The sequence below is a fragment of the Enterobacter sp. 18A13 genome (assembly GCF_007035975.1).
In the GTDB taxonomy this organism is placed as follows: Bacteria; Pseudomonadota; Gammaproteobacteria; order Enterobacterales; family Enterobacteriaceae; genus Enterobacter; species Enterobacter vonholyi.
This window is the reverse complement of record NZ_AP019634.1, coordinates 4,399,306-4,514,648: the sequence shown is the minus strand read 5'-3', so window position 1 is coordinate 4,514,648 and position 115,343 is coordinate 4,399,306. Positions and strand designations below refer to the sequence as shown.

Annotated in this window: 96 protein-coding genes, 8 tRNA genes, 6 rRNA genes and 1 riboswitch (2 of these 111 only partly in view); of the genes, 80 read left to right on the top strand and 30 right to left on the bottom strand. The window is 55.6% G+C overall.

Annotated elements, in window-relative coordinates; all coding sequences use genetic code 11:
• On the top strand, positions 1 to 885 hold the 3' portion of the coding sequence (gene katG / locus FOY93_RS21820) for a catalase/peroxidase HPI (RefSeq protein WP_143345665.1). It extends 1,296 nt beyond the left edge of the window; the window shows 885 of its 2,181 coding nt (coding positions 1,297-2,181); the start codon falls outside the window, past its left edge; its stop codon occupies positions 883 to 885.
• An 84-nt stretch (positions 886 to 969) separates the two neighbouring features.
• On the opposite strand, the gene gldA is transcribed toward katG, so the two are convergent.
• The 4 genes from gldA to ppc all read right to left on the bottom strand — a co-directional run bounded on the left by gldA (position 970) and on the right by ppc (position 6,387).
• Complete coding sequence (gene gldA, locus FOY93_RS21815) at positions 970 to 2,073, bottom strand: bifunctional L-1,2-propanediol dehydrogenase/glycerol dehydrogenase (RefSeq protein ID WP_136196031.1); 1,104 nt, start codon at positions 2,071 to 2,073, stop codon at positions 970 to 972.
• 12 nt (positions 2,074 to 2,085) lie between these two features.
• A complete protein-coding gene (gene fsa / locus FOY93_RS21810) occupies positions 2,086 to 2,748 on the bottom strand; it encodes a fructose-6-phosphate aldolase (protein ID WP_143345664.1) in 663 nt (220 codons plus the stop codon).
• 128 nt (positions 2,749 to 2,876) lie between these two features.
• Positions 2,877 to 3,641 (bottom strand): helix-turn-helix transcriptional regulator, encoded by a 765-nt coding sequence (locus FOY93_RS21805; RefSeq protein WP_143345663.1) that lies wholly within the window; start codon positions 3,639 to 3,641, stop codon positions 2,877 to 2,879.
• Between the two features lie 94 nt (positions 3,642 to 3,735).
• Positions 3,736 to 6,387: a phosphoenolpyruvate carboxylase gene (ppc, locus tag FOY93_RS21800; protein WP_047653049.1), complete on the bottom strand. Its 2,652-nt coding sequence runs from the start codon at positions 6,385 to 6,387 to the stop codon at positions 3,736 to 3,738.
• Between the two features lie 488 nt (positions 6,388 to 6,875).
• Here ppc and oxyR point away from each other — a divergent pair, with 488 nt between their 5' ends.
• Positions 6,876 to 7,793: a DNA-binding transcriptional regulator OxyR gene (gene oxyR / locus FOY93_RS21795; RefSeq protein WP_133295340.1), complete on the top strand. Its 918-nt coding sequence runs from the start codon at positions 6,876 to 6,878 to the stop codon at positions 7,791 to 7,793.
• Here the strand turns inward: oxyR and sthA are convergent.
• Positions 7,776 to 9,176 (bottom strand): Si-specific NAD(P)(+) transhydrogenase, encoded by a 1,401-nt coding sequence (sthA, locus tag FOY93_RS21790; RefSeq protein ID WP_039265649.1) that lies wholly within the window; start codon positions 9,174 to 9,176, stop codon positions 7,776 to 7,778. The genes oxyR and sthA overlap by 18 nt on opposite strands.
• Positions 9,177 to 9,372: 196 nt before the next feature.
• Between sthA and fabR the strand changes: the two genes are divergently transcribed.
• Both fabR and FOY93_RS21780 read left to right on the top strand, forming a co-directional pair.
• Positions 9,373 to 10,011: an HTH-type transcriptional repressor FabR gene (fabR, locus tag FOY93_RS21785; RefSeq protein ID WP_008501784.1), complete on the top strand. Its 639-nt coding sequence runs from the start codon at positions 9,373 to 9,375 to the stop codon at positions 10,009 to 10,011.
• A 9-nt stretch (positions 10,012 to 10,020) separates the two neighbouring features.
• On the top strand, positions 10,021 to 10,380 hold the full coding sequence (locus FOY93_RS21780; RefSeq protein WP_008501783.1) for a YijD family membrane protein: 360 nt from the start codon (positions 10,021 to 10,023) through the stop codon (positions 10,378 to 10,380).
• A gap of 52 nt (positions 10,381 to 10,432) precedes the next feature.
• Here the strand turns inward: FOY93_RS21780 and trmA are convergent, their stop codons facing one another.
• On the bottom strand, positions 10,433 to 11,533 hold the full coding sequence (trmA, locus tag FOY93_RS21775) for a tRNA (uridine(54)-C5)-methyltransferase TrmA (protein ID WP_143345662.1): 1,101 nt from the start codon (positions 11,531 to 11,533) through the stop codon (positions 10,433 to 10,435).
• Between the two features lie 104 nt (positions 11,534 to 11,637).
• Positions 11,638 to 11,813: riboswitch (cobalamin riboswitch) on the top strand.
• A gap of 66 nt (positions 11,814 to 11,879) precedes the next feature.
• Here trmA and btuB point away from each other — a divergent pair.
• From btuB to FOY93_RS21730, 9 genes are all read left to right on the top strand, one after another.
• Positions 11,880 to 13,733, top strand: coding sequence for a TonB-dependent vitamin B12 receptor BtuB (gene btuB, locus FOY93_RS21770; RefSeq protein WP_111963979.1), 1,854 nt, complete (start codon positions 11,880 to 11,882; stop codon positions 13,731 to 13,733).
• Positions 13,678 to 14,529: a glutamate racemase gene (gene murI, locus FOY93_RS21765; protein ID WP_143345661.1), complete on the top strand. Its 852-nt coding sequence runs from the start codon at positions 13,678 to 13,680 to the stop codon at positions 14,527 to 14,529. The genes btuB and murI overlap by 56 nt, the downstream gene beginning before the upstream one ends.
• A gap of 381 nt (positions 14,530 to 14,910) precedes the next feature.
• Positions 14,911 to 16,452, top strand: a 16S ribosomal RNA gene (locus tag FOY93_RS21760).
• Between the two features lie 69 nt (positions 16,453 to 16,521).
• Positions 16,522 to 16,598 (top strand) — tRNA-Ile (locus tag FOY93_RS21755).
• Positions 16,599 to 16,641: 43 nt separating this feature from the next.
• Positions 16,642 to 16,717 (top strand) — tRNA-Ala (locus FOY93_RS21750).
• Positions 16,718 to 16,888: 171 nt separating this feature from the next.
• A 23S ribosomal RNA gene (locus FOY93_RS21745) occupies positions 16,889 to 19,793 on the top strand.
• Between the two features lie 71 nt (positions 19,794 to 19,864).
• Positions 19,865 to 19,980: ribosomal RNA gene (gene rrf, locus FOY93_RS21740) — 5S ribosomal RNA — on the top strand.
• Together the 16S, 23S and 5S rRNA genes with 4 tRNA genes alongside form the textbook arrangement of a ribosomal RNA operon.
• Before the next feature lie 55 nt (positions 19,981 to 20,035).
• Positions 20,036 to 20,112: transfer RNA gene (locus tag FOY93_RS21735), tRNA-Asp, on the top strand.
• 53 nt (positions 20,113 to 20,165) lie between these two features.
• Positions 20,166 to 20,241, top strand: a tRNA-Trp gene (locus tag FOY93_RS21730).
• A 98-nt stretch (positions 20,242 to 20,339) separates the two neighbouring features.
• Here the strand turns inward: FOY93_RS21730 and hdfR are convergent.
• The gene (gene hdfR / locus FOY93_RS21725) at positions 20,340 to 21,161 is read right to left on the bottom strand and encodes an HTH-type transcriptional regulator HdfR (protein ID WP_143345660.1); all 822 of its coding nucleotides are present in this window, start codon (positions 21,159 to 21,161) and stop codon (positions 20,340 to 20,342) included.
• Between the two features lie 118 nt (positions 21,162 to 21,279).
• On the opposite strand from hdfR, the gene FOY93_RS21720 reads away from it, so the two are divergent.
• The gene (locus FOY93_RS21720) at positions 21,280 to 21,618 is read left to right on the top strand and encodes a MaoP family protein (protein ID WP_008501577.1); all 339 of its coding nucleotides are present in this window, start codon (positions 21,280 to 21,282) and stop codon (positions 21,616 to 21,618) included.
• Between the two features lie 31 nt (positions 21,619 to 21,649).
• On the opposite strand, the gene FOY93_RS21715 is transcribed toward FOY93_RS21720, so the two are convergent.
• The gene (locus FOY93_RS21715; protein ID WP_143345659.1) at positions 21,650 to 23,170 is read right to left on the bottom strand and encodes a YifB family Mg chelatase-like AAA ATPase; all 1,521 of its coding nucleotides are present in this window, start codon (positions 23,168 to 23,170) and stop codon (positions 21,650 to 21,652) included.
• A gap of 341 nt (positions 23,171 to 23,511) precedes the next feature.
• On the opposite strand from FOY93_RS21715, the gene ilvL reads away from it, so the two are divergent.
• From ilvL to ilvA, 7 genes are all read left to right on the top strand, one after another.
• Entirely contained in the window at positions 23,512 to 23,610 is a 99-nt protein-coding gene (gene ilvL / locus FOY93_RS21710) for an ilv operon leader peptide (protein WP_001311244.1), read from the top strand.
• Positions 23,611 to 23,696: 86 nt separating this feature from the next.
• Positions 23,697 to 23,747 carry a peptide IlvX gene (gene ilvX, locus FOY93_RS23630; RefSeq protein ID WP_166792073.1) on the top strand — a complete coding sequence of 17 codons (51 nt, stop codon included), beginning with the start codon at positions 23,697 to 23,699 and terminating at the stop codon, positions 23,745 to 23,747.
• A 2-nt stretch (positions 23,748 to 23,749) separates the two neighbouring features.
• Complete coding sequence (gene ilvG, locus FOY93_RS21705) at positions 23,750 to 25,396, top strand: acetolactate synthase 2 catalytic subunit (protein ID WP_143345658.1); 1,647 nt, start codon at positions 23,750 to 23,752, stop codon at positions 25,394 to 25,396.
• The gene (gene ilvM, locus FOY93_RS21700) at positions 25,393 to 25,656 is read left to right on the top strand and encodes an acetolactate synthase 2 small subunit (RefSeq protein ID WP_059354681.1); all 264 of its coding nucleotides are present in this window, start codon (positions 25,393 to 25,395) and stop codon (positions 25,654 to 25,656) included. Before ilvG ends, ilvM begins: the two co-directional genes overlap by 4 nt.
• 18 nt (positions 25,657 to 25,674) lie before the next feature.
• The gene (ilvE, locus tag FOY93_RS21695; protein WP_127732610.1) at positions 25,675 to 26,604 is read left to right on the top strand and encodes a branched-chain-amino-acid transaminase; all 930 of its coding nucleotides are present in this window, start codon (positions 25,675 to 25,677) and stop codon (positions 26,602 to 26,604) included.
• 60 nt (positions 26,605 to 26,664) lie between these two features.
• Complete coding sequence (ilvD, locus tag FOY93_RS21690) at positions 26,665 to 28,515, top strand: dihydroxy-acid dehydratase (protein WP_136196075.1); 1,851 nt, start codon at positions 26,665 to 26,667, stop codon at positions 28,513 to 28,515.
• Positions 28,516 to 28,517: 2 nt separating this feature from the next.
• The gene (gene ilvA, locus FOY93_RS21685) at positions 28,518 to 30,062 is read left to right on the top strand and encodes a threonine ammonia-lyase, biosynthetic (protein WP_039267211.1); all 1,545 of its coding nucleotides are present in this window, start codon (positions 28,518 to 28,520) and stop codon (positions 30,060 to 30,062) included.
• Here the strand turns inward: ilvA and ilvY are convergent.
• Entirely contained in the window at positions 30,059 to 30,949 is an 891-nt protein-coding gene (gene ilvY, locus FOY93_RS21680) for an HTH-type transcriptional activator IlvY (protein ID WP_111963506.1), read from the bottom strand. The genes ilvA and ilvY overlap by 4 nt on opposite strands.
• Positions 30,950 to 31,101: 152 nt before the next feature.
• On the opposite strand from ilvY, the gene ilvC reads away from it, so the two are divergent.
• The gene (ilvC, locus tag FOY93_RS21675; RefSeq protein ID WP_021242831.1) at positions 31,102 to 32,577 is read left to right on the top strand and encodes a ketol-acid reductoisomerase; all 1,476 of its coding nucleotides are present in this window, start codon (positions 31,102 to 31,104) and stop codon (positions 32,575 to 32,577) included.
• A gap of 93 nt (positions 32,578 to 32,670) precedes the next feature.
• On the opposite strand, the gene ppiC (FOY93_RS21670) is transcribed toward ilvC, so the two are convergent.
• Complete coding sequence (ppiC, locus tag FOY93_RS21670) at positions 32,671 to 32,952, bottom strand: peptidylprolyl isomerase PpiC (RefSeq protein WP_023309650.1); 282 nt, start codon at positions 32,950 to 32,952, stop codon at positions 32,671 to 32,673.
• A 50-nt stretch (positions 32,953 to 33,002) separates the two neighbouring features.
• On the bottom strand, positions 33,003 to 33,284 hold the full coding sequence (gene ppiC / locus FOY93_RS21665; protein WP_004886860.1) for a peptidylprolyl isomerase PpiC: 282 nt from the start codon (positions 33,282 to 33,284) through the stop codon (positions 33,003 to 33,005).
• Between the two features lie 112 nt (positions 33,285 to 33,396).
• Between ppiC (FOY93_RS21665) and rep the strand changes: the two genes are divergently transcribed.
• Positions 33,397 to 35,421, top strand: a complete 2,025-nt coding sequence (gene rep, locus FOY93_RS21660; protein ID WP_115877002.1) for a DNA helicase Rep — start codon at positions 33,397 to 33,399, stop codon at positions 35,419 to 35,421.
• Positions 35,422 to 35,471: 50 nt separating this feature from the next.
• Here the strand turns inward: rep and gppA are convergent, their stop codons facing one another.
• Positions 35,472 to 36,956: a guanosine-5'-triphosphate,3'-diphosphate diphosphatase gene (gppA, locus tag FOY93_RS21655; RefSeq protein WP_021242833.1), complete on the bottom strand. Its 1,485-nt coding sequence runs from the start codon at positions 36,954 to 36,956 to the stop codon at positions 35,472 to 35,474.
• A 6-nt stretch (positions 36,957 to 36,962) separates the two neighbouring features.
• Positions 36,963 to 38,231, bottom strand: a complete 1,269-nt coding sequence (gene rhlB / locus FOY93_RS21650; RefSeq protein ID WP_111963512.1) for an ATP-dependent RNA helicase RhlB — start codon at positions 38,229 to 38,231, stop codon at positions 36,963 to 36,965.
• Between the two features lie 144 nt (positions 38,232 to 38,375).
• Here rhlB and trxA point away from each other — a divergent pair, with 144 nt between their 5' ends.
• From trxA to FOY93_RS21565, 17 genes are all read left to right on the top strand, one after another.
• Positions 38,376 to 38,705: a thioredoxin TrxA gene (gene trxA / locus FOY93_RS21645; RefSeq protein WP_006179218.1), complete on the top strand. Its 330-nt coding sequence runs from the start codon at positions 38,376 to 38,378 to the stop codon at positions 38,703 to 38,705.
• A gap of 345 nt (positions 38,706 to 39,050) precedes the next feature.
• The gene (rho, locus tag FOY93_RS21640; RefSeq protein WP_008501566.1) at positions 39,051 to 40,310 is read left to right on the top strand and encodes a transcription termination factor Rho; all 1,260 of its coding nucleotides are present in this window, start codon (positions 39,051 to 39,053) and stop codon (positions 40,308 to 40,310) included.
• A gap of 242 nt (positions 40,311 to 40,552) precedes the next feature.
• Positions 40,553 to 41,656, top strand: coding sequence for a UDP-N-acetylglucosamine--undecaprenyl-phosphate N-acetylglucosaminephosphotransferase (wecA, locus tag FOY93_RS21635; protein WP_111963514.1), 1,104 nt, complete (start codon positions 40,553 to 40,555; stop codon positions 41,654 to 41,656).
• A 13-nt stretch (positions 41,657 to 41,669) separates the two neighbouring features.
• Positions 41,670 to 42,716 carry an ECA polysaccharide chain length modulation protein gene (wzzE, locus tag FOY93_RS21630; protein ID WP_111963515.1) on the top strand — a complete coding sequence of 349 codons (1,047 nt, stop codon included), beginning with the start codon at positions 41,670 to 41,672 and terminating at the stop codon, positions 42,714 to 42,716.
• 56 nt (positions 42,717 to 42,772) lie between these two features.
• Positions 42,773 to 43,903, top strand: coding sequence for a non-hydrolyzing UDP-N-acetylglucosamine 2-epimerase (gene wecB / locus FOY93_RS21625; RefSeq protein WP_143345657.1), 1,131 nt, complete (start codon positions 42,773 to 42,775; stop codon positions 43,901 to 43,903).
• Positions 43,900 to 45,162: a UDP-N-acetyl-D-mannosamine dehydrogenase gene (gene wecC / locus FOY93_RS21620; RefSeq protein WP_143345656.1), complete on the top strand. Its 1,263-nt coding sequence runs from the start codon at positions 43,900 to 43,902 to the stop codon at positions 45,160 to 45,162. The genes wecB and wecC overlap by 4 nt, the downstream gene beginning before the upstream one ends.
• The gene (rffC, locus tag FOY93_RS21615; protein ID WP_133295330.1) at positions 45,159 to 45,836 is read left to right on the top strand and encodes a dTDP-4-amino-4,6-dideoxy-D-galactose acyltransferase; all 678 of its coding nucleotides are present in this window, start codon (positions 45,159 to 45,161) and stop codon (positions 45,834 to 45,836) included. Before wecC ends, rffC begins: the two co-directional genes overlap by 4 nt.
• Before the next feature lie 4 nt (positions 45,837 to 45,840).
• Positions 45,841 to 46,971: a dTDP-4-amino-4,6-dideoxygalactose transaminase gene (rffA, locus tag FOY93_RS21610; RefSeq protein ID WP_143345655.1), complete on the top strand. Its 1,131-nt coding sequence runs from the start codon at positions 45,841 to 45,843 to the stop codon at positions 46,969 to 46,971.
• A gap of 1 nt (position 46,972) precedes the next feature.
• Positions 46,973 to 48,223 carry a lipid III flippase WzxE gene (gene wzxE, locus FOY93_RS21605; protein ID WP_143345654.1) on the top strand — a complete coding sequence of 417 codons (1,251 nt, stop codon included), beginning with the start codon at positions 46,973 to 46,975 and terminating at the stop codon, positions 48,221 to 48,223.
• A complete protein-coding gene (locus FOY93_RS21600; RefSeq protein WP_143345653.1) occupies positions 48,220 to 49,299 on the top strand; it encodes a TDP-N-acetylfucosamine:lipid II N-acetylfucosaminyltransferase in 1,080 nt (359 codons plus the stop codon). Before wzxE ends, FOY93_RS21600 begins: the two co-directional genes overlap by 4 nt.
• Positions 49,296 to 50,648: an ECA oligosaccharide polymerase gene (wzyE, locus tag FOY93_RS21595; protein ID WP_133295328.1), complete on the top strand. Its 1,353-nt coding sequence runs from the start codon at positions 49,296 to 49,298 to the stop codon at positions 50,646 to 50,648. Before FOY93_RS21600 ends, wzyE begins: the two co-directional genes overlap by 4 nt.
• 12 nt (positions 50,649 to 50,660) lie before the next feature.
• A complete protein-coding gene (gene wecG / locus FOY93_RS21590; protein WP_143345652.1) occupies positions 50,661 to 51,401 on the top strand; it encodes a lipopolysaccharide N-acetylmannosaminouronosyltransferase in 741 nt (246 codons plus the stop codon).
• Positions 51,402 to 51,598: 197 nt separating this feature from the next.
• The gene (thrP, locus tag FOY93_RS21585; RefSeq protein ID WP_136196065.1) at positions 51,599 to 52,984 is read left to right on the top strand and encodes a bifunctional threonine/serine APC transporter ThrP; all 1,386 of its coding nucleotides are present in this window, start codon (positions 51,599 to 51,601) and stop codon (positions 52,982 to 52,984) included.
• Positions 52,985 to 53,086: 102 nt separating this feature from the next.
• Positions 53,087 to 53,163 (top strand) — tRNA-Arg (locus tag FOY93_RS21580).
• Positions 53,164 to 53,230: 67 nt separating this feature from the next.
• Positions 53,231 to 53,306, top strand: a tRNA-His gene (locus FOY93_RS21575).
• A gap of 22 nt (positions 53,307 to 53,328) precedes the next feature.
• A tRNA-Leu gene (locus tag FOY93_RS21570) sits at positions 53,329 to 53,414 on the top strand.
• A 45-nt stretch (positions 53,415 to 53,459) separates the two neighbouring features.
• Positions 53,460 to 53,536 (top strand) — tRNA-Pro (locus FOY93_RS21565).
• Positions 53,537 to 54,043: 507 nt separating this feature from the next.
• Here the strand turns inward: FOY93_RS21565 and FOY93_RS21555 are convergent.
• From FOY93_RS21555 to hemC, 5 genes are all read right to left on the bottom strand, one after another.
• Positions 54,044 to 55,255, bottom strand: a complete 1,212-nt coding sequence (locus FOY93_RS21555) for an MFS transporter (RefSeq protein WP_143345651.1) — start codon at positions 55,253 to 55,255, stop codon at positions 54,044 to 54,046.
• Between the two features lie 172 nt (positions 55,256 to 55,427).
• The gene (gene hemY, locus FOY93_RS21550; RefSeq protein ID WP_008501551.1) at positions 55,428 to 56,627 is read right to left on the bottom strand and encodes a protoheme IX biogenesis protein HemY; all 1,200 of its coding nucleotides are present in this window, start codon (positions 56,625 to 56,627) and stop codon (positions 55,428 to 55,430) included.
• 2 nt (positions 56,628 to 56,629) lie between these two features.
• On the bottom strand, positions 56,630 to 57,826 hold the full coding sequence (gene hemX, locus FOY93_RS21545; protein WP_143345650.1) for a uroporphyrinogen-III C-methyltransferase: 1,197 nt from the start codon (positions 57,824 to 57,826) through the stop codon (positions 56,630 to 56,632).
• Positions 57,827 to 57,846: 20 nt separating this feature from the next.
• Positions 57,847 to 58,587: a uroporphyrinogen-III synthase gene (hemD, locus tag FOY93_RS21540; RefSeq protein WP_133295324.1), complete on the bottom strand. Its 741-nt coding sequence runs from the start codon at positions 58,585 to 58,587 to the stop codon at positions 57,847 to 57,849.
• Positions 58,584 to 59,525, bottom strand: coding sequence for a hydroxymethylbilane synthase (hemC, locus tag FOY93_RS21535; RefSeq protein WP_143345649.1), 942 nt, complete (start codon positions 59,523 to 59,525; stop codon positions 58,584 to 58,586). The genes hemD and hemC overlap by 4 nt, the downstream gene beginning before the upstream one ends.
• Positions 59,526 to 59,874: 349 nt before the next feature.
• Here hemC and cyaA point away from each other — a divergent pair, with 349 nt between their 5' ends.
• Positions 59,875 to 62,418 (top strand): class I adenylate cyclase, encoded by a 2,544-nt coding sequence (gene cyaA / locus FOY93_RS21530; RefSeq protein WP_143345648.1) that lies wholly within the window; start codon positions 59,875 to 59,877, stop codon positions 62,416 to 62,418.
• A gap of 90 nt (positions 62,419 to 62,508) precedes the next feature.
• On the opposite strand, the gene cyaY is transcribed toward cyaA, so the two are convergent.
• Complete coding sequence (gene cyaY, locus FOY93_RS21525) at positions 62,509 to 62,829, bottom strand: iron donor protein CyaY (protein ID WP_111963531.1); 321 nt, start codon at positions 62,827 to 62,829, stop codon at positions 62,509 to 62,511.
• Positions 62,830 to 62,964: 135 nt separating this feature from the next.
• Between cyaY and lptM the strand changes: the two genes are divergently transcribed.
• From lptM to corA, 8 genes are all read left to right on the top strand, one after another.
• The gene (gene lptM / locus FOY93_RS21520) at positions 62,965 to 63,168 is read left to right on the top strand and encodes an LPS translocon maturation chaperone LptM (RefSeq protein WP_024907980.1); all 204 of its coding nucleotides are present in this window, start codon (positions 62,965 to 62,967) and stop codon (positions 63,166 to 63,168) included.
• Between the two features lie 35 nt (positions 63,169 to 63,203).
• A complete protein-coding gene (gene dapF, locus FOY93_RS21515; protein ID WP_111963532.1) occupies positions 63,204 to 64,028 on the top strand; it encodes a diaminopimelate epimerase in 825 nt (274 codons plus the stop codon).
• Positions 64,025 to 64,732, top strand: coding sequence for a DUF484 domain-containing protein (locus FOY93_RS21510; RefSeq protein ID WP_133295321.1), 708 nt, complete (start codon positions 64,025 to 64,027; stop codon positions 64,730 to 64,732). Before dapF ends, FOY93_RS21510 begins: the two co-directional genes overlap by 4 nt.
• Positions 64,729 to 65,631 carry a tyrosine recombinase XerC gene (xerC, locus tag FOY93_RS21505; RefSeq protein ID WP_136196061.1) on the top strand — a complete coding sequence of 301 codons (903 nt, stop codon included), beginning with the start codon at positions 64,729 to 64,731 and terminating at the stop codon, positions 65,629 to 65,631. The genes FOY93_RS21510 and xerC overlap by 4 nt, the downstream gene beginning before the upstream one ends.
• The gene (gene yigB, locus FOY93_RS21500; protein ID WP_111963534.1) at positions 65,631 to 66,347 is read left to right on the top strand and encodes a 5-amino-6-(5-phospho-D-ribitylamino)uracil phosphatase YigB; all 717 of its coding nucleotides are present in this window, start codon (positions 65,631 to 65,633) and stop codon (positions 66,345 to 66,347) included. The genes xerC and yigB overlap by 1 nt, the downstream gene beginning before the upstream one ends.
• A gap of 76 nt (positions 66,348 to 66,423) precedes the next feature.
• Positions 66,424 to 68,586, top strand: coding sequence for a DNA helicase II (uvrD, locus tag FOY93_RS21495; RefSeq protein WP_032646073.1), 2,163 nt, complete (start codon positions 66,424 to 66,426; stop codon positions 68,584 to 68,586).
• Between the two features lie 149 nt (positions 68,587 to 68,735).
• Positions 68,736 to 68,792 carry a YsgD/CorL family protein gene (ysgD, locus tag FOY93_RS23785; RefSeq protein WP_212743980.1) on the top strand — a complete coding sequence of 19 codons (57 nt, stop codon included), beginning with the start codon at positions 68,736 to 68,738 and terminating at the stop codon, positions 68,790 to 68,792.
• Positions 68,793 to 68,942: 150 nt separating this feature from the next.
• Positions 68,943 to 69,893, top strand: a complete 951-nt coding sequence (corA, locus tag FOY93_RS21490; RefSeq protein ID WP_008501540.1) for a magnesium/cobalt transporter CorA — start codon at positions 68,943 to 68,945, stop codon at positions 69,891 to 69,893.
• A gap of 83 nt (positions 69,894 to 69,976) precedes the next feature.
• Here corA and rarD read toward each other — a convergent pair whose 3' ends face one another.
• Both rarD and yigI read right to left on the bottom strand, forming a co-directional pair.
• The gene (gene rarD, locus FOY93_RS21485) at positions 69,977 to 70,873 is read right to left on the bottom strand and encodes an EamA family transporter RarD (RefSeq protein WP_008501539.1); all 897 of its coding nucleotides are present in this window, start codon (positions 70,871 to 70,873) and stop codon (positions 69,977 to 69,979) included.
• A gap of 51 nt (positions 70,874 to 70,924) precedes the next feature.
• Positions 70,925 to 71,392, bottom strand: coding sequence for an acyl-CoA thioesterase YigI (gene yigI / locus FOY93_RS21480; protein WP_008501538.1), 468 nt, complete (start codon positions 71,390 to 71,392; stop codon positions 70,925 to 70,927).
• Positions 71,393 to 71,555: 163 nt separating this feature from the next.
• Between yigI and pldA the strand changes: the two genes are divergently transcribed.
• The 3 genes from pldA to rhtC all read left to right on the top strand — a co-directional run bounded on the left by pldA (position 71,556) and on the right by rhtC (position 75,027).
• Entirely contained in the window at positions 71,556 to 72,425 is an 870-nt protein-coding gene (gene pldA, locus FOY93_RS21475; RefSeq protein ID WP_133295316.1) for a phospholipase A, read from the top strand.
• A 90-nt stretch (positions 72,426 to 72,515) separates the two neighbouring features.
• Positions 72,516 to 74,345 carry an ATP-dependent DNA helicase RecQ gene (recQ, locus tag FOY93_RS21470; protein WP_047345452.1) on the top strand — a complete coding sequence of 610 codons (1,830 nt, stop codon included), beginning with the start codon at positions 72,516 to 72,518 and terminating at the stop codon, positions 74,343 to 74,345.
• A 61-nt stretch (positions 74,346 to 74,406) separates the two neighbouring features.
• On the top strand, positions 74,407 to 75,027 hold the full coding sequence (rhtC, locus tag FOY93_RS21465) for a threonine export protein RhtC (protein ID WP_111963536.1): 621 nt from the start codon (positions 74,407 to 74,409) through the stop codon (positions 75,025 to 75,027).
• Here the strand turns inward: rhtC and rhtB are convergent.
• Entirely contained in the window at positions 75,024 to 75,644 is a 621-nt protein-coding gene (gene rhtB / locus FOY93_RS21460; RefSeq protein WP_111963537.1) for a homoserine/homoserine lactone efflux protein, read from the bottom strand. The genes rhtC and rhtB overlap by 4 nt on opposite strands.
• A 110-nt stretch (positions 75,645 to 75,754) precedes the next feature.
• Between rhtB and pldB the strand changes: the two genes are divergently transcribed.
• The 3 genes from pldB (at position 75,755) to FOY93_RS21445 (ending at position 78,561) form a co-directional block, all read left to right on the top strand.
• Complete coding sequence (gene pldB / locus FOY93_RS21455; RefSeq protein WP_111963538.1) at positions 75,755 to 76,747, top strand: lysophospholipase L2; 993 nt, start codon at positions 75,755 to 75,757, stop codon at positions 76,745 to 76,747.
• Between the two features lie 31 nt (positions 76,748 to 76,778).
• Positions 76,779 to 77,579, top strand: a complete 801-nt coding sequence (gene yigL / locus FOY93_RS21450; RefSeq protein WP_029741831.1) for a sugar/pyridoxal phosphate phosphatase YigL — start codon at positions 76,779 to 76,781, stop codon at positions 77,577 to 77,579.
• A gap of 82 nt (positions 77,580 to 77,661) precedes the next feature.
• Positions 77,662 to 78,561, top strand: a complete 900-nt coding sequence (locus tag FOY93_RS21445) for a carboxylate/amino acid/amine transporter (protein WP_133295315.1) — start codon at positions 77,662 to 77,664, stop codon at positions 78,559 to 78,561.
• Here the strand turns inward: FOY93_RS21445 and metR are convergent.
• Positions 78,449 to 79,402 carry an HTH-type transcriptional regulator MetR gene (gene metR, locus FOY93_RS21440; RefSeq protein WP_045357166.1) on the bottom strand — a complete coding sequence of 318 codons (954 nt, stop codon included), beginning with the start codon at positions 79,400 to 79,402 and terminating at the stop codon, positions 78,449 to 78,451. The genes FOY93_RS21445 and metR overlap by 113 nt on opposite strands.
• A gap of 115 nt (positions 79,403 to 79,517) precedes the next feature.
• Between metR and metE the strand changes: the two genes are divergently transcribed.
• A complete protein-coding gene (metE, locus tag FOY93_RS21435) occupies positions 79,518 to 81,779 on the top strand; it encodes a 5-methyltetrahydropteroyltriglutamate--homocysteine S-methyltransferase (RefSeq protein ID WP_143345647.1) in 2,262 nt (753 codons plus the stop codon).
• Between the two features lie 49 nt (positions 81,780 to 81,828).
• Here metE and FOY93_RS21430 read toward each other — a convergent pair whose 3' ends face one another.
• Positions 81,829 to 82,635 carry a dienelactone hydrolase family protein gene (locus tag FOY93_RS21430; protein WP_115877022.1) on the bottom strand — a complete coding sequence of 269 codons (807 nt, stop codon included), beginning with the start codon at positions 82,633 to 82,635 and terminating at the stop codon, positions 81,829 to 81,831.
• A gap of 255 nt (positions 82,636 to 82,890) precedes the next feature.
• Between FOY93_RS21430 and udp the strand changes: the two genes are divergently transcribed.
• The 9 genes from udp (at position 82,891) to tatD (ending at position 90,801) form a co-directional block, all read left to right on the top strand.
• Positions 82,891 to 83,652: a uridine phosphorylase gene (gene udp, locus FOY93_RS21425; protein WP_003860792.1), complete on the top strand. Its 762-nt coding sequence runs from the start codon at positions 82,891 to 82,893 to the stop codon at positions 83,650 to 83,652.
• A 139-nt stretch (positions 83,653 to 83,791) separates the two neighbouring features.
• On the top strand, positions 83,792 to 85,249 hold the full coding sequence (rmuC, locus tag FOY93_RS21420) for a DNA recombination protein RmuC (RefSeq protein WP_136196055.1): 1,458 nt from the start codon (positions 83,792 to 83,794) through the stop codon (positions 85,247 to 85,249).
• A gap of 66 nt (positions 85,250 to 85,315) precedes the next feature.
• The gene (gene ubiE, locus FOY93_RS21415) at positions 85,316 to 86,071 is read left to right on the top strand and encodes a bifunctional demethylmenaquinone methyltransferase/2-methoxy-6-polyprenyl-1,4-benzoquinol methylase UbiE (RefSeq protein ID WP_023309612.1); all 756 of its coding nucleotides are present in this window, start codon (positions 85,316 to 85,318) and stop codon (positions 86,069 to 86,071) included.
• Positions 86,072 to 86,084: 13 nt separating this feature from the next.
• Entirely contained in the window at positions 86,085 to 86,690 is a 606-nt protein-coding gene (gene ubiJ, locus FOY93_RS21410; protein ID WP_126304516.1) for a ubiquinone biosynthesis protein UbiJ, read from the top strand.
• The gene (gene ubiB, locus FOY93_RS21405) at positions 86,687 to 88,327 is read left to right on the top strand and encodes a ubiquinone biosynthesis regulatory protein kinase UbiB (RefSeq protein ID WP_111963544.1); all 1,641 of its coding nucleotides are present in this window, start codon (positions 86,687 to 86,689) and stop codon (positions 88,325 to 88,327) included. Before ubiJ ends, ubiB begins: the two co-directional genes overlap by 4 nt.
• A 76-nt stretch (positions 88,328 to 88,403) precedes the next feature.
• On the top strand, positions 88,404 to 88,658 hold the full coding sequence (tatA, locus tag FOY93_RS21400) for a Sec-independent protein translocase subunit TatA (protein WP_020882874.1): 255 nt from the start codon (positions 88,404 to 88,406) through the stop codon (positions 88,656 to 88,658).
• A 3-nt stretch (positions 88,659 to 88,661) separates the two neighbouring features.
• Positions 88,662 to 89,204 (top strand): Sec-independent protein translocase protein TatB, encoded by a 543-nt coding sequence (gene tatB / locus FOY93_RS21395; RefSeq protein WP_143345646.1) that lies wholly within the window; start codon positions 88,662 to 88,664, stop codon positions 89,202 to 89,204.
• A 2-nt stretch (positions 89,205 to 89,206) separates the two neighbouring features.
• Positions 89,207 to 89,977 (top strand): Sec-independent protein translocase subunit TatC, encoded by a 771-nt coding sequence (tatC, locus tag FOY93_RS21390; protein ID WP_115877026.1) that lies wholly within the window; start codon positions 89,207 to 89,209, stop codon positions 89,975 to 89,977.
• A gap of 41 nt (positions 89,978 to 90,018) precedes the next feature.
• Complete coding sequence (gene tatD / locus FOY93_RS21385; protein ID WP_133295313.1) at positions 90,019 to 90,801, top strand: 3'-5' ssDNA/RNA exonuclease TatD; 783 nt, start codon at positions 90,019 to 90,021, stop codon at positions 90,799 to 90,801.
• Here the strand turns inward: tatD and rfaH are convergent.
• Positions 90,798 to 91,289, bottom strand: a complete 492-nt coding sequence (rfaH, locus tag FOY93_RS21380; RefSeq protein ID WP_111963548.1) for a transcription/translation regulatory transformer protein RfaH — start codon at positions 91,287 to 91,289, stop codon at positions 90,798 to 90,800. The genes tatD and rfaH overlap by 4 nt on opposite strands.
• Before the next feature lie 170 nt (positions 91,290 to 91,459).
• On the opposite strand from rfaH, the gene ubiD reads away from it, so the two are divergent.
• Together ubiD and fre are read left to right on the top strand one after the other, a co-directional pair.
• Positions 91,460 to 92,953 carry a 4-hydroxy-3-polyprenylbenzoate decarboxylase gene (ubiD, locus tag FOY93_RS21375; RefSeq protein ID WP_133295312.1) on the top strand — a complete coding sequence of 498 codons (1,494 nt, stop codon included), beginning with the start codon at positions 91,460 to 91,462 and terminating at the stop codon, positions 92,951 to 92,953.
• A 42-nt stretch (positions 92,954 to 92,995) separates the two neighbouring features.
• Positions 92,996 to 93,697, top strand: a complete 702-nt coding sequence (gene fre, locus FOY93_RS21370) for an NAD(P)H-flavin reductase (RefSeq protein WP_008501516.1) — start codon at positions 92,996 to 92,998, stop codon at positions 93,695 to 93,697.
• 78 nt (positions 93,698 to 93,775) lie between these two features.
• Here the strand turns inward: fre and fadA are convergent, their stop codons facing one another.
• A complete protein-coding gene (gene fadA, locus FOY93_RS21365; protein ID WP_008501515.1) occupies positions 93,776 to 94,939 on the bottom strand; it encodes an acetyl-CoA C-acyltransferase FadA in 1,164 nt (387 codons plus the stop codon).
• A 9-nt stretch (positions 94,940 to 94,948) separates the two neighbouring features.
• A complete protein-coding gene (fadB, locus tag FOY93_RS21360; RefSeq protein WP_143345645.1) occupies positions 94,949 to 97,138 on the bottom strand; it encodes a fatty acid oxidation complex subunit alpha FadB in 2,190 nt (729 codons plus the stop codon).
• Between the two features lie 189 nt (positions 97,139 to 97,327).
• On the opposite strand from fadB, the gene pepQ reads away from it, so the two are divergent.
• The 10 genes from pepQ (at position 97,328) to FOY93_RS21310 (ending at position 109,626) form a co-directional block, all read left to right on the top strand.
• Entirely contained in the window at positions 97,328 to 98,659 is a 1,332-nt protein-coding gene (pepQ, locus tag FOY93_RS21355; protein WP_111963551.1) for a Xaa-Pro dipeptidase, read from the top strand.
• A complete protein-coding gene (locus FOY93_RS21350) occupies positions 98,659 to 99,273 on the top strand; it encodes an IMPACT family protein (protein WP_024908007.1) in 615 nt (204 codons plus the stop codon). Before pepQ ends, FOY93_RS21350 begins: the two co-directional genes overlap by 1 nt.
• A gap of 39 nt (positions 99,274 to 99,312) precedes the next feature.
• Entirely contained in the window at positions 99,313 to 100,764 is a 1,452-nt protein-coding gene (gene trkH / locus FOY93_RS21345) for a Trk system potassium transporter TrkH (RefSeq protein ID WP_023309600.1), read from the top strand.
• Positions 100,765 to 100,774: 10 nt separating this feature from the next.
• Positions 100,775 to 101,320 carry a menaquinone-dependent protoporphyrinogen IX dehydrogenase gene (hemG, locus tag FOY93_RS21340; protein ID WP_115877030.1) on the top strand — a complete coding sequence of 182 codons (546 nt, stop codon included), beginning with the start codon at positions 100,775 to 100,777 and terminating at the stop codon, positions 101,318 to 101,320.
• Positions 101,321 to 101,674: 354 nt separating this feature from the next.
• Positions 101,675 to 103,214 (top strand): 16S ribosomal RNA (locus FOY93_RS21335).
• A gap of 198 nt (positions 103,215 to 103,412) precedes the next feature.
• Positions 103,413 to 106,317 (top strand): 23S ribosomal RNA (locus FOY93_RS21330).
• Between the two features lie 72 nt (positions 106,318 to 106,389).
• Positions 106,390 to 106,505: ribosomal RNA gene (gene rrf, locus FOY93_RS21325) — 5S ribosomal RNA — on the top strand.
• A gap of 124 nt (positions 106,506 to 106,629) precedes the next feature.
• The gene (gene murB / locus FOY93_RS21320; protein ID WP_133295309.1) at positions 106,630 to 107,658 is read left to right on the top strand and encodes a UDP-N-acetylmuramate dehydrogenase; all 1,029 of its coding nucleotides are present in this window, start codon (positions 106,630 to 106,632) and stop codon (positions 107,656 to 107,658) included.
• Positions 107,655 to 108,617, top strand: coding sequence for a bifunctional biotin--[acetyl-CoA-carboxylase] ligase/biotin operon repressor BirA (birA, locus tag FOY93_RS21315; RefSeq protein WP_136195979.1), 963 nt, complete (start codon positions 107,655 to 107,657; stop codon positions 108,615 to 108,617). Before murB ends, birA begins: the two co-directional genes overlap by 4 nt.
• Before the next feature lie 16 nt (positions 108,618 to 108,633).
• Positions 108,634 to 109,626 carry a family 8 glycosyl hydrolase gene (locus tag FOY93_RS21310; RefSeq protein WP_143345644.1) on the top strand — a complete coding sequence of 331 codons (993 nt, stop codon included), beginning with the start codon at positions 108,634 to 108,636 and terminating at the stop codon, positions 109,624 to 109,626.
• A 54-nt stretch (positions 109,627 to 109,680) separates the two neighbouring features.
• Here the strand turns inward: FOY93_RS21310 and bcsG are convergent, their stop codons facing one another.
• From bcsG to bcsE, 3 genes are read right to left on the bottom strand one after another with little or no spacing between them, the layout of a single operon-like run.
• Entirely contained in the window at positions 109,681 to 111,360 is a 1,680-nt protein-coding gene (gene bcsG / locus FOY93_RS21305; RefSeq protein ID WP_143345643.1) for a cellulose biosynthesis protein BcsG, read from the bottom strand.
• Positions 111,353 to 111,550, bottom strand: a complete 198-nt coding sequence (gene bcsF / locus FOY93_RS21300) for a cellulose biosynthesis protein BcsF (protein WP_024908822.1) — start codon at positions 111,548 to 111,550, stop codon at positions 111,353 to 111,355. Before bcsF ends, bcsG begins: the two co-directional genes overlap by 8 nt.
• Complete coding sequence (gene bcsE, locus FOY93_RS21295) at positions 111,544 to 113,106, bottom strand: cellulose biosynthesis c-di-GMP-binding protein BcsE (RefSeq protein ID WP_111963695.1); 1,563 nt, start codon at positions 113,104 to 113,106, stop codon at positions 111,544 to 111,546. The genes bcsF and bcsE overlap by 7 nt, the downstream gene beginning before the upstream one ends.
• A gap of 175 nt (positions 113,107 to 113,281) precedes the next feature.
• On the opposite strand from bcsE, the gene bcsR reads away from it, so the two are divergent.
• The 3 genes in view from bcsR to bcsA are tightly spaced (at most 11 nt apart) and all read left to right on the top strand, a layout consistent with a single transcriptional unit that may run on beyond the window.
• Entirely contained in the window at positions 113,282 to 113,470 is a 189-nt protein-coding gene (gene bcsR, locus FOY93_RS21290) for a cellulose biosynthesis protein BcsR (protein WP_008503237.1), read from the top strand.
• A gap of 11 nt (positions 113,471 to 113,481) precedes the next feature.
• Positions 113,482 to 114,234 carry a cellulose biosynthesis protein BcsQ gene (bcsQ, locus tag FOY93_RS21285; RefSeq protein ID WP_133295304.1) on the top strand — a complete coding sequence of 251 codons (753 nt, stop codon included), beginning with the start codon at positions 113,482 to 113,484 and terminating at the stop codon, positions 114,232 to 114,234.
• Positions 114,231 to 115,343 carry the beginning of a UDP-forming cellulose synthase catalytic subunit gene (bcsA, locus tag FOY93_RS21280; RefSeq protein WP_143345642.1) on the top strand. It continues 1,503 nt past the right edge of the window, so the window shows 1,113 of its 2,616 coding nt (coding positions 1-1,113); its start codon is at positions 114,231 to 114,233; its stop codon lies beyond the right edge, outside the window. Before bcsQ ends, bcsA begins: the two co-directional genes overlap by 4 nt.

The following is a 115,343-nucleotide window of genomic DNA, read 5'->3' as shown; positions in this document are numbered from 1 at the left end:
ATCTGGCAGGACCCGCTGCCGGAGGCGGTATTCAATCCGACCAAAGAGGACATTGAAAGCCTGAAGGCGGAAATTGCGGCCTCTGGCCTCTCTGTGAGCGAGCTGGTTTCTGTGGCCTGGGCGTCGGCATCGACCTTCCGCGGTGGCGATAAGCGTGGCGGCGCCAACGGTGCGCGTCTGGCGCTTGCTCCTCAGCGTGACTGGGACGTGAACGCCGCAGCGGTTCGTGCGCTGCCGGCTCTGGAGGCTATCCAGCGCACCACCAACAAAGCCTCTCTGGCCGATATTATCGTGCTGGCGGGCGTGGTAGGCGTTGAGCAGGCCGCAAAAGCGGCGGGCGTTTACGTCAACATTCCGTTTACGCCGGGACGCGTGGATGCGCGTCAGGATCAGACGGATATCGAGATGTTTAACCTGCTCGAACCGGTTGCTGATGGCTTCCGCAACTACCGTGCGCAGGTGGATGTGTCCACGACGGAATCCCTGCTGATTGATAAAGCCCAACAGCTGACGCTGACCGCACCGGAGCTGACGGTGCTGATCGGCGGCCTGCGCGTGCTGGGTGCCAACTTTGATGGCAGTAAGAACGGCGTGTTCACCAACCGCGAAGGCGTGCTGAGCAATGATTTCTTCGTGAACCTGCTGGACATGAATACCCAGTGGAAGGCGACCGACGAATCAAATGAGCTGTTTGCCGGAAGCGATCGCGTCAGCGGTGAAGTGAAATATACCGCCACCCGCGCCGATCTGGTCTTCGGTTCAAACGCCGTGCTGCGCGCGCTGGCCGAGGTTTATGCCAGTGATGATGCACACGAGAAGTTTGTCCGCGACTTCGTTGCAGCATGGGCGAGGGTAATGGATCTGGACCGGTTTGACGTGAAGTAACCCTTGTGCCGGGTGGCGGCTACGCCTTACCCGGCCTACGGGCAAAAAAATCCCCGCCGATGCGGGGATTTTTATTCATGCCAGTTACTCCCACTCCTGCAGGAACCGCTGCCCATATTGGTCAGCCACCAGCAGCGCCGCGTAAACCTGATCCGGCGACACGCCGCCAGGCATATTGTGGATGGTTTCTCCTTCCGCACAGGACGCCTCTGCGATCAGCCGCATTTTGGCCGGAATATCTTCTTTAATATTTAGCTGTGCCAGCGTAATCGGCAGCCCAACGCTGTGGCAAAGCGCCGCGACGGCCTCTATTTCTTCTACCGGCGCGTTTTCCAGCACCAGCTGCGTCAGCGTACCAAACGCCACTTTTTCACCGTGATAGAAGTGGTGCGCGTCCGGTACCGCCGTCATACCGTTATGAATAGCGTGTGCCGCCGCCAGTCCGCCGCTTTCAAATCCTACGCCGCTAAGATAGGTGTTGGCTTCGATAATGCGTTCCAGCGCCGGTGTTACTACATGCTGTTCCGCTGCAAGCATGGCTTTTTCACCCTCTTCAATCAGCGTGTTGTAGCACAGCTCGGCCAGCGCGAGCGCAGCCTGCGTACATTTGCCGCCCGCCATGGTGGTCGCACCGCTGCGCGAGCAGGCGCGTGCTTCAAACCAGGTCGCCAGCGCATCGCCAATCCCGGCGGCCAGCAGACGTGCCGGCGCACCTGCTACCACTTTGGTATCCACAATGACCATGTTCGGGTTGTGCGGCAGCATCAGGTAGCGATCGAACTCGCCGCTGTCGGTGTAGATAACGGAAAGGGCGCTGCACGGCGCATCGGTGGAGGCAATAGTCGGTGCAATGGCGACGGGCACGTCCATAAAGTGAGCCAGCGCTTTGGCGGTATCCAGCGTTTTACCGCCGCCGATGCCCAGGACTGCCAGGCAGTCGGCGCCGTCGGCCAGTTTTTTCAGCCGATCGATTTCATTTTGTGAACACTCGCCGCCAAATGGCGCTATTTCGGCATAGAGTTCCGCATTTTTAAAACTCTGACGCAGGGTCTCTTCGGCAAAACCTAGCACAAATTTATCGCCGACAACCAGCCAGCGATTGGCCAGGGGTTTCAGATAGTCGCCGAGACGGGTAAGCACATCAGCGCCCTGGATATATTTTCCCGGCGATTGAATGATACGGTCCATAACAGTTCTCCCTTAGAGATTGAGGTTACCAAACGCGTTTTTCCAGTCTTGCTCGAACTTCTCTACGGCTGACTCTACCGCCGGTGTGCCGAGCATTTGTTGCGCTACGTCTAAGGGAAGCGTGATTGCCTCGCATCCCGCCAACAGGCAGTCCAGCGCCTGACGCGGCGTTTTGAAGCTGGCGGCCAGCACTTTGCTTTCCGGCGCGTGCAGTTCCAGCAGGGATTGCAGCTCCTGGACCATGCGAATGCCGTCACCGCCCTGAGCGTCAACGCGGTTTACGTACGGCGCGACATATTTCGCGCCTGCCAGCGCGGCAAGCAAGCCCTGCGCCGCGCTGTAAACGGCGGTTCCCAGCGTGGTTATCCCCTCTTTTTTCAATGCTTTAATCGCGATGAGCCCCTGAGACGTCACGGGGATTTTCACCACGATGTCCGGGATGGCGTTACTTAAACGTTTGGCTTCCTCCACCATGCCTTCTGCGTCGCGGCTCATGGTTTGAGCAAACAGCGTGCCTTCTGGCCCGATGGCTTTTTGCAGGCGCGGCAGCACGTCCCAAATGGATTCACGGCTGGCGGCAATGATGCTCGGATTGGTGGTGACGCCCGCTATGGGAAAAATGCGCGCCAGGCGTTCAACTTCCGCCACGTTGGCGGTATCCAGGTACAGTTCCATTATTTTTCCTTAAGTCAGAAAGGTTGAATAAAGGATAAGGCGTGGGCAGGCAGAGCGGATACAGGCCAATTTTGCTAAATACTGGACAAATGTAATGTCCTTAACGAAGTGCGAGAGCGATCACAGTGCTATTTTTTGGCGATCAGCTGACTGTGGTACTGACGTCGATATTCGGAAGGGGAACGTTCGGTGTGCTTGCGAAAGAGACGGCAAAAGTAGTTGCTGTCCGTAAATCCGCAGCGTGGGGCGATATCTTTAATTTTGAGATCGTAGCCTTTCAGCAGCTGGCGCGCATGTTCCAGGCGCGTTTTTGTTAAATACTCATTGAATCCGACGCTGCCGACTTTCTGGAATAGATGGGAAAGGTAGTTTGGTGTGATGTAGAACGCCTGTGCCACGGATTCGCGAGTTAACAAAGAGGCATAATTTTCTTCTATATAGCTCCGAACGGCTTCGAATAGTGCCCGGCTACGGCTGTCGGTATGAATTCCGCTGCCAAGCAGATCCCGGCAGTGGCTGAGCAAGCTTAAAACCACCAGCCTTGCTGTGTCCTGCTCCTCAGGCTGCATCTGTAATTCGGTAAGCGTTTGAAGAAGAAAAGCCCCCGTTCGCGGGCCGCGTCGGGCAATCTGGAACTGCTGTAAAAGCGTATTGTCATGCTGTAACTCGATAGTCAGCAGCTGCTTACCGAAATGTATGCTCAGGGGGTGAGGCGCGGGAGGCGTGATTTGTCCAAAAAAAGAAAACATAGCCTCGCAGGGGGTATCAAGGGTAATGCCGAGGCAGGGAGAGGTCCGGGGGGGCTGTTCAGCCAGCGCTGAGAAATGAATCTGACCCAGCGGTAACGTGCGGTTCACCAGGTCAGTCAAAATTTGGGTGATATCGGAATGCATAAGGAGACTACCTAATTTTGCCGGGTGGCGCCGACGCTTACCCGGCCTACTTATCGTAGGCCCGTGCAAGCGCAGCGCCGCCGGGCGTAAAGCATTAGCCGGTGTTACGCATACCCGCCGCAACGCCCGCAATCGTCACCATCAGCGCCTGTTCAACACGCGGATCCGGCTCTTTCCCTTCTTCTTCCGCCAGACGCGAACGGTGCAGCAGCTCTGCCTGCAGGACGTTCAGCGGGTCGGTGTAGATGTTACGCAGTTGAATAGACTCGGCAATCCACGGCAGGTCCGCCATCAGGTGTGAGTCGTTGGCGATGTCCAGAACCACTTTGATGTCGCCTTCCAGCAGTTCGCGCAGCTCTTTGCCCAGCGCCCACAGCTCAGGTTTCACCAGACGCTGATCGTAGTATTCCGCCAGCCACAGGTCAGCTTTCGAGAAGACCATCTCCAGCATGCCCAGACGGGTAGAGAAGAATGGCCAGTCGCGACACATGGTCTCCAGTTCGCTCTGTTTGCCGTCTTCCACCACTTTTTGCAGCGCGGCACCGGCACCCAGCCAGGCGGGCAGCATCAAACGGTTCTGCGTCCAGGCGAAGATCCACGGGATCGCGCGCAGAGACTCTACGCCACCGGTTGGGCGACGCTTCGCAGGACGTGAGCCCAGCGGCAGTTTACCCAGCTCCTGCTCAGGCGTGGCCGAGCGGAAGTAAGGAACGAAATCTTTGTTTTCACGCACGTAGCCGCGGTACAGATCGCAGGAGATGTCAGACAGCTCGTCCATGATATGGCACCAGGACGCTTTCGGCTCCGGCGGCGGCAGCAGGTTTGCTTCCAGGATAGCGCTGGTATAAAGCGACAGGCTGCTGATGGTCACTTCCGGCAGACCGTATTTGAAGCGGATCATCTCGCCCTGCTCGGTGACGCGCAGGCCGCCTTTCAGGCTTCCCGGCGGCTGTGACAGAAGGGCTGCATGTGCAGGTGCGCCGCCACGGCCAATCGAGCCACCGCGTCCGTGGAACAGGGTCAGTTCAATACCGGCTTTCTCGCAGGTTTTGATCAGGGCGTCCTGCGCCTGATACTGCGCCCAGGATGCCGCCATCACGCCTGCATCTTTCGCGGAATCGGAATAGCCGATCATCACCATCTGTTTGCCCTGGATAAAGCCGCGGTACCAGTCGATATTCAGCAGCTGGGTCATGACGTCGTTGGCGTTATTCAGGTCGTCGAGGGTCTCAAACAGCGGGGCGACCGGCAGGGCGTAGTCGATTCCCGCTTCTTTCAGCAGAAGGTGAACGCCCAGCACGTCGGAAGGGGTCTTCGCCATAGAGATCACATAGGCGGCCACCGATCCTTTCGGCGCGTCTACGATCGCTTTACAGGTGTTGAGCACCTCGCGGGTTTCGTTGCTTGGCTCCCAGTTGCGCGGCAGCAGAGGGCGCTTCGAGTTCAGCTCGCGGATCAGGAAGGCCTGTTTGTCGGCTTCGGACCAGCTTTCATAGTCGCCGATGCCGAGGTAGCGGGTCAGCTCGCCCAGCGCTTCGGTATGGCGGGTACTTTCCTGACGTACGTCGATACGCACCAGCGGCACGCCGAAACACTTCACGCGGCGCAGGGTGTCGAGCAGTTCGCCGTTAGCGATGATGCCCATCCCGCAGGCCTGGAGTGATTTATAACAGGCGTACAGCGGCTCCCAGAGCTGTTCGTTCTGGCTGAGCAGGCCTTCTGGTTTTGGCAGGCGCTGACCTTTCAGACGCGCTTCCAGCCACGCCTGAGTGGCCATCAGCTGACCGCGCAGTTTTTTCATCAGGAAACGGTACGGTTCGCTGGCACCCTCTTCACCTGCCAGCGCGCGTAGTTCCGGCGTCGCTTCAACCATCGACAGCTCGGAGATCAGCACCTGAATGTCTTTCAGGAACAGGTCGGTCGCTTTCCAGCGGCTCAGCAGCAGGACGTGACGGGTAATTTCCGCGGTCACGTTCGGGTTGCCGTCGCGGTCGCCGCCCATCCAGGAGGTGAAGCGGACCGGAACGAAATCGACCGGCAGGCGGTAGCCAAGGTTCTCTTCCAGCTGTTCGTTCAGCTCGCGCAGGTAGTTCGGCACCCCTTCCCACAGGCTGTTTTCCACCACCGCAAAGCCCCATTTGGCTTCGTCGACCGGGCTTGGACGATGCTTACGAATTTCATCGGTGTGCCAGGACTGGGCAATCAGCTGGCGCAGACGGCGCATCAGCTGGTTGCGTTCGTAGTCGGCAATGTCTTTGTTATCCAACTGCTTCAGACAGTTGTTCACTTCCACCATTTTGTGGATCAGGGTGCGACGGGTAATTTCAGTGGGGTGTGCGGTCAGCACCAGCTCCAGCGAAAGTGACTCCACCGCTTTTTTGATGGTGGCTTCGTTGAGGTCTGGCTGGTCTTTCAGTTTACGAAGGGTGCGGGCAATGACTTCCGGGTTGCTTGCCGCTTCGCCATTTGGCGAAATGCTGTGGTATTGCTCAGCGGTGTTAGCCAGGTTCAGGAACTGGCTGAATGCGCGCGCAACGGGCAGCAGCTCATCGTTTGAGAGGTTCTGCAAGGTGGTGAGCAGCTCCTGACGACTGGCCTCGTTACCGGCACGGGAAGATTTTGACAGCTTGCGGATGGTTTCAACGCGGTCGAGGATGTTCTCCCCTAACGCATCTTTGATGGTATCTCCAAGCACTTTGCCGAGCATACTGACATTACTACGCAACGCGGAATATTGTTCGTTCATAAAAACCCAGTCACCCCATCATTTTTGTTTATGTCCAGGCGAAAATTTTCTGGACATTATTTTGTCATCTCCCTTTATAAAGCCACGTAAAACCCCCGTCGTCAATTGCTGCGAAAACGGTTCAGCAAACGAATAAATGTGGGCAATTTACGAAATTTAATTCGCATTGCTTCAGATAAGAGATGCTTATGAGAATGTGCCGGGGAAAAGGGGTAAAACACGAAAAATGGCAGCTTCGGTTGCCATTTTGCTTTTATCTCCGGTTTTTTACGCAAAAAAAAAGCGGACCACGGGGTCCGCAAAAGTTCACGTTGGCTTTAGTTGTTCGAGTTTTGAGAGAAACTCGCTGACGGTGCGGGGACGTCAAGGGTCAAACACGTGCCGCCTCGTCTATGTGGTGTATTATTCAACAGAATGCTTGATAGGGATAATCGTTCGTTGCTATGCTATCTATCGCCATGAACTATCGTGGCGACGGAGGATGAATAATGAATATTCGTGATCTTGAATACCTGGTAGCGTTAGCCGAGCATCGTCACTTTCGCCGCGCGGCAGATTCCTGTCACGTCAGCCAGCCCACGCTGAGCGGCCAGATCCGCAAGCTTGAAGACGAGCTGGGCGTGATGCTGCTGGAGCGCACCAGTCGTAAGGTTCTGTTCACACAGGCAGGTCTTCTGCTGGTGGATCAGGCGCGCACCGTGCTGCGCGAGGTCAAAGTGCTCAAGGAAATGGCAAGCCAGCAGGGGGAGGCCATGTCCGGCCCGCTGCATATTGGCCTGATCCCAACCGTTGGCCCGTACCTGTTGCCGCACATCATTCCGATGCTGCACCAGACGTTCCCGAAACTCGAAATGTACCTGCACGAAGCGCAAACCCATCAGCTGCTGGCGCAGCTGGACAGCGGCAAGCTCGACTGCGCCATTCTTGCACTGGTAAAAGAGAGTGAAGCCTTTATTGAAGTACCGCTGTTCGATGAGCCGATGATGCTGGCGATCTATGAAGATCACCCGTGGGCGAACCGCGATCGCGTGCCGATGGCCGATCTGGCCGGTGAAAAGCTGCTGATGCTGGAAGATGGCCACTGCCTGCGCGACCAGGCTATGGGCTTCTGCTTCGAAGCGGGTGCCGATGAAGATACCCATTTCCGGGCAACCAGTCTGGAAACGCTGCGTAATATGGTGGCGGCGGGAAGCGGTATTACGCTTCTGCCTGCGCTGGCGGTGCCGCACGAGCGTAAACGTGATGGCGTGGTCTATCTGCCGTGCATTAAGCCGGAACCGCGTCGTACGATTGGCCTGGTTTATCGTCCGGGTTCACCGCTGCGCAGCCGCTATGAGCAGCTGGCAGAGGCCATCCGTGGTTCGATGGATGGCCATTTCGACAGCGCGTTAAAACAGGCGGTTTAAACCGTTCAGCGCGGCTACCCGATAGGCTTCCGCCATGGTCGGGTAGTTAAAGGTGGTGTTGACGAAGTACTCAATGGTGTTACCACCGCCTTTCTGCTCCATGATTGCCTGGCCGATATGAATGATCTCCGCGGCGCGTTCACCGAAGCAGTGAATCCCGAGGATCTCTTTCGTCTCGCGATGGAAAAGAATTTTCAGCGTTCCCACGCTCATCCCCACGATTTGCGCCCGCGCCAGATGTTTAAACTGGGCACGACCCACCTCGTAAGGCACCTTCATTGACGTCAGCTGCTGCTCGGTTTTCCCGACAGAACTGATTTCCGGGATGGTATAGATGCCCGTCGGAATATCTTCGATCAGGTGCGCCGTCGCTTCGCCTTTTACCAGCGCCTGTGCGGCAATGCGTCCCTGGTCGTAAGCGGCTGAGGCCAGGCTTGGGTAGCCAATCACGTCGCCGACCGCGTAAACGTGCGGTAGCGCGGTCTGGTACATGCTGTTGACCTTCAGCTGACCGCGGCTGTCGGTCTCAAGCCCGATATTTTCCAGCTTCAGTGAATCTGTGTTGCCGGTACGGCCGTTGGCGTACAGCAGGCAGTCGGCTTTCAGCTTCTTACCGGACTTCAGGTGCATTATCACCCCGTCGTCACAGCCTTCGATTTTCTCGTACTCTTCGTTGTGGCGAATCACCACGCCGCTGTTCCAGAAGTGGTAGGAGAGAGAGTCCGACATCTCCTGATCCAGGAACGCCAGCAGGCGGTCACGGGTGTTGATCAGGTCAACTTTGACGTCCATTCCGCGGAAGATCGACGCATATTCGCAGCCAATGACCCCTGCGCCATAGATAATGACGTGGCGTGGCTCATGGTGCAGGCTCAGAATCGAATCGCTGTCGTAGACGCGCGGGTGCGAGAAATCGACGTCGGCGGGATGGTACGGGCGTGAACCGCAGGCAATCACAAATTTTTCAGCCGTGATGGTTTCAACCGAACCGTCGTGGCATTCGAGTGCCAGGGTGTGTTCATCCACAAAATGCGCGTTGCCCTGCAAAATTTCACAGTGGTTACGCTCATAAAATCCCTGACGCATGCGTGTCTGCTGGTTAATAACGGTGTCCGCGTGATTCAGGATGTCAGCAAAGGATGAACGAAGAAGTCGGGAGTGGTCGCTGTAAAGAGGGTTCTGGTTAAATTCGATAATGCGGCTAACGGCGTGGCGGAGGGCTTTCGAAGGGATGGTGCCCCAGTGGGTGCAACCGCCGCCGACATTATGGTAGCGCTCGATGACCGCTACTCTGGCTCCCTGTTTCACCAGACCCATAGCAGCACCTTCGCCGCCGGGGCCGGAACCAATAACTATTGCGTCGTAATCGTAGGAATGTGGCATGGTAAGGCTTACCTGTTCTTATACATAAAAGCAACAGAATCATAACATCATTGCCAGGGTAACCCAATTATCGTTGTGCTTTTTTCGGGCAGTGGAGCACAAACCGCACGTAAACAATCATTCACAAAGCCAGGCAAACAGATTAATTTTATTCTCTGGTATAGTGCCATCAGGCCTTTGGAAGGATTCAACTATCGTGATGGGCGTAAGAGCACAACAAAAAGAGAAAACCCGGCGTTCGCTGGTGGAAGCCGCATTCAGTCAACTGAGTGCTGAGCGAAGTTTTGCCAGTTTGAGCCTGCGCGAAGTCGCACGCGAGGCCGGGATTGCGCCAACGTCCTTCTATCGTCATTTCCGTGATGTGGATGAACTGGGCCTGACCATGGTCGACGAGAGCGGTTTGATGCTGCGTCAGCTGATGCGCCAGGCGCGTCAGCGTATCGCCAAAGGGGGCAGCGTGATCCGCACCTCCGTGTCGACATTTATGGAATTTATCGGCAATAACCCCAACGCGTTTCGTCTGCTTCTGCGCGAACGTTCGGGCACGTCGGCGGCGTTTCGTGCCGCCGTCGCGCGTGAAATTCAGCACTTCATCGCGGAACTTGCCGACTATCTTGAACTCGAAAACCATATGCCGCGTGCCTTTACTGAAGCACAGGCTGAGGCGATGGTGACGATAGTGTTCAGCGCGGGTGCCGAAGCGCTGGACGTCAGCATTGAACAACGCAAGCAGCTTGAAGAGCGACTGGTATTGCAGCTCAGGATGATCTCCAAAGGCGCGTACTACTGGTATCGCCGTGAACAAGAGAAACTGGCACATCAAACCGAAGAGTGAAGGTGAGTAATGAAACAGTCAGGTCAGGATAAAGGGACGCTGTTGCTGGCATTGATCGCTGGCTTATCCATTAATGGTACGTTTGCCGCTATTTTTAGCTCAATCGTTCCATTTTCGATTTTCCCGCTTATAGCGTTGGTGCTGACGGTTTACTGCCTGCATCAACGTTACCTGAACCGCACCATGCCGGTGGGGTTACCGGGGCTGGCCGCTGCCTGCTTTATTCTGGGCGTATTGCTGTATAGCACCGTGGTTCGCGCGGAGTATCCGGATATCGGCTCTAACTTCTTCCCTGCGGTACTGTCTGTGGCGCTGGTGTTCTGGATTGGCTCGCGCATGCGTAGCCGCAAGAGCCAGTTACCGGAGTAGAGAATTTTGTAGGGCAGGTAAGCGAAGCGCCACCTGCCAAAATGCCGGATATTTACTTAGCCGTCAGAAGTACGCCGCACTCCATATGGTGCGTATACGGGAACTGATCGAACAGTGCCAGACGTTCAACCTTGTGCGTCTGGCCTAACGTTTCCAGGTTCTTGCACAGGGTCTCCGGATTACAGGAGATGTACAAAATACGCGGGTACGCCTGCACCATCTTCTCGGTTTCGCTGTCCAGACCACTGCGCGGCGGGTCTACAAAAATCGTCTCACACTGGTAGCTCTTCAGATCGATCCCTTCCAGGCGGTTAAACTGGCGTACGCCGTTCATCGCCTGCGTGAATTCTTCCGCGGCCATACGAATGATCTGCACGTTGTCGATATGGTTAGCGGCAATATTGTACTGCGCGGCGGCTACCGACGGCTTGGCGATTTCCGTTGCGAGGACGCGGTCGAAATTACGCGCCAGCGCCAGCGAGAAGTTGCCGTTACCGCAGTAGAGCTCAAGCAGATCGCCGGTTGACCCTTCCGTCGCCTTCAGCGCCCACTCCAGCATCTGCACGTTCATCGCGGCATTCGGCTGGGTGAAGCTGTTTTCCACCTGACGATAAACCATCTCTTTACCCGCCACAGGCAGGCGCTCATCGACGTAGTCCTGATCCAGCATGATTTTGGTTTTTGTCGCCCGGCCAATCAGGTGGACGTTGATGTTCTGCGCCCGTAGCGCATCGCGCAGCGCTTCTGCCTGCTCGCGCCACTCGTCGTTCAGGGCTTTGTGGTACAGCAGGGAGACAATCGCCTGATTGCTTTGCGTGGTCAGGTAGTCAATCTGGAACAGCTTGTGGCGCAGTAACGGATTGTTACGCACGCCGTCCATTATCAGCGTCATCAGCTGGTTGATAAGCTCACTCGCTGCCGGGAAGCTGTCCACGCGGATACGGGACTTCGTCTGCTGATCGAAAATGATGTGGTACAGGTCGTCACCGTCGTGCCAGATGCGGAATTCGGCGCGCATGCGGTAGTGGCTGACAGGAGAGCGGAACACCTCGGGAACGGGCGCGTTGAAAGGCGTCATCATACTTTGCAGGCGGACAACTTTTTCTGCCAGCTGCGCGTCGTACTGTTCTGTCGGGAGGTGTTCTGGGGTCATGATGCGTCCTGAGTGATAAAGAATTACGCGGCGATTGTAGGCATTGTTCAGGGGATGTCCAGATTTAATGGCCAATAGCTGTCTGGACATCCATACGTGTCTAATTGTAGCATTCTGTTTCCGGTCTCCTGAGAGTGAAAAGGGAATCCAGTGTAAATCTGGAGCTGACGCGCAGCGGTAAAGACTGGCGGGATGAGCGTTGTAGACACTGTGAAAATGGGAAGTCTTCATCCTTATATAGCCACCTAGCCCGAAGACCTGCCGGGATCACGTCGCATTTGGTTTCATCATCGCGTGCTATCGATGAGGCCTGCGGCATCCTTCTTATATTGTGGATGCTTTAACAATGATTAAAAAAGTATCGCTGTTGACGGCGTTGTCCGTCACGGCATTTTCGGGCTGGGCGCAGGATAGCGCAGACTCGTTGGTGGTGACGGCAAATCGTTTTGAACAACCTGCAAAAACTGTTCTGGCACCGACGTCCGTGGTGACGCGCGAAGATATTGAACGCTGGCAGGCCAGAAGCGTGGTGGAAATCATGTCACGTCTGCCTGGCGTGGATATCGCGCAAAGCGGTGGAATGGGCTCGAACTCTTCGACTTTTATTCGCGGAACGGAATCTCGCCATGTGCTGGTGCTGATTGACGGTATTCCTTTGAATAACGCCGGGATCAGCAACGTTCCCGATCTGAGCCAAATCCCGACCTCGCTGATTCAGCGTATTGAGTACATCCGTGGTCCGCGTTCGGCCCTGTATGGCTCCGATGCGATTGGCGGCGTGATCAACATCATCACCGGACGTGACAAGCCGGGTGCGGAAATCTCAGCGGGCGTCGGCTCTAAGGGTTATCAGACCTATGACGGCGCTTTCCAGCAGGTGCTGGATAAAACCAAAATCACCATGGCGGGTAACTACACCTATACCCGTGGTTTTGATATTGATGCCAAAGATGCTCCGCGCCAGCCGGACCGCGATGGCTTTATGAGTAAATCGCTGTACGGCTCCGTGGAACAGCAGATTACCGACAGCGTGAGCGGCTTCTTCCGTGGCTTTGGTTATGACAACCGCACCGCGTACGACGGTTACGATCACTACGACGACAACTTTATGGTGGATGGACGACCTGATACTCGCCAGCTCTATAGCCAGAACTGGGATACCGGTCTGCGTTACAACCAGGGGATTTTCCAGTCACAGCTGGTCGCGGGTTACGGTCGCAGTAAAGATCAGAACTATGATCCGAAGAAAGGGCGTTACGCTGATTCCGCCACCATGGATGACGTGAAGCAGTATACCACCCAATGGCTCAACACCGTAGAAGTCGGTCACGGCAACATTGGCGCAGGTCTGGACTGGCAAAAGCAGAAGACGCAGGCCGGAACGGGCTACCTGGATAAAGGGTACGAGCAACGCAATACCGGCGTGTTTGTTTCGGCAATGCAGCAGTTCAGCAGCGTGACGCTGGAAGCGGCGGCGCGTAATGACGACAACTCCAACTTTGGTAACCATGGCACATGGCAAACCAGTGCGGCGTGGGAGTTTGTGGATGGCTATCGCGTGATTGCTTCCTACGGTACCGCATTTAAAGCACCAACCATGAGCCAGATCCACAGCGCCTCTTATGGTAACCCGGACCTCAAACCGGAAGAGAGTAAGCAGTGGGAAGGGGGCTTTGAAGGTCTGACGGGACCGGTCAACTGGCGTATCACCGGCTATCGAAATGACATTGATAATCTTATTAACAGCGATCCGCATACGTATCGTTACTACAACGTTGACGAAGCACGTATTAAAGGTGTGGAAGCGACGGCACAGTTCGATACTGGCCCGGTCGGACATCAGATTTCCTATGATTATGTCGACCCGCGTAATGCCAAAACCAACGAAGTACTGGCCCGCCGTTCTAAGCAGCAGGTTAAGTACCAGCTTGACTGGCAGGTATGGGATCTCGACTGGAACCTTGCCTACCGTTATCTGGGCACCCGCTATGATGTCGCGATTGATCCTGACACCTATTCGTCAGAACGCGTGAAAATGGGCGGTGTCAGCCTTTGGGATGTCGCAGTTTCGTATCCTGTCACCTCACATCTCACAGTTCGTGGTAAAATAGCCAACCTGTTCGATAAAGATTACGAGACAGTTTATGGCTACCAAACTGCAGGACGGGAATACACCTTGTCTGGCAGCTACACCTTCTAATCCGCGTCCCACCGTGCTGGTGTTTGATTCCGGCGTCGGTGGGCTTTCGGTCTATGATGAGATTCGGCATCTCCTGCCGGATCTCCATTACATCTACGCCTTCGATAACGTCGCTTTCCCGTATGGGGAAAAGAGCGAAGATTTTATTGTTGAGCGTGTGGTTGAAATCGTCACTGCGGTACAAAAACGCTATCCCCTTGCGCTGGCCGTCATCGCCTGTAATACGGCGAGCACCGTTTCTCTTCCCGCCCTGCGTCAAAAATTCCAGTTCCCGGTTGTGGGCGTTGTCCCTGCAATAAAGCCTGCCGCGCGTCTGACGGCGAACGGCATAGTGGGTTTGCTGGCAACGCGAGGCACGGTAAAGCGTCCTTATACCCGCGAGTTGATCGACCGTTTTGCTAACGAATGTCAGATTGCGATGCTGGGCTCGGCCGAGCTGGTGGAGATGGCCGAAGCGAAGCTGCATGGAAAGGCGGTATCACTCGACGAGCTGCGTCGTATTCTTCGTCCGTGGCTGCGGATGCCCGAACCTCCGGATACCGTTGTGCTGGGCTGTACCCACTTCCCGCTATTACAGGAAGAGTTATTGGAGGTGTTACCGGAGGGGACGCGCCTGGTGGATTCGGGTGCGGCTATCGCTCGTCGAACTGCCTGGCTGCTGGAACACGAAGCGCCGGATGCGAAATCTACCGATGCGAATATCGCGTTTTGTATGGCTATCACAAAAGAGACTGAGCAACTTTTACCCGTTTTACGCCGTTATGGCTTTGAAACGCTCGAAAAACTGGCGCTATAGCACGGTTTTGAGCAAAAAAGAGACGGTTGAAAGTTTTTTTTAAAAGAGGGGTTGTCAACGTCTGAGAACTCCCTATAATGCGCCTCCACTGACACGGAACAACGGCTTACAGGCCGCCGGGTTAGCGGGGTTCAGAGATGAACGCCAGCAGAGAAAAGCGAAAATAATCACTTGACTCTGAACGAGGAAAACGTAATATACGGGACCTCGCAACGGTGAGCGAAAGCCGCGTTGCACTGCTCTTTAACAATTTATCAGACAATCTGTGTGGGCACTCAAAGTGACATGGATTCTTAACGTCGCAAGACGAAAAATGAATACCAAGTCTCTGAGTGAACATACGTAATTCATTACGAAGTTTAATTCACGAGCATCAAACTTAAATTGAAGAGTTTGATCATGGCTCAGATTGAACGCTGGCGGCAGGCCTAACACATGCAAGTCGAGCGGCAGCGGAAAGTAGCTTGCTACTTTGCCGGCGAGCGGCGGACGGGTGAGTAATGTCTGGGAAACTGCCTGATGGAGGGGGATAACTACTGGAAACGGTAGCTAATACCGCATAACGTCGCAAGACCAAAGAGGGGGACCTTCGGGCCTCTTGCCATCAGATGTGCCCAGATGGGATTAGCTAGTAGGTGGGGTAACGGCTCACCTAGGCGACGATCCCTAGCTGGTCTGAGAGGATGACCAGCCACACTGGAACTGAGACACGGTCCAGACTCCTACGGGAGGCAGCAGTGGGGAATATTGCACAATGGGCGCAAGCCTGATGCAGCCATGCCGCGTGTATGAAGAAGGCCTTCGGGTTGTAAAGTACTTTCAGCGGGGAGGAAGGCGTTGAGGTTAATAACCTCAGCGATTGACGTTACCCGCAGAAGAAGCACCGGCTAACTCCGTGCCAGCAGCCGCGGTAATACGGAGGGTGCAAGCGTTAATCGGAATTACTGGGCGTAAAGCGCACGCAGGCGGTCTGTCAAGTCGGATGTGAAATCCCCGGGCTCAACCTGGGAACTGCATTCGAAACTGGCAGGCTAGAGTCTTGTAGAGGGGGGTAGAATTCCAGGTGTAGCGGTGAAATGCGTAGAGATCTGGAGGAATACCGGTGGCGAAGGCGGCCCCCTGGACAAAGACTGACGCTCAGGTGCGAAAGCGTGGGGAGCAAACAGGATTAGATACCCTGGTAGTCCACGCCGTAAACGATGTCGACTTGGAGGTTGTGCCCTTGAGGCGTGGCTTCCGGAGCTAACGCGTTAAGTCGACCGCCTGGGGAGTACGGCCGCAAGGTTAAAACTCAAATGAATTGACGGGGGCCCGCACAAGCGGTGGAGCATGTGGTTTAATTCGATGCAACGCGAAGAACCTTACCTACTCTTGACATCCAGAGAACTTTCCAGAGATGGATTGGTGCCTTCGGGAACTCTGAGACAGGTGCTGCATGGCTGTCGTCAGCTCGTGTTGTGAAATGTTGGGTTAAGTCCCGCAACGAGCGCAACCCTTATCCTTTGTTGCCAGCGGTCCGGCCGGGAACTCAAAGGAGACTGCCAGTGATAAACTGGAGGAAGGTGGGGATGACGTCAAGTCATCATGGCCCTTACGAGTAGGGCTACACACGTGCTACAATGGCGCATACAAAGAGAAGCGACCTCGCGAGAGCAAGCGGACCTCATAAAGTGCGTCGTAGTCCGGATTGGAGTCTGCAACTCGACTCCATGAAGTCGGAATCGCTAGTAATCGTAGATCAGAATGCTACGGTGAATACGTTCCCGGGCCTTGTACACACCGCCCGTCACACCATGGGAGTGGGTTGCAAAAGAAGTAGGTAGCTTAACCTTCGGGAGGGCGCTTACCACTTTGTGATTCATGACTGGGGTGAAGTCGTAACAAGGTAACCGTAGGGGAACCTGCGGTTGGATCACCTCCTTACCTTAAAGAACCTGCCTTTGCAGTGCTCACACAGATTGTCTGATGAAAAACAGCAGTAAAAATCTCTGCAGGCTTGTAGCTCAGGTGGTTAGAGCGCACCCCTGATAAGGGTGAGGTCGGTGGTTCAAGTCCACTCAGGCCTACCAAACTCCTTTTAAAGGATGAGCGGTACAGAGATTGCAAAACGATGGGGCTATAGCTCAGCTGGGAGAGCGCCTGCTTTGCACGCAGGAGGTCTGCGGTTCGATCCCGCATAGCTCCACCATCTTTTACTGCAAACACAAGAAAACTTCAGAGTGAACCTGAAAAGGTGCACTGCGAAGTTTTGCTCTTTAAAAATCTGGATCAAGCTGAAAATTGAAACGACACATCTTTAATGGTGTGTTTGAGTCTCTCAAATTTTCGCAATCAGAAGTGAAACATCTTCGGGTTGTGAGGTTAAGCGACTAAGCGTACACGGTGGATGCCCTGGCAGTCAGAGGCGATGAAGGACGTGCTAATCTGCGAAAAGCGCCGGCGAGGTGATATGAACCTTTGACCCGGCGATGTCCGAATGGGGAAACCCAGTGCAATTCGTTGCACTATCGTTAACTGAATACATAGGTTAACGAGGCGAACCGGGGGAACTGAAACATCTAAGTACCCCGAGGAAAAGAAATCAACCGAGATTCCCCCAGTAGCGGCGAGCGAACGGGGAGCAGCCCAGAGTCTGAATCAGCTTGTGTGTTAGTGGAAGCGTCTGGAAAGTCGCACGGTACAGGGTGACAGTCCCGTACACGAAAGCACACAGGCTGTGAACTCGAAGAGTAGGGCGGGACACGTGGTATCCTGTCTGAATATGGGGGGACCATCCTCCAAGGCTAAATACTCCTGACTGACCGATAGTGAACCAGTACCGTGAGGGAAAGGCGAAAAGAACCCCGGCGAGGGGAGTGAAAAAGAACCTGAAACCGTGTACGTACAAGCAGTGGGAGCACCTTCGTGGTGTGACTGCGTACCTTTTGTATAATGGGTCAGCGACTTATATTCTGTAGCAAGGTTAACCGTATAGGGGAGCCGAAGGGAAACCGAGTCTTAACTGGGCGTTAAGTTGCAGGGTATAGACCCGAAACCCGGTGATCTAGCCATGGGCAGGTTGAAGGTTGGGTAACACTAACTGGAGGACCGAACCGACTAATGTTGAAAAATTAGCGGATGACTTGTGGCTGGGGGTGAAAGGCCAATCAAACCGGGAGATAGCTGGTTCTCCCCGAAAGCTATTTAGGTAGCGCCTCGTGAATTCATCTTCGGGGGTAGAGCACTGTTTCGGCTAGGGGGCCATCCCGGCTTACCAACCCGATGCAAACTACGAATACCGAAGAATGTTATCACGGGAGACACACGGCGGGTGCTAACGTCCGTCGTGAAGAGGGAAACAACCCAGACCGCCAGCTAAGGTCCCAAAGTCATGGTTAAGTGGGAAACGATGTGGGAAGGCACAGACAGCCAGGATGTTGGCTTAGAAGCAGCCATCATTTAAAGAAAGCGTAATAGCTCACTGGTCGAGTCGGCCTGCGCGGAAGATGTAACGGGGCTAAACCATGCACCGAAGCTGCGGCAGCGACGCTTATGCGTTGTTGGGTAGGGGAGCGTTCTGTAAGCCGTTGAAGGTGGCCTGTGAGGGTTGCTGGAGGTATCAGAAGTGCGAATGCTGACATAAGTAACGATAAAGCGGGTGAAAAGCCCGCTCGCCGGAAGACCAAGGGTTCCTGTCCAACGTTAATCGGGGCAGGGTGAGTCGACCCCTAAGGCGAGGCCGAAAGGCGTAGTCGATGGGAAACAGGTTAATATTCCTGTACTTGGTGTTACTGCGAAGGGGGGACGGAGAAGGCTATGTTAGCCGGGCGACGGTTGTCCCGGTTTAAGCATGTAGGCGGAGGTTCCAGGTAAATCCGGTACCTTTTAACGCTGAGGTGTGATGACGAGGCACTACGGTGCTGAAGTAACAAATGCCCTGCTTCCAGGAAAAGCCTCTAAGCATCAGGTAACATCAAATCGTACCCCAAACCGACACAGGTGGTCAGGTAGAGAATACCAAGGCGCTTGAGAGAACTCGGGTGAAGGAACTAGGCAAAATGGTGCCGTAACTTCGGGAGAAGGCACGCTGATATGTAGGTGAAGCCCCTGCGGGTGGAGCTGAAATCAGTCGAAGATACCAGCTGGCTGCAACTGTTTATTAAAAACACAGCACTGTGCAAACACGAAAGTGGACGTATACGGTGTGACGCCTGCCCGGTGCCGGAAGGTTAATTGATGGGGTTAGCGGCAACGCGAAGCTCTTGATCGAAGCCCCGGTAAACGGCGGCCGTAACTATAACGGTCCTAAGGTAGCGAAATTCCTTGTCGGGTAAGTTCCGACCTGCACGAATGGCGTAATGATGGCCAGGCTGTCTCCACCCGAGACTCAGTGAAATTGAACTCGCTGTGAAGATGCAGTGTACCCGCGGCAAGACGGAAAGACCCCGTGAACCTTTACTATAGCTTGACACTGAACACTGGTCCTTGATGTGTAGGATAGGTGGGAGGCTTTGAAGCGTGGACGCCAGTCTGCGTGGAGCCGTCCTTGAAATACCACCCTTTAATGGCTGGTGTTCTAACGTAGACCCGTGATCCGGGTTGCGGACAGTGTCTGGTGGGTAGTTTGACTGGGGCGGTCTCCTCCCAAAGAGTAACGGAGGAGCACGAAGGTTAGCTAATCCTGGTCGGACATCAGGAGGTTAGTGCAATGGCATAAGCTAGCTTGACTGCGAGAGTGACGGCTCGAGCAGGTGCGAAAGCAGGTCATAGTGATCCGGTGGTTCTGAATGGAAGGGCCATCGCTCAACGGATAAAAGGTACTCCGGGGATAACAGGCTGATACCGCCCAAGAGTTCATATCGACGGCGGTGTTTGGCACCTCGATGTCGGCTCATCACATCCTGGGGCTGAAGTAGGTCCCAAGGGTATGGCTGTTCGCCATTTAAAGTGGTACGCGAGCTGGGTTTAGAACGTCGTGAGACAGTTCGGTCCCTATCTGCCGTGGGCGCTGGAGAATTGAGGGGGGCTGCTCCTAGTACGAGAGGACCGGAGTGGACGCATCACTGGTGTTCGGGTTGTCATGCCAATGGCACTGCCCGGTAGCTAAATGCGGAAAAGATAAGTGCTGAAAGCATCTAAGCACGAAACTTGCCCCGAGATGAGTTCTCCCTGACCCTTTAAGGGTCCTGAAGGAACGTTGAAGACGACGACGTTGATAGGTCGGGTGTGTAAGCGCAGCGATGCGTTGAGCTAACCGATACTAATGAACCGTGAGGCTTAACCTTACAACGCCGAAGATGTTTTGGCGAAGAGACAGAACAATCAATTTCAGCCTGATACAGATTAACAGAATTTGCCTGGCGGCTTTAGCGCGGTGGTCCCACCTGACCCCATGCCGAACTCAGAAGTGAAACGCCGTAGCGCCGATGGTAGTGTGGGGTCTCCCCATGTGAGAGTAGGGAACTGCCAGGCATCAAATTAAGTAGTAAGCCGGTGCATAAATCCGGTGGTTACAGCAGTCTTCGGTGGAGCGGTAGTTCAGTCGGTTAGAATACCTGCCTGTCACGCAGGGGGTCGCGGGTTCGAGTCCCGTCCGTTCCGCCACTTATTAAGACATTAAGCCTGCCTTTTTGGCAGGCTTAATGGCAAAAAACTTTAGGGGCGTAGCTCAGTTGGTAGAGCACCGGTCTCCAAAACCGGGTGTCGCGAGTTCGAGTCTCTCCGCCCCTGCCATATATAATCCTTTGCTTCGGCAAAGGATTTTTTTTGCCTGAAATCCAGCAAAAAGGCCTCTTCTTAATATTCAGCCAGCATTTCTGCTGGCTGATGTATCAATCCATTACATTGATTTTTAACAGATCTTTTATCTGTGCTTGCTTATCACTGTTTTGCAGCCAAATTGCATACAGCGGTCTGGTAAGCGTGGTGGAATCCATCACCGTATGCAGCCCCGCTTTAGCGTCTGCCCAGCGAACAGGTAACCAGGTACATCCTCTCAGCAAGGGCAGTTGCTGACAGGCGATCTCCGCAGAGCTGGTTGTTAACTGTGGAACATCATCAGGTGCAATCAATCCAGTCTCATGCTGCTGAAAATCTGGCCCCCATTCCAGGCGCAAATAGGTCAGATCTGCCTTCATCATCGAAGGTTCAGAGGCATAAAGCGCCAGACCAAACTGGCCTACAATCTGGCTGCTAAATTCGTCCATCTTGGGGGCTTCAGTTGTGATCAGAAGATCAAGCTGACGCTCATGAAGCTGCTTAACCAGCGACTGCCGTTGCGCAATTCTCGCTTCAAATTGCAGGTGGCCGTGTGAATGATATAGCTGGGTAAGCCACTGACTTAGCATACATTCCCACAGAGAAGCGCTGGCCCCAATCGAGAACTCATTATGCCTCGAAGTATGCGCCACCTCTTTACGTGCTGCCTGCCAGGTATTCATGAGCGTTTCTGCGTACGGCAGCAGTTTCTCACCGGCAGGCGTTAAGCGAATATTGTTACGATGGCGAGTAAAAAGATTCACACCCAGTTGATTTTCCAGCTGTCGAATACGAAAACTGACTGCTGACTGCGTCAGGTAAAGGGCTTCAGCTGCTCGCCCAAAGTGGCGTGTTCTGCTCACTTCAAGGAAAGTTTTAAGCAATTCCGTATCCACATCTTTCTCCGCAAAATTATTTGTCGTTATGATTTAAATGTTTTGTTTTACACTCTGTCAAGCGTAACTAATACTCCGCGCCATAAATAGCTCGGCCAAAGAATTAGGAGCGTGTAGGATGGCGGAAAGCTTTACGACGACTAATCGTTTTTTCGACAATAAACATTATCCGCGCGGGTTCTCTCGTCACGGCGATTTCACCATCAAAGAAGCTCAACTGCTTGAGCGTCATGGTTATGCCTTTAACGAGCTGGATCTGGGTAAGCGTGAACCTGCGACCGAAGACGAAAAACAGTTTGTTTCCGTTTGCCGTGGTGAGCGTGAGCCTCAGTCTGAAGCGGAACGTGTGTGGATCAAGTATATGGCACGCATTAAGCGTCCAAAGCGCTTCCATACGCTGTCTGGCGGCAAGCCGCAGATGGAAGGTGCAGAAGACTACACCGAGTCTGATGATTAAAATGAAGAGAAGGGGCTACGGCCCCTTTTTTTTATGCCAGCAACTTCTGCAGATGCAGCAGCAAACGATCGATAGCGCGGTAGCTCAGCGCCTCCTGCAAATGCTTTCTCTCAATGTCAGTGCACCCCTCCACGTCAGCAATGGTTCTGGCCACTTTTAGCAAACGCTGCCACGCACGTATAGACAGCCCAAAGCGCGTCAACGTCTCCTCAAGCCATCCCGCATCCTCACTGTTAAGGGAACAAAACTGCCGGATCCCGGCATTATCCAGCCGGGCATTTAGCCTGTTCTGACGAGCATACTGTCGCGTCTGGGCCGCAATCACCCGCTCGCGTACATCAGCTGAGCTTTCACCCGTGATACCCGTCTGCCTGAGCAGACCCGGCGGAGGAAGGGGGATTTCGAGGGATAAATCGAAACGGTCAAGGAACGGGCCGGATAACTTACCCAGATAGCGCAACGTTTGCTCCGGCGTACAGCGGTTATGGTTGCCCTGGTAGTGGCCCGTCGGGCTGGGATTCATCGCCGCGACCAGCTGAAACTGCGCGGGATAGCTTATTTTGGCCCGCGTGCGCGAGATATGTATTTCGCCAGATTCAATAGGTTCTCTCAGTGCATCCAGCACGCGGCGCTCAAACTCGGGCAGCTCATCGAGAAATAGAATTCCATTATGGGCCAGTGAGATCTCTCCCGGCCCGGGGATAGACCCGCCGCCGACCATTGCGGTCAGTGAAGCGCTATGATGTGGGGAACGAAAAGGGCGACGGCGCCACTGTTTTTGCAACGATGCAGAACTGATGAGGCTATATATGGCAGCGCTTTCCAGCGCTTCATGATTATTGAGCGGTGGAAGCAATCCACTCAACCTGCTCGCCAGCATCGTTTTCCCCGTACCTGGTGGACCAATCAACAGAAGATTGTGCCCACCTGCGGCCGTAATCTCCAGCGCCCGTTTCCCTTGCTCCTGCCCCATAATCTCGCTGAGATCCTCCGGGACGTCGGTCATAACATCGTCACACTCCTCCGGCTCGGACAGTTCATGTCGTCCTTCCAGCCAGGCACAAACTTCCTGTAAATGTCCCGCGATGAGGCATCCTTTCTCGTTGATAAGACTCACTTCTGATGCATTTTCATTTGCGACAATGATTTGCCGCCCGGCACGTATGGCCTCCAGCGCTCCTGATATCGCACCGGGAACGCCTCTTAACGCGCCTGTGAGCGCGAGTTCACCCACGAACTCATACGAGCCTAGCCTTGTCGTATTAAGCTGCTCAGAAGCCGCGAGAAGGGCAATTGCGATAGGTAAATCGTATCGTCCCCCCTCTTTAGGCAGATCGGCGGGAGCAAGGTTGATGGTGATCTTCTTCGCAGGGAAGGTATAACCGCTATTTATTATTGCGCTGCGAACGCGATCCCTGGCCTCTTTAACCGTCGTTTCAGGTAAGCCGACAAGCGTGAGCCCGGGTAGCCCATTACTCAAATGAACCTCAACTGAAACAAGCGGTGCCTTTACCCCGAGAGCCGCACGCGTATAAACAACTGACAGTGACATTTGCACTACCTCCTGGGGTGACTATGCCAGCGCCTTTTTTGTCTGTTTAGCGTCATTTTGCTGATTTACGCCGCCTGTTCAGAGATTTTAAGCGCACGCTGAAACAATTGCATAACCGTGGAAGCTTCCTCGCAGAATGTAAAAAGCCCCGTTTTGACGTTAAGAACTGCAGTAAAAAAATGAAAAATATTCATTTTCTAATTTCTTTATATAAAACAAAGCTTTTAAGAAATATGATTCGCTGCCTAATCAAATCCGTCATAAATAAATCTTGTGTTTGATTTAAAAACTGTGATAACTCTTTAGGTATTCCTTCGAACAAGATGCAAAAAGAACTGAAAATGACAGCCCTTCTACGAGTGATTAGCCTGGTCGTGATTAGCGTGGTGGTGATTATTATCCCACCGTGCGGGGCTGCACTTGGACGAGGAAAGGCTTAGAAATCAAGCCTTAACGAACTAAGACCCCCGCACCGAAAGGTCCGGGGGTTTTTTTATGACTAAAAAACGTAAATGAGGAGCAGAGAATGACGACTAGCACAAAATTCTGTTTCTCCCGATTTATGACGGGGAACTAACTATGAATGGGGCACAGTGGGTAGTACATGCGTTGCGCGCGCAGGGAGTCGAGACAGTATTCGGTTATCCAGGTGGCGCAATTATGCCGATTTACGATGCACTGTATGACGGCGGCGTGGAACATCTCTTGTGCCGACACGAGCAGGGCGCAGTGATGGCGGCCATTGGCTACGCCCGCGCGACCGGCAAAACCGGCGTGTGTATGGCGACGTCAGGCCCGGGCGCAACTAACCTCATCACCGGCCTGGCTGACGCGCTGCTGGACTCTGTTCCCGTTGTTGCCATCACCGGGCAGGTGGCGTCTCCGTTCATCGGTACCGACGCTTTTCAGGAAGTCGATGTACTGGGTTTATCGCTGGCCTGCACCAAACATAGTTTCCTCGTTCAGTCTCTGGAAGAGCTGCCGCGCGTAATGGCAGAAGCGTTCGAAGTGGCCAGCTCAGGCCGTCCTGGTCCGGTTCTGGTCGATATCCCGAAAGATATCCAGGTGACACCTGGCGATCTGGAACCCCACTTCTCCACCGTTGAAAGCGACGACGCGTTTCCGCATGCGGAAGTTGAAGAGGCCCGTCAGATGATGGCGCAGGCGAAACAGCCGATGCTGTACGTCGGCGGTGGCGTCGGGATGGCGCAGGCCGTTCCCGCCCTGCGTGAATTTATTGCGGTAACGCAAATACCTGCCACCTGCACGCTGAAAGGGTTGGGTGCGGTAGATGCAGACTACCCGTACTATCTGGGCATGCTGGGGATGCACGGCACCAAAGCGGCAAACCTGGCGGTGCAGGAGTGCGATCTGCTCATCGCCGTAGGTGCCCGTTTTGACGACCGCGTCACCGGCAAGCTGAATACCTTTGCGCCGAACGCTAAAGTCATCCATATGGATATCGACCCGGCGGAAATGAACAAGCTGCGTCAGGCGCACGTTGCGCTGCAGGGCGATCTCAGCGCGCTGTTACCGGCATTGCAGAAGCCGCTGGATATCAACGCATGGCGTCAGCACACCGCCGATATGCGCGCCGAGCACGCATGGCGTTACGATCACCCCGGCGAGGCCATCTACGCGCCGCTGCTGTTGAAGCAGTTGTCGGATCGCAAACCTGCTGATAGCGTCGTCACCACCGACGTCGGCCAGCACCAGATGTGGTCCGCGCAGCATATGACCTACACCCGCCCGGAAAATTTCATCACCTCCAGCGGGTTAGGGACGATGGGCTTCGGTCTGCCAGCAGCCGTTGGCGCGCAGGTCGCCCGCCCGAACGATACCGTTATCTGTATCTCCGGTGACGGCTCCTTCATGATGAACGTCCAGGAGCTCGGCACCGTTAAACGCAAGCAGTTGCCGCTGAAAATCGTCTTGCTCGACAACCAGCGTTTAGGGATGGTTCGCCAGTGGCAACAGCTGTTCTTCCAGGAGCGCTACAGCGAAACGACTCTCACCGATAACCCCGATTTCCTCACCCTGGCCAGCGCCTTTGGCATCCCTGGCCAGCACATCACCCGTAAAGATCAGGTTGAAGCGGCGCTCGACACCATGCTGAACAGCGATGGACCTTACCTGCTTCATGTCTCAATCGACGAACTCGAGAACGTCTGGCCGCTGGTACCACCTGGTGCCAGTAACTCACAAATGATGGAGAAATTATCATGATGCAGCATCAGGTCGCCGTACAGGCTCGCTTCAACCCGGAAACTTTAGAACGCGTTTTGCGTGTGGTGCGTCATCGTGGTTTTCAGATTTGCTCTATGAATATGGAGACAGCCACTGACGCCCGGAATATCAGTATCGAATTAACCGTTGCCAGCCCGCGGCCGGTCGACTTACTGTTTAGTCAGTTATCAAAGCTGGTAGACGTTGCCCATGTTGCCATCTGCCAGAGCACAACCACATCACAACAAATCCGCGCTTAAGCGTGACAGGACGAAAAAATGACGACAAAAAAAGCTGATTACATTTGGTTCAACGGTGAGATGGTTCGCTGGGAGGACGCGAAGGTCCACGTGATGTCCCACGCGCTGCACTACGGTACCTCCGTGTTTGAAGGCATCCGCTGCTACGATTCTCACAAAGGGCCAGTGGTGTTCCGCCATCGCGAACACATGCAGCGTCTGCATGACTCAGCCAAAATTTATCGTTTCCCGGTATCTCAGAGCGTTGATGAGCTGATGGAAGCCTGCCGCGACGTGATCCGTAAGAACAACCTCACCAGCGCCTATATTCGTCCGCTGGTCTTCGTGGGTGACGTCGGTATGGGCGTGAACCCGCCGGCCGGCTATACCACTGATGTGATCATTGCCGCGTTCCCGTGGGGTGCTTACCTGGGTGCTGAAGCCCTGGAGCAGGGGATCGACGCAATGGTCTCTTCCTGGAACCGCGTTGCGCCAAACACCATCCCGACCGCCGCGAAAGCGGGCGGTAACTACCTCTCTTCATTGCTGGTCGGCAGCGAAGCGCGCCGTCACGGTTACCAGGAAGGCATCGCGCTCGATGTGAATGGCTACATCTCAGAAGGCGCAGGTGAAAACCTGTTTGAAGTGAAAGACGGCATTCTGTTTACGCCACCATTCACCTCCTCCGCGCTGCCGGGCATCACCCGTGACGCCATCATCAAGCTGGCGAAAGACCTGGGTATCGAAGTGCGCGAGCAGGTGCTGTCCCGCGAATCCCTGTACCTGGCCGATGAAGTGTTTATGTCCGGTACCGCGGCTGAAATCACCCCGGTGCGCAGCGTAGACGGTATTCAGGTGGGCGAAGGCCGCTGTGGCCCGGTCACCAAACGCATTCAGAAAGCGTTCTTTGGCCTCTTCACCGGCGAAACAGAAGATAAATACGGCTGGTTGGATCAGGTTAATCACTAAGCATAAATTTGGGACGGCACGCACCGTCCCATTACATAGTCAGACGGGAGTCAATAAAGCATGCCTAAGTATCGTTCAGCCACCACCACCCACGGCCGCAACATGGCGGGTGCCCGCGCGCTGTGGCGCGCCACTGGAATGACCGACGCCGATTTCGGTAAGCCGATTATCGCCGTGGTGAACTCCTTCACCCAGTTCGTACCGGGCCACGTGCACCTGCGCGATCTGGGTAAATTGGTAGCCGAGCAAATCGAAGCCTCCGGCGGCGTGGCGAAAGAGTTCAACACCATTGCGGTCGATGACGGTATCGCGATGGGTCACGGGGGCATGCTCTATTCACTGCCGTCGCGCGAGCTGATCGCCGACTCCGTAGAGTATATGGTTAACGCCCACTGCGCCGATGCCATGGTCTGTATCTCCAACTGCGACAAAATCACCCCGGGGATGCTGATGGCTTCCCTGCGTCTGAATATTCCGGTGATCTTCGTCTCCGGTGGCCCAATGGAAGCGGGGAAAACCAAGCTCTCCGACAAAATCATCAAGCTCGACCTGGTCGATGCGATGATCCAGGGCGCGGACCCGAAAGTCTCTGACGAGCAGAGCGATCAGGTGGAACGCTCCGCGTGTCCGACCTGCGGCTCCTGTTCCGGTATGTTCACGGCGAACTCCATGAACTGCCTGACCGAAGCGCTGGGCCTGTCTCAGCCGGGCAACGGCTCGCTGCTGGCGACCCACGCCGACCGTAAGCAGCTGTTCCTCAACGCCGGTAAGCGCATCGTTGAGCTGACCAAGCGCTACTACGAGCAGGATGATGCCAGCGCGCTGCCGCGCAGCATTGCCAGTAAAGCCGCGTTCGAAAACGCCATGACGCTGGATATCGCCATGGGCGGTTCCACCAATACCGTTCTGCACCTGCTGGCTGCCGCACAGGAAGCCGAAATCGACTTCACCATGAGCGATATCGACAAGCTGTCCCGCAAAGTGCCGCAGCTGTGTAAGGTCGCACCAAGTACCCAGAAGTACCACATGGAAGACGTGCACCGTGCTGGTGGTGTAATCGGTATTTTGGGCGAGCTGGATCGCGCCGGGCTGCTGAACCGTGACGTGAAAAACGTGCTCGGGCTGACGCTGCCGGAATCGCTGGACCAGTTCGACGTGATGCTGACCAAAGACGAGGCGGTGAAAAAAATGTTCCGCGCCGGTCCTGCCGGTATTCGTACCACGCAGGCCTTCTCCCAGGATTGCCGCTGGGACACGCTGGACGATGACCGCGCCGAAGGCTGCATCCGCTCGCTGGAACACGCCTACAGCAAAGACGGCGGCCTGGCCGTGCTGTACGGAAACTTTGCGGAAAACGGCTGCATCGTGAAAACCGCAGGCGTGGACGACAGCATCCTGAAATTCACCGGTCCGGCGAAGGTGTACGAAAGCCAGGATGAAGCGGTAGACGCCATCCTTGGCGGTAAAGTGGTTGAAGGCGACGTGGTTGTCATTCGCTACGAAGGGCCGAAAGGCGGTCCGGGCATGCAGGAGATGCTCTACCCAACCACCTTCCTGAAATCGATGGGCCTCGGTAAAGCCTGCGCGCTGATCACCGACGGGCGTTTCTCCGGCGGTACTTCCGGCCTCTCTATCGGCCACGTTTCCCCGGAAGCGGCAAGCGGCGGCAACATTGCCATCATCGAAGACGGCGATCTGATCGAAATCGACATTCCGAATCGCGGCATTCAGCTCAAGCTGAGTGACCAGGAGATCGCAGCCCGTCGTGAAGCGCAGGAAGCGCGCGGCGACAAAGCCTGGACGCCCAAAGATCGCCAGCGCGAAGTTTCCTTTGCCCTGCGCGCCTACGCGAGCCTTGCCACCAGTGCAGATAAAGGCGCGGTGCGCGATAAATCGAAACTCGGGGGCTAACGATGGCCGAGTCACAACCCTTATCCGCCGCCCCTGAGGGGGCGGAATATCTCAGGGCGGTGCTGCGCGCACCGGTCTATGAAGCCGTGCAGGTCACGCCCCTGCAGAAAATGGAAAAGCTCTCTTCGCGCCTCGACAACGTCATTCTGGTGAAGCGCGAAGACCGCCAGCCGGTGCACAGCTTCAAGCTGCGCGGTGCCTACGCGATGATGGCCGGACTGACCGATGAGCAAAAAGCGCGCGGCGTGATTACCGCGTCGGCGGGCAACCACGCGCAGGGCGTGGCGTTCTCGTCTGCTCGTCTGGGGCTGAAAGCGCTGATCGTGATGCCGGTTGCTACCGCAGACATCAAGGTCGACGCGGTGCGCGGTTTCGGCGGTGAAGTATTACTCCACGGGGCTAACTTTGACGAAGCAAAAGCCAAAGCGATTGAGCTGGCGCAGCAGCAGGGTTTCACCTGGGTGCCGCCGTTCGACCACCCGATGGTGATTGCCGGGCAGGGCACGCTGGCGCTGGAGCTGCTGCAGCAGGATGCCCATCTCGACCGCGTCTTTGTTCCGGTGGGCGGCGGTGGCTTAGCCGCAGGCGTGGCGGTGCTGATCAAACAGCTGATGCCGCAGATCAAAGTCATTGCCGTGGAAGCGGAAGATTCTGCCTGCCTGAAAGCGGCGCTGGATGCCGGGCATCCGGTAGACCTGCCGCGCGTCGGGCTGTTTGCCGAGGGCGTGGCGGTGAAGCGTATTGGCGACGAAACCTTCCGCCTGTGCCGGGAATATCTCGACGATATCGTCACGGTGGATAGCGATGCGATCTGCGCGGCGATGAAGGATCTCTTCGAAGACGTTCGTGCGGTGGCGGAACCGTCCGGCGCTCTGGCGCTGGCGGGCATGAAAAAATACATCGCGCAGCACAACATTCGCGGCGAGCGTCTGGCGCACGTGCTTTCTGGTGCCAACGTGAACTTCCACGGTCTGCGCTACGTGTCCGAGCGCTGCGAGCTGGGCGAACAGCGTGAAGCGCTGCTGGCGGTGACCATTCCGGAAGAGAAGGGCAGCTTCCTGAAGTTCTGTCAGCTGCTGGGCGGCCGTTCGGTGACGGAATTTAACTACCGCTTTGCCGATGCCAAAGATGCCTGCATTTTTGTCGGCGTGCGTCTGAGCCGTGGCGTGGAGGAGCGTAAAGAGATCCTTAACCTGCTGCATGAAGGCGGCTATAGCGTAGTCGATCTCTCCGACGATGAGATGGCGAAGCTGCACGTGCGCTACATGGTCGGCGGGCGTCCATCGAAGCCGCTCAGGGAACGCCTGTTCAGCTTTGAGTTCCCGGAATCGCCTGGCGCGCTGCTCAAGTTCCTGCACACGCTGGGCACGCACTGGAACATCTCCCTTTTCCACTACCGCAGCCACGGCACCGACTACGGCCGCGTGCTGGCGGCGTTTGAACTGGGCGAGCACGAGCCGGATTTCGAAACGCGGCTGAACGAGCTGGGCTATGAGTGTCACGATGAAACCCATAACCCGGCGTTCAGGTTCTTCCTGGCAGGTTAGTGGTTTGGCAATATCGTCCAGAACGCATCAATAAGCGGCTCATGCAGCCGCTTTTTTTGTGCGCACACGCCAAGCTCAAACGGCGTTTTCTCATCGCTGCGCTCCAGAATCATCACGCGATTGCGCACCGGTTCCGGGCTATTTTCCAGCACCACCTCCGGCAGCAGCGCCACGCCGCAGCCGAGCGCCACCATCGACACCATTGCCTCATGGCCGCTGACCGTGGCGTAAATCGACGGGTTGCTGATTTTCTGGCGGCGGAACCACAGCTCAATACGACGGCGCACCGGCCCCTGATCGGCCATGATAAACGGTACCGTGGACCAGTCCGGTTTTTCCACCGACACCTGGTTACGCACCGGGCAGGGCAGCGCCGGGGCAATGAGTACCACCGCCAGATTCTCCAGCATGGAGAATGCCACCGCGCCCGGCAGGGTTTCAGGTTTCCCGGCAATGGCGAGATCCGCTTCGCCCGTCACCACTTTTTCCATTGCGTCGGAGGCATCGCCGGTGGTGAGCTTAATTTCAACCGACGGATGCGCCGCGCGGAAGCGGTCAAGGATGGGTGGCAGATGGCTGTAGGCGGCGGTCACGGAGCAAAAAATATGCAGCTCGCCGGAAAGTGACGGCCCCTGCTGGTCAATCGAGTGCCGCAGCTGCTGGTACTGCAGCAGCGTCTGCTGGGCAAAAATGCGTAGCTCTTCGCCCGCTTCCGTGAGGGTGACGGTGCGGTTGTCGCGCACGAACAGGGGCTGGCCGAGGTCTTCCTCAAGGCGCTGGATCTGGCGTGAAAGCGTGGAGGGGCTAACGTGCATCGCCCGGGCGCTGCGGCCAAAATGACGGCTTTCCGTCAGGTGCAGGAACATTTTCAGATCGCGTAAATCCACCGATTCCACTCCCTCTTTTTACATTGCAAAAATTGCAACATGACGTTGTGAATATATCAATTTCCGCAATAAATTTCCTGTTGTAATGTGGATACATTCTCGCTGAAACGCGAACCGAACAATAAGACACACAACATCACGAGGTATCACCCATGGCTAACTACTTTAATACACTGAACTTGCGCCAGCAGCTGGCGCAGCTGGGCAAATGCCGCTTCATGGCGCGCGACGAATTTGCCGATGGCGCGAGCTACCTTCAGGGTAAAAAAGTGGTCATCGTCGGCTGTGGCGCACAGGGTCTGAACCAGGGCCTGAACATGCGTGACTCCGGTCTGGATATCTCCTACGCCCTGCGCAAAGAAGCGATTGCCGAGAAGCGTGCTTCCTGGCGTAAAGCGACCGAAAACGGCTTCAAAGTGGGTACCTACGAAGAGCTGATCCCGCAGGCGGATCTGGTAGTTAACCTGACCCCGGACAAGCAGCACTCAGACGTTGTGCGTTCCGTACAGCCGCTGATGAAAGACGGAGCGGCGCTGGGTTACTCCCACGGCTTCAACATCGTTGAAGTGGGCGAGCAGATCCGTAAAGACATCACCGTGGTGATGGTTGCACCGAAGTGCCCGGGTACCGAAGTTCGTGAAGAGTACAAGCGTGGCTTCGGCGTGCCGACCCTGATCGCGGTTCACCCGGAAAACGATCCGAAAGGTGAAGGCATGGCGATTGCCAAAGCATGGGCAGCGGCGACCGGCGGTCACCGTGCTGGCGTGCTGGAATCGTCCTTCGTTGCCGAAGTGAAATCTGACCTGATGGGCGAGCAGACCATTCTGTGCGGCATGCTGCAGGCCGGTTCTCTGCTGTGCTTCGATAAGCTGGTGGAAGAGGGTACCGACCCGGCATATGCGGAAAAACTGATTCAGTTCGGCTGGGAAACCATCACCGAAGCGCTGAAGCAGGGCGGTATTACGCTGATGATGGACCGTCTGTCCAACCCGGCAAAACTGCGTGCTTACGCGCTGTCTGAACAGCTGAAAACCATCATGGCACCGCTGTTCCAGAAACACATGGATGACATTATCTCCGGCGAATTCTCTTCCGGCATGATGGCGGACTGGGCGAACGACGATAAGAAACTGCTGACCTGGCGTGAAGAGACCGGTAAAACTGCGTTCGAAACCGCGCCACAGTACGAAGGTAAAATCGGCGAGCAGGAGTACTTCGATAAAGGGGTGCTGATGATCGCGATGGTGAAAGCAGGCGTTGAGCTGGCGTTCGAAACCATGGTGGATTCCGGCATCATCGAAGAGTCCGCTTACTACGAATCACTGCACGAGCTGCCGCTGATTGCGAACACCATCGCCCGTAAGCGTCTGTACGAAATGAACGTGGTTATCTCTGATACCGCGGAATACGGTAACTACCTGTTCTCTTACGCCTGCGTACCGCTGCTGAAAGAGTTTATGACTACTCTGCAGACTGGCGATCTGGGTAAAGCGATTGCAGAAGGTGCCGTGGACAACGCGCAGCTGCGCGATGTGAACGAAGCCATTCGCAGCCACCAGATCGAGAAAGTGGGTCACAAATTGCGTGGCTACATGACCGATATGAAGCGCATCGCGGTAGCGGGTTAACAACAGGGGCGGGCTGATGCCCTCACCCCGCCCCTCTCCCACAGGGAGAGGGTGCAAACATTAAAGGCCTTCTCTAAGAGAAGGCCTTGCTGTTTATTTCCGGTACAGCACTTTAATGATGTGATAACCAAACTGGGTATGCAGCGGGCCGGTTGGCTCCAGCACCGGGCAGGAGAACACCACTTTATCGAACGCCGGAACCATCTGACCCTGGCGGAACTCACCCAGATCGCCGCCGCGTTTGCCTGACGGGCAGATGGAGTGCTTCTTCGCCAGCTTCCCGAAGTCGGCACCGTTTTTAATCTGCTCCAGAAGATCTAAAGCCAGTTTCTCTTCTTTAACGAGAATGTGCACTGCTGCTGCTGTTTTTGCCATGATCGTGCCTTGAATAGGTTGAAATAAATCGGGGCGCAATATACCACGCGTCAGCGGCGATAAAGCACCTTAATGATATGGTAGCCAAATTTGGTTTTTACCGGGCCGTAGGGCTTCAGAAGCGGGCAGCTAAAGACCGCCTGATCGAACGGGCCGACCATCGCACCTTGTTGAAACTCGCCGAGATCCCCACCATTGCGCCCGGAAGGGCATTTAGAGTAGCGCTTCGCCAGATGATCAAAGCTGATGCCGCGCTCCAGCTTGGCCAGGATCTCCTGGGCCAGTTTCTCTTCTTTTACCAGAATATGCAGGGCTGCTGCGGTCTTTTTCATGGTTCTGCTCTACGGGTTAAACGCGATTTCTCCACTTTATCATTAGCCGGTAAATCTGCGCCCGGCTTTCTGCTACAATCCACACCCCGTTCGAAGATTGAGCAACACTCCCATGCGTTTAAACCCTGGACAACAACAAGCGGTCGAATTCGTTACTGGACCATGCCTGGTGCTGGCAGGGGCCGGTTCGGGTAAAACCCGTGTGATCACCAACAAGATCGCCCATCTGATCCGCAATTGCGGGTATCAGGCGCGACACATTGCGGCGGTCACCTTTACCAATAAAGCGGCGCGTGAGATGAAAGAGCGCGTCGGTCAGACGCTTGGCCGTAAAGAAGCGCGCGGCCTGATGATCTCCACCTTCCACACGCTGGGGCTGGATATCATCAAACGCGAGTATGCGGCGCTGGGAATGAAGTCCAACTTCTCCCTCTTCGATGACACCGACCAGGTGGCGTTGCTCAAAGAGCTCACCGAGGGGCTGATCGAAGATGACAAAGTGCTGTTGCAGCAGCTGATCTCGACGATCTCGAACTGGAAAAACGATCTGATGACCCCGGCGCAGGCCGCGGCGATCGCCAAAGGCGAACGGGATCGGATCTTCGCCCACTGCTACGGTCTGTACGATGCGCATATGAAAGCGTGCAACGTGCTGGACTTTGACGACCTGATCCTGCTGCCCACGCTGCTGCTGCAGCGCAATGAAGAGGTGCGCGAGCGCTGGCAGAATAAAATCCGCTACCTGCTGGTGGATGAATATCAGGACACCAACACCAGTCAGTACGAGCTGGTGAAGCTGCTGGTGGGGAATCGGGCGCGTTTCACCGTGGTAGGCGACGACGATCAGTCAATTTACTCCTGGCGCGGCGCGCGTCCACAAAACCTGGTGCTGCTGAGCAAAGATTTCCCGGCGCTGCAGGTGATTAAACTCGAGCAAAACTACCGCTCCTCCGGTCGTATCCTGAAGGCGGCAAACATCCTGATTGCCAATAACCCGCACGTATTCGAGAAGCGTCTCTTCTCCGAACTGGGCTACGGAACGGAGCTGAAAGTGCTCAGCGCCAACAATGAGGATCATGAAGCGGAGCGAGTCACGGGAGAACTCATCGCTCACCACTTCGTCAACAAAACCGAATATAAGGATTACGCGATCCTCTATCGCGGTAACCACCAGTCGCGCGTCTTTGAAAAGATGCTGATGCAGAACCGCATTCCGTACAAAATTTCGGGCGGCACGTCGTTCTTCTCACGACCAGAAATCAAAGACCTGCTGGCTTATCTGCGCGTGCTCACTAACCCGGATGACGACAGCGCGTTTCTGCGTATTGTGAATACGCCAAAACGCGAGATAGGCCCGGCGACGCTGCAAAAGCTCGGCGAGTGGGCGATGACCCGCAACAAAAGTATGTTTACTGCCAGCTTTGACATGGGGCTGAGCCAGACGTTAACCGGGCGTGGCTATGACTCGTTAACCCGCTTCACCCACTGGCTCGGCGAAGTACAGCGTCTCGCGGAGCGCGAGCCGGTGGCTGCAGTGCGCGATCTCATTCACGGCATCGACTATGAGTCCTGGCTGTATGAAACCTCAGCCAGCCCGAAGGCGGCTGAGATGCGCATGAAGAACGTTAACCAGCTTTTCAGCTGGATGACCGAAATGCTGGAGGGCTCTGAAATCGACGAGCCTATGACCCTGACGCAGGTCGTCACCCGCTTTACCCTGCGCGACATGATGGAGCGCGGTGAGAGCGAAGAAGAGGCCGATCAGGTTCAGCTCATGACGCTGCATGCGTCAAAAGGGCTGGAGTTTCCGTATGTCTATCTGGTTGGTATGGAAGAGGGATTGTTGCCGCACCAGAGCAGCATTGATGAAGATAACGTCGATGAGGAGCGCCGCCTGGCCTACGTGGGGATCACCCGCGCGCAGAAAGAGCTGACGTTCACGCTGTGTAAAGAGCGCCGCCAGTATGGCGAACTCGTCCGCCCGGAGCCGAGTCGTTTCCTGCTGGAACTGCCGCAGGATGACCTGATCTGGGAGCAGGAGCGCAAAGTGATTACCGCGGAAGAGCGGATGCACAAGGGGCAGGCTAACGTGGCGAACATTCGCGCCATGCTGGCTAAAGCCAAAGAGAAAGGATAATGATGAGTAGCCGGGCAAGGCGAAGCCGCCACCCGGCAATGTTCAGCGTATTACTTTACTTCCAGCACCCAGTGCACATAGCTCTGCCACTGGCACTCCTGCTCGATCATCTCGGCCCCTAACGGGTGACGTTCAATCCAGTTTTCCGGCAGCGTCAGCGAAAGCTTCTCGTCATCGGCCACAAGATTAATGGCTGGCAGCAAATCATCGCGGCGGCGGCTGGCAAACAGGATCGCCAGACGCAGCAGGCGGCACAGATGCTCGGCCACGCGCGGCGGTACGGCGTTTTGCTGATGCAGAGAGGAGAGATCGACTGCATTGGTTTGGTTCAGCAGCAGCGTTGCCAGCAATTTTTTCTGCGCGGGCGTGTAGCCCGGTAAATCAAGGTTGCGGACCAGATACGCTGCGTGAGCCGGTGCCTGCTTAAAATCAATGCTCAGCCCTACTTCATGTAGCGCGCACGCGCTCAGGAGTAAATCCCGACTCAGATGATCAAGATCCCAGACGTTAGCGACCTGATCGGCGAAGCGTGACGCCAGCTGCGATACGCGTCCTGCCTGATCGATATCAACCAGAAAACGACGCTGAACGTTGCGCAGGGTACGGCTGCGGATATCCTGATCGACCGACAGATGCAGCATCCCGTAGACCAGGCCTTCACGCAGCGCACCGCCGGCCAGGGTCATACACTGGATGTTCAGCTCGGTGAAAATAGCGATAAGAATGGCCAGCCCGCTCGGGAAGACCAGCGCGCGTTCGAGCGTCAGGCCTTCAATTTCCAGCTCTTCCAGGCGTCCGCACTGAATGGCGCGCTGTTTCAACTGCTGAAGCTTAGCAAGCGTAATCCGCTCGTCCATTCCCTGCGCCATCATGATTTCCTGCAGGGCCTGCACGGTCCCGGACGCACCCACGCAGACTTTCCAGCCGTGATAGCGCAGTTCATCCATGACCGGGCGTAATACCTCGCGCGCGGCGTTTTCCGCCTCGTCGAAGTTCTCTTTACCCAGATTACGATCGGTAAAGTAGCGCTCAAGCCAGGTCACGCAGCCCATCGAGAGGCTGAACAGCGACGTTGCCTGCGCGCCGGTGCCGGTCACAAGCTCGGTACTGGCACCGCCGATATCCACCACCAGGCGGCGATCGTCACCCCCAGTGGTGTGTGCAACTCCCTGATAAATCAGACGAGCTTCTTCTTCACCGCTGATAACCTGAACCGGGCAACCGAGGATTTCCTGCGCTCTGGCAATAAAATCAACGGCGTTAACCGCCAGGCGAAGTGTCGCAGTGGCGACGACGGTGATTTGGGCATGCGGGATATCCTGCAGACGCTCGGCAAAGAGTCGCAGACACTGCCAGCCACGTTCCATGGCTTCAGGTGAGAGGTGGTTATCGCTGCTCAGGCCCGCCGCGAGGCGGACCTTGCGCTTGATGCGCGTCAGCGTTTGTATGCTTCCCGCCACCTCGCGCACAACCAGCATATGAAAACTATTCGAACCGAGATCAATTGCCGCATAAAGCGAGGTGGAGCTGAGCATATTTTCTTAACCTGAACGACGACGATTACGCGGTGCGCCGCCTGAACGACGCGGACCATTGCCGGAGCGTGGGCGGGTTAGACGCTTAGGCGGCGGCAGTTCGCTTAACAGCGCTTCCGGATTGTATTTGCTCTGCGGGATAGAGTGACCGATATAAGTCTCAATGGCTGGGAGATTCAGCGCATACTCTTCACATGCAAGGCTAATAGAGTGTCCGCTTGCGCCCGCGCGACCGGTACGACCGATACGGTGTACGTAGTCTTCGCAGTCGTCTGGCAGATCGTAGTTAAAGACATGCGTCACGGCTGGAATGTGTAAACCACGTGCCGCCACGTCGGTTGCGACCAGAATATCGAGATCGCCACGGGTGAACTCTTCCAAAATACGCAGGCGTTTTTTCTGTGCGACGTCGCCGGTCAACAGGCCAACACGGTGACCGTCTGCAGCCAGATGGCCCCAGATGTCTTCACAACGATGTTTGGTGTTCGCAAAGATGATGGCGCGATCTGGCCACTCTTCTTCAATCAGCGTTTGCAGCAGACGCATTTTCTCTTCATTGGAAGGATAGAAGAGCTCTTCTTTAATGCGGTGACCCGTTTTCTGCTCAGGTTCCACTTCTACATATTCGGCGTTGTTCATCTGTTCGAACGCCAGTTCGCGTACGCGGTATGAGAGGGTTGCAGAGAACAGCATATTCAGACGCTGATTGGCCGGAGGCATACGGCGGAACAGCCAGCGAATGTCTTTAATGAAGCCGAGATCGTACATGCGGTCAGCTTCATCGAGCACCACAACCTGGATTGCGCCGAGGTTAATGTGGTTCTGTTTAGCGTAGTCGATAAGACGGCCGGTGGTACCGATCAGGATATCCACACCGCTTTCGAGCACTTTCAGCTGTTTATCGTAGCCGTCGCCGCCGTAGGCCAGGCCAATCTTCAGGCCCGTAGCCTGCGCCAGGGGTTCAGCGTCTGCGTGGATCTGTACCGCCAGTTCTCGCGTCGGGGCCATAATTAGCGCGCGCGGCTGGTTAACTTTGCGGTCTGCAATCGCTGGGTGAGAAAGTAAATAATGAAACGTTGACGTTAAAAACGCCATCGTTTTGCCGGTACCGGTTTGCGCCTGCCCGGCAACATCGCGACCGGCCAGCGTCAGCGGCAGCGCGAGGGCCTGAATGGGCGTGCAGTTATGAAACCCTTTATTTTCAAGGGCTTCAATCACCTTCGGGTGCAGCGCGAAGTCGGAAAACTTCTGTTCTGTTAAATGTGTTTTGCTCATAGTGTGGTAGAATATCAGCTTACTATTGCTTTACGAAAGCGTATCCGGTGAAATAAAGTCAACCTTTAGTTGGTTAATGCGACATCAACACGTCGTTGGTGGAGACAAAACCAACGTACCAGGCTTATTCCTGTGGAGTTATATATGAGCGATAAAATTATTCACCTGACTGACGACAGTTTTGACACGGACGTACTTAAGGCTGACGGGCTGATCCTCGTCGATTTCTGGGCTGAATGGTGTGGTCCTTGCAAAATGATCGCCCCGATTCTGGATGAGATCGCCGACGAATATCAGGGCAAACTGACCGTTGCCAAGCTGAACATCGACCAGAACCCGGGCACCGCACCAAAATACGGTATCCGTGGCATCCCAACCCTTCTGCTGTTCAAAAACGGCGAAGTGGCAGCGACCAAAGTGGGTGCGCTGTCCAAAGGTCAATTGAAAGAGTTCCTGGACGCTAACCTGGCGTAAGGTTTCTCCGCTGTGCGTTCAGAGCTCCCGGCTAAATGATGTGGAACTCTGGACGCCCGGCTGAAGTCGTGCTAAGTTAGCTATGACTTCGTTTTAAACATATCTTGTTGTTTGAATCTTGTTTTACCCGATACTTCCCGTTGTTGACATGAACAGTGCGTGAAGTGGCTAAATTCCGGGCTTGTCGCTCAATCCGTCTTGTCGTTTCAGTTCTGCGTTCTTTCCCTGTGACCAGACAGCGAACAGACATGAGTTGATGGCCGCTAAACAGGCATGGATGACCCTGCCATACCATTCACAACATTAAGTTCGAGAATCACCCCGAGTTTAAGAACCCACACCATTATGAATCTTACCGAATTAAAGAATACGCCGGTTTCTGAGCTGATCACTCTCGGCGAAAATATGGGGCTGGAAAACCAGGCTCGTATGCGCAAGCAGGACATCATTTTCGCCATCCTGAAGCAGCACGCTAAGAGTGGCGAAGATATCTTTGGCGACGGTGTGCTGGAGATATTGCAAGACGGATTTGGTTTCCTCCGCTCTGCAGACAGCTCCTACCTCGCCGGCCCTGACGACATCTACGTATCCCCCAGCCAAATCCGCCGTTTCAACCTCCGCACTGGTGACACCATTTCAGGTAAGATTCGTCCTCCTAAAGAGGGTGAACGCTACTTTGCGCTGTTGAAAGTCAATGAAGTTAACTTCGACAAACCGGAAAACTCGCGTAATAAGATCCTCTTTGAGAACTTAACGCCGCTGCACGCGAACTCTCGCCTGCGCATGGAGCGTGGTAACGGTTCTACTGAAGACTTAACCGCGCGTGTACTGGATCTGGCATCACCAATTGGTCGTGGCCAGCGTGGTCTGATTGTGGCGCCGCCAAAAGCGGGTAAAACCATGCTGCTGCAGAACATCGCTCAGAGCATCGCCTATAACCACCCAGACTGCGTGCTGATGGTGCTGCTGATTGACGAACGTCCGGAAGAAGTGACCGAGATGCAGCGTCTGGTTAAAGGTGAAGTGGTTGCTTCTACCTTCGACGAACCGGCATCTCGCCATGTTCAGGTAGCGGAAATGGTTATTGAGAAGGCGAAACGCCTGGTTGAGCACAAGAAAGACGTGATCATCCTGCTCGACTCCATCACTCGTCTGGCGCGTGCCTACAACACCGTGGTGCCGGCGTCCGGTAAAGTCCTGACCGGTGGTGTGGATGCTAACGCCCTGCATCGCCCAAAACGCTTCTTCGGTGCAGCACGTAACGTGGAAGAGGGCGGCAGCCTGACCATCATCGCGACGGCGCTGATCGATACCGGTTCTAAAATGGACGAAGTGATTTACGAAGAATTTAAAGGTACAGGCAACATGGAACTGCATCTTTCTCGTAAAATCGCTGAAAAACGCGTCTTCCCGGCTATCGACTACAACCGTTCCGGTACTCGTAAAGAAGAGCTGCTCACCACCCAGGAAGAGCTGCAGAAAATGTGGATCCTGCGTAAAATCATCCATCCAATGGGTGAAATCGACGCAATGGAGTTCCTCATTAACAAACTGGCGATGACCAAAACCAACGACGATTTCTTTGACATGATGAAACGCTCGTAACGCAAATAAAGCCAGCAAACGCCACGTTTTTACGTGGCGTTTTTCTTTTATGGACTATACGCTAGTACCATCTACTCCCAATTTTGACCGGTCGGTGCGACAATAGGGCCGTTTCTGCAGCCAAAGAAATAATTGATTGAAAAATATACAAAGGGAGTTGTAAGAAGCCATCTTTATTACTTCTGAGGCTGTGGCTTCATGGTTATACTTCCGGGACTAACATTTGTTGAGAGCAATCCATTGTGAATCTATTCACCGCCGTTACTGAACTGATCAGTATTTTTTTATTCACAACCTGTTTTTTGTTCATTGCGCGCAAGGTGGCAAAACGAATAGGGTTGGTGGATAAGCCTAATTTTCGTAAACGCCATCAGGGACTTATTCCTTTAGTCGGCGGGATTTCTGTTTACGCAGGGATTTGCTTCACGTTTGGTATTGCTGACTATTATATCCCGCATGCCGCCCTCTATATTGCCTGCGCCGGTGTCCTGGTGTTAGTCGGGGCTCTTGATGACCGCTTCGATATCGCGGTGAAAATACGCGCCACCGTTCAGGCGGCCATTGGCGTGGTGATGATGGTTGTCGGCGGACTGTATCTGCGTAGCCTCGGCTATGTGTTTGGCCCGTGGGAGTTAGTTCTGGGTCCATTTGGCTTCTTCCTGACGCTCTTTGCCGTCTGGGCGGCAATCAATGCTTTCAACATGGTGGACGGCATTGACGGCCTGCTCGGTGGACTGTCATCCGTTTCTTTCGCCGCTATTGGCATTATCTTATGGTTTGATGGCCAGTACAGTCTGGCAATGTGGTGTTTTGCCATGATTGCCGCCATTCTGCCTTATATCCTCTTAAACCTCGGCGTGCTGGGCCGTCGCTATAAAGTCTTTATGGGGGACGCGGGCAGTACGCTGATTGGTTTTACGGTTATCTGGATCCTGCTTGAAACCACGCAGGGTCAAACCCACCCGATAAGTCCGGTAACCGCGCTTTGGATTATTGCCATTCCATTGATGGATATGGTGGCGATTATGTATCGCCGCCTGCGCAAAGGGATGAGTCCTTTCTCTCCAGACCGCCAACACATTCATCATCTCATCATGCGTGCGGGTTTTACTTCTCGTCAGGCGTTTGTGCTGATTACTCTGGCCGCTGCTATTTTGGCCGCAATTGGCGTAGCTGCAGAATATTCTCATATCATTCCTGAGTGGGTTATGTTGGCATTATTCTTGCTAGCATTTTTCCTGTACGGCTACTGCATTAAGCGCGCATGGAAAGTAGCGCGGTTCATAAAACGTATTAAACGCCGGATGCGTCGTAACAGTGGCAAAAACACAACATTAACTAAGTAAAACCGGGACTATGATGACTCAACCGTTGGCGGGAGCGAAATCAGTGGTAACTGAGAATGAACTGGATATTCGGGGTTTGTTTCGCGTGTTATGGGCAGGCAAACTTTGGATTGCGGGGATCGCGCTGGGTTTTGCACTGTTAGCGCTGGCCTATACGTTCTTTGCAAAACAAGAATGGAGCTCCACGGCAATCACGGACAAACCAACGGTTAACATGCTTGGGGGATACTATTCCCAGCAGCAATTCCTGCGAAACCTGGATATTAAAGCCAACCTCGCCACGCCAGATCAGGTCTCCGTTATGGATGAGGCTTATAAAGAGTTTGTGATGCAACTGGCTTCGTGGGATACGCGCCGCGACTTCTGGTCTCAGACGGATTATTACAAGCAGCGTCGGGTTGATAACACTAAAGCCGATGCCGCTCTGCTGGACGATCTGATTAACAATATTCAGTTTATGCCGGGCGATGCGCTGCGTAACGTGAACGACAGCGTCAAACTGATTGCAGAAACCGCGCCGGATGCTAACAACCTGTTGCGTCAGTATGTCGCGTTTGCCAGCCAGCGTGCCGCAAGCCATCTTAACGAAGAGCTTAAAGGCGCCTGGGCGGCTCGTACAATCCAGATGAAAGCACAGGTGAAACGTCAGGAAGAGGTGGCTAAAGCCATTTTCGCTCGTCGTGTTCATAATATTGAGCAGGCGCTGAAAATTGCGGAACAGCACAATATTTCCCGCACTGAGACGGACGTGCCGGCTGATGAGCTGCCTGATTCAGAGATGTTCCTCCTTGGCCGCCCCATGCTGCAGGCGCGCCTGGAAAACCTCCAGGCCGTCGGTCCTGATTTTGACCTCGATTACGATCAAAATCGCGCGATGCTCAACACGCTTAATGTAGGTCCTTCTCTGGACCCGCGTTTTCAGACCTATCGTTATTTGCGAACGCCTGAAGAACCTGTAAAACGCGATAGTCCGCGTCGTGCATTCCTGATGATTATGTGGGGGATTGTAGGCGCACTGACGGGCGCTGGCGTGGCGTTAACGCGTCGTCGCAAAAACTAAGAACGCCGTCTACGATGAAGGCTGCGGCCTTCATCGCCTAATCGAAGAGAATCGATGTGAAAGTACTAACCGTATTTGGCACCAGGCCGGAGGCCATTAAGATGGCACCTCTGGTTCATGCGCTGGCCAGCGATCCGGATATTGAAGCAAAAGTCTGCGTCACGGCCCAGCACCGTGAGATGCTCGACCAGGTCTTAACGCTCTTTTCCATCGTCCCGGATTACGACCTCAATATTATGAAACCGGGGCAAGGTTTAACGGAGATAACCTGTCGCATTCTGCAAGAGCTTAAGCCGATCCTGGAGTCATTTAAGCCTGACGTGGTGCTGGTACACGGTGACACCACCACTACCGTGGCGACAAGCCTGGCCGCGTTTTACCAGCGAATTCCTGTGGGGCATGTTGAGGCGGGTTTGCGTACCGGCAATCTTTATTCGCCTTGGCCGGAGGAGGCCAACCGCACGTTAACGGGCCATCTGGCGATGTACCACTTTGCGCCAACGGAAAATTCTCGTCAGAACCTGCTGTGTGAAAATATCGCCGATAACAAAATCTTTGTGACCGGCAATACGGTCATTGATGCGTTAATTTGGGTGCGTGACCGCGTTCTGGCAAATAGCGATCTTCAGAAAGACCTCGCTGCCCGCTATCCATTCCTGCACAACGGCAAAAAAACCATCCTGGTCACCGGCCACCGTCGCGAAAGCTTTGGCCGGGGTTTTGAGCAAATCTGTCACGCGCTGGCTGAAATCGCTGCGCAAAATGACGATGTGCAAATTGTCTATCCGGTCCATCTCAATCCTAACGTCAGCGAGCCGGTTAATCGCATTCTGGGCCATGTCGACAATGTTCTACTGATTGAACCGCAGGACTACATGCCGTTTGTCTGGCTAATGAATCACGCCTGGCTGATCCTCACCGATTCCGGCGGCATTCAGGAAGAAGCGCCCTCTCTCGGCAAGCCGGTACTGGTGATGCGTGAAACGACCGAACGTCCGGAAGCCGTCAAAGCCGGTACGGTGCGTCTGGTCGGCACCAACGCGCAGCTCATCGTCGAAGAGGTCACGCGCCTGCTGCATGACGATGAAGCGTATCAGGCGATGAGCCGGGCCCATAATCCGTATGGAGACGGGCAGGCTTGTGGCCGTATTTTGCATGCACTTAAACACAATCGGGTATCGCTATGAGTTTTACTACCATCTCTGTCATTGGTCTTGGCTACATTGGCTTGCCTACTGCGGCCGCGTTTGCCTCTCGTCAAAAACAGGTTGTCGGTGTGGATATTAACGCCCGCGCGGTAGAAACCATTAACCGTGGCGAAATTCATATTGTGGAACCCGATCTGGATCGTGTGGTGAAAGAGGCGGTGGAAGGAGGCTTCCTGCATGCCAGAACGACGCCCGTTGAAGCGGATGCCTATCTAATTGCAGTCCCAACCCCCTTTAAAGGCGACCACGAGCCCGACATGGCGTTCGTCGAGGCGGCGGCAAAATCAATCGCGCCTGTGCTGAAAAAAGGGGCGTTGGTAATCCTCGAGTCCACGTCTCCGGTGGGGGCGACTGAACAGATGTCGCAGTGGCTGGCAGAGGCCCGTCCAGACCTGAGCTTCCCACAGCAGGTTGGCGAGCAGGCGGATATCAACATCGCCTACTGCCCGGAGCGCGTACTCCCGGGCCAGGTCATGGTCGAACTGATTAAAAACGACCGCGTCATTGGCGGTATGACGCCAGTCTGTTCCGAACGTGCCAGCGCGCTGTATAAGATTTTCCTGGAAGGCGAGTGCGTGGTGACAAACTCCCGCACCGCCGAGATGTGCAAGCTCACGGAAAACAGCTTCCGTGACGTTAATATCGCCTTTGCGAACGAACTTTCACTTATCTGTGCCGATCAGGGAATTAACGTCTGGGAGCTGATTAGCCTGGCGAATCGCCATCCGCGTGTGAATATTCTCCAGCCAGGCCCGGGGGTGGGCGGACACTGTATTGCCGTCGACCCGTGGTTTATCGTGGCGCAGAATCCAGCGCAGGCGCGCCTGATTCGCACCGCGCGTGAAGTGAACGACAGCAAACCTCACTGGGTGCTCAATCAGGTCAAAACCACTGTAGCGGATTGTCTGGCAGAGAGCGGCAAGCGCGCTAGCGAGCTGAAAATTGCCTGCTTTGGTCTGGCATTTAAACCCAACATTGACGATCTGCGTGAAAGCCCGGCGATGGAAATTGTTGAGATGATTGCCGAATGGCACAAGGGTGAAACGCTGGTGGTTGAGCCGAATATCCATGAATTGCCGACAAAACTGGCGGGGCACTGCACGCTGACGGCGCTGGATGAAGCGCTTGCGACGGCGGACGTGCTGGTGCTGCTGGTGGATCATAAAGAGTTTAAAGCGACTTCCGGTGATGCCGTTCGTCAGCAGTATATTGTGGATACCAAAGGTGTCTGGCGTTGAACAGCCTGAAAGGGGGGCTCGAGTCCCTGCAGTGGGAGAGTGCCTTTTTTGGCCTGCCGTCGGCCATCGTGCGTCTGCGCGATGACGCGCCGGTGCTGGCTGAATCGGATTTTACCGCCTGGCAACGGGTGCAGGCGAAGATCCCTGCGGAGCGTGCCGATCTGCTTGACGCGCTCCAGCAACACGGCTTTCAGCTGGTTGAAGGCGAGGTCGATCTTTCCATTACCCTCACCCGGCACGATGCGTCAGGCGCGGAAATTGCAACGGATCAGGATATCCCCGTGCTGCGTCAGATGGCGACCCAGGCGTTTGCGCAGAGCCGCTTTCGTGCGCCCTGGTATGCACCTGACGATAGCGGGCGTTTCTATGCCCAGTGGGTAGAGAATGCGGTTAAAGGCACCTTTGACCACGTCTGCCTGGTTTTCCGTGCAGGAGACGGTCAAATCAAGGGGTTCGTCTCGCTGCGTAAACTCAACGAGCGCGAGGCGCGTATTGGCTTATTAGCCGGGCGCGGCATGGGTGAAAAACTCATGCAGGCGGCGCTGCACTGGTCGCAACAGCAACAGCTAGTGACGCTGCGGGTAGCGACCCAACTGGGCAACACCGCGGCGCTTAAACGTTATATTGCGAGTGGTGCCAACATCGACGCCACCGCCTACTGGTTATACAGGTGACAAGATGATTCCATTTAACGCACCACCCGTTGTCGGAACTGAACTCGACTATATGCAGTCTGCTATGGGCAGCGGCAAACTCTGCGGTGACGGCGGTTTCACCCGGCGCTGTCAGCAGTGGATGGAACAGCGTTTTCGCAGCGCCAAAGTGCTGCTGACCCCGTCCTGTACGGCATCGCTGGAAATGGCGGCACTGTTGCTGGATATCCAGCCTGGTGATGAAGTGATTATGCCGAGCTATACCTTCGTTTCCACTGCGAACGCTTTTGTCCTGCGCGGGGCGAAAATTGTCTTTGTGGATATCCGCCCGGATACCATGAACATTGATGAGACGCTGATTGAAGCGGCGATCACTGACAAAACGCGCGCGATCGTGCCGGTTCACTACGCGGGCGTGGCCTGTGAAATGGACACCATCATGGCGATCGCCAAAAAACATAACCTGTTTGTGGTGGAAGATGCCGCGCAGGGTGTGATGTCCACCTACAAGGGACGCGCGCTGGGCACGATTGGCCACATCGGCTGCTTTAGCTTCCACGAAACCAAAAACTACACGGCGGGTGGAGAAGGTGGTGCGACGCTGGTTAACGACCGGGCTCTCGTGGAGCGTGCAGAAGTGATCCGCGAAAAAGGCACTAACCGCAGCCAGTTCTTCCGGGGGCAGGTAGACAAATACACCTGGCGCGATATCGGCTCCAGCTATTTGATGGCGGATCTGCAGGCTGCGTACCTGTGGGCGCAGCTGGAAGCGGCGGAGCGTATCAACCTTCAGCGTCTTTCCCTGTGGCAAACCTATTACGATGCGCTTGAGCCTCTGGCAAAAGCCGGGCGTATTGAACTGCCAACCATCCCGGCAGATTGCGTCCACAACGCGCATATGTTCTACATTAAGCTGCGCGATAACGACGACCGCAGCGAGCTCATCGCCTGGCTGAAAGAGGCCGAAATTATGGCGGTGTTCCACTATATCCCGCTGCACTCCAGTCCGGCCGGCGAAGCGTTTGGCACGTTTGCGGGTGAAGACCGCTACACCACCAAAGAAAGTGAGCGGTTGCTTCGTCTGCCGCTGTTCTACAACCTCGCGCCAGTTAACCAGCGTACGGTTATTAATACCCTCCTGAGTTATTTCGGCTGATATGTCTCTGGCAAAAGCATCGGTGTGGACCGCCGCGTCCACGCTTGTAAAAATTGGGGCCGGGCTGTTGGTCGTCAAGCTTCTGGCCGTCTCATTTGGCCCGTCAGGAGTGGGGCTGGCGGGAAATTTCCGTCAGCTTGTCACCGTCCTTGGAGTGCTGGCCGGTGCTGGTATCTTCAACGGCGTCACCAAATACGTTGCGCAGTATCATGATGATGCGGCCCAGCTCCGCAGGGTGGTGGGCACCTCGTCGGCGATGGTCACGGGTTTTTCGACCCTGATGGCGATTATCTTTCTGCTGGCGGCGGCGCCCATCAGCCAGGGATTATTCGGTCACACCCACTATCAGGGGCTGGTGCGTCTGGTCGCATTGGTTCAGATGGGGATTGCCTGGGCTAACCTGCTGCTGGCTCTGATGAAAGGGTTTCGTGATGCTGCCGGGAACGCGCTTGCATTAATCCTGGGCAGCGTCATCGGCGTAATTGCCTATTATTTCTGCTATCGCCTGGGGGGCTACGAAGGCGCGCTGCTTGGGCTGGCGCTGGTTCCGGCGCTGGTGGTTGTGCCTGCGGCATTTATGCTGATGCGTCGGGGCGTCATTCCGCTGAGCTACCTGAAACCGCAATGGGACTCGATGCTTGCCAGCCAACTGGGTAAATTTACCCTGATGGCGCTCATCACCTCGGTCACGCTGCCGGTGGCCTACGTGTTGATGCGAAACCTGCTGGCGGCGCACTATAGCTGGGATGAGGTCGGGATCTGGCAGGGCGTAAGCAGTATTTCCGATGCCTATCTTCAGTTTATTACGGCTTCCTTTAGCGTTTACCTGCTGCCCACCCTGTCGCGTCTGACGTCCAGACAGGACATAACGCGCGAGATTTTCCGATCGCTGCGCTTTGTATTGCCGGCCGTCGCGGCTGCCAGCTTTACCGTCTGGCTACTGCGCGATGTCGCCATCTGGCTGCTGTTCTCGGCGAAGTTCACCGCCATGCGCGATCTCTTTGCCTGGCAGCTGGTGGGTGATGTACTGAAAGTGGGGGCTTACGTTTTCGGCTATCTGGTGATCGCGAAAGCGTCCCTTCGGCTCTATATCCTGGCGGAAATTAGCCAGTTTGTTTTACTGACGGCATTTTCACACTGGCTGATACCCGCGCACGGTGCGCTGGGGGCGGCTCAGGCCTACATGGCAACCTATATCGTTTATTTCGCTGCCTGTTGCGGCGTATTTTTATTGTGGCGTAAACGCGCATGACTGCACTGATTCACATCCTGGGATCGGACATCCCACACCATAACCAGACCGTTTTGCGGTTCTTCAACGACGAGCTGGCATCGGGTAATCCAGATGCGCGTGAGTTTATGGTTGCAGGTCAGGATAAGGGCCTGAGCGAGGCGTTTCCGGCGCTGACGATTCGCTTCTGGCCGGACAAGGCCACGCTGGCGAAGGCGGTTGTTGCCAAAGCGAAAGCCGACCGCGAGCAACGATTCTTCTTCCACGGACAGTTTAATACCGGGCTATGGCTGGCGCTTCTCAGCGGGGGGATTAAACCCTCCCAGTGCAGCTGGCATATCTGGGGAGCCGATCTCTACGAAGTCTCCCGAGGCTGGAAATTCCGTCTTTTCTATCCGTTGCGCCGCATGGCGCAGGGGCGCGTGGGCTGCGTTTTTGCTACCCGCGGCGATCTCAACTATTTTGCTAAACAGCACCCCAACGTGCGCGGCGAGTTGCTTTATTTCCCCACCCGCATGGATCCGGCGCTTAACGCCATGGCGAATGACACGGTGCGTGAAGGCAAACTAACGATCCTGGTGGGGAATTCCGGCGATCGTAGTAACGAACACGTCGCGGCGCTCAGGGCGGTGCATCAGCAGTTCGGCGACACGGTGAACGTGGTGGTGCCGATGGGCTATCCCGCCAATAACGACGCTTACATAGATGAGGTTCGCCGACAGGGGCTTGCGCTGTTTAGCGCAGAAAATCTGCACATTCTCAGCGATAAGCTGGAATTTGAGGAATATCTCGCGCTGCTGAGAAAATGCGATCTCGGCTATTTCATCTTTGCCCGACAGCAGGGGATTGGCACCCTATGTCTGCTGATTCAGGCGGGGGTACCGTGCGTGCTAAACCGCGAGAACCCGTTCTGGCAGGACATGGCCGAGCAGCATATTCCCGTGCTGTTTACCTCAGACACGCTGAACGTCGAGGTGGTACGGGAAGCCCAACGCCAGCTCACGCTGGTGGATAAAAATAGCATTGATTTTTTCAGCCCGAATTACCTCACGCCGTGGCACCGCGCGCTGCGTATCGCTTCAGGAGACAAAGTATGAGTCAGTTGCAATTCAGCGGCTTACTGATTGTCTGGCTTCTGAGCACCCTGTTTATCGCCACGCTTACCTGGTTTGAATTCCGCCGGGTGCGCTTCAACTTTAACGTGTTCTTCTCGTTACTGTTTCTGCTGACCTTCTTTTTCGGCTTCCCACTAACCAGCATTCTGGTATTCCGTTTTGACGTGAGCGTCGCGCCGCCTGAAATCCTGCTCCAGGCGCTTCTGGCAGCGACCTGCTTCTATGCGGTCTACTACGTCACCTATAAAACGCGTCTGCGTTCAGCGCAGACAGCTGCCCCGCGTCGGGCGCTCTTTACCATGAATAGGGTGGAGACCCACCTGACGTGGGTGATGCTGATGACCATCGCCCTGGTCAGCGTCGGCATCTTCTTCATGCATAACGGCTTCCTGCTGTTTAAGCTCCACTCCTACAGCCAGATTTTTTCGGCCGAGGTTTCGGGCGTGGCGCTTAAGCGTTTCTTCTACTTCTTCATCCCGGCGATGCTGGTGGTCTTTTTCCTGCGCCAGGACAGCAAAGCGTGGCTGTTCTTCCTGGTTAGCACCGTCGCGTTTGGCATCCTGACCTACATGATCGTGGGCGGCACGCGCGCGAACATCATCATCGCCTTCGCGATCTTCCTGTTTATCGGCATCATCCGCGGCTGGATCTCATTGTGGATGCTGGTTGCGGCAGGCGCGTTTGGCATTGTGGGTATGTTCTGGCTGGCGCTAAAGCGCTATGGAATGAACGTGGCGGGAGATGAGGCGTTTTACACGTTCCTTTACCTGACGCGCGATACCTTCTCGCCGTGGGAAAACCTGGCGTTGCTGCTGCAAAACTATGACAAGATTGATTTCCAGGGGCTGGCGCCGATTGTTCGCGACTTCTACGTCTTTATCCCTTCCTGGCTATGGCCGGACCGGCCTGGCGTGGTGCTTAACACGGCAAATTACTTTACCTGGGAAGTGCTGAACAACCATTCTGGTCTGGCAATCTCGCCAACGCTGATTGGTTCCCTGGTGGTGATGGGAGGAGCGTGGTTCATTCTCCCCGGGGCGGTTGCCGTGGGGCTGATTATCAAGTGGTTCGACTGGCTTTACGTGCGTGGAAACGAAGAGACCAACCGCTATAAGGCCGCCATTTTGCACAGTTTCTGCTTTGGTGCCATTTTCAATATGATCGTTCTGGCGCGTGAAGGGCTGGACTCGTTCGTTTCGCGCGTGGTGTTCTTCATGGTTGTTTTCGGCCTCTGCCTGTTACTGGCCAAACTGCTGTACTGGCTGTTTGACAGCGCAGGGCTTGTGCACAGGCGCGAGCGGCAGGGCAGCACAACGCTGTCGCAAGTCTGAGTAAGGATAGTAATGACTGATAAAATTTCTGCACCGCGCTATGCGCTACGTGGCCTGCAGCTTATTGGCTGGCGCGACATGCAGCACGCGCTGGACTTTCTTTTCGCCGACGGCCAGATGAAATCCGGTACGCTGGTGGCGATCAACGCGGAAAAAATGCTGGCGGTTGAGGATAACGCGGAAGTCAAAAGCCTGATTGAAGCGGCGGAATTTAAATACGCGGACGGGATAAGCGTGGTCCGCTCTATCCGTAAAAAGTATCCTGACGCTAATGTTTCCCGCGTGGCGGGGGCCGATCTCTGGGAGCAGCTTATGGCCCGCGCAGGTGAACAGGGCACGCCCGTGTTCCTGATTGGCGGGAAGCCGGAGATACTGGCCCAGACGGAGGAGAAACTGCGTCGTCAATGGAATGTTAATATTGTCGGCAGTCAGGATGGTTACTTCAAACCGGAAGATCGGCAGGCTCTGTTTGAGCGCGTTCGTGACAGCGGGGCGAAGATTGTCACCGTGGCGATGGGCTCCCCGCGCCAGGAGATCCTGATGCGCGACTGCCGTCTGGTCTGTCCGGATACCCTCTACATGGGCGTCGGCGGTACGTACGATGTCTTTACCGGCCACGTTAAGCGTGCGCCCAAGGTCTGGCAAAATCTGGGACTGGAGTGGCTGTACCGTCTGCTATCGCAACCGACGCGCATTAAACGACAGATCCGTCTGCTTCGCTACCTCGCCTGGCATTACACCGGGAAAATGTAATCAAAATGTAGCGCGATATGCTATTCGCGCTGCAACTCGCCTGCAAAACTGCTGATAATCTGTGCAATGCATTCATTTTTTTAATGCATCGTTTGCCATTTGGCAGATTTTAAGAAACCATTCGCTCCGTATTTTAGTACCCCTAAAAAACAATACCCGGTATTAAGCCGGGAAACAGCAAACACAATCGAGGATCTATGGCAGAGAAAAAACCGGAGCTACAGCGTGGGCTGGAAGCTCGTCATATTGAACTGATAGCGCTGGGCGGCACTATCGGCGTGGGCCTGTTTATGGGCTCCGCAAGCACGCTCAAATGGGCAGGCCCTTCCGTATTACTGGCGTACATTATTGCCGGGCTGTTTGTTTTCTTCATCATGCGTTCCATGGGTGAAATGCTCTTCCTGGAGCCGGTAACCGGCTCCTTCGCCGTTTACGCGCATCGTTATATGAGCCCGTTCTTCGGCTACCTGACGGCCTGGTCATACTGGTTTATGTGGATGGCGGTGGGCATCTCAGAGATCACCGCGATAGGGGTCTACGTCCAGTTCTGGTTCCCGGATATGGCTCAGTGGATACCCGCGCTCATTGCCGTGGGGCTGGTGGCGCTGGCAAATCTGGCCGCCGTGCGTCTTTACGGTGAGATCGAGTTCTGGTTTGCGATGATCAAAGTCACCACGATTATCGTGATGATTGTCGTCGGCCTGGGCGTGATTTTCTTCGGCTTTGGCAACGGTGGACATGCTATCGGCTTTGGCAATCTGACCGAAAACGGCGGCTTCTTTGCCGGCGGCTGGAAGGGCTTCCTGACGGCGCTGTGTATCGTTGTGGCCTCGTATCAGGGCGTGGAGCTGATCGGTATTACCGCCGGTGAAGCGAAAAACCCGCAGGTCACGCTGCGTAGCGCGGTGGGCAAAGTGCTGTGGCGTATTCTGATTTTCTATGTGGGCGCGATCTTCGTTATCGTGACCATCTTCCCGTGGAACGAAATTGGCACGACGGGTAGCCCGTTTGTTTTAACTTTTGCCAAAATTGGCATCACGGCAGCGGCGGGTATCATCAACTTTGTGGTCCTGACGGCAGCGTTGTCAGGCTGTAACAGTGGGATGTACAGCTGTGGGCGTATGCTCTATGCGCTTTCGAAGAATAACCAGCTGCCTGCGGTGATGAGTAAAGTTTCACGTGCCGGCGTGCCGGTGGCGGGTGTGACGGTTTCCATTGCAATACTGCTGATTGGCTCTTGCCTGAATTACATTATTCCTAACCCGCAGCGCGTGTTCGTTTACGTCTACAGCGCCAGCGTGCTGCCGGGCATGGTGCCGTGGTTTGTTATCCTCATCAGCCAGCTGCGTTTCCGTCATGCGCATAAAAAAGCGATTGAAAGCCATCCGTTCCGCTCAATTCTGTTCCCGTATGCGAACTATTTGACGATGGCGTTCCTGATTTGCGTATTAATCGGGATGTACTTTAATGAAGATACCCGCATGTCGCTGTTTGTCGGGGTGATCTTCCTGGCGGCTGTGACGGCCGCATATAAGCTTTTTGGCCTGGGCCGCCGTGCCACCACGCAGAAAGTGGAGGAATAAGCGGCAAAATGTGCAAACCATAACCAAACGCGCATTTTTTTCAAAAAAGCACTAGACAGCGGGGACGGAGGTACGTAATATCCAGCCCCGCAACGGCGCTAAGCGCCCGTAGCTCAGCTGGATAGAGCGCTGCCCTCCGGAGGCAGAGGTCTCAGGTTCGAATCCTGTCGGGCGCGCCATTTTAGTCCCGGCGCTAGAGCTGCGGTGGTCTGAGAAGTAGTCAGTACCGCGTGAAAGAATACAGTGGTGGCTATAGCTCAGTTGGTAGAGCCCTGGATTGTGATTCCAGTTGTCGTGGGTTCGAATCCCATTAGCCACCCCATTATTTGAAAGAGTTGTGAATTGCGAAGGTGGCGGAATTGGTAGACGCGCTAGCTTCAGGTGTTAGTGTCCTTTGGATGTGGGGGTTCGAGTCCCCCCCCTCGCACCACGACTTTTTAAATGAATTGAACTAAAAATTCAAAAAGCAGTACATCGGCGAGTAGCGCAGCTTGGTAGCGCAACTGGTTTGGGACCAGTGGGTCGGAGGTTCGAATCCTCTCTCGCCGACCAATTTTGAACCCCGCTTCGGCGGGGTTTTTTGTTTTCTGAGATTCTTCATCCTTGTAGTCATTCCCCAACAACGTCCTTTTTCATTGTCGCAATCCAGAGACATTCAACTCATTGAAAGTTAAATGAATATTTATTTCTGGGTTTTGCTGTCTCCTCCTGGCGACATATGCCCGCCTTTTCCCGATACGTTGTAGAGCTTAAAACGGTGCTTAACAGCATAATTTCCTTTTATCTTAAAATGTTGCGTTATGTAAAAGTTCTGGCTGTCATGTTGGCACGTTACGTGCAATAATATGCGTGTAGATGCTCATTCCATCTCTTATGTTCGCCTTAGTGCCTCATAAACTCAGGAATGACGCAGAGCCATTTACGGTGCTTATCGTCCACTGACAGATGTCGCTTCGGCCTCATCAGACACCATGGACACAACGTTGAGTGAAGCACCAAATATGTTGTCTTACAGACCTGTTTTAACGCCTGCTTTTATAGCAGGCGTTTTTTTATTCCTTATTCCCGATACCGGTGCACGATCAGGGCAACCATCACCAGAGCCGTTGCGGAGACAGCATAGAGTGCCGCTACTGAGCCAAACCCGGCAGCCACTGCCGCTGCGATACTGGTGAAAAGAGAAGCGCTGAGCGTTTGCCAGCGCCAGGCTTTCCCGCTGGCCGAAGCGGTTTGCGTGAGATGAAAACTACTAAGTACGCCAAACGTCCCGGCCGCGAACAGAATATTCGAGGCCAGATGCGCGATAAAGATCATCCCCAGCGCACATGCCATCCACCCGGACAAAAACGGCAGCATGCCATAAGCGGCCAGAAAGATGCCCAGACAAACGATGATGCGCGGTGTGCGAGCGGCAAAGCGCGTCAGACTCTCTTTTTTTAGCAGCATGGGGCCGCAAAGCTGTCCCATGCTCCTTGCAAAAAGCAGAGGCAGGGCAAGACCCGCCGCATCCTGAGGATGGATTTGCTGTGCCAGGGCCGGAAGCAGCGCCATGGCCGGTGAGCCAACGGCCGCCAGCGACGGCAGGATGAGCAGACTGCGTTTCTGCCGAACGGTCAACGTCCGCCAGCATAATGCCGCAGGGGCTTCCTCTTCCTCGAGGGGCGGGAGTGAAGGCGCAGAAAACCGGCGTCCAGCCAGCCATAGCATGAGCAGTGATCCGAGAAAGCTGGCGGCATCAATGGCCAGCAGGGTAAACACGGACGTCTTCTGGAACAGCACCACGCCCAGGCCTGTCCCTAATAATACCTGCGAAGCAAAAATCACATTTTCCAGACAGGTTGCAGCAGGCAGCTCTGCTTCGCTGAGACCGCGCTTAAAGAGCAACGTCAGCGCGGGCCAGCTCATCCCGCTGAGCATCGCCTCGGTGGATTGCACAGCGAGCAATGCGGCAACGCTGTGGTAACCCACGCCAAGCAGGGGAAAGAGCAGGGCGAGCAGGCCCAGCCCTTCGGTCAGTAGCAGCAGGGATATCGGAGAACAGCGTGAGCACAGCTTTTCGCCGATCGTACTGCCGATAAATCCCGGTATCGTAGCGAAAAGAAAAGCGAGTGTGAGCAGACCGGGCGGAGCTGACCACGCTAACAGCAAGCCGAAGACCACGACCTGGGTTAAGCCATTCCCCAGCGAAGAAAAGATAAAAGCACAGGCAAGCAGGCGCAGCCAGCGGTGGCAGCGCAGCGCTTCAATAAGCGCATATAAAAGCGAGTTCATGACGATTTCCTTTCAAAAACGATTTAGTCCACGCTGCAGAAAGTGCGCGTGTGTGAAAAAAAGTTAATGAAAAGACATCGTTACATTGGCGGGTTCGTTTGCGGATGCGGGTGTAAAGAATGTAGCAGGAGAAATGCGATAAAAAAAGGAGGCCATCTGGCCTCCTGATGAATTACTGCTGCGTACCGTTATTTTGCAGCGTCAGCAACAGCCCATCACGGCGCATGGCGGCCGCCTCTTCCGGCTTATGCTGCTTGTCCAGCGTATCGGCAAGCCACGCGTAGTCGAAGGCATCCGGACGCTGCTTCAGCGCCGCGCGGAAGGCGAGGCTTGCCTCCTGCCATTCGCCGTGCTTCATCAACGACTGGCCAAGCGTGCTCCACAGCAGCGGGCGGTCACCAACGGTTTTAATCTGCTGGCGCAGCACTTTTTCGATTTGCTCAGGATTGTTGGTTTTCAGGCGCGGGATCACCATCACCAGGCGATCGTCGTACTGGCGCTTCAGACCGTCGAGGAGGATCTCCTGAGCCGTGTCGTGATCGTCACACTCGATGAGATGTTCCGCCATCGCCACCTGCAGAGGAACCTGCTGGCGCGTTTTACGGCTCTGATTCTTCCACCACGTTTTCAGACCGTCGCTGCCCAGGTCAGCGCGCGCCTGATCCATCAGGCCAATCCACGCCAGACGCTGAAGCTCGTCACGATGTTCATCGTCGCCTACCTCGGCCTTCGCCATTGACGGAATGATGTCCAGCAGTGAGCCCCAGGCGCCGGTACGAATATAGGCCTGCTCGGCAAGGCGCAGCACTTCCGGATGACGCGGCGCGACTTCCAGCAGACGGTCGATACCGTGGCGAGCCGCGTGATTCTCATTACGTGCCAGCTGCAGACGAACGCGCGTAATTTCTACCGGAATCGGGTCGCCGTGAGCCAGCTCAGCCGCCCGCTCCAGGTGCTGATTAGCGCGGGCTTCATCACCGCGCTGCTGCGCCGCTTCGGCCGCCAGCAGATAGTTTACTACCGGCTGTTCGGCGTGGTCGGCGTTTTTCGACATGAGCTTTTCAACCTGCTGATAGTCACCCTCGGCGAGCTTAAGCAGCGCCTGCTCGGTCTGTTTACGGGCGCGGCGACGCTTACGGCCAACGAACCAGCCGCGCGTATGGGCACCGGTACGAAAAATACGGCGCAGGATCCACTCGATCGCAAACAGCACCACCACGCCGAGGATCAGAATGATCGTCAGACCCGTTACGCTGGTTTCAATGTTGTAGTTATCGGTCTGGATCAGGACATAACCCTGATGACCCGCAAGCATAGGCCCCAGGACGATCCCGGCGATCAGCAGGATGAAGAGTAAGAGAACTTTTAGCATCATTACTCTCCTTGCGGTGCGCTTTCAGGCGCAGCAGCCGGAACAGGTGCCGCTCCGCTCGTCTGCTCTGCAGGTACACCCGGCTGCGCCAGAAGATTGCGTACGCGCGTCTGCATCAGTTTCTCCAGAATCGGCTGGCTGGCCAGCTTGTCCGGCACGTTCATGGTGATGTTCTGCTGGCTTAACTTATCAATGTCTTCGAGGAAGGCGGTGGTCGTCGCATCATCGGTGTTGTAGTAGGCGCGTACCCACGTTGAGACGTTATCCAGCGCCTGTTTATAGGTCTCTTCCTGATGACGCGGCACGGCCTGGGCCGCCACCAGCAGGCGGGAACGAATGTTCTCGCGCAGATAGATGTCCTGGTTCGGCGCGAGCAGCGGTACGGCAGTTTCGTCGCGACGGCGGATCGTGATAAAGCTGTCCATAAAGTTCTGCCAGCTTTTTTGCAGGTTTATGCGCCATTCGCTCAGGGAACTGGAAAGCTCGGTACCGTCGGAATCCATCGGGGAGTCGTCGTCGTTGTTATCCGCGAGCTGCAGGTTATCAATCTGATTCGACAGCTGATTCACTTTAAGGATAATGCCGTCGTAATCCACCTGTGAGACGGCGGAGAGGCTGGCGATGTCTTCGGTAATCGCGCGACGGGCGGTGATAAGGCTTGGATCGTTCATGTCGGCCAGGCTTGCATCGGCGCTTTTCAGCAGTGCGGCGGCGGTGGTCACGTCCTGGTCGCTCCAGAGCTTACGTCCGGCGAGCTTCACCAGGAAGTCGGCCTGCGAGAGCAGCCAGGTTTTGGCATCGGTGCCGGAAATCGTGGCGACTTTCTGCTGTACTTCACCCAGCTGTTTAGTCAGCTCTTCCTGTTTACCGTTCGCTTCGGCAAGCGCGGCGGCCTGCTGCTTAATCACGGCTTCCAGCTCGTCTTTCTGCGTCTCCTGCTCTTTTTGCAGGGCAGTGAGCTGATTCACCAGCGCGTCGCTGGTGGACGTCTGGTTAGCGCTCTGTTGTTTCACCAGCCCGTACAGGCCAACCCCCGCTGCCAGCGCAATGGCGATGGCAATCGCGCTCAGCGCGAGGCTTGTTTTGTTGCTGCTGTTTTTCTTCTCAGCGGTTTTCTCAGTCGTCTCTGGCTGTGGCGTCGTCTCCACAGTCTCCCTGGTCTCTTCAACCACGGCGGAGGATTTGTCGTGTTCCGTCATTATGGCTTCCCATTTGAGAGTTATTGTAATGCGCGCAGCAGCGCATCGTTGTCGGCGTTATCAGCGATCCGAATATCCTGCCAGCCCAGTTCCCGGGCCTGGTTCGCCAGACGCTCACTGACGACCAGAAGCCGACAGCGGAGTAACCAGTTTTCGCGATACCAAAGCGGTATCAGCGACCAAAGCTGTTGTAACATTTCACCGCTGGTGACCACCAGCGTATTAATGCCGCGCGCGTGCCAGCGCATCGCCTCTTCCGCGCCATCGTAGTGTTTTGCACAGCGCTGATAGCACTCAACGAACGTTACGTCGGCACCACGTTCATGCAGCGTTTCACCCAGCAGCTCGCGGCCACCGTTGCCGCGCAAAATGAGCGCACGCTTTCCGGCAATAGTTTGTAATTCAGGTAATTGTAGCAAGACTTCACTGATTTCCCGATCTAACGGGTAACGAACGTCCGCGCTGCTTACTGTATGCAGCGCCAGTGCCGTTGTTCGGCCAATCGCGAAATAGCGGGGGGCAACTGGCCAGGCCAAACTCTGCTGTTGCAGCTGCGCATGGGCAAATTCCACCGCATGTTGCGACAGCGCAAACAGCAGGTCGCCGTCCTGAAGGGTATTCATCTGGTCGGCGAGCGCAGAGAGCTCCCGACCGGGGGAGAATTCAATGAGAGGAAAACTCCAGGCCACCTGCCCCAGTGCGCGCAGACGGCTCACTAACTGCTCTCCTGCGGGAGAAGGGCGGGTGACGAGAATACTCATGCAGGGGGTTCTCCGTTGTAAACGTCAGCCAGAATCTCGCGGGCGCCGTTATCCAGTAATTCTTCCGCCAGCGACACGCCAAGCTGCTCGGCATCTTGCGCCTTGCCGCGACGTTCGCCGCGTACCATCTGCGAACCGTCAGGGGCGCCCACCAGCGCGCGCAGCCACAGTTCGCCATTCGTCAATTCAGCATAGCTGCCAATTGGAACCTGGCACCCGCCTTCGAGGCGGGTATTCATCGCCCGCTCCGCTTTTACGCGGGTAGCGGTCTCGTCATGGTTCAGCGGTGCGAGCAGTTCGCGGGTACGCGCATCGTTCAGGCGGCACTCGATGCCGACTGCACCCTGGCCCACGGCCGGCAGCGACAGCTCTGGCGGCAACGCCACGCGAATGCGCGACTCCAGCCCCAGACGCTTCAGACCGGCAACGGCGAGGATAATGGCATCGTAATCGCCGTTATCCAGCTTGCCCAGACGCGTTCCGACGTTACCGCGCAGTGAGCGGATGATCAGGTCAGGACGGCGCTCCGCCAGCTGACACTGACGGCGTAAACTGGACGTGCCAACCACGCTACCCTCCGGCAGCGCGTCGAGCGAGTCGTAGTGGTTGGAGACAAACGCATCGCGCGGATCTTCGCGCTCGCAGATGGTCACCAGTCCCAGCCCTTCCGGGAACTCGACGGGCACGTCTTTCATCGAATGTACGGCGATATCGGCGCGGTTCTCAAGCAATGCCAGTTCCAGTTCTTTGACAAACAGGCCTTTGCCGCCCACTTTCGCCAGGGGCGTATCGAGGATCACGTCACCGCGTGTGACCATCGGCACCAGCTCGACGCGCAATCCACTGTGGCAGGCTTCCAGGCGCTGCTTCACATAATGTGCCTGCCAGAGCGCGAGAGGGCTTTGGCGTGTGGCAATTCTCAAAACATTGTCTAACATGCTTGTTACCGTCATTATCAATCGCTAACCATCCTAACATTGTTGACTCTGGGATGGCAGTTTTACGGTTGATGAGCGTGAGAGGGACAAGGCGGCGTATTCGTCAGCCAGAGCCGTATTCAGGAATTTACACGTACAGAACGGTGCTACACTTGTATGTAGCGCATCTTTCTTTACGGTCAACCGGCAAGGTGTTAAATTGATCACGTTTTAGACCATTTTTTCGTCGGTACCACCAAAAATGATAAAGGCGAAAAAGGGTAACGGTTATCTTTTTGAAATACTGCGGGTCCGCTGTTACTCGTGTTTTGAATAGCTTGCGACACCCGGAAACATCAGGCGATACGTCTTGTACCTCTATATTGAGACTCTGAAACAGAGACTGGATGCCATAAATCAACTGCGTGTGGATCGCGCGCTTGCTGCCATGGGCCCTGCTTTCCAGCAGGTATACAGTCTGCTGCCGACATTATTGCACTATCACCATCCGCTGATGCCTGGCTACCTTGACGGTAACGTTCCCCAGGGCATTTGCCTTTTCACGCCTGATGAAACCCAACAGCATTATCTGAACGAGCTGGAACTTTACCGCGGCATGCCGCCACAGGAATCTCCAAAAGGTGAACTGCCTATTACCGGCGTTTACTCAATGGGGAGCACCTCATCGGTAGGGCAAAGCTGTTCTTCGGACCTGGACATCTGGGTCTGTCATCAGTCCTGGCTCGATAACGACGAGCGTCAGCTACTGCAGCGTAAATGCAGCCTGCTGGAGAGCTGGGCGGCCTCGCTCGGCGTGGAAGTGAGCTTCTTCCTTATTGATGAAAACCGTTTCCGCCATAACGAAAGCGGCAGTCTGGGTGGTGAGGACTGCGGCTCGACTCAGCACATCTTATTGCTGGATGAATTCTACCGTACTGCTGTGCGTCTGGCCGGGAAGCGTATTCTGTGGAATATGGTCCCGTGCGAAGAAGAAGAGCATTACGATGACTACGTCATGTCGCTTTACGCGCAGGGCGTACTGACGCCAAACGAATGGCTGGATCTCGGCGGCCTCAGCTCTCTGTCAGCAGAAGAGTATTTTGGCGCAAGCCTCTGGCAGCTCTATAAGAGTATCGACTCACCGTATAAAGCGGTGCTGAAAACGCTGCTGCTGGAAGCCTATTCCTGGGAATACCCTACGCCGCGCCTGCTGGCGAAAGATATCAAGCAGCGTCTGCACGACGGGGAAATCGTCTCCTTCGGGCTGGACGCCTACTGCATGATGCTGGAGCGCGTAACCGAGTACCTGAAAGCCATCGATGACACCACGCGTCTTGACCTGGTGCGTCGATGTTTCTATCTCAAAGTCTGTGAGAAATTGAGCCGCGAACGCGCCTGCGTGGGCTGGCGTCGTGAAGTGGTCAGTCAGTTAGTGAAAGAGTGGGGATGGGACGAAGCGCGTCTGTCCATGCTCGATAACCGGGCCAACTGGAAAATCGATCAGGTGCGTGAAGCGCACAACGAACTGCTCGATGCGATGATGCAAAGCTACCGCAACCTGATCCGCTTTGCGCGCCGTAACAACCTCAGCGTTTCTGCCAGCCCGCAGGACATCGGGGTATTGACCCGTAAGCTTTACGCCGCGTTTGAAGCGCTGCCGGGTAAAGTCACCCTGGTTAACCCGCAGATTTCGCCAGACCTGTCAGAACCGAATCTGACCTTTATCTACGTACCGCCGGGCCGCGCGAACCGCACCGGGTGGTATCTGTACAACCGTGCGCCAAGCATGGATTCAATTATCAGCCATCAGCCGCTGGAGTATAACCGCTACCTGAACAAGCTGGTGGCCTGGGCCTGGTTTAACGGTCTGCTGACCTCGCGCACGCGCCTGTTTATCAAAGGCAACGAGGTGGTTGATCTTGCTAAGCTGCAGGAGATGGTCACGGATGTATCGCACCACTTCCCGCTGCGTCTGCCTGCCCCTACGCCGAAAGCGCTCTACAGCCCGTGTGAGATTCGCCATCTGGCGATTATCGTCAACCTGGAATACGACCCGACGGCGGCCTTCCGCAATCAGGTGGTTCACTTTGACTTCCGCAAGCTGGACGTCTTTAGCTTTGGCGAGCAGCAAAACTGCCTGGTAGGCAGTGTCGATCTGTTGTACCGCAACTCGTGGAACGAAGTGCGTACCCTGCACTTCAACGGCGAGCAGGCAATGATCGAAGCGCTGAAAACCATTCTTGGCAAGATGCACCAGGATGCCGCGCCGCCGGACAGCGTGGAAGTGTTCTGCTACAGCCAGCACCTGCGCGGTTTAATTCGCACCCGCGTGCAGCAGCTGGTTTCTGAGTGTATCGAACTGCGTCTCTCCAGTACCCGTCAGGAAACAGGCCGCTTTAAAGCGCTGCGCGTCTCCGGTCAGACCTGGGGACTGTTCTTCGAGCGCCTGAACGTGTCGGTACAGAAGCTGGAAAACGCCATCGAGTTTTACGGCGCGATTTCACACAACAAGCTGCATGGCCTGTCGGTGCAGGTGGAAACCAACCACGTTAAGCTCCCGCAGGTGGTGGACGGATTCGCCAGTGAAGGGATTATTCAGTTCTTCTTTGAAGAGTCGGGCGACGATGCCGGATTCAACATCTACATTCTGGATGAGACTAACCGCGCCGAGGTATATCACCATTGTGAAGGCAGTAAAGAGGAGCTGGTGCGCGATGTCAGCCGCTTCTACTCCTCTTCGCATGACCGCTTTACCTACGGCTCAAGCTTTATCAACTTTAACCTGCCGCAGTTCTACCAGATTGTGAACGTCGACGGCCGTACGCAGGTGATTCCGTTCCGCACCCAATCCGTCACGCCTGCCGCGCCTGCCAATCAGGACACCGCCCCGCTGTTGCAGCAGTATTTCTCCTGAGCCTTTTCGCCGGGTGGCGCTCACGCTTACCCGGCCTACGGTTCGAGCCGTGTAGGCCCGGTAAGGCGCAGCCGCCACCGGGCAAGAAAACTACCTGAAACTCACGTTCTCACCCGCCTGCGCGGTCGCCGCCTGTTCCAGCAGATCCCAGAACGGTACGCCGCTACGGTCGCAAACCCATTCCCCGTCTTTTAGATCGAAATGATAGCCGCCCTGTTTAGCGGCCAGCCACACCTGGTGAAGCGGCTCCTGGCGGTTAATAATAATTTTGCTGCCATTTTCGAAGCTCAGGGTCAGAATGCCGCCGTTGATTTCACAATCGATATCGCTGTCACCGTCCCAGTCGTCAAGACGCTCTTCGATGGTCATCCACAGGTTGTCGGCAAGGCGATGGAATTCACTGTCGTTCATGGTTTTGTTCCTGTTTTTCGTGATGCCGGCAGTATAACCCTAAATAATTCCCGTTGCAGGAAAGCGGCAAACTCTTGCTTTTGTGTCTTCTCCTGCGATGATAGAAACAGATTTGAACTTACGGGCAACTTTATAATGAAAAACGCTTTCCGAACGCTTGCCGTTCTCATCACGCTGTTTAGCCTGACTGGCTGCGGACTGAAGGGACCACTGTACTTTCCGCCTGCGGATAAAACCGCGCCGCCGCCGACGAAACCGGTTAACAGCGGCATTGAGTCTACCACGCCAAATACTAACGACCGTGGCGACAACGGTGGCCCGACTCAGGTTAATCTCTGACGACAACGTTCTGTACCCGCGCAATGGAGCAAATGATGCAGTTCTCTAAAATGCATGGCCTTGGCAACGATTTTATGGTCGTCGACGCGGTAACGCAGAATGTGTTTTTCTCGCCTGAACTGATCCGTCGCCTGGCGGATCGGCATCTGGGCGTGGGGTTCGATCAGCTGCTGGTGGTCGAGCCACCGTACGATCCCGATCTTGATTTCCACTACCGTATTTTTAACGCGGACGGCAGCGAAGTTAACCAGTGCGGCAACGGCGCGCGCTGTTTCGCCCGCTTTGTCCGCCTGAAAGGGCTGACCAACAAGCGTGATATTCGCGTCAGCACGGCCAATGGTCGCATGGTGCTCAGCGTCACCGATGATGAGCTGGTGCGCGTGAACATGGGCGAGCCTAACTTCGAGCCCTCCGTCGTGCCGTTTCGCGCAAACAAAGCGGAAAAGACCTATATTATGCGTGCGGCCGAGCAGACAGTATTGTGCGGCGTCGTCTCAATGGGTAACCCACACTGCGTGATTCAGGTTGATGATGTGGAAACTGCCGCGGTCGAAACGCTCGGCCCGGTACTGGAAAGCCACGAACGTTTCCCGGAGCGCGCGAACATCGGCTTTATGCAGGTGGTGAAGCGCGAACACATTCGCCTGCGGGTTTACGAGCGCGGCGCGGGTGAGACTCAGGCCTGCGGAAGCGGTGCCTGTGCTGCGGTGGCCGTGGGCATCTCCCAGGGGGTACTGGCTGAAGAGGTTCGCGTGGAATTACCGGGCGGTCGGCTTGATATCGCCTGGAAAGGACCGGGTCATCCACTGTATATGACTGGCCCGGCGGCACATGTCTATGACGGGTTTATCCATCTATGAAACAACCAGGGGAAGAACTGCAGGAAACAGTGACGGAACTGGACGACAGGGCTGTTGTTGATTATCTGCTGCGCAATCCTGAGTTTTTTATTCGCAATGCACGCGCCGTCGAAGAGATGCGCGTGCCGCACCCGGTTCGCGGAACCGTGTCGCTGGTCGAATGGCACATGGCGCGCTCGCGCAACCACATCAGCCAGCTTGAAGAGAACATGACGCTGCTGATGGAGCAGGCCAGCACCAACGAAAGCCTGTTCTATCGACTGCTGCATCTGCAGGCGCGTCTGGCGTCGGCGCACAGCCTCGACGAGTTCCTCAGCCGTTTCCACCGCTGGGCGCGCGAGCTGGGGCTGGCGGGCGCAACGATTCGTCTTTTCCCTGACCGCTGGCGCATCGGCGCGCCGTCGGGATTTACCCATCTGGCTCTCAGCCGTCAGGCATTTGAACCGCTGCGCATTCAGCGTCTGGGCCATGATCACCACTATCTGGGGCCGCTGAACGGGCCTGAGCTGCTGGTGGTATTACCGGAAGCCAAAGCGATTGGCTCGGTGGCGATGTCGCTGATGGGGCGCGATGGCGATCTGGGCGTCATATTATTTACCAGCCGCGACGCGCATCACTACGAGCAGGGGCAAGCCACGCACCTGCTGCAGGAGATCGCCCTGATGCTGCCTGAGCTGCTGGAGCGCTGGATTGAGCGCGTATGATGGACGGACTGCTCGCCACTGACGTCTCGCGCTTTCTGCGCTATCTCGGCGTGGAACGTCAGCTTAGCCCCATTACGCTGCTTAACTATCAGCGTCAGCTTGATGCCATCATGCAGATCGCCGACGAAATCGGCCTGAAAAGCTGGCAACAATGTGACGCTGCGACGGTACGCGGGTTTGTTGTGCGTAGCCGTAAAAAAAATCTCAGCCCGGCGAGCCTGGCGCTCAGGCTCTCAGCGCTGCGCAGCTTCTTCGACTGGCTGGTCAGCCAGGGGGGCTTAAAAGCCAACCCGGCAAAAGGGATCGCCACGCCGAAGGCGCCGCGCCATCTGCCTAAAAATATCGACGTTGACGACGTAAACCGCCTGCTGGATATCGATCTGAACGATCCGCTGGCCGTGCGCGACCGCGCGATGCTGGAGGTGATGTACGGTGCCGGGTTACGTCTGTCTGAGCTCGTTAACCTCGACCTCAAGCATCTCGATCTGGAATCGGGCGAAGTGTGGGTAATGGGTAAGGGCAGCAAAGAGCGCCGCCTGCCGATTGGCCGCAATGCGGTCTCCTGGATTGAGCACTGGCTTGACCTGCGCGGGCTGTTTGGCTCCGACGAAGATGCGCTGTTCCTGTCGAAGCTTGGCAAGCGGATCTCGGCGCGTAACGTGCAGAAGCGCTTTGCGGAGTGGGGCATTAAGCAGGGGCTGAACAGCCACGTTCACCCGCACAAGCTGCGCCACTCCTTTGCGACACACATGCTTGAGTCGAGCGGCGATCTGCGCGGCGTGCAGGAACTGCTTGGCCACGCAAATCTGTCGACCACTCAAATCTATACCCACTTAGACTTCCAGCACCTTGCCTCGGTGTATGACGCGGCGCATCCACGCGCCAAACGGGGGAAATAATGCGTTTTTACCGCCCACTCGGTCAGATCTCAGCCCTGACGTTTGACCTTGATGACACTCTTTATGACAACCGCGAGGTGATCCTGCGCACCGAGCAGGAGTCCCTGGCGTTTGTGCAGAACTACCATCCCGCGCTGAAGGCGATACAGAACAAGGACTTCCAGAAGCTGCGCCAGTCCCTGCGTGAGACCGAGCCGGACATTTACCACGACGTGACCGAATGGCGTCGTCGCGCGGTTGAGCAGGCGATGCTCAACGTGGGTCTGAGCACGCAGGATGCCGCCATTGGGGCGGAAGCGGCCATGGAAAACTTTGCTAAATGGCGCAGCCGCATCGACGTGCCGCAGGAAACCCACGACACGCTGGCGAAGCTTGCCGAAAAGTGGCCGCTGGTGGCCATCACCAACGGCAATGCCCAGCCGGAGCTGTTTGGCCTCAGCGATTATTTTGAATTCGTGCTGCGTGCGGGTCCTCACGGGCGCGCGAAGCCGTTCAGTGACATGTACCATCTGGCGGCAGATAAGCTTAACCTGCCGCTGGGTGAGATCCTGCACGTGGGGGATGACCTGACCACAGACGTGGCCGGCGCCATCCGCTGCGGGATGCAGGCCTGCTGGATCAAGCCGGAAAACGCTGACCTGATGATCGCCTCCGATAGCCGTCTTCTGCCGCACGTGGAAATTTCACGGTTGGCATCCCTCACGACGCTGATATAATCATCAATTGTTCTGTATAAATTAACAGGGTTTTGGCGAATGCTATTCGCCTGCCCGACATGACGTGACGGTGCCAATGGACGTTTCTTACCTGCTCGACAGCCTTAATGACAAACAGCGTGACGCGGTTGCCGCCTCGCGCACCAACCTGCTGGTGCTGGCTGGAGCGGGAAGTGGTAAGACGCGCGTGCTGGTTCACCGTATCGCCTGGCTGCAGAGCGTGGAAAACTGCTCGCCGTACTCCATCATGGCGGTCACGTTCACCAACAAGGCGGCGGCGGAGATGCGCCACCGCATCGCCCAACTGATGGGCACCAGCCAGGGCGGCATGTGGGTCGGCACCTTCCACGGCCTGGCGCACCGCCTGCTGCGCGCACACCACATGGACGCCAACCTGCCGCAGGATTTCCAGATCCTCGACAGCGAAGACCAGCTCCGTCTGCTGAAACGGCTGATCAAGGCGATGAACCTCGACGAGAAGCAGTGGCCGCCGCGTCAGGCGATGTGGTACATCAACGGCCAGAAAGACGAGGGGCTGCGCCCGCACCACATTCAGAGCTTCGGCAACCCGGTCGAGCAGACCTGGCAGAACGTCTACAAGGCCTATCAGGAAGCGTGCGATCGCGCCGGTCTGGTGGATTTCGCCGAGCTGCTGCTGCGCGCCCACGAGCTGTGGCTGAACAAACCGCACATCCTGCAGCACTACCGTGAACGCTTCACCAATATCCTGGTGGACGAATTCCAGGATACCAACAACATCCAGTACGCGTGGATCCGCCTGCTGGCCGGCGATACCGGCAAGGTGATGATCGTGGGCGATGATGACCAGTCGATCTACGGCTGGCGCGGGGCGCAGGTGGAGAACATCCAGCGCTTCCTCAACGATTTCCCCGGCGCGGAAACCATCCGTCTGGAGCAGAACTACCGCTCAACCAGCAACATCCTGAGCGCGGCCAACGCCCTGATTGAGAACAACAACGGGCGTCTGGGTAAAAAGCTGTGGACCGACGGCGTCGATGGCGAACCGATTTCGATTTACTGCGCCTTCAACGAGCTCGACGAAGCGCGCTTCGTGGTGAACCGCATCAAAACCTGGCAGGACAACGGCGGCGCGCTGGAGCAGTGCGCCATTCTCTACCGCAGCAACGCCCAGTCGCGCGTGCTGGAAGAGGCGCTGCTGCAGGTGAGCATGCCGTACCGCATTTATGGCGGCATGCGCTTCTTCGAACGTCAGGAAATCAAAGATGCGCTGTCGTATCTGCGTCTGATTGCCAACCGTAACGACGACGCGGCGTTTGAACGCGTGGTCAACACGCCCACCCGTGGGATTGGCGACCGTACGCTGGACGTGGTGCGTCAGGCCTCGCGCGACCGCCAGCTGACGCTGTGGCAGGCGTGCCGCGAGCTGCTGCAGGAAAAAGCGCTTGCCGGACGTGCCGCCAGCGCATTGCAGCGCTTCCTTGAGCTGATTGACGCCCTCGCGCAGGAAACGGCCGACATGCCGCTGCACGTGCAGACCGACCGGGTGATTAAAGATTCCGGCCTGCGCACCATGTATGAGCAGGAAAAAGGTGAGAAGGGCCAGACCCGTATTGAGAACTTAGAGGAACTGGTCACGGCAACGCGCCAGTTCAGCTACAACGAAGAAGACGAAGACCTGATGCCGCTGCAGGCGTTCCTCTCCCACGCCGCGCTGGAAGCGGGGGAAGGGCAGGCCGATACCTGGCAGGATGCGGTTCAGCTCATGACCCTGCACTCTGCCAAAGGACTGGAGTTCCCGCAGGTGTTCATCGTCGGGATGGAAGAGGGGATGTTCCCGAGCCAGATGTCGCTGGATGAAGGCGGCCGTCTGGAAGAGGAACGCCGTCTGGCCTACGTGGGCGTGACGCGCGCGATGCAGAAGCTGACGCTGACCTATGCGGAAACCCGCCGTCTGTACGGTAAAGAGGTCTATCACCGTCCATCGCGCTTTATCGGTGAACTGCCGGAAGAGTGCGTGGAGGAGGTGCGTCTGCGGGCGAGCATCAGTCGTCCTGTCAGCCATCAGCGCATGGGTTCGCCGATTGCGGAAACCGACACTGGCTACAAGCTGGGCCAGCGCGTGCGCCATTCGAAGTTTGGCGAAGGCACCATTGTGAATCTGGAAGGCAGCGGCGAGCACAGCCGCCTGCAGGTGGCGTTCCAGGGGCAGGGGATTAAATGGCTGGTGGCGGCCTACGCGAAGCTGGAAACAGTCTAACATACAGAAAAATATCATTATTTTGTAATAATCTGCTAGCCTTATACGTTGAAGGTCAATTAATGCCCTTCAGCGTTTCGTTGCGTGTTGACGCCACAGTTATAGCTGGCGTAACATGCGCGCACGATTACGCTAAGAGGACATTCGCCTTGGACACACCCAGTAGATACTGGCTCAATTCCCTGTCATCCAGGAACAACTCCTAAGGCTATCTCCTCTTGCTGATGGCCTTAGTGGTTGTCAGCGACTGCATTATTCCCGTCGCGCTGAGTCAGGCTGTTTAATGGTCTGAAACCCAATTTGTTTCTGTGTGCCCACCGAACTGTCCGATATTTTTTGCATTGGGAGTCCCGGTCATGTTGAGCGCATTTCAACTCGAAAATAACCGACTGACTCGGCTTGAAGCCGAAGAGTCACAGCCCCTCATTGATGCCGTATGGGTGGATCTGGTCGAGCCGGACGACGATGAGCGCCTTCGCGTACAATCTGAGCTGGGGCAAAGCCTGGCAACCCGCCCGGAACTGGAAGACATCGAAGCATCCGCGCGTTTTTTTGAAGACGAAGACGGTCTGCATATTCACTCCTTCTTCTTCTTTGAAGATGCGGAAGACCACGCGGGTAACTCCACCGTGGCGTTTACCATTCGCGATGGCCGCCTGTTTACGCTGCGCGAGCGCGAGCTGCCGGCATTCCGTCTCTACCGCATGCGCGCCCGCAGCCAGGCAATGGTGGATGGTAACGCTTACGAGCTGCTGCTCGATCTGTTCGAGACCAAAATTGAACAGCTGGCGGACGAAATTGAAAACATCTATAGCGATCTGGAAAAGCTGAGCCGCGTGATCATGGAAGGCCATCAGGGCGATGAGTACGACGAGGCACTCTCCACGCTGGCTGAGCTGGAAGATATCGGCTGGAAGGTGCGTTTGTGTCTGATGGATACCCAGCGCGCGCTGAACTTCCTGGTGCGCAAGGCGCGTCTGCCGGGCGGTCAGCTGGAGCAGGCGCGTGAGATCCTGCGCGATATCGAATCCCTGCTGCCGCACAACGAATCCCTGTTCCAGAAGGTCAACTTCCTGATGCAGGCGGCGATGGGCTTTATCAACATCGAGCAGAACCGCATCATCAAGATCTTCTCGGTGGTGTCCGTAGTGTTCCTGCCGCCAACGCTGGTGGCATCCAGCTATGGGATGAACTTCGAGTTTATGCCGGAGCTGAAGTGGAGCTTTGGTTACCCGGGGGCGATTATCTTTATGATCCTCGCGGGGCTGGCGCCGTATCTGTACTTTAAGCGCCGGAACTGGCTGTAAAAATCTGGCGGGTGGCGCTGCGCTTACCCGCCCTACGATCGAATTCCCTCTCCCTGTGGGAGAGGGTTAGAGTTAGGGCAACTTCACAGCCCTTTGCGCCCCCTGCGCTGGGTATAAATCGCATCGGCGACGAAAATCGCCAGCGCCACCCAGATAAAGGCGAACGTCACCATCTTATCCGCCCCCGGCACCTCGCCGTAAAACACCACCGCCAGCAGGAACATTAGCGTCGGGCCAATGTACTGGAAGAAACCCAGCGTGGAGAGACGCAGGCGCGTCGCCGCACCGGTGAAGCACAGCAGTGGAATAGTGGTCACCACGCCCGCCGCCATCAGCATCAGGTTTAGCGACCACGGGTTGCTGCCCATGTGGCTGGTTGGGCTGTCGGCGATGCCGAAAAGATAAATCGCCGCCACGGGCAGCAGCCACAAGGTTTCAAACAGCATCCCCGTCTGCGCTTCTACCGCAATCTTCTTACGCACCAGGCCGTAGAACGCAAAGCTGAACGCCAGGCCGAGGGCAATAATCGGCAGCGAGCCGAAGGTCCAGAGCTGCACCAGTACGCCGCAGAAGGCCAGAATCACCGCCACCCACTGCATCCGGCGGAAGCGCTCACCGAGGAAAATCATCCCCAGCACGATATTCACCAGCGGGTTAATGAAGTACCCCAGGCTCGCTTCGAGCATGTGATGGTTATTCACCGCCCAGATAAACAGCAGCCAGTTGCCGCCAATCAGCACGGCAGAAAGTGCCAGCAGGAAGATCTTCTTCGGGGTTTGCAGCAGCGTTTTGACGCCCGACCACTGACGGCTGAGGCTCATCAGCGCAATCATAAAGAAGAACGACCAGATGACGCGGTGAGTCAGGATCTCATCGGCCGGAACGTAGGCGATAAGCTTGAAATACGCCGGGGCGATACCCCAAATAAAATAAGCGGCAAGGGCGAGTAAAACGCCCTGCCGCGTCTGTTTAGCATCCATCGGGAAAATCCGTTACAAAAAAGTGAATTAATTTTACCCGATTTTGCCGCCTCAACCCACCATATAAGTGGCGGTTGCGCTGGCGATATACACCTGTTCTTCGTTGTGTAATTCAACGCGCGCCACGGCGACTTTATTCCCCGCGCGCAGCAGGCTGCTGGTACAGGTAAAGCGATTTCCGCGCCCCGGGCGAAGATAGTCGACGCGCAGATCGATGGTGCCCATGCGCGCCAGACGCTGGCGGAGTTCGTCTTCGTTGATGGTGTCATGGCGGGTCAGCGTGCTGCCCACGCAGACCAGACCTGCCGCCACGTCAAGCGCGGAGGCAATCACGCCGCCGTGCAAAATACTTTGCGCCCAGTTCCCTACCATCATCGGCTGGTTGTTGAAGCTCAGCTGGGCAAAGTCTTTCTCGTAACGCTCCAGCTCCAGTCCCAGCGCGCGGTTAAACGGCATATGGTAAACAAAAATCTCGCCCACGAGTTTTAACACTTCTTCGGCGGTAAGCATGGCTGACATGAGGCATCACATCCTTATTGTTAACGAAATGTTGATTTTATGCCTCAGCAACAAGGAATTCCACTTTCAAAAACGAGGATGCAGCAGTTGTCGCAGAAGTCTGTAGAATGTCCGCCACATAACTATTTAGCTAATTTTACTCTTTTGCAGGAGAACACCACCGATGCGGACGTATCTGGCATGGTTACTGGCGGCGGTTGCGCTGCCCCTCACAGCATATGCGCAGGAAGCGACAATCAAAGAGGTGCATGATAAGCCTGCCGTTCACGGTAGCATTATCGCGAACCTTCTTCAGGAGCATGACAATCCGTTCACGCTCTATCCGTATGACACCAACTACGTGATTTACACCCAGACCAGCGATCTCAACAAAGAGGCGATAAGCTCCTATAACTGGTCTGATAATGCGCGTAAAGATGAGGTGAAGTTCCAGCTCAGCCTCGCTTTCCCGTTCTGGCGCGGCATTCTGGGACCGAACTCGGTGTTTGGTGCCTCCTATACGCAGAAGTCCTGGTGGCAGCTCTCTAACAGCGGGGAATCCTCGCCGTTCCGCGAAACCAACTATGAGCCCCAGCTGTTCCTCGGCTTTGCAACGGATTATGAGTTTGCGGGCTGGACGTTACGCGATGTGGAAGTGGGCTTTAACCATGACTCTAACGGACGTTCCGATCCGACATCCCGTAGCTGGAACCGTGCCTATACGCGCCTGATGGCGCAGAACGGTAACTGGATGGTGGAAGTGAAGCCGTGGTATGTGGTCGGCAGCACTGATGACAACCCGGACATCACCAAATATATGGGCTACTACCAGCTTAAAGTCGGCTACCAGTTAGGTGATGCCGTGCTGAGTGCGAAAGGTCAGTACAACTGGAACACCGGCTACGGCGGCGCGGAAGTGGGCTTAAGCTATCCGGTAAGCAAGCATGTCCGCCTTTATACACAAGTCTACAGCGGTTACGGCGAGTCGCTTATCGATTACAACTTCAACCAGACCCGCGTCGGCGTGGGCGTGATGCTGAACGATATTCTCTAGGCTGTTCGAATGTTTTTGCGTTAAACGTTGAAGTTTCTCTCTCAGGCGCTGAAAATAGCGCCTGTTTCATTTCAGGCATATGGGGTTAACGTGGCGCAGGCGGAAGTATTGAATCAGGAGTCGCTGGCTAAACAGGTTTTGCATGAAACCTTTGGCTACCAGCAGTTCCGCCCTGGCCAGGAAACCATCATTGAAACGGTGCTGGAAGGTCGTGATTGCCTGGTGGTGATGCCTACCGGTGGCGGCAAGTCCCTCTGTTATCAGGTGCCCGCGCTGGTGCTTAACGGCCTGACGGTCGTGGTATCCCCCCTCATTTCTCTGATGAAAGACCAGGTTGACCAGCTGCTCGCCAACGGCGTGGCGGCGGCCTGTCTCAACTCGACCCAAACCCGGGAGCAGCAGCAAGAGGTCATGGCCGGGTGCCGCACCGGGCAGATCCGCCTGCTGTATATCGCGCCGGAACGCCTGATGCTGGATAACTTCCTCGACCACCTGGCGCACTGGAACCCGGTCCTGCTGGCGGTGGATGAAGCGCACTGTATCTCCCAGTGGGGACACGATTTCCGCCCGGAATACGCCGCCCTCGGCCAGCTGCGTCAGCGCTTCCCCGAGCTGCCGTTTATGGCGCTTACCGCCACGGCGGATGACACCACGCGGCTGGATATCGTTCGCCTGCTCGGGCTGAACGACCCCTATATCCAGGTCAGCAGCTTCGATCGCCCAAACATCCGCTATATGCTGATGGAAAAGTTCAAGCCGCTGGATCAGCTCCTGCGCTACGTCCAGGAGCAGCGCGGCAAGTCCGGCATCATCTACTGCAACAGCCGTGCGAAGGTGGAAGACACCGCCGCGCGTCTGCAAAACCGCGGCTTTAGCGCCGCCGCCTATCACGCCGGATTAGAGAACCACATCCGCGCCGACGTGCAGGAAAAATTCCAGCGCGATGACCTGCAGATCGTGGTCGCGACGGTAGCGTTTGGGATGGGGATCAACAAGCCCAACGTGCGCTTTGTGGTGCATTTCGACATTCCGCGCAATATCGAATCCTACTATCAGGAAACCGGCCGCGCCGGGCGTGACGGCCTGCCTGCGGAAGCGATGCTGTTTTACGATCCGGCCGATATGGCGTGGCTGCGCCGCTGTCTGGAAGAGAAGCCGCAGGGACAGCTGCAGGATATCGAGCGCCACAAGCTCAACGCGATGGGCGCGTTTGCCGAAGCGCAAACCTGCCGTCGTCTGGTTCTGCTCAACTACTTTGGTGAAGGGCGCCAGGAGCCGTGCGGCAACTGCGATATCTGCCTCGACCCGCCGAAGCAGTACGATGGCCTGATGGACGCGCGTAAGGCGCTCTCGACCATTTACCGTGTGAATCAACGCTTCGGGATGGGCTACGTGGTGGAGGTGCTGCGCGGTGCCAATAACCAGCGTATCCGCGATATGGGCCACGACAAGCTGCCTGTCTACGGTATTGGCAAGGACCAGAGCCACGAACACTGGGTGAGTATTATTCGCCAGCTAATCCACCTCGGCTTCGCCACGCAGAACATTGCCCAGCACTCCGCCCTGCAGCTGACCGAAGCGGCGCGCCCGGTTCTGCGCGGTGACGTTGAGCTCAAGCTCGCCGTGCCGCGCGTCATCGCCCTGAAGCCACGCGTGATGCAGAAATCCTACGGCGGCAACTACGACCGCAAGCTGTTCGCCAAACTGCGCAAGCTGCGTAAGGCCATCGCCGACGAAGAAAACATCCCGCCTTACGTGGTGTTCAACGACGCGACGCTGATTGAGATGGCCGAGCAGATGCCGCTTAGCGCCAGCGAGATGCTCAGCGTCAACGGCGTGGGGACGCGCAAGCTGGAGCGCTTCGGTAAAGAGTTTATGGCGCTCATCCGCTCTCACGCCGACGGCGACGATGAAGAGTAGTCAGCCGGGCGAAAAAGTGCCAGGATGATGACTCACTAAATTATTTCCCCGCGAGCTAGTTATGTTAATGCTATTTCTCACCGTGGCATTAGTGCACATCGTTGCGCTGATGAGCCCCGGCCCGGACTTTTTCTTCGTGTCACAAACGGCCGTCAGCCGCTCCCGAAAAGAGGCGATGATGGGCGTGCTCGGTATCACCATGGGCGTTATGGTCTGGGCGGCCGTTGCGCTGCTCGGTCTGAACCTGATCCTGGCGAAGATGGCCTGGCTGCATAACATCATTATGGTCGGCGGCGGGCTGTACCTGTGCTGGATGGGCTACCAGATGCTGCGCGGGGCGCTGAAGAAAGAAGAGAAAAAACCGGAAGAGCCAAAGGTGGAGCTGGCAACGGGCGGTCGCAGCTTTGTAAAAGGGTTGCTGACTAATCTGGCGAACCCAAAAGCGATTATCTATTTCGGCTCCGTGTTCTCGCTGTTTGTCGGCGATAGCGTCGGTGCGGGCGCACGCTGGGGCATCTTCCTGCTGATCGTCGTTGAAACCTTTGCCTGGTTTACTATCGTGGCCAGCCTGTTCGCCTTACCGGCGATGCGCCGCGGCTACCAGCGTATCGCGAAGTGGATTGACGGCTGCGCCGGCGCGCTGTTCGCCGGCTTCGGCATTCATCTCATCATTTCTCGCTAAGCATGACGCGCTGACGCAAGCAGCGCGCCAACCAGCATAAACAGCGAGCCAAAGACTTTATTCAGGGCCTTCATCTGCTTAGGCCCTTTAATCCACGCTGCAATTCGCTGCGCCAGCGTCGCGTAACCAATCATCACGATGATATCGACGATAATGGTGGTCGCGCCCAGCACCACGTACTGCATCACCTGCGGCTGATGCGGAACGATAAACTGCGGGAACAGCGCGGCGAGGAAAACGATGCTCTTCGGGTTGGTCAGGTTGACGAACACCGCTCGCTTAAACAGATGACCGCGGTTTTGCGTCTGCGCGAGAGTATTCAGGTTGATGGAACCTGCCGCGCGCCACTGCTGGATGCCGAGCCAAATCAGATAGGCTGCCCCGGCCCATTTCAGCACTTCAAACGCCAGCACCGAGCGGGAGAAAAGTGTCCCCAGACCAATCCCAACCAGCACAATATGAATGCCCAGCCCGGCCTGCAGTCCGGCAATGGATGCCACCGCACCGCGGTAACCGTGGTTGATTGAGGTAGTCATGGTGTTAATAGCACCCGAACCCGGAGAAAGGCTGAGGATAATGGATGTCAGCAGGTAGGCGAACCACCACTCGAAGGTCATTTGAAACTCCCGAACCGTCTATTTTTATGCCACAATACGCTATTATTGAGTCATTTTGTGACCGGTGACGAAAAAAACGATATTCCCTGGATTACGTGAGTGGAAACCCAATGTTTCAGCAGAAAAAGGACTGGGAAACACGAGAAAACGCTTTTGCTGCTTTCTCTATGGGGCCGCTGACCGATTTCTGGCGGCAGCGTGAGGAAGATGAGTTTACGGGCGTCGGGGGCATCCCGGTGCGTTTCGTTCGTTTCCGAAATGAAAAAAATGACCGGGTGATAGTGGTCTGCCCTGGGCGTATTGAAAGCTACGTTAAATACGCTGAGCTGGCCTACGACCTGGTCCATATGGGGTTCGATGTACTGATCATCGACCATCGTGGGCAGGGGCTGTCCGGACGTATGCTTCCGGACACGCACCGTGGGCACGTCGATCGCTTCAGCGATTACGTCGACGATTTTGCCGCGTTCTGGCAGCAGGACGTTCAGCCCGGGCCTTGGCGCAAGCGGTATATCCTTGCGCACTCCATGGGCGGCGCCATTTCGACGCTGTTTTTGCAGCGTTATGAACACCAGTGCGATGCCATTGCGCTGACCGCGCCGATGTACGGTATCGTTATCCGTTTTCCTGACTGGATGGTGCGCCATCTTCTTGACTGGGCTGAGGGCCATCAGCGCATTCGTGAAGGTTACGCCATAGGTACAGGACGCTGGCGCGCGCTGCCGTTCGCCATCAACGTCTTAACCCACAGCCGGCAGCGTTATCGCCGCAACCTGCGCTTCTATGCCGATGAACCGCGCTTACGCGTCGGCGGCCCGACCTGGCACTGGGTGCGGGAGGGTATTATGGCCGGTGAGCAGGTGCTGGCGGGCGTAGGCGATGATGATACGCCGACGCTTCTGATTCAGGCGGAAGAAGAGCGTGTGGTGGATAACCGCATGCATGACCGCTATTGTGAACTGCGCGCTGCAGCCGGTCACCCTTGTGAAGGGGGTAAACCGCTGGTCATTAACGGCGCGTTCCATGAGATCCTTTTTGAAAAGGACGCTATGCGCTCAGTCGCGCTCAACGCCATTGTTGAATTTTTCAACAGGCATAATTGATTTTTGTTTTCCACCAGAGGTTGAAATCCCTATGTACCAGGTTGTTGCATCTGATTTAGATGGCACGCTGCTTTCCCCCGACCACACCCTGTCGCCTTACGCGAAAGAGACCTTAAAACTCCTGACTGCACGTGGTGTGAACTTTGTGTTCGCTACCGGCCGCCACCACGTCGACGTGGGGCAGATCCGCGATAATCTCGAGATCAAATCGTACATGATCACCTCCAACGGTGCGCGCGTGCATGATACCGACGGCAACCTGATCTTTACCCACAACCTGGATCGCGATATTGCCGCCGATCTGTTTGGCGTGGTGCATAACAACCCGGCTATCGTCACTAACGTTTACCGCGACGACGACTGGTTTATGAACCGCCACCGCCCGGATGAAATGCGTTTCTTCAAGGAAGCGGTATTCAACTACTCCCTTTACGAACCGGGCCTGCTGGAGCCGGAAGGGATCAGCAAGGTGTTCTTCACCTGCGACAGCCACGAAGAGCTGCTCCCGCTGGAACAGGCGATCAACGCTCGCTGGGGCGATCGCGTCAACGTAAGCTTCTCAACCCTGACCTGTCTTGAAGTGATGGCGGGTGGCGTCTCCAAAGGTCACGCGCTGGAAGCGGTTGCGAAACGCCTGGGCTTCGGGCTCAAAGACTGTATCGCCTTCGGTGACGGCATGAACGACGCCGAGATGCTTTCAATGGCAGGCAAGGGCTGCATCATGCAGAACGCGCACCAGCGTCTGAAGGATCTCCACCCTGAACTGGAAGTCATTGGTTCTAACGCTGACAACGCGGTACCGAAGTATCTGCGCAAGCTGTTCCTTGAATAATCTTCACTTGATTGTTTATTGCTCAGTTGTCAACTAAAGAGTTCGCTACAATGCCTCTCCTTCTTTCTGAGAGACAAGCATTGTGGCGCTACTCATTATCACCACTATCCTGTGGGCCTTCTCCTTTAGCCTGATTGGCGAATACCTTGCCGGTTCGGTCGACAGTTACTTCTCGGTGCTGATGCGTGTGGGGCTGGCGGCACTGGTGTTCCTGCCGTTTCTGCGCACGCGCGGACAGTCGCTGAAAACGATTGTGCTGTATATGCTGGTGGGGGCGATGCAGCTCGGCATCATGTATTTGTTCAGCTTCCGGGCTTACGTCTATCTGTCCGTCTCGGAATTCCTGCTCTTTACCGTGCTGACGCCGCTCTACATCACGCTGATTTACGATCTGCTGAGTAAACGCCGTCTGCGCTGGGGATACCTGCTGAGCGCGGCGCTGGCGGTGATTGGCGCGGCGATTATTCGCTACGACAAAGTAAGCGATCACTTCTGGACCGGGCTGATGTTCGTCCAGCTCGCCAACATCAGTTTCGCTATCGGCATGGTGGGCTACAAACGCCTGATGGAAACCCGTCCGATGCCGCAGCATAACGCGTTCGCATGGTTTTATATGGGCGCCGCGATTGTCGCGGTAGCGGCGTGGTTTATGCTCGGTAACCCGCAAAAGTTGCCGACTACGTCCGTGCAGTGGGGCGTGCTGATCTGGCTGGGCGTCGTGGCTTCCGGGTTGGGGTACTTCATGTGGAACTACGGCGCGACTCAGGTCGACGCCGGTACGCTGGGGATCATGAACAACGTGCATGTCCCGGCAGGGCTGCTGGTCAACCTCGCTATCTGGCAGCAACAGCCGCACTGGCCGAGCTTCCTTATTGGGGGAGCGGTGATCCTGGCTTCGCTGTGGGTCCATCGCCGATGGGTCGCTCCGCGCTCCGCACAAACGGAAGATGATCGCACGCGTGGTTCCGCGCTGAGCGAATAAACGCCTCCGTAATCGGCTGACGCTGCTCGCCATCGCGCACGGCAGCGTACAGCCGGCTCCACAGTCCTTCTCCCAGGGTTTTGGTCACCACCAGACCCTGGCGTTCAAAGCTCTCCACCACCCAGTGCGGCAGCGCCGCGATACCCATTCTGGCCGCCACCATCTGAATCAGCAGCAGGGTGTTATCCACGCTTTTTAGCTGCGGGCTAATGCCCGCGGGCTGCAGGAAGTGACGCCAGATATCCAGACGACTGCGCTGAACCGGGTAAATCAGCAGCGTTTCCGTCGCCAGGTCTTCCGGCGTGATGCGCGTTTTGGCCGCCAGCGGATGGTCCGGCGCCAGCACCAGGCGCACCTCATAATCAAACATCGGCGAATAGTGCAGGCCGCTGCGCGGCAGAATGTCAGAGGTCATGACCAGATCCAGCTCGCCCTGCTGCAGCGAAGGCTGCGGGTCGAACGTCACGCCGGATTTAAAGTCCATCTCCACCTGCGGCCACTTCTGGCGGAAGTTCTCAAGCGCGGGGGTCAGCCACTGAATACAGCTGTGGCACTCAATAGCGATACGCAGTTTGGTCTGCTGCGGTTCGTTACACGCCTGCAGCGCGCTCGCGATTTGCGGCAGAACCTGATTCGCCAGTTGAAGGAGAATTTCACCCTGCGGCGTAAAGCGTAGCGGCTGGCTTTTACGCACAAAAAGACGGAAGCCGAGGCGTTGTTCCAGATCGCTGAACTGGTGAGAAAGGGCGGACTGTGTCTGGTGCAGCGTGGCCGCAGCAGCCGCGAGCGAACCGCAGTTTCGCAACGCTTGTAGCGTTTTCAGGTGTTTAATCTCGATCATGAAAGTCCTTCACTTCGCCATGAACATTTTGCGCTTGAGGAATATACAGTACCTGCCAATTATAGAAGTGTAAACATCTGGACGTCTAAATAACGAATTTCACAAGGGGTACACCATGACAATCCGCAATCACACTCTCGGTTTCCCTCGCGTTGGCCTGCGTCGCGAGCTGAAAAAAGCGCAAGAAAGCTACTGGGCGGGTAACGCCACGCGTGAAGAGCTGCTGGCGGTGGGACGCGAGCTGCGCGCCCGCCACTGGGATCAGCAGAAGCAGGCGGGCATTGACCTGCTGCCGGTGGGCGATTTCGCCTGGTACGACCATGTTCTGACGACCAGCCTGCTGCTTGGCAACGTGCCGGCTCGTCATCAGAACAAAGATGGATCGGTAGATATCGATACCCTGTTCCGCATCGGCCGTGGCCGTGCGCCAACGGGTGAGCCAGCGGCAGCGGCGGAAATGACTAAGTGGTTTAACACTAACTATCACTATATGGTGCCGGAGTTCGTAAAAGGTCAGCAGTTTAAACTGACCTGGACGCAGCTTCTGGATGAAGTGGACGAAGCGCTGGCGCTGGGTCACCAGGTTAAACCCGTGCTGCTGGGGCCAGTGACCTATCTGTGGCTGGGGAAAGTCAAAGGCGAGCAGTTCGATCGTCTGAGCCTGCTGAAGGACATTCTGCCGGTCTACAAACAGGTGCTGATTGAGCTGGGCAAACGCGGCATTCAGTGGGTGCAAATCGACGAACCGGCGCTGGTGCTCGAGTTGCCTCAGGAATGGCTCGATGCCTTCAAACCGGCGTATGACGCGCTCACCGGGGAGGTGAAGCTGCTACTGACAACCTATTTCGAAGGCGTGACGCCGAACCTGAACACGATTACCGCGCTGCCGGTGCAGGGCCTGCACGTAGACCTTGTACACGGTAAAGATGATGTGACGGAGCTGCACAAGCGCCTGCCCGCAGACTGGCTGCTCTCCGCCGGTCTGGTGAATGGCCGTAACGTCTGGCGCGCCGATCTGACCGAGAAATACGCACAAATCAAAGACATCGTCGGTAAACGTGAGCTGTGGGTGGCCTCGTCCTGCTCGCTGCTGCACAGCCCGATCGACCTGAGCGTGGAAACCCGTCTCGACCCTGAAGTAAAGAGCTGGTTTGCCTTCGCGCTGCAAAAATGTGAAGAGCTGGCCCTGCTGCGTGACGCGCTGAACAGCGACGACACGGCGGCAATTACCGAATGGAGCGCCCCGATCCGGGCGCGCCGCCACTCCGCGCGCGTGCATAACCCGGCGGTGGAAAAACGTCTGGCGGCCATCACCGCCCAGGACAGCCAGCGCCAGAGCCCGTATGAGGTGCGCGCCGAAGCCCAGCGCGCCCGCTTCAATCTGCCTGCGTGGCCGACCACGACGATTGGTTCCTTCCCGCAGACCACCGAGATCCGCGGCCTGCGTCTGGACTTTAAAAAGGGCAATCTGGATGCGAATCACTACCGCACCGGGATCGCGGAACACATCAAGCAGGCGATTATCGAGCAGGAACGCCTTGGGCTGGACGTGCTGGTGCACGGTGAAGCAGAGCGTAATGACATGGTGGAATACTTTGGCGAGCACCTGGACGGCTTCGTCTTTACCCAGAACGGCTGGGTGCAGAGCTATGGCTCCCGATGCGTGAAGCCGCCGGTGGTCATCGGTGACGTCAGCCGTCCGGAAGCGATCACGGTTGAGTGGGCGAAGTACGCCCAGTCCCTGACCGACAAGCCGGTGAAAGGCATGCTCACCGGTCCTGTGACCATTCTTTGCTGGTCCTTCCCGCGTGAAGACGTGACCCGTGAAACCATCGCCAAACAGATCGCCCTGGCGCTGCGTGATGAGGTGGCGGATCTGGAAGCCGCAGGCATTGGCATTATTCAGATTGACGAACCGGCCCTGCGCGAAGGTCTGCCGCTGCGCCGCAGCGACTGGGACGCCTACCTGCAGTGGGGCGTGGAGGCGTTCCGCATCAACGCCGCGGTGGCGAAGGACGACACTCAGATCCACACCCACATGTGTTATTGCGAATTTAACGACATCATGGATTCAATTGCCGCGCTGGACGCCGACGTGATCACTATTGAGACCTCGCGTTCAGATATGGAGCTGCTGGAGTCGTTTGAAGAATTCGACTACCCGAACGAAATCGGGCCGGGCGTGTACGACATCCACTCCCCGAACGTGCCGAGCGTGGAGTGGATTGAAGCCCTGCTGAAAAAAGCGGCCCAGCGTATTCCGGCAGAGCGTCTTTGGGTAAACCCGGACTGCGGACTGAAAACCCGCGGCTGGCCTGAAACCCGCGCAGCGCTGGCGAACATGGTGAAGGCAGCGCAGAATTTGCGTCAGGCGTAGGGGTATTGGATGGCCCGGTAAGGCGTAACCGCCTCCGGGCTTATTGTTATTAGGCTTTCTTACCGCCGTACTGGCTAAACCACGCCAGCATTCTCTGCCAGCCATCTTTGGCTGATTCCGCGTGATAGCTCGGACGATAATCGGCGTTAAACGCATGCCCGGCATCCGGGTACACCACAATCTCCGCCTTCGCATTGGCCGCACGCAGCGCATGGCGCATGGTTTCTACCGAATCCAGCGAAATACCGGTGTCCTGACCGCCATAAAGCCCTAACACGGGGGCATTTAACTCGGTGGCGATATCGACGGGATGTTTAGGCGAATTCAGCGTTTTTTCACCCACCAGTTTGCCGTACCAGGCGACAGCAGCTTTGAGCTGCGGGTTATGCGCGGCATACAGCCAGCTAATGCGACCGCCCCAGCAGAAACCGGTGACCAGCAGACGATGCGGATCGCCGCCGTTGCGCGCCGCCCAGCTGGCGACATGATCGAGATCGGCCAGCACCTGCGCGTCCGGGACTTTGCTGACCAGGTTGCTGAGCAATGTTGGAATATCACTGTAGTCGTTCGGATCGCCCTGACGGAAGTAGAGCTCTGGCGCAACGGCCAGATACCCTTCCAGCGCCAGCCGGCGGCAGAGGTCGCGAATGTGTTCGTGAACACCAAATATCTCCTGAATCACAATCACGATGGGTAGCGGACCCTCTGCCGATTTTGGTCGGGCGTGATAAGCAGGCATATTCTCCCCCTGCGAGGGAATAGAGGTCTCGCCCGCGGTAATTGCCGCTTCTGGAGTCGACACGATGGTTGAAGCATGTGGGGCCGCAGCAGGTGCAAAACCGGTTTTTTCAGTCATGGCATTCTCCGTACCAATGAGTTAGCGCAAAGGTAAATATAGACACCAGGTTAACAACTCACAGTGCCTTAAACGGTCTATCTTTTGTGCAGCACCTGGCGATATAACTTGTTAATGTGATGTAAATCACTTTTTTATGGAAATTCAATGTAACCATTTTTATTCATGGTGAGGTTCGTCACGAAAATATGCTTACTGCTTCTGTAAAGTACCGTTTTACTTCTTCTGACTAACCGACCCACAGAGGAGTCACCTATGTCTAAGTCTGATGTTTTTCATCTCGGCCTCACTAAAAACGATTTACAAGGGGCTACGCTCGCCATCGTCCCTGGCGATCCGGAGCGTGTGGAAAAGATCGCCGCGCTGATGGATAAGCCGGTCAAGCTGGCTGCCCATCGTGAGTTCACCACCTGGCGCGCAGAGCTGGATGGCAAAGCGGTGATCGTGTGCTCTACCGGTATCGGTGGTCCGTCTACGTCTATTGCTGTTGAAGAGCTGGCGCAGCTGGGCATCCGCACTTTCCTGCGTATCGGTACGACCGGCGCTATTCAGCCGCATATCAACGTCGGCGACGTTCTGGTCACGACCGCGTCCGTCCGTTTGGACGGCGCAAGCCTGCATTTTGCACCAATGGAATTCCCGGCAGTGGCTGATTTCGAATGTACCACCGCGCTGGTTGAAGCTGCGAAATCCGTAGGCGCAACCACTCACGTGGGCGTAACCGCGTCTTCCGACACCTTCTACCCGGGCCAGGAGCGTTACGATACCTTCTCAGGCCGCGTGGTTAGCCGTTTCAAAGGCTCAATGGAAGAGTGGCAGTCCATGGGTGTGATGAACTACGAAATGGAATCCGCAACGCTGCTGACCATGTGTGCAAGCCAGGGTCTGCGTGCCGGTATGGTGGCGGGCGTTATCGTCAACCGTACCCAGCAGGAGATCCCGAACGCCGAAACCATGAAGCAGACCGAAAGTCATGCAGTGAAAATCGTGGTGGAAGCAGCGCGTCGCCTGATCTAGTCCTCTCTTCTTAAATCAAAGGCCGACACGTTCGGCCTTTATTTTTTGCGTAGCGCCTCGCAGGAAAACCCTTTCAAACTGGACGTTTATACAGCACAATTCTATTTTGTGCGGGTAATACGTTGATGCAGGGGGCATTGTGGATATCTCAATCCTGATTTACGCGGTGATTGCGTTGGTGAGCTTAGGGATTGGCTGGCTGATTTCCAGCTACCAGCATGCGCAGCAGAAGGCCGACCAGCTGGCTGAGCGAGAAGAGATGGTCGCAGATTTAAGCGCTATAAAACAGCAGCTTGCGCTGAGCGAACACTGGCGCGATGAGTGTGAGTTGCTCAACAACGAGCTGCGCAACCTGCGTGATATCAACACGTCACTGGAGGCCGATCTCCGCGAAGTGACCACACGCCTTGAATCCACCCAACTGCATGCGGAAGACAAAATCCGCCAGATGATCAACAGCGAGCAGCGTCTCAGCGAACAGTTTGAGAATCTCGCGAACCGCATTTTTGAGCACAGCAACCGCCGCGTTGACGAACAAAACCGCCAGAGCCTGAACAGTCTGCTGACGCCCCTGCGTGAACAGCTGGACGGCTTCCGCCGTCAGGTACAGGACAGCTTTGGTCAGGAAGCCCGCGAGCGGCATACCCTGGCGCATGAAATTCGCAATCTCCAGCAGCTGAATGCCCAGATGGCGCAGGAGGCGGTCAACCTCACCCGTGCGCTGAAAGGGGATAACAAAACCCAGGGCAACTGGGGAGAAGTGGTGCTGACCCGCGTCCTGGAAGCTTCAGGCCTTCGGGAAGGGTACGAATACGAAACGCAGGTGAGTATCGAAAACGATGCCCGCTCGCGCATGCAGCCGGATGTGATCGTGCGGCTGCCGCAGGGCAAAGATGTGGTGATTGACGCCAAGATGACGCTGGTAGCGTATGAGCGTTACTTCAACGCGGAGGATGACTACACCCGCGAATCGGCGCTTCAGGAGCACATTGCCTCGGTGCGTAATCACATTCGCCTGCTCGGCAGAAAAGACTACCAGCAGCTGCCGGGTCTGCGCTCGCTGGACTATGTCCTGATGTTTATTCCGGTAGAGCCCGCATTTCTGCTGGCACTCGACAGACAGCCTGAGCTTATAACCGAAGCGCTCAAAAATAATATTATGTTGGTCAGCCCCACCACGCTGCTGGTGGCGTTACGCACCATTGCGAACCTGTGGCGCTATGAGCACCAGAGTCGCAACGCGCAGCAGATTGCCGATCGTGCCAGCAAGCTGTACGACAAAATGCGCCTCTTTGTGGACGACATGTCTTCAGTCGGGCAAAGCCTGGATCGTGCGCAGGATAACTATCGCCAGGCGATGAAAAAACTCGCCTCCGGACGTGGCAATCTGCTGGCGCAGGCTGAATCATTCCGCAGCCTGGGGGTAGAAGTTAAACGCGAGATTAATCCGGAATTGGTCGAGCAGGCCACCGCCCAGGACGACGAGTTTCGCCTGCGAGAAGGGGCGAACGAACAAAAGACAAACAGTGAAGACAACACGTTAGCGGCGGATTCATCACCAGACGAGATTCCAGCGCGTTTTTTTCGCGGTGGTTGAAACGTAGGGCAAACGCGCCCAATCTGATACACTTCACGAACATTTTACTGATAAGCAGGCTCTAAGATGGCTGACGATTCACAAGACACAACGCACTTTGGCTTTCAGACTGTCGCCAAAGCGCAGAAAGCTGACATGGTGGCCCACGTATTTCATTCCGTGGCGGCGAAGTACGATGTGATGAATGACCTGATGTCGTTCGGCATTCATCGCTTGTGGAAGCGCTTCACCATTGACTGTAGCGGCGTGCGTCGCGGACAAACGGTGCTGGATTTAGCTGGCGGTACGGGCGATTTAACCGCGAAATTCTCTCGTCTGGTGGGTGAAACCGGCCGCGTTGTTCTCGCCGATATTAATGACTCCATGCTGAAAATGGGACGCGAAAAGCTGCGTAACATCGGCGTGGTGGGGAATGTGGAATATGTGCAGGCAAACGCCGAAGCGCTGCCGTTCCCGGACAATACCTTTGACTGCATCACTATCTCCTTCGGTCTGCGTAACGTGACCGATAAAGAAAAAGCGCTGCGCTCCATGTACCGCGTGCTGAAGCCGGGTGGACGCCTGCTGGTGCTTGAATTCTCCAAACCGATTATTGAGCCGCTGAGCAAAGCTTACGACGCCTATTCCTTCCACGTGCTGCCGCGCATCGGTGAGCTGGTGGCTAACGACGCTGAAAGCTACCGCTATCTGGCGGAATCTATCCGTATGCACCCGGATCAGGACACATTAAAAGCCATGATGCAGGATGCAGAATTTGAGAACGTTGAATATTTCAACCTGACGGCGGGTGTCGTCGCGCTGCATCGCGGTTACAAGTTCTGAGTGGAGGTGTCCCGTGCCCTTTAAGCCCTTAGTCACCGCAGGTATCGAAAACGTACTGAATGCCTTTCTCTATCGTGCTCCGGCGCTGAAAGCAGCGCGTCAGCGGCTAAACGGGAAGATATTACGTATTGTTTTAAAAGAGTTCTCGACGCCGCTTGTGCTGGTATTCAGCGAACGCCAGCTTGACGTTCTGGGGGCGTGGGAAGGTGAAGCTGACTGCTCGGTCATCACGCACATGAGCGTGCTGCCAAAACTGCGCGATCGCCAGCAATTAACGGCGCTTATCCGCAGCGGTGAGCTGGAGGTGGAAGGCGATATTCAGGTCGTGCAGAACTTCGTTGCTCTCACCGATCTGGCGGAGTTCGATCCGGCAGAGCTGCTCGCGCCTTTTATCGGCGACATTGCTGCCGAAGGCATCGGGAAAGCCCTTCATGGTGGCGCCTCCTTTGCGCGTAAAAGCCTCCAGCGCCAACAACGCTATGTGGCGGAAGTGATGACTGAGGAGTGGCGAATGGCGCCCGGGCCACTGGAAGTTGCATGGTTTGCGGAAGAGACCGCTGCTGTTGAACGCGCGGTTGATGCGTTTACCAAACGGCTGGAAAAACTGGAGGGCAAATGACGCCTGGTGAAATTCGGCGCCTCTATTTTATTATTCGCACCTTTTTGAGCTACGGGCTCGACGAGCTTATTCCCAAAATGCGCATCACGCTGCCGCTTCGCATCTGGCGGCGGATGCTGTTCTGGATGCCCAATCGCCACAAAGGTCAACCGCTGGGTGAGCGTCTGCGCCTGGCGCTGCAGGAACTCGGTCCGGTATGGATTAAATTCGGGCAGATGCTCTCGACCCGCCGCGACCTCTTCCCGCCTCTCATTGCCGATGAGCTCGCAATGCTTCAGGACCGCGTCGCACCCTTTGACGGCGCGCGCGCGAAAAAGCAAATTGAAGAGGCGATGGGAAATGTACCCGTCGAAACCTGGTTTGACGATTTCGATATTCAGCCGCTGGCGTCGGCCTCTATCGCGCAGGTGCACACCGCGCGTTTGAAAGAAAACGGCAAAGAAGTCGTTATCAAAGTTATTCGTCCGGACATCCTGCCAGTCATCAAAGCGGACATGAAGCTGATTTATCGTCTGGCGCGCTGGGTGCCACGCTTGCTGCCGGACGGGCGCCGCCTTCGTCCACTGGAAGTGGTGCGGGAATATGAAAAAACGCTGATTGATGAGCTTAACCTGCTGCGCGAATCGGCAAACGCCATTCAGCTGCGCCGCAACTTTGAAAACAGCCCGATGCTCTATGTACCTGAAGTCTATTCTGACTACTGCAGCCAGAACATGATGGTGATGGAGCGTATCTACGGTATTCCGGTTTCGGATGTCGTAGCCCTGGAGAAGCAGGGAACAAACATGAAGCTCCTGGCCGAACGTGGCGTACAGGTCTTCTTTACCCAGGTATTCCGCGACAGCTTTTTCCATGCGGACATGCATCCGGGCAATATCTTTGTAAGCTACGAACACCCTGAGGACCCGAAATATATCGGTATCGACTGCGGGATTGTGGGGTCGCTGAACAAAGAGGATAAGCGGTATCTGGCTGAGAACTTCATCGCGTTCTTCAACCGCGACTACCGTAAGGTGGCCGAGCTGCACGTCGATTCCGGCTGGGTGCCGCCGGACACTAACGTCGAAGAGTTCGAGTTTGCGATCCGAACCGTTTGTGAACCGATTTTTGAAAAACCACTGGCGGAAATCTCCTTTGGGCACGTACTGTTGAACCTGTTCAACACGGCTCGCCGGTTTAATATGGAAGTTCAGCCACAGCTAGTTTTACTCCAGAAAACATTACTTTACGTTGAGGGTGTAGGCCGACAGCTCTATCCTCAGTTAGACTTGTGGAAGACTGCGAAACCTTTCCTTGAATCCTGGATTAAGGATCAGGTTGGCATTCCGGCGCTGGTGCGCTCGCTGAAAGAGAAGGGCCCGTTCTGGATAGAAAAAATGCCTGAAATTCCCGAACTGGTTTATGACAGTTTGCGTCAGAGCAAGAACCTTCAGCACAGCATGGATAAAATCGCCCGCGAGCTTCAGTCCAGCCGTGTTCGCCAGGGACAGTCCCGCTATCTCTTTGGGATTGGCGCAACGCTGCTGCTGAGCGGTACGCTGCTGCTGATCAACCGTCCGGACTGGCAGATGATGCCAGCCTGGCTGATGGCTGGCGGGGTGGTAGTCTGGCTTGCCGGATGGCGAAAAACGCGCTGAGTTTGCGTCGCCATCGATGGGTCGCATACGTATAATGCGACCTGACTCATTAATCATCTATCCCTGAGGAACATGTATGGGTGGTATCAGTATCTGGCAATTGTTGATCATTGCCGTCATCGTCGTGCTGCTGTTTGGCACCAAAAAGCTCGGTTCTATTGGTTCCGATCTGGGCGCGTCTATCAAAGGCTTTAAGAAAGCGATGAGCGATGATGAGAGCAAGCAGGATAAAACCAGCCAGGACGCTGACTTTACTGCTAAATCCATCTCCGACAAGCAAGAAGAAGCCAAAAAGGAAGACGCCAAACGCCACGATAAAGAGCAGGTATAAGTCGTGTTTGACATTGGTTTTGGTGAGCTGCTGCTGGTCTTTGTGATTGGCCTGATCGTGCTGGGGCCGCAGCGTCTGCCGGTGGCGGTGAAAACCGTTGCGGGCTGGGTGCGTGCGCTGAGATCGCTGGCATCGACCGTTCAGAATGAGCTGGCGCAGGAGCTTAAGCTGCAGGAATTTCAGGAAAGCCTCAAAAAGGTCGAGAAGGCGAGCATGGATAATCTGACGCCGGAACTGAAAGCCTCAATGGATGAACTGCGTGAAGCGGCGGAATCCATGAAGCGCTCTTACAGCGTCAACGATCCTGAAAAAGCGAGCGATGAAGCGAACACTATCCATAACCCGGTGGTGAAGGGCAGCGAGGAGCAGCGCGAGGGCGTAACGCCTGCCAGCGCTGAACATCAGGCTGCTGCGCCAGAACAGACGCCGCAGGAAACCGAAGTGAAAAAACAGGCGCAGCCGGAAGAACCGGTAACTAAAACGGCGGAAGTAAAGCCCGCTGCGTCCGTTTCCGAATCATCCCCCTCGTCGAGTGATAAAGCGTAAACATGGCAGTAGATGATACTCAACCGCTGATTACGCACCTCATAGAGCTGCGTAAGCGCCTGTTAAACTGCATTATTGCAGTTTTCGTTATTTTTCTATGCCTGGTTTATTTCGCCAACGATATCTACCAGGTTGTCTCTGCACCATTAATTAAGCAGATGCCGCTGGGCGCAACGATGATTGCGACGGATGTGGCTTCTCCGTTCTTTACCCCCATCAAGCTGACCTTCTGGGTGTCGTTGATAGCCTCTGCGCCCGTCATTCTTTACCAGGTATGGGCGTTTGTGGCGCCCGCGCTGTATAAACACGAACGCAAGCTGGTTATCCCGCTGCTGGTGTCCAGCTCGCTGCTGTTCTATATCGGCATGGCGTTTGCTTATTTCGTTGTCTTCCCGCTGGCCTTCGGCTTCCTGACGCATACCGCGCCGGAAGGGGTCCAGGTGTCGACGGATATTGCCAGCTACCTCAGCTTTGTGATGGCGCTGTTTATGGCGTTTGGCGTGGCATTCGAAGTGCCGGTGGCCATTGTACTGCTTTGCTGGGTAGGGGTTACGACTCCGGATGACCTGCGTAAGAAGCGTCCGTATATTCTGGTGGGCGCCTTCGTGGTCGGCATGCTGCTAACGCCGCCGGATGTGTTCTCGCAGACGCTGCTGGCCATACCGATGTACTGTCTGTTTGAGGTCGGCGTTTTCTTCTCGCGTTTCTACGTGGGTAAAGGACGTCGAGCGGATGACGAAGACGATACGTCCGACAAGACCACTGAAGAGTAAAACCAGCCGCCCGTGAGGGCGGTTGTTATATGGGGATTTGCATGTTTGATATCGGACTCAACCTGACCAGCTCGCAGTTTGCGAAAGATCGTGATGAGGTGGTTGCGCGTGCGTTTGCCGCCGGGGTGAAAGGGCTGCTGCTGACGGGCACCAACCTGCATGAGAGCGAGCAGGCGCAGCAGCTGGCGCAACGATACGATCGCTGTTGGTCTACTGCTGGCGTGCATCCTCACGACAGCAGCCAGTGGACCGCGGAAAGTGGCGACACCCTACGCAGGCTGGCAAAGACACCAGAAGTGGTGGCGATTGGCGAGTGCGGCCTCGATTTCAACCGTAACTTTTCCACGCCTGAAGAGCAGGAAAAGGCATTCACTGCCCAGCTTGCGCTAGCGGCAGAGCTTGAAATGCCCGTATTTATGCACTGCCGCGACGCGCATGAGCGTTTTCTGACTCTGCTTGAACCGTGGCTCGAGAAACTGCCCGGCGCGGTGCTGCACTGCTTCACCGGCTCACGGCAGGAGGCGCTGGAATGCCTGGAGCGTGGGCTTTATCTGGGGATTACCGGCTGGGTTTGCGATGAGCGCCGCGGGCTTGAGCTTCGGGAGCTGTTGCCAGCGATCCCGGCTGACCGGTTGCTCCTTGAAACGGACGCACCTTATCTCCTGCCGCGCGATATGAAACCCAAACCGGCATCGCGACGAAATGAGCCCGCTTATCTGGGGCACATTATTGAGAGCGTCGCGAAGCGGCGCGGAGACGATCCGCACTGGCTTTCGGCACAGACGGATGACAACGTGCGTAAGCTGTTCGGGATAAATGTTTAAAGTTTACGGAAGTCGGTGTTTTTAACGCTCTGCAGCACCTGCTTGTTCAGCAGATTAAGCAACAGCATAGAGCGCGCTTCCCCGTCCGGCTCGGCAAAAATCGCCTGCAGGCCTTCGAAAGCCCCTTCGGTAATCACGACGCTATCGCCCGTATAGGGTGTTTCCGGGTCGGTGAGACCTTCGGGCTGTTGATAAATCGACAGCTGATGAATAACCGTCGACGGAACCGTTGCCGGGTGGGCACCAAAACGAACGAAGTGGCTGACGCCGCGCGTTGCGCTGATGGTTGTGGTGTGGATGACTTCCGGGTCGAACTCCACGAAGAGGTAGTTCGGGAACAACGGCTCGCTGACGGTTGTGCGCTTCCCGCGCTGCATTTTTTCAAGCGTGATCACGGGCGTCAGGCAATTTACAGACTGACGTTCAAGATGTTCCTGCGCGCGCTGAAGTTGCCCGCGTTTGCAATACAGTAAATACCAGGCCTGCATAATCACTCTTTCCCTTAGTTCGGGGCGCAAGCATATCAAAACCCTGGCGGGATCGCTAAGTTGATTATAATGGGGGAAAATGGAACAGAACGCATAAGTTCACGCTTATTTAACAAAATTACAGCATCAAGCAGGCTTACGCCGTATAATGAAGCGCTTACAGAGAGGCCATGATTAACTGCATGAAATACCACGATCTCCGCGACTTCCTGACGCTGCTGGAAAAGCAGGGTGAACTCAAGCGTATTACACTTCCTGTTGATCCTTATCTGGAGATGACAGAAATTGCTGACCGCACCCTGCGTGCCGGTGGCCCCGCATTACTGTTTGAAAATCCAAAAGGTTACTCAATGCCGGTTCTGTGCAACCTGTTTGGTACACCGCGTCGCGTCGCACTGGGGATGGGGCAGGAAGACGTCACGGCGCTGCGTGAAGTCGGTAAGCTGCTGGCCTTCCTGAAAGAGCCGGAGCCGCCGAAAGGCTTCCGCGATCTGTTCGACAAACTGCCGCAGTTTAAGCAGGTGCTGAACATGCCCACCAAACGCCTGCGCGGCGCGCCGTGCCAGCAGAAGGTGCTGGAAGGCGATGCGGTTGATTTGACTAAAATCCCTATCATGCAGTGCTGGCCGGAAGATGCTGCGCCGCTGATCACCTGGGGACTGACCGTCACGCGTGGCCCGCACAAAGAACGCCAGAATCTTGGTATTTACCGCCAGCAGTTGATTGGCAAGAATAAGCTCATCATGCGCTGGCTGTCGCATCGCGGCGGCGCGCTGGATTTTCAGGAGTGGTGTGCTGCACACCCGGGTGAACGTTTCCCGGTATCTGTCGCCCTGGGCGCCGATCCGGCCACCATTCTGGGGGCCGTCACACCCGTACCGGATACGCTCTCGGAATATGCCTTTGCAGGCCTGCTGCGCGGGACGAAAACGGAAGTTGTGAAGTGTATCTCTAACGATCTCGAAGTCCCGGCCAGTGCAGAAATTGTGCTGGAAGGTTACATTGAACCGGGTGAAATGGCGCCAGAAGGCCCTTACGGCGACCACACCGGCTATTACAACGAAGTGGATAACTTCCCGGTGTTCACCGTAACGCACATTACGCAGCGTGAAGATGCGATTTATCACTCTACGTATACCGGGCGTCCACCGGATGAACCCGCGGTACTGGGCGTGGCGCTGAACGAAGTGTTTGTACCGATTCTGCAAAAGCAGTTCCCGGAAATTGTTGATTTTTATCTGCCGCCTGAAGGATGCTCGTATCGCATGGCGGTGGTCACGATGAAGAAGCAGTATCCTGGTCACGCGAAACGCGTGATGATGGGCGTGTGGTCTTTCCTGCGCCAGTTTATGTATACCAAATTTGTTATTGTCTGCGATGATGACGTTAACGCCCGCGACTGGAATGACGTAATCTGGGCCATTACCACGCGAATGGACCCGGCGCGCGATACCGTGTTAGTCGAAAACACGCCGATTGATTATCTGGATTTTGCCTCGCCGGTTTCCGGTCTTGGCTCAAAGATGGGACTGGATGCCACAAATAAATGGCCTGGCGAAACCGACCGTGAATGGGGTCGCCCGATCAAAAAAGATCCTGCTGTGACCGCGCGCATTGACGCGATCTGGGACGAGCTGGCCATAATGAATAACGGTAAACCCTGAGCTGACCGTTAAGCCCTATAGACTTCCCGACAGAGAGAGCGAATGACAACCTTAAGCTGTAAAGTGACCTCGGTAGATGCCATCACCGACACCGTATATCGCGTCCGTTTAGTGCCAGAAGCGCCATTCTCTTTCCGCGCGGGTCAGTACCTGATGGTTGTGATGGATGAGCGTGATAAGCGTCCTTTCTCCATGGCCTCCACGCCAGCGGAGCAGGAATTTATTGAGCTTCATATTGGTGCGTCAGAGCTTAACCTGTATGCAATGGCGGTGATGGATCGGATCCTGAAGGAACGTGAAATCGTGGTGGATATTCCGCACGGCGATGCGTGGCTGCGCGATGACGAAGACCGTCCGCTGATCCTGATTGCCGGTGGTACAGGCTTCTCCTACGTGCGATCCATTCTGTTGACCGCCCTGGCGCGTAACCCGGACCGTGATATCACGATCTACTGGGGTGGCCGTGAAGAGAAACACCTGTATGACCTGTCTGAACTGGAAGCGCTGAGCGTCACCCATCCTAACCTGCGCATCGAGCCGGTGGTTGAGCAGCCGGAAGAGGGCTGGCGCGGGCGTAGCGGGACGGTGCTGACGGCGGTACTGCAGGATCACGGCACGCTGGCGGGTCACGATATCTATATCGCTGGCCGTTTTGAGATGGCGAAAATTGCCCGTGACCTGTTCTGTAACGAACGTGACGCGCGTGAAGACCGCCTGTTTGGCGATGCGTTTGCCTTCATTTAAATAAAAAACCCGCCCCTGACAGGCGGGAAGAACGGCAACTAAACTTCTGCCGGGTCGCATTTGCGACCCGGTTTTTTATCACACTCTCTCAAACACCGTCGCGATACCCTGACCCAGCCCAATACACATCGTTGCCAGACCAAACTGGGCATCTTTGCGTTCCATCAGGTTGATCAGCGTCGTGCTGATACGCGCCCCGGAGCAGCCCAGCGGGTGACCGAGGGCGATCGCGCCGCCGTTGAGGTTAATCTTCTCGTCGATCTGCTCCATCAGCCCCAGATCCTTAATGCACGGCAGGATCTGCGCGGCGAACGCTTCGTTCATCTCAAACAGGTCGATGTCGCTGGCGGTTAATCCCGCTTTTTTCAGCGCTAGCTTAGAAGCCGGAACCGGGCCGTAACCCATGATCGACGGATCGCAGCCCACGACCGCCATCGAGCGTACCCGAGCGCGAGGCGTTAATCCCAGCTCGCGGGCGCGGCTTTCGCTCATCACCAGCATCGCGGCGGCGCCGTCTGACAGCGCCGACGAGGTCCCTGCTGTGACCGTACCGGTGACGGGGTCAAACGCCGGACGCAGCGTGGAAAGCGCTTCGACGGTGGTTTCCGGGCGGATGACTTCGTCGTAGCTGAACTGCTTCAGAACGCCGTCTGCATCGTGGCCGCCGGTCGGGATGATCTCATTCTTAAAGGCGCCGGACTGCGTGGCGGCCCAGGCGCGAGCGTGAGAGCGCGCGGCAAAGGCATCCTGCATTTCGCGGCTGATGCCGTGCAGGCGGGAGAGCATCTCGGCGGTCAGACCCATCATCCCCGCGGCTTTCGCCACGTTGCGGCTCATCCCCGGGTGGAAATCGACCCCGTGGCTCATCGGCACGTGCCCCATGTGCTCGACGCCGCCCACCAGGCAGGCCTGCGCATCACCGGTCATGATCATGCGGGCCGCGTCGTGCAGCGCCTGCATTGATGAACCGCACAGGCGGTTAACGGTGACGGCCGGAACCGAATGCGGGATCTCCGCCAGCAGCGACGCGTTGCGGGCGATGTTGAAGCCCTGCTCCAGGGTCTGCTGCACGCAGCCCCAGTAGATATCGTCCAGCGCAGCCGGATCCAGCGCCGGGTTACGCGCCAGCAGGCTACGCATCAGGTGCGCGGAGAGGTCTTCCGCACGCACGTTACGGAACGCGCCGCCTTTTGAACGGCCCATCGGGGTGCGAATCGCATCAACAATGACAACCTTTTCCATTGTGACTCCTTAAGCCGTTTTCAGCTCGCCAACCGGACGGGCTGGCTCAACTGCGGGATAGTAGGGTTCGTTATGGCGCGCTTTGTTACGCAGACCTTCCGGCACCTCATAAAGCGGGCCAAGGTGCTGATATTGCTGAGCCATATCGAGATAGCGAGCGCTGCCGAGCGTGTCCAGCCAGCGGAACGCGCCGCCGTGGAACGGAGGGAAGCCCAGGCCGTATACCAGCGCCATATCCGCTTCCGCCGGGCTGGCGATGATGCCTTCTTCGAGGCAGCGCACCACTTCGTTGATCATCGGGATCATCATGCGGGCGATGATCTCATCGTCGGTGAAGTCGCGTTTTGGCTGGCTAACGTCGGCCAGCAGACTATCCACCGCGGCATCTTCTTCTTTCTTCGGTTTGCCTTTGCTGTCTTCTTTATAGCGCCAGAAGCCCAGACCGTTTTTCTGGCCGAAGCGGTTAGCGTCGAACAGCGCGTCAATGGCGTCGCGATAGTCTTTCTGCATGCGCTGCGGGAAGCCTGCCGCCATCACCACCTGGGCGTGGTGGGCGGTATCAATGCCTACAACGTCCAGCAGATACGCCGGGCCCATCGGCCAGCCGAACTGCTTTTCCATCACTTTGTCGATTTTGCGGAAGTCCGCGCCGTCGCGCAGCAGCTGGCTGAATCCGGCGAAGTAAGGGAACAGCACGCGGTTGACGAAGAAGCCAGGACAGTCGTTAACGACGATCGGGGTTTTGCCCATCTTGCTGGCCCACGCCACTACTTTGGCGATGGTGTCGTCAGAGGTTTTTTCCCCGCGGATCACTTCGACCAGCGGCATACGATGTACCGGGTTGAAGAAGTGCATACCGCAGAAGTTTTCCGGACGCTTCAGCACGCTCGCCAGTTCGCTGATTGGAATGGTGGAGGTGTTAGAGGCCAGCACGGTATCCGGGCGAACCTTATCTTCCGTTTCCGCCAGCACCGCTTTTTTGACCTTCGGGTTCTCGACGACGGCTTCGACAACCACGTCGACACGATCAAAACCGCTGTATTCCAGCACGGGCTGGATGGTGGAGATCACGCCTGCGAGCTTCAGCCCGTCAATTTTTCCGCGTTCCAGCTGTTTATTCAGCAGCTTGGCCGCTTCGGTCATGCCCAGCGTCAGGGATTTCTCGCTGATGTCTTTCATCACTACCGGCACGCCTTTCCAGGCGGACTGGTAAGCGATGCCGCCGCCCATAATGCCTGCGCCAAGTACTGCCGCATGTTTTGGCGTCTCAACGTTTTTAGTCAGCTGTTTGGCTTTCCCTTTTACGAACTGATCGTTGAGGAAGATACCGACCAGCGCGCGAGCTTCATTGGTGTGCGCCAGCGGGACAAAGCTCTGATTTTCGAGCTTCAGCGCTTCATCGCGACCAAGGCGGGCAGCTGCTTCAATGGTTTTCACCGCCGTGATCGGCGCCGGGTAGTGTTTACCCGCCGTCTGCATCACCATGCCTTTGGCGATAGTGAAGCTCATGGTGGCTTCAATCTTGCTGAGTTTTAACGGTTCCAGCTTCGGCTGACGTTTGGCTCTCCAGTCGAGATCGCCGTTGATTGCCTGACGCAGAATGGCGAGTGCGCCTTCAACCAGCTTCTCAGGTTTTACAACGCCGTCGACCAGGCCAATTTTCTGCGCCTGTTCGGCGCCGACATCTTTACCTGCGGCAATGATCTCCAGGGCGCTGTCGGCACCCAGCATGCGCGGCATACGTACGGAGCCGCCAAAGCCCGGCATGATGCCCAGCTTGGTTTCCGGCAGGCCGATGCGCAGGTCCGGCGTCGCCAGGCGGTAGTCGGTCGCCAGCACGCATTCGCAGCCACCGCCCAGCGCATAACCGTTAACGGCGGAAATGGTCGGGACAGGCAGATCTTCCAGACGATTAAAGACGCTGTTGGCAAAGTGCAGCCACTGGCTCAGCTGTTCTTCCGGAACCAGGAACAGCGAAAGGAACTCGGTGATATCGGCACCGACGATAAAGGCCGCTTTGTTCGAACGCAGCAGCAGCCCTTTTAATTCAGGTTGTTTTTCAAGAACATCCAGCGCCTGGCCAAGACTGGCCACCGTCGCGGTATCAAGCTTGTTCACTGAGCCGGGGGCATCGAACACCAGTTCGGCAATGCCATCTTCCAGCCAGTTGAGGTACAGGGTGTCGCCTTTGTAGAGCATGTCAGTCTCCTGAATCCAGCAATTGGATCTGGTCATACCAGATGAATCGGAGTGTGGGATTTATGTTAATAAAATGCAAATTACTCATTAAGAAAATGCTGCATTGATCACGGTCGGTGGAAATCACGCAGCCGGAGTGAGGTGTGCTAAGATGCGATGACTTGAGGTCAAAAAACGAAAGGAATAATGATGGACTCACTGGCTTCGCTTTATAAAAATCATATCGTTACCCTACAGGAACGTACCCGCGATGTACTGGCCCGTTTTAAGCTGGATGCGCTGCTGATCCACTCCGGCGAGCTAATGAATACCTTTCTGGATGACCACGCTTATCCGTTTAAGGTGAACCCACAGTTTAAGGCCTGGGTGCCGGTGACGCAGGTTCCCAACTGCTGGCTGCTGGTAGATGGTGTGAACAAGCCGAAACTGTGGTTCTACCTGCCGGTCGATTACTGGCACAACGTTGAGCCGCTGCCGACCTCTTTCTGGACGGAAGAAATTGAGGTCATTGCGCTGCCAAAAGCGGACGGCATTGGCAGCCAGCTGCCTGCCGCGCGTGGTAACATCGCTTATATTGGCCCTGTTCCGGAGCGTGCATTGGGCCTGGATATTGCGGCAGACAAACTCAACCCGAAAGGGGTGCTGGATTACCTCCACTATTACCGCGCGTATAAAACCGACTACGAACTTTACTGCATGCGTGAAGCGCAAAAAACGGCGGTGAACGGTCACCGTGCGGCGCATGAAGCATTCCAGTCGGGCATGAGCGAGTTCGATATCAATCAGGCTTATCTGACCGCGACAGGCCACCGTGATACCGACGTGCCGTACAGCAACATCGTCGCGCTGAATGAGCACGCGTCTGTACTCCACTACACCAAACTGGATCACCATGTTCCGTCGGAAATGCGCAGCTTCCTGCTGGACGCAGGGGCAGAATATAACGGCTACGCGGCCGATCTGACCCGTACCTGGGCGGCGAATGCGGATACCGATTTCGCGCAGCTTATTAAAGACGTGAACGATGAACAGCTGGCGCTTATTGGCACCATGAAGGCGGGAACCAGCTATGTGGATTACCACATTCAGTTCCATCAGCGCATTGCTAAACTGCTGCGTAAGCACCAGATTGTGAAAGACATGAGCGAAGAGGCGATGGTTGAGAACGATCTGACCGGGCCATTCATGCCGCACGGTATCGGCCACCCGCTGGGCCTGCAGGTTCACGACGTTGCGGGCTTTATGCAGGATGATACCGGCACGCACCTGGCGGCACCGTCTAAATATCCTTACCTGCGCTGCACCCGTATTCTGGAGCCGCGTATGGTGCTGACGATTGAGCCGGGGATCTACTTTATTGAATCCCTGCTGGCGCCGTGGCGTGAAGGCCAGTTCAGCAAGCACTTCAACTGGGAAAAAATTGACGCGCTGAAGCCGTTTGGCGGTATTCGCATCGAAGATAACGTTGTGGTTCATGAAAACGGTATCGAGAACATGACGCGAGACCTGAAGCTGGCCTGATGGAAAGCTGGCTGATACCGGCTGAACCGGTCACCTTTGTTGAGGAAATCAAGAAAAGCCGCTTTATTACGCTGCTGGCGCATACCGACGGCGTAGAGGCGGCAAAGGCGTTTGTCGAGTCCGTTCGGGCTGAGCATCCTGACGCCCGCCACCACTGCGTGGCGTGGGTAGCAGGGCCGCCGGACGATTCACAACAGCTGGGGTTTTCCGACGACGGTGAACCGGCGGGCACGGCCGGTAAGCCCATGCTTTCGCAGCTGATGGGCAGCGGCGTGGGCGAAATAACCGCCGTGGTGGTGCGCTACTACGGCGGCATTTTGTTAGGCACCGGTGGGCTGGTAAAAGCCTATGGCGGGGGCGTGCAGCAGGCGCTTAATATGCTGGTCACTACCCGCAAAACGCCGCTTACCGAATATACTTTATTATGCGATTACGCCCAGCTATCGGGTATTGAAGCGCTGCTGCGGCAGTTTAACGGTGTCATCGCACACAGCGAATATCAGGCAATGGTGCAATTACGCGTGGCGCTTCCTCAGGCGGAACTGGCTGCTTTTTCAGCAAAACTGGCTGATTTTAGTCGTGGTTCGTTGCAATTGCTGCCGATTGAAGAATAATCCCCACCTCACTTTTGAATACCAAAGGAAGCGGCAGAGATGCATTTTCGTGCCATAACCCGAATCGTTGGACTGCTGGTCATACTCTTTTCCGGGACGATGATTCTCCCAGGACTGGTGGCGCTTATCTACCGGGACGGTGCGGGGCGGGCATTCACCCAGACCTTCTTTGTCGCGCTGGCGATTGGCTCGCTGCTGTGGTGGCCAAACCGTCGTCAGAAAGGTGAACTGAAATCTCGCGAAGGATTTTTGATTGTGGTCCTGTTCTGGACGGTGCTGGGGAGCGTCGGTTCGCTGCCCTTTATCTTCTCTGAACAGCCTAATCTGAGCATCACGGATGCCTTTTTTGAATCGTTCTCAGGTTTAACAACGACTGGGGCGACGACGCTGGTCGGGCTGGATTCACTTCCCCACGCCATTCTCTTTTATCGCCAGATGCTGCAGTGGTTCGGCGGTATGGGGATCATCGTTCTGGCAGTGGCTATTCTCCCTATTCTGGGCGTTGGTGGCATGCAGCTCTATCGCGCCGAAATGCCCGGGCCTCTGAAAGATAACAAGATGCGCCCGCGTATTGCCGAGACGGCGAAAACCCTGTGGCTGATTTATGTCTTGCTGACGGTAGCCTGTGCGCTGGCGCTATGGTTTGCCGGGATGCCTGCTTTCGACGCCATCGGACACAGTTTCGCGACGATTGCCATTGGCGGGTTCTCTACCCACGATGCCAGCGTGGGCTACTTCGACAGCCCAACGATTAACACTATCATTGCCATTTTCCTGCTGATCTCTGGCTGTAACTACGGCCTGCACTTCTCTTTACTGAGCGGACGCAGCCTGAAGGTGTACTGGCGTGACCCTGAGTTCCGCATGTTCATTGGGGTCCAGCTTACGCTGGTGATCATCTGTACTCTGGTGCTGTGGTTCCATGATGTCTATAACTCCGCGCTGACCACGCTAAATCAGGCGTTCTTCCAGGTGGTATCGATGGCGACGACAGCCGGGTTTACCACGGACAGTATCGCCCGTTGGCCGCTGTTCCTGCCGGTGCTGCTTTTATGCTCTGCATTTATTGGGGGCTGTGCGGGGTCCACGGGCGGTGGCCTGAAGGTGATTCGTATTCTGCTTCTGTTCAAGCAGGGCAACCGTGAGCTGAAGCGTCTGGTCCACCCGAACGCGGTCTACAGCATTAAGCTAGGGAACCGCGCGCTGCCGGAGCGTATCCTCGAAGCGGTGTGGGGATTCTTCTCGGCGTATGCGCTGGTCTTTATCGTCAGTATGCTGGCGATTATCGCGACGGGTGTGGATGATTTCTCCGCCTTTGCGTCCGTGGTGGCAACATTGAATAACCTCGGGCCTGGCCTGGGGGTTGTGGCGGATAACTTTGCGAGTATGAACCCCGTCGCGAAATGGATCCTCATCGCCAATATGCTGTTTGGTCGCCTTGAGGTCTTTACGCTGCTGGTGCTCTTCACCCCTACATTCTGGCGCGAGTAAGGAGCCGTTGATGAAAACACTCATTCTTTTCTCTACGCGAGACGGGCAAACGCGTGAGATTGCCGCGTATCTGGCATCTGAACTTAAAGAGCTGGGGATATATTCGGATGTGGTAAACCTGAACCGTGCGGATCAGATAGCCTGGCAGGATTACGATCGCGTGGTAATTGGCGCGTCAATTCGTTACGGGCATTTCCATCCGGCGCTGGATCGCTTTGTGAAAAAGCACACCGCGGTGCTCAATAAATTGCCCGGAGCGTTTTACTCGGTAAATCTGGTCGCACGTAAAGCAGAGAAGCGTACGCCGCAGACTAACAGCTACACGCGCAAGTTTTTACTCAGCTCGCCGTGGCAGCCAGACCTTTGCGCTGTCTTTGCCGGCGCGCTGCGCTACCCTCGTTATCGTTGGTATGACCGCTTTATGATCCGTCTTATTATGAAGATGACCGGAGGTGAAACCGATACGCGTAAAGAAGTGGTTTATACCGACTGGTCGCAGGTGGCTAGTTTTGCCCGGGAAATCGCACATTTAACGGGCGATTCGCGACTTAAATAAGCGTTAAGCTTGAAAAATGAGCGAACGATAAGTTTTTTGTATTTTGTGCTTGTCACGTCGGAATAACTCCCTATAATGCGCCTCCACTGACACGGAACAACGGCACACACGCCGCCGGGTCAGCAGAGAATAGCGTAAATAAACGCTTGACTCTGAAGCGGGAAGGCGTAATATGCACACCCCGCGCCGCTGCGAAAAGCGAAGCGGCACTGCTCTTTAACAATTTATCAGACAATCTGTGTGGGCACTCAAAGTGACATGGATTCTTAACGTCGCAAGACGAAAAATGAATACCAAGTCTCTGAGTGAACATGCGTAATTCATTACGAAGTTTAATTCACGAGCATCAAACTTAAATTGAAGAGTTTGATCATGGCTCAGATTGAACGCTGGCGGCAGGCCTAACACATGCAAGTCGAGCGGTAACACAGGGAGCTTGCTCCTCGGTGACGAGCGGCGGACGGGTGAGTAATGTCTGGGAAACTGCCTGATGGAGGGGGATAACTACTGGAAACGGTAGCTAATACCGCATAACGTCGCAAGACCAAAGAGGGGGACCTTCGGGCCTCTTGCCATCAGATGTGCCCAGATGGGATTAGCTAGTAGGTGGGGTAACGGCTCACCTAGGCGACGATCCCTAGCTGGTCTGAGAGGATGACCAGCCACACTGGAACTGAGACACGGTCCAGACTCCTACGGGAGGCAGCAGTGGGGAATATTGCACAATGGGCGCAAGCCTGATGCAGCCATGCCGCGTGTATGAAGAAGGCCTTCGGGTTGTAAAGTACTTTCAGCGGGGAGGAAGGCGATAAGGTTAATAACCTTGTCGATTGACGTTACCCGCAGAAGAAGCACCGGCTAACTCCGTGCCAGCAGCCGCGGTAATACGGAGGGTGCAAGCGTTAATCGGAATTACTGGGCGTAAAGCGCACGCAGGCGGTCTGTCAAGTCGGATGTGAAATCCCCGGGCTCAACCTGGGAACTGCATTCGAAACTGGCAGGCTAGAGTCTTGTAGAGGGGGGTAGAATTCCAGGTGTAGCGGTGAAATGCGTAGAGATCTGGAGGAATACCGGTGGCGAAGGCGGCCCCCTGGACAAAGACTGACGCTCAGGTGCGAAAGCGTGGGGAGCAAACAGGATTAGATACCCTGGTAGTCCACGCCGTAAACGATGTCGACTTGGAGGTTGTGCCCTTGAGGCGTGGCTTCCGGAGCTAACGCGTTAAGTCGACCGCCTGGGGAGTACGGCCGCAAGGTTAAAACTCAAATGAATTGACGGGGGCCCGCACAAGCGGTGGAGCATGTGGTTTAATTCGATGCAACGCGAAGAACCTTACCTACTCTTGACATCCAGAGAACTTTCCAGAGATGGATTGGTGCCTTCGGGAACTCTGAGACAGGTGCTGCATGGCTGTCGTCAGCTCGTGTTGTGAAATGTTGGGTTAAGTCCCGCAACGAGCGCAACCCTTATCCTTTGTTGCCAGCGGTCCGGCCGGGAACTCAAAGGAGACTGCCAGTGATAAACTGGAGGAAGGTGGGGATGACGTCAAGTCATCATGGCCCTTACGAGTAGGGCTACACACGTGCTACAATGGCGCATACAAAGAGAAGCGACCTCGCGAGAGCAAGCGGACCTCATAAAGTGCGTCGTAGTCCGGATTGGAGTCTGCAACTCGACTCCATGAAGTCGGAATCGCTAGTAATCGTAGATCAGAATGCTACGGTGAATACGTTCCCGGGCCTTGTACACACCGCCCGTCACACCATGGGAGTGGGTTGCAAAAGAAGTAGGTAGCTTAACCTTCGGGAGGGCGCTTACCACTTTGTGATTCATGACTGGGGTGAAGTCGTAACAAGGTAACCGTAGGGGAACCTGCGGTTGGATCACCTCCTTACCTTAAAGAACCTGCCTTTGCAGTGCTCACACAGATTGTCTGATGAATGATGAACTTCTGAATGTACTTTTGAGTGCATTAAGAAGTTTTGCTCTTTAAAAATCTGGATCAAGCTGAAAATTGAAACGACACATCTTAATGGTGTGTTCGAGTCTCTCAAATTTTCGCAATCAGAAGTGAAACATCTTCGGGTTGTGAGGTTAAGCGACTAAGCGTACACGGTGGATGCCCTGGCAGTCAGAGGCGATGAAGGACGTGCTAATCTGCGAAAAGCGCCGGCGAGGTGATATGAACCTTTGACCCGGCGATGTCCGAATGGGGAAACCCAGTGTGATTCGTCACACTATCGTTAACTGAATACATAGGTTAACGAGGCGAACCGGGGGAACTGAAACATCTAAGTACCCCGAGGAAAAGAAATCAACCGAGATTCCCCCAGTAGCGGCGAGCGAACGGGGAGCAGCCCAGAGTCTGAATCAGCTTGTGTGTTAGTGGAAGCGTCTGGAAAGTCGCACGGTACAGGGTGACAGTCCCGTACACGAAAGCACACAGGCTGTGAACTCGAAGAGTAGGGCGGGACACGTGGTATCCTGTCTGAATATGGGGGGACCATCCTCCAAGGCTAAATACTCCTGACTGACCGATAGTGAACCAGTACCGTGAGGGAAAGGCGAAAAGAACCCCGGCGAGGGGAGTGAAAAAGAACCTGAAACCGTGTACGTACAAGCAGTGGGAGCACCTTCGTGGTGTGACTGCGTACCTTTTGTATAATGGGTCAGCGACTTATATTCTGTAGCAAGGTTAACCGTATAGGGGAGCCGAAGGGAAACCGAGTCTTAACTGGGCGTTAAGTTGCAGGGTATAGACCCGAAACCCGGTGATCTAGCCATGGGCAGGTTGAAGGTTGGGTAACACTAACTGGAGGACCGAACCGACTAATGTTGAAAAATTAGCGGATGACTTGTGGCTGGGGGTGAAAGGCCAATCAAACCGGGAGATAGCTGGTTCTCCCCGAAAGCTATTTAGGTAGCGCCTCGTGAACTCATCTTCGGGGGTAGAGCACTGTTTCGGCTAGGGGGCCATCCCGGCTTACCAACCCGATGCAAACTACGAATACCGAAGAATGTTATCACGGGAGACACACGGCGGGTGCTAACGTCCGTCGTGAAGAGGGAAACAACCCAGACCGCCAGCTAAGGTCCCAAAGTCATGGTTAAGTGGGAAACGATGTGGGAAGGCACAGACAGCCAGGATGTTGGCTTAGAAGCAGCCATCATTTAAAGAAAGCGTAATAGCTCACTGGTCGAGTCGGCCTGCGCGGAAGATGTAACGGGGCTAAACCATGCACCGAAGCTGCGGCAGCGACGCTTATGCGTTGTTGGGTAGGGGAGCGTTCTGTAAGCCGTTGAAGGTGGCCTGTGAGGGTTGCTGGAGGTATCAGAAGTGCGAATGCTGACATAAGTAACGATAAAGCGGGTGAAAAGCCCGCTCGCCGGAAGACCAAGGGTTCCTGTCCAACGTTAATCGGGGCAGGGTGAGTCGACCCCTAAGGCGAGGCCGAAAGGCGTAGTCGATGGGAAACAGGTTAATATTCCTGTACTTGGTGTTACTGCGAAGGGGGGACGGAGAAGGCTATGTTAGCCGGGCGACGGTTGTCCCGGTTTAAGCATGTAGGCGGAGGTTCCAGGTAAATCCGGTACCTTTTAACGCTGAGGTGTGATGACGAGGCACTACGGTGCTGAAGTAACAAATGCCCTGCTTCCAGGAAAAGCCTCTAAGCATCAGGTAACACGAAATCGTACCCCAAACCGACACAGGTGGTCAGGTAGAGAATACCAAGGCGCTTGAGAGAACTCGGGTGAAGGAACTAGGCAAAATGGTGCCGTAACTTCGGGAGAAGGCACGCTGATATGTAGGTGAAGCCCCTGCGGGTGGAGCTGAAATCAGTCGAAGATACCAGCTGGCTGCAACTGTTTATTAAAAACACAGCACTGTGCAAACACGAAAGTGGACGTATACGGTGTGACGCCTGCCCGGTGCCGGAAGGTTAATTGATGGGGTTAGCGGTAACGCGAAGCTCTTGATCGAAGCCCCGGTAAACGGCGGCCGTAACTATAACGGTCCTAAGGTAGCGAAATTCCTTGTCGGGTAAGTTCCGACCTGCACGAATGGCGTAATGATGGCCAGGCTGTCTCCACCCGAGACTCAGTGAAATTGAACTCGCTGTGAAGATGCAGTGTACCCGCGGCAAGACGGAAAGACCCCGTGAACCTTTACTATAGCTTGACACTGAACACTGGTCCTTGATGTGTAGGATAGGTGGGAGGCTTTGAAGCGTGGACGCCAGTCTGCGTGGAGCCGTCCTTGAAATACCACCCTTTAATGGCTGGTGTTCTAACGTAGACCCGTAATCCGGGTTGCGGACAGTGTCTGGTGGGTAGTTTGACTGGGGCGGTCTCCTCCCAAAGAGTAACGGAGGAGCACGAAGGTTAGCTAATCCTGGTCGGACATCAGGAGGTTAGTGCAATGGCATAAGCTAGCTTGACTGCGAGAGTGACGGCTCGAGCAGGTGCGAAAGCAGGTCATAGTGATCCGGTGGTTCTGAATGGAAGGGCCATCGCTCAACGGATAAAAGGTACTCCGGGGATAACAGGCTGATACCGCCCAAGAGTTCATATCGACGGCGGTGTTTGGCACCTCGATGTCGGCTCATCACATCCTGGGGCTGAAGTAGGTCCCAAGGGTATGGCTGTTCGCCATTTAAAGTGGTACGCGAGCTGGGTTTAGAACGTCGTGAGACAGTTCGGTCCCTATCTGCCGTGGGCGCTGGAGAATTGAGGGGGGCTGCTCCTAGTACGAGAGGACCGGAGTGGACGCATCACTGGTGTTCGGGTTGTCATGCCAATGGCACTGCCCGGTAGCTAAATGCGGAAAAGATAAGTGCTGAAAGCATCTAAGCACGAAACTTGCCCCGAGATGAGTTCTCCCTGACCCTTTAAGGGTCCTGAAGGAACGTTGAAGACGACGACGTTGATAGGTCGGGTGTGTAAGCGCAGCGATGCGTTGAGCTAACCGATACTAATGAACCGTGAGGCTTAACCTTACAACGCCGAAGATGTTTTGGCGAAGAGACAGAACAATCAAATTTCAGCCTGATACAGATTAACAGAATTTGCCTGGCGGCTTTAGCGCGGTGGTCCCACCTGACCCCATGCCGAACTCAGAAGTGAAACGCCGTAGCGCCGATGGTAGTGTGGGGTCTCCCCATGTGAGAGTAGGGAACTGCCAGGCATCAAACAAGTGAAAAGGCCATCCGAAAGGATGGCCTTTTTGCGTTTATGCGCTGCACAAACTAATCCCCCAACGCCCTGCTTATACGGTAAACTACCTGCGTTTTTGCATCAGGATAGCGTTTATGAACCACTCCCTTAAGCCCTGGAATACCTTTGGCATTCAACGCAATGCTAATCAAATTGTACGTGCCGATACCGCACATCAGCTGCTGGATGCATGGCAAAGCGCAACAGAAAATAACGAACCCGTACTGATTCTGGGCGAAGGAAGTAATGTCCTGTTTCTCGACGATTTTGCGGGAACGGTGATCGTTAACCGCATCATGGGAATTGATGTTGAAGAGAGTGCCGATAGCTGGCACCTGCACGTGGGGGCCGGAGAAAACTGGCATCATCTGGTGCAATTTACCCTCGAAAAAGGGATGCCGGGCCTGGAAAACCTTGCGCTTATTCCAGGCTGCGCCGGATCCTCACCTATTCAAAACATAGGCGCCTACGGCATCGAACTGAAAAATGTCTGCGAATATGTCGACTGCATCGAACTGGCGACCGGAACGGCTAAGCGTTTAACGGCAGAACAGTGCCGATTTGGCTATCGTGACAGTATCTTCAAACATGAATATCAGGATCGCTACGTGATTGTCGCCGTGGGGCTGCGTCTGTCGAAGAACTGGCAGCCCGTATTGACCTACGGAGATTTAACGCGTCTCGATCCGGTTACCGTTACCGCCCGCGACGTTTTTGACTCAGTTTGCCATATGCGGATGACCAAGCTTCCCGATCCTAAAGTTAACGGAAACGCTGGCAGTTTCTTCAAAAACCCGGTTATCAGCAGCGAAAATGCAAAAATTCTTCTTGAAGGATGGCCAACTGCGCCACATTACCCTCAGGCGGATGGCAGCGTGAAGCTGGCCGCGGGGTGGCTTATCGATCAATGCCAGCTAAAAGGTACTTCAGTAGGCGGTGCCGCCGTTCACCAACATCAGGCTCTGGTGCTGATTAACCAACGCGATGCGACCAGCGATGATGTTGTACAGCTGGCTCATTATGTTCGTCAGCGTGTGGGCGAAAAATTCAACGTCTGGCTGGAGCCAGAAGTTCGCTTCATTGGCCGCACAGGTGAAGTCAATGCCGTGGAGACTATCGCGTGAAGGACAATACCATCCCCTTAACCCTGATTGGCATTCTTGCCGACGGTGAGTTTCATTCTGGCGAGCAATTGGGCGAACAGCTGGGCATGAGCCGTGCCGGCATCAATAAGCATATTCAGACGTTGCGCGACTGGGGTGTCGATGTCTTCACGGTACCAGGAAAAGGCTACAGCCTGCCGGAACCGATTCAACTGTTGAATGAAGAACTGATTCGCAGCCAGATTGGACACGGCAATGTGGCGGTGCTACCCGTGATTGATTCGACGAACCAGTATCTTCTGGATCGTCTGCCTGAGCTGAAATCCGGCGATGCCTGTGTTGCTGAGTATCAGCAGGCCGGTCGCGGTCGTCGTGGCCGCAAGTGGTTTTCCCCCTTTGGTGCCAACCTCTATCTGTCCATGTACTGGCGACTCGATCAGGGCCCGGCCGCTGCCATTGGCTTGAGTCTGGTTATCGGCATCGTCATGGCGGAAGTGCTGCACGATCTGGGTGCGGATAAAGTACGTGTTAAATGGCCTAATGACCTGTACCTCAACGATCGTAAACTTGCCGGCATTCTGGTCGAACTGACGGGGAAAACGGGCGACGCGGCGCAAATCGTCATTGGCGCAGGCCTCAATATGGTGATGCGCAATGTACAAAGTGATGTGGTGAATCAGGCCTGGACTAACCTCCAGGAGGCGGGGATCGTCATCGATCGTAATACCCTTGCCGTGCGTATGATTAAAGAGTTGCGTAGCTCACTCACGCTTTTTGAGCAGGAAGGGCTGGCGCCGTTCCTGTCTCGTTGGGAAAAGCTGGATAACTTCATCAATCGCCCGGTGAAATTGCTGATTGGTGATAAAGAGATCTACGGAACTTCCCGCGGTATTGACGCACAGGGCGCGCTGCTCCTGGAACAGGATGGCGCGATTAAACCCTGGGTGGGCGGTGAGATTTCCCTGCGAAGTGCCGAATAACCGGATCGAGTTAATTATGCGAAAACCCGTCTGCGCGACGCTGGCCGTCATGATGAGTGTGCTGTTCTCGCCTCTCTCCCTGGCGGATCAGGCCTGGGAGAGTTACAAGGCCCGCTTTTTCAAACCGGAAGGCCGCATTGTCGATACCGGCAATGGTGGCGTGTCGCATACGGAAGGTCAGGGCTTTGCCATGCTGATGGCAGTTGCCAACGACGATAAAGCCACGTTCGATAAGCTCTGGCAATGGACGGAAAGCCAGCTGAAGAACAAAGAGAATGGTCTCTTTTACTGGCGGTATAACCCCGCAGAGTCCAACCCGGTCGCGGACAAAAACAACGCCGCCGATGGTGACGTGCTGATTGCCTGGGCGCTGCTTAAAGCCGACGCCCGCTGGCATGACAAACGCTACAGCGCCGCATCGGATGCCATTACAAAAGCGCTGGTTGCCCATAGCGTGATCCGCTATGCGGGTTACCGCGTGATGCTGCCCGGCGTCCAGGGATTTAAGCTTGACGGTGAAGTGGTCCTCAATCCTTCCTATTTTGTATTTCCGGCCTGGCAGGCCTTCGCCGGACGCAGTCATTTGCCGGTCTGGCGTGATTTGATTAAGGATGGTAAACGCCTGCTGGGGAAAATGGGCTCGGGTAAAGCGAATCTGCCCACTGACTGGGTTTCACTGGCATCAGGTGGCAAGCTGACCCCTGCTAAAGGCTGGCCACCGCGAATGAGCTATGACGCGATTCGTATTCCGCTGTATCTTGCCTGGTCTGATAAGCAAAGCCCGCTGCTGACGCCGTGGAAGGCCTGGTTCGGTCAGTTCCCCCGGGAACAAACGCCCGCCTGGGTTAACGTCACGACCAACGAATATGCGCCCTATATGATGGAAGGCGGCCTGTTGGCTGTACGCGATTTAACGATGGGGCAGTCTTCCGGCGAACCCGAAATCAACGCTAAAGACGACTACTATTCGGCTAGTCTGAAAATGCTGGTGTGGATTTCAGCGCAATAATAACGCACTGACTATCCCCTCTCCCCAACGGGGAGAGGGTGAGGCGTAGATCAGTTACTGCGGATACGGTACCCAATCTCCGCCGTTCAGGCGAACGTACGGTTTGTTCTGATACTGAATGACAACCGCGTTAGCGTTCTCTGAGACTTCTGCCGTTTGCGGCAGGTTGCTGGTGAGCTGATCCCAGTTCACGCTATCTTCCACAAACAGCTTCCCGTCAACGGCACGGGCAACCAGTTCTGAAATCGCCAGATAGCTGGACGGCTGGGTGATTTCAATCGGTGCGCCCTGATGGGGTGCTTTCATACCAAAGAACTTAATGCCAGCAGGCACGTTGGTAATCGACGGGCTTGGGATATCACGCAGACCTGACACCTGCATTCTGTCGCCTTTCAGCGCGCCGCCGTGCTCAGGTACCACTACCACCATCACTTTACGGCCTGACTTTTCCAGTTCCGTGAAGAACGCATCCAGCTCGTCAAAGAACTTCTGCGCACGCACTTTATAATCAGCCGTTTTGCTCACGCCCGGGAAATGGTTACCGTCGTGGAGCGGCAGGGTGTTAAAGAACGTCGCGCTGCGTGAATTACTGTCTTTTTCGACGGTCTGCAGCCAGCGCTGCAGGACGGCGGTATCGTCATAGACGGGCGAGCCGTCGAAGCCCAGAAGAGAGACAGGAAGGCCGGTTTGATCCATCAGCGGTGCCTGCATGCCACCCTGTTCGCGTACTTCTTTCAGGAAGTTACCGAACTGGCCGTTATGCCCCAGCATCAGATGCTGCGTAAAGCCCAGTTTTGCGAGGTTATCGAACAGATAACACTGGTTGCCGGCGGGTTGATACAGGTTTTTATGAGATGTCTGACCGCAGCTAGCACGCAGCAGGCGGATTGCTGCCGGGCCGCTGTACGAGGTGGCAGAGTTGAAATCTTTAAATTGAATATCGAAGTGTGACCACAGCGGATGAGACATCAAACCGGCGGCGTCCACGTCGGCCCAGGAGAGAGAGCAGATGTTGATCACCAGCAGTTCAAACGGCTGAGCATCCGCCGGAAGCGCATCCGGGAATTTAGTCTGTCGCTTATCTTCCGCGGTATAGAAACTGGAGAGCCAGGCGTTCAGGTTTGTAGAAGTCGGCGGTGCGGTCTGGGTTGGGATATCGCCCACTACAGGCGTATCGCCTGCCGTTGTGACGGTTGCCGCCGCGCTTCCTCCTGTGGTGGTCACCGTGGTGGTTGGTTGACCGGCAGGCCACAGAGAAAAGTTTGGCCCAGCCAGCGTCAGCACGTTAAGCCAGATCATAATCGCGACGACAAACACCGTGACGCGGATCCACTGTGACAGGAACAGCCAGGCAACCAGCAGCACAAATACCGCACCAATCATCTGCCAGTTAATAAAGCGCTCGGTCAGATCGAGGATATAGCTGGCGCTAAAGCCCGCCACCTGCGAACCCTGGCTCATAATGCTATCCGGCCCCGGTAGCCAGGTATCATGCCAGAACAGCGCAAAGCCTACAGGAACGGCGACCCAGTGACGTAATCGATGCAGCCTGATATTCGGCAGCGGCATCAGCAGGAAGGCCATAAACACCAGGTTGAGAAGGGGATGGAAATTCAGATAGCCTGCCCACAGCAGACCAAACTTCACCAGAAAGTAGAAGTTCCAGCCGGAAAGGCCGCGCCAGTATTGCCAGAGCGGCGAGGGTGACGAAGCGGTATAGGTAGAATTAGTCATGTTTTCGGTCTGCCTTGACGTGTGATGCCCGTGTCAGTGTTCCGGCTGGTTTTACATAGCGAGGTTTTATAAACAGCACTCTGGCCGTATCACGGATACGGCGTATGGAATGGCGCGCATAGTAGCCAAGCGGGAAAAAGATCAGCGCACAGAATATAACCAGTTGAATAATATCGCTGATATTCATGATGATGCGTTCTCCGCGTTGTCTGTTAATAAGCGAAGGGGTTCCGGAACCCGACGCCAGACGTGTCCATCATGTCTGGCATTCAGGATCGGTTTCGCATCGCTCGTGATAGCGAGCGGTTTAGCCCATTGTTCGGGCTGGAGCGCACGCATCTGCACCAGCTCCGCGCTAATCGTATTATCTTCGAACCAAATCATACGGTTCGAGAAAATATCCCCGGTAGGCAGGGGGAAGATATGGTTAAGCGCCGTATCGAGATCGTTAACCCGGCAGAAGGACAAAAATAGCACCAGGCGATTGTCGCCAATGGTCATGATGTCCCCTGTACGGTTCGGACGACATAAGGTGAGAGCCTGTTCAACGCGAATACCCGGTACAGGACGCAGGGCAACCATGACGCCTTTTCCGTCAGCAGGAAGAAGAGTGTTGTTCATCATGTTGCCGACGGCGTCGCAGAAGGTATCCCATTTTTGGTACCCACGCAGCTTCATCGGCTGCGTCATGGAGAGCAGCGTGGAAATATCTTCCGGTACATGGCGGCTAAACTGCTGGCCCTGAACGCTTTCGATAAGCGTCAGGCAGCGTGACAGCGGCGCATTCCATGGGATAACCATATTGGCGCCGCAGCCCAGAAGCAGGCGCTCATCGGTGGCGCGCAGGCTGGTATTGTTTTCGCGCACGATGATTTTTAACGCGCTTCCGCGCTGGCGGCGTAGGGTGTGGATTTGCCGTGCCAGCGTCTCAATCTGGTTATTCTGCATCAGCGAGAAAATAAGGGTCGCCGCCTGGGTTGTGCGGGCTTCATGGAAAAGGGCTTCGTTAGACTCAAAAAGTGTCCAGTTTTCCGACAGGGCGGGTGCCCCCTCTAAAACCGCGATATGGCTCAGAATGCGTTTTTCATCACTGCGCGGTTGGACCACGGTTTCTTCCTGCTGTGCAAGGTGCCACTCGCCCTCAATATGTTTCAGGGTAAGTTGTTGCCTGGCACTCACGCCCTTTTCATTACACCAGAATGCAATATCGTAGAGATAGCTACCCACCTGATCGCGAACGCTTGCCAGACCGAACAGGGAGCGATATTCGCCCATTAAAAGTGAGAACAGCTTGTCATTATTACTGCCAGGATTGACTATCAATAGCGTGCAATTTTGAAATTTTGCCCATTTATTGATTTTTTCAAGCCACGGCAACAGTTTTTCAGCAGGGATATTTTGCAGGACGTTATTTGCACATTTAAGAATCACCAAATGGTGATCCGGATCAATAGAGCACTGAACGTCGCGGGACAAAAAGTATAGACTATCGGCTTCCGATGTCATGGAAAATAATCGCACCGTCTGAGGCCCGCGATTGTTTTCCAGCGTGATAATTTTCTTCGGGTCTTCGCCCATGCTAATGACGGCCACGCGGGAATCCTTATCCTGGGCAGCAATTGTCTGGTTAACCAGGCTGATAGCATCTTCATTTCGGTCCGTATTAATCCACCAGACTCCTCCGACTGGCATGTGGCTCAATTCGTCCCATAATGACTGGATGCCAATAGAAAATATGGAGTCCACGGTGTCCCTCTTTTCGTCTAATTTATCTGTATCTCAGTTTACTAGCGAAAGCGTAGAAATAAACCTAACATTGAAATTAAAGAACATCAGATTTAGCATGTAAATGAAATTTGTCAGGGCAGGAAGCCCCGCAACTTCTTTAGCGTGCGATTTTCCTTAAAGGGATGGAAAAAGAATGGATAATAACGAACCTGGAACCCCAGTCGACTCGACTCTGGGTTACACATTCCAAAACGATTTTCTGGCGCTGACGCAGGCCTTTTCTTTACCTGAAATAGATTACACCGATATTTCCCAGCGGGAACAGTTGGCCGCGGCTATTAAACGCTGGCCGTTATTAGCTGAATTCGCCCATCAACAATAAGGGAGCCATTGATGGCCATACTCGGATTACAGGGTGTCCGTGGCGGTGTGGGTACCACATCAGTTACCGCGGCGCTGGCGTGGTCATTACAGCTTTTAGGTGAATCGGTGCTGGTTATTGACGCCTGCGCCGATAATTTGTTGCGTATGTCGTTTAACGTTGACTTTACTCGTGAAGAGGGCTGGGCCCGCGCGCTGCTTGATGATAAAGACTGGCAGGATGCGGGGATGCGCTATACCTCCCAGCTCGATCTGCTGCCGTTTGGTCAACTGACCACCACGGAACGCGAAAATGAAGCCGCGTATCAGCGCCTCTTTTCGCAGTTCACGCTGGCGCTGCAGGCCCTGAAAGAAAAGGGGCACTACAAATGGATCCTGCTGGATCTGCCCCACGGCGCCGGTACGCTGACCAGACAGCTTATCGCGCAGTGCGATCATATCCTCTCGATCGTTAACGTTGATGCGAACTGCCATATCCGCCTGCATCAGCAGGGGCTACCTCAGAACGCTCATATTCTGATTAACGATTTGCGAATTGGCAGCCAGATACAGGACGATCTCTATCAGGTGTGGCTGCAAAGCCAGCGCCGTTTGCTTCCTATTGTCATTCATCGTGATGAGGGAATGGCGGAATGTCTTGCGTCTAAGCAACCGCTCGGCGAATACCGCAGCGATTCACTGGCGGCAGAAGAGATCCTGACGCTGGCTAACTGGTGTCTGCTGAACTTCGCCAACCGGGCGGAACATGCAGGGAGTGATGTATGAGTCGTCTCGCCAGCTGGTTACTCATCCCACCGGTCAGTTCGCGTTTGAGCGAACATTACCGGCATTTTCGCCGTCACGGCGCGTCGGCATTCAGCGCCGCGCTCGGCTGTTTCTGGATGATTCTGGCCTGGATGTTTATTCCACTCGAACACCCGCGCTGGCAGCGCATACGTGCCCGGCACAGTGAATTGTATCCGCACATTAATCCTGACCGGCCGCGTCCACTGGATCCGGCGCGTTATCTCATTCAGGCCATCTGGCTGGTGGCGACCTCATCCCGCGCGGAGACAAAAACGCCGTACTGGCGGAGCTTCTCCCGCGTGCAGCAGTTACGTGAACGCTACCATCAGTGGCTGGACAGGCTGCCCAACAGCGTAAGCGATAAGACCAGCCATCTGGATAACCATAAAGAGCTCGGACATCTCCATCCGGGCCTGCGGCGTTTTATCCTCGGCGTGATCGTCGTGTTCTCGCTCATTCTGGCGCTGGTCTGTATTACGCAGCCTTTCAACCCTCTGGCGCAGTTCACCTTCCTGATCCTGCTGTGGGGCGTGGCGCTGCTGGTCCGCCGTATTCCGGGCCGCTTCTCGGCGCTGATGCTGATCGTATTGTCGCTGACCGTCTCCTGTCGCTACATCTGGTGGCGTTATACCTCAACCCTGAACTGGGACGACCCGGTCAGCCTGGTATGCGGTCTGGTGCTGCTGTTTGCAGAAACCTACGCCTGGATCGTGCTGGTGCTGGGCTATTTCCAGGTGATTTGGCCGCTCAACCGCCAGCCGGTTCCGCTGCCAAAGGACACGACCCAGTGGCCAACCGTCGATCTCTTCGTGCCGACCTACAACGAAGACCTGAGCGTGGTGAAGAACACGATTTATGCTGCGCTGGGTATCGACTGGCCGAAAGACAAGCTCAAGGTCTGGATCCTGGATGACGGCAACCGCCCGGCGTTCCGCCAGTTCGCGGAGGAGGTCGGCGTCGAATACATCGCCCGTCCGACTCACGAACACGCTAAGGCGGGTAACATCAACAACGCGTTGAAGTATGCCTCCGGGGAGTTTGTCTCGATCTTTGACTGTGACCACGTGCCGACGCGCTCTTTCCTGCAG

Bases quoted from the DNA above. Each gene is read 5' to 3' on its own strand.
- FOY93_RS21600 (WP_143345653.1), top strand. From the start codon at position 48,220: ATGACTGCACTGATTCACATCCTGGGATCGGACATCCCACACCATAAC.
- fre (WP_008501516.1), top strand. From the start codon at position 92,996: ATGACAACCTTAAGCTGTAAAGTGACCTCGGTAGATGCCATCACCGAC.
- gldA (WP_136196031.1), bottom strand. From the start codon at position 2,073: ATGGACCGTATCATTCAATCGCCGGGAAAATATATCCAGGGCGCTGAT.
- wzyE (WP_133295328.1), top strand. From the start codon at position 49,296: ATGAGTCAGTTGCAATTCAGCGGCTTACTGATTGTCTGGCTTCTGAGC.
- ubiD (WP_133295312.1), top strand. From the start codon at position 91,460: ATGATTAACTGCATGAAATACCACGATCTCCGCGACTTCCTGACGCTG.
- gppA (WP_021242833.1), bottom strand. From the start codon at position 36,956: ATGCTCAGCTCCACCTCGCTTTATGCGGCAATTGATCTCGGTTCGAAT.
- ilvE (WP_127732610.1), top strand. From the start codon at position 25,675: ATGACGACAAAAAAAGCTGATTACATTTGGTTCAACGGTGAGATGGTT.
- lptM (WP_024907980.1), top strand. From the start codon at position 62,965: ATGAAAAACGCTTTCCGAACGCTTGCCGTTCTCATCACGCTGTTTAGC.
- trmA (WP_143345662.1), bottom strand. From the start codon at position 11,533: ATGACCCCAGAACACCTCCCGACAGAACAGTACGACGCGCAGCTGGCA.
- FOY93_RS21510 (WP_133295321.1), top strand. From the start codon at position 64,025: ATGAAACAACCAGGGGAAGAACTGCAGGAAACAGTGACGGAACTGGAC.
- ppiC (WP_004886860.1), bottom strand. From the start codon at position 33,284: ATGAAAAAGACCGCAGCAGCCCTGCATATTCTGGTAAAAGAAGAGAAA.
- ilvC (WP_021242831.1), top strand. From the start codon at position 31,102: ATGGCTAACTACTTTAATACACTGAACTTGCGCCAGCAGCTGGCGCAG.
- rhtB (WP_111963537.1), bottom strand. From the start codon at position 75,644: ATGACCTTCGAGTGGTGGTTCGCCTACCTGCTGACATCCATTATCCTC.
- hemX (WP_143345650.1), bottom strand. From the start codon at position 57,826: ATGACGGAACACGACAAATCCTCCGCCGTGGTTGAAGAGACCAGGGAG.
- cyaY (WP_111963531.1), bottom strand. From the start codon at position 62,829: ATGAACGACAGTGAATTCCATCGCCTTGCCGACAACCTGTGGATGACC.
- rhtC (WP_111963536.1), top strand. From the start codon at position 74,407: ATGTTAATGCTATTTCTCACCGTGGCATTAGTGCACATCGTTGCGCTG.
- trxA (WP_006179218.1), top strand. From the start codon at position 38,376: ATGAGCGATAAAATTATTCACCTGACTGACGACAGTTTTGACACGGAC.
- bcsR (WP_008503237.1), top strand. From the start codon at position 113,282: ATGGATAATAACGAACCTGGAACCCCAGTCGACTCGACTCTGGGTTAC.
- murB (WP_133295309.1), top strand. From the start codon at position 106,630: ATGAACCACTCCCTTAAGCCCTGGAATACCTTTGGCATTCAACGCAAT.
- yigB (WP_111963534.1), top strand. From the start codon at position 65,631: ATGCGTTTTTACCGCCCACTCGGTCAGATCTCAGCCCTGACGTTTGAC.
- FOY93_RS21720 (WP_008501577.1), top strand. From the start codon at position 21,280: ATGGCGGAAAGCTTTACGACGACTAATCGTTTTTTCGACAATAAACAT.
- pldA (WP_133295316.1), top strand. From the start codon at position 71,556: ATGCGGACGTATCTGGCATGGTTACTGGCGGCGGTTGCGCTGCCCCTC.
- metR (WP_045357166.1), bottom strand. From the start codon at position 79,402: ATGATCGAGATTAAACACCTGAAAACGCTACAAGCGTTGCGAAACTGC.
- wzzE (WP_111963515.1), top strand. From the start codon at position 41,670: ATGACTCAACCGTTGGCGGGAGCGAAATCAGTGGTAACTGAGAATGAA.
- ubiB (WP_111963544.1), top strand. From the start codon at position 86,687: ATGACGCCTGGTGAAATTCGGCGCCTCTATTTTATTATTCGCACCTTT.
- bcsG (WP_143345643.1), bottom strand. From the start codon at position 111,360: ATGACTAATTCTACCTATACCGCTTCGTCACCCTCGCCGCTCTGGCAA.
- ilvA (WP_039267211.1), top strand. From the start codon at position 28,518: ATGGCCGAGTCACAACCCTTATCCGCCGCCCCTGAGGGGGCGGAATAT.
- metE (WP_143345647.1), top strand. From the start codon at position 79,518: ATGACAATCCGCAATCACACTCTCGGTTTCCCTCGCGTTGGCCTGCGT.
- sthA (WP_039265649.1), bottom strand. From the start codon at position 9,176: ATGCCACATTCCTACGATTACGACGCAATAGTTATTGGTTCCGGCCCC.
- ppc (WP_047653049.1), bottom strand. From the start codon at position 6,387: ATGAACGAACAATATTCCGCGTTGCGTAGTAATGTCAGTATGCTCGGC.
- FOY93_RS21555 (WP_143345651.1), bottom strand. From the start codon at position 55,255: ATGAACTCGCTTTTATATGCGCTTATTGAAGCGCTGCGCTGCCACCGC.
- yigL (WP_029741831.1), top strand. From the start codon at position 76,779: ATGTACCAGGTTGTTGCATCTGATTTAGATGGCACGCTGCTTTCCCCC.
- ilvL (WP_001311244.1), top strand. From the start codon at position 23,512: ATGACAGCCCTTCTACGAGTGATTAGCCTGGTCGTGATTAGCGTGGTG.
- rarD (WP_008501539.1), bottom strand. From the start codon at position 70,873: ATGGATGCTAAACAGACGCGGCAGGGCGTTTTACTCGCCCTTGCCGCT.
- hemG (WP_115877030.1), top strand. From the start codon at position 100,775: ATGAAAACACTCATTCTTTTCTCTACGCGAGACGGGCAAACGCGTGAG.
- tatA (WP_020882874.1), top strand. From the start codon at position 88,404: ATGGGTGGTATCAGTATCTGGCAATTGTTGATCATTGCCGTCATCGTC.
- FOY93_RS21430 (WP_115877022.1), bottom strand. From the start codon at position 82,635: ATGACTGAAAAAACCGGTTTTGCACCTGCTGCGGCCCCACATGCTTCA.
- FOY93_RS21310 (WP_143345644.1), top strand. From the start codon at position 108,634: ATGCGAAAACCCGTCTGCGCGACGCTGGCCGTCATGATGAGTGTGCTG.
- FOY93_RS21715 (WP_143345659.1), bottom strand. From the start codon at position 23,170: ATGTCACTGTCAGTTGTTTATACGCGTGCGGCTCTCGGGGTAAAGGCA.
- rep (WP_115877002.1), top strand. From the start codon at position 33,397: ATGCGTTTAAACCCTGGACAACAACAAGCGGTCGAATTCGTTACTGGA.
- fadA (WP_008501515.1), bottom strand. From the start codon at position 94,939: ATGGAAAAGGTTGTCATTGTTGATGCGATTCGCACCCCGATGGGCCGT.
- rffA (WP_143345655.1), top strand. From the start codon at position 45,841: ATGATTCCATTTAACGCACCACCCGTTGTCGGAACTGAACTCGACTAT.
- rho (WP_008501566.1), top strand. From the start codon at position 39,051: ATGAATCTTACCGAATTAAAGAATACGCCGGTTTCTGAGCTGATCACT.
- pldB (WP_111963538.1), top strand. From the start codon at position 75,755: ATGTTTCAGCAGAAAAAGGACTGGGAAACACGAGAAAACGCTTTTGCT.
- ilvM (WP_059354681.1), top strand. From the start codon at position 25,393: ATGATGCAGCATCAGGTCGCCGTACAGGCTCGCTTCAACCCGGAAACT.
- pepQ (WP_111963551.1), top strand. From the start codon at position 97,328: ATGGACTCACTGGCTTCGCTTTATAAAAATCATATCGTTACCCTACAG.
- murI (WP_143345661.1), top strand. From the start codon at position 13,678: ATGGCTACCAAACTGCAGGACGGGAATACACCTTGTCTGGCAGCTACA.
- oxyR (WP_133295340.1), top strand. From the start codon at position 6,876: ATGAATATTCGTGATCTTGAATACCTGGTAGCGTTAGCCGAGCATCGT.
- tatC (WP_115877026.1), top strand. From the start codon at position 89,207: ATGGCAGTAGATGATACTCAACCGCTGATTACGCACCTCATAGAGCTG.
- dapF (WP_111963532.1), top strand. From the start codon at position 63,204: ATGCAGTTCTCTAAAATGCATGGCCTTGGCAACGATTTTATGGTCGTC.
- ppiC (WP_023309650.1), bottom strand. From the start codon at position 32,952: ATGGCAAAAACAGCAGCAGCAGTGCACATTCTCGTTAAAGAAGAGAAA.
- trkH (WP_023309600.1), top strand. From the start codon at position 99,313: ATGCATTTTCGTGCCATAACCCGAATCGTTGGACTGCTGGTCATACTC.
- wecC (WP_143345656.1), top strand. From the start codon at position 43,900: ATGAGTTTTACTACCATCTCTGTCATTGGTCTTGGCTACATTGGCTTG.
- fadB (WP_143345645.1), bottom strand. From the start codon at position 97,138: ATGCTCTACAAAGGCGACACCCTGTACCTCAACTGGCTGGAAGATGGC.
- corA (WP_008501540.1), top strand. From the start codon at position 68,943: ATGTTGAGCGCATTTCAACTCGAAAATAACCGACTGACTCGGCTTGAA.
- FOY93_RS21350 (WP_024908007.1), top strand. From the start codon at position 98,659: ATGGAAAGCTGGCTGATACCGGCTGAACCGGTCACCTTTGTTGAGGAA.
- ubiE (WP_023309612.1), top strand. From the start codon at position 85,316: ATGGCTGACGATTCACAAGACACAACGCACTTTGGCTTTCAGACTGTC.
- tatD (WP_133295313.1), top strand. From the start codon at position 90,019: ATGTTTGATATCGGACTCAACCTGACCAGCTCGCAGTTTGCGAAAGAT.
- wecG (WP_143345652.1), top strand. From the start codon at position 50,661: ATGACTGATAAAATTTCTGCACCGCGCTATGCGCTACGTGGCCTGCAG.
- uvrD (WP_032646073.1), top strand. From the start codon at position 66,424: ATGGACGTTTCTTACCTGCTCGACAGCCTTAATGACAAACAGCGTGAC.
- hemC (WP_143345649.1), bottom strand. From the start codon at position 59,525: ATGTTAGACAATGTTTTGAGAATTGCCACACGCCAAAGCCCTCTCGCG.
- rfaH (WP_111963548.1), bottom strand. From the start codon at position 91,289: ATGCAGGCCTGGTATTTACTGTATTGCAAACGCGGGCAACTTCAGCGC.
- FOY93_RS21805 (WP_143345663.1), bottom strand. From the start codon at position 3,641: ATGCATTCCGATATCACCCAAATTTTGACTGACCTGGTGAACCGCACG.
- ilvG (WP_143345658.1), top strand. From the start codon at position 23,750: ATGAATGGGGCACAGTGGGTAGTACATGCGTTGCGCGCGCAGGGAGTC.
- wzxE (WP_143345654.1), top strand. From the start codon at position 46,973: ATGTCTCTGGCAAAAGCATCGGTGTGGACCGCCGCGTCCACGCTTGTA.
- udp (WP_003860792.1), top strand. From the start codon at position 82,891: ATGTCTAAGTCTGATGTTTTTCATCTCGGCCTCACTAAAAACGATTTA.
- bcsQ (WP_133295304.1), top strand. From the start codon at position 113,482: ATGGCCATACTCGGATTACAGGGTGTCCGTGGCGGTGTGGGTACCACA.
- btuB (WP_111963979.1), top strand. From the start codon at position 11,880: ATGATTAAAAAAGTATCGCTGTTGACGGCGTTGTCCGTCACGGCATTT.
- FOY93_RS21780 (WP_008501783.1), top strand. From the start codon at position 10,021: ATGAAACAGTCAGGTCAGGATAAAGGGACGCTGTTGCTGGCATTGATC.
- hemY (WP_008501551.1), bottom strand. From the start codon at position 56,627: ATGCTAAAAGTTCTCTTACTCTTCATCCTGCTGATCGCCGGGATCGTC.
- thrP (WP_136196065.1), top strand. From the start codon at position 51,599: ATGGCAGAGAAAAAACCGGAGCTACAGCGTGGGCTGGAAGCTCGTCAT.
- ilvD (WP_136196075.1), top strand. From the start codon at position 26,665: ATGCCTAAGTATCGTTCAGCCACCACCACCCACGGCCGCAACATGGCG.
- xerC (WP_136196061.1), top strand. From the start codon at position 64,729: ATGATGGACGGACTGCTCGCCACTGACGTCTCGCGCTTTCTGCGCTAT.
- hemD (WP_133295324.1), bottom strand. From the start codon at position 58,587: ATGAGTATTCTCGTCACCCGCCCTTCTCCCGCAGGAGAGCAGTTAGTG.
- yigI (WP_008501538.1), bottom strand. From the start codon at position 71,392: ATGTCAGCCATGCTTACCGCCGAAGAAGTGTTAAAACTCGTGGGCGAG.
- rhlB (WP_111963512.1), bottom strand. From the start codon at position 38,231: ATGAGCAAAACACATTTAACAGAACAGAAGTTTTCCGACTTCGCGCTG.
- fsa (WP_143345664.1), bottom strand. From the start codon at position 2,748: ATGGAACTGTACCTGGATACCGCCAACGTGGCGGAAGTTGAACGCCTG.